The organism is Mycobacterium sp. 852002-53434_SCH5985345 (genome assembly GCF_001667155.1).
GTDB lineage: Bacteria > Actinomycetota > Actinomycetes > Mycobacteriales > Mycobacteriaceae > Mycobacterium.
In genome coordinates this window covers 1-115,343 of record NZ_LZIE01000054.1, presented here as the reverse complement: position 1 = coordinate 115,343, position 115,343 = coordinate 1, and the positions used below count along the sequence as shown (strand labels likewise).

General features: G+C 67.3%; 92 protein-coding genes and 1 pseudogene (1 of these 93 running past the window's edge). 42 read left to right on the top strand and 51 right to left on the bottom strand.

All coding sequences use genetic code 11. The features are described from left to right. The 4 genes in view from mbtD to A5756_RS13155 are tightly spaced (each overlapping or abutting the next) and all read right to left on the bottom strand, a layout consistent with a single transcriptional unit that may run on beyond the window. On the bottom strand, nucleotides 1-347 hold the 5' end (the start) of the coding sequence (gene mbtD / locus A5756_RS13170; RefSeq protein WP_156659480.1) for a mycobactin polyketide synthase MbtD. The gene continues 2,659 nt to the left of window position 1, outside the view; 347 of the gene's 3,006 nt are visible here — the first part of the coding sequence; it begins with the start codon at nucleotides 345-347; its stop codon lies off the left edge, out of view. Next, nucleotides 344-1,660: a polyketide synthase gene (locus A5756_RS13165; protein ID WP_197505368.1), complete on the bottom strand. Its 1,317-nt coding sequence runs from the start codon at nucleotides 1,658-1,660 to the stop codon at nucleotides 344-346. The genes mbtD and A5756_RS13165 overlap by 4 nt, the downstream gene beginning before the upstream one ends. Next, nucleotides 1,653-2,417 (bottom strand): thioesterase II family protein, encoded by a 765-nt coding sequence (locus A5756_RS13160; RefSeq protein WP_066952864.1) that lies wholly within the window; start codon nucleotides 2,415-2,417, stop codon nucleotides 1,653-1,655. The genes A5756_RS13165 and A5756_RS13160 overlap by 8 nt, the downstream gene beginning before the upstream one ends. After that, nucleotides 2,414-5,923: a non-ribosomal peptide synthetase gene (locus A5756_RS13155; protein WP_066952862.1), complete on the bottom strand. Its 3,510-nt coding sequence runs from the start codon at nucleotides 5,921-5,923 to the stop codon at nucleotides 2,414-2,416. The genes A5756_RS13160 and A5756_RS13155 overlap by 4 nt, the downstream gene beginning before the upstream one ends. A gap of 97 nt (nucleotides 5,924-6,020) precedes the next feature. Between A5756_RS13155 and A5756_RS13150 the strand changes: the two genes are divergently transcribed. Continuing rightward, nucleotides 6,021-7,670, top strand: coding sequence for a (2,3-dihydroxybenzoyl)adenylate synthase (locus tag A5756_RS13150; protein ID WP_066952860.1), 1,650 nt, complete (start codon nucleotides 6,021-6,023; stop codon nucleotides 7,668-7,670). 2 nt (nucleotides 7,671-7,672) lie between these two features. Here A5756_RS13150 and A5756_RS13145 read toward each other — a convergent pair whose 3' ends face one another. Continuing rightward, a complete protein-coding gene (locus A5756_RS13145; RefSeq protein WP_066952858.1) occupies nucleotides 7,673-8,290 on the bottom strand; it encodes a TetR/AcrR family transcriptional regulator in 618 nt (205 codons plus the stop codon). 86 nt (nucleotides 8,291-8,376) lie between these two features. Beyond that, on the bottom strand, nucleotides 8,377-9,123 hold the full coding sequence (locus A5756_RS13140) for a maleylpyruvate isomerase family mycothiol-dependent enzyme (protein ID WP_082948333.1): 747 nt from the start codon (nucleotides 9,121-9,123) through the stop codon (nucleotides 8,377-8,379). Between the two features lie 888 nt (nucleotides 9,124-10,011). Here A5756_RS13140 and A5756_RS13135 point away from each other — a divergent pair. The 8 genes from A5756_RS13135 (at nucleotide 10,012) to A5756_RS13100 (ending at nucleotide 19,414) form a co-directional block, all read left to right on the top strand. Further along, nucleotides 10,012-11,403, top strand: a complete 1,392-nt coding sequence (locus tag A5756_RS13135; protein ID WP_066952856.1) for a condensation domain-containing protein — start codon at nucleotides 10,012-10,014, stop codon at nucleotides 11,401-11,403. 71 nt (nucleotides 11,404-11,474) lie between these two features. After that, nucleotides 11,475-12,821, top strand: a complete 1,347-nt coding sequence (locus tag A5756_RS13130) for a hypothetical protein (protein ID WP_066952854.1) — start codon at nucleotides 11,475-11,477, stop codon at nucleotides 12,819-12,821. Further along, nucleotides 12,821-14,071: a hypothetical protein gene (locus A5756_RS13125; RefSeq protein ID WP_066952852.1), complete on the top strand. Its 1,251-nt coding sequence runs from the start codon at nucleotides 12,821-12,823 to the stop codon at nucleotides 14,069-14,071. The genes A5756_RS13130 and A5756_RS13125 overlap by 1 nt, the downstream gene beginning before the upstream one ends. A gap of 103 nt (nucleotides 14,072-14,174) precedes the next feature. After that, nucleotides 14,175-15,185, top strand: coding sequence for an alpha/beta hydrolase (locus A5756_RS13120; RefSeq protein WP_082960025.1), 1,011 nt, complete (start codon nucleotides 14,175-14,177; stop codon nucleotides 15,183-15,185). 3 nt (nucleotides 15,186-15,188) lie between these two features. Then, nucleotides 15,189-16,031: an SDR family NAD(P)-dependent oxidoreductase gene (locus tag A5756_RS13115; protein WP_066952850.1), complete on the top strand. Its 843-nt coding sequence runs from the start codon at nucleotides 15,189-15,191 to the stop codon at nucleotides 16,029-16,031. Between the two features lie 18 nt (nucleotides 16,032-16,049). Continuing rightward, nucleotides 16,050-16,970 (top strand): reductase, encoded by a 921-nt coding sequence (locus A5756_RS13110; protein ID WP_066952848.1) that lies wholly within the window; start codon nucleotides 16,050-16,052, stop codon nucleotides 16,968-16,970. Continuing rightward, nucleotides 16,967-18,469, top strand: coding sequence for an NAD(P)/FAD-dependent oxidoreductase (locus tag A5756_RS13105; protein ID WP_066952846.1), 1,503 nt, complete (start codon nucleotides 16,967-16,969; stop codon nucleotides 18,467-18,469). The genes A5756_RS13110 and A5756_RS13105 overlap by 4 nt, the downstream gene beginning before the upstream one ends. Before the next feature lie 3 nt (nucleotides 18,470-18,472). Further along, the gene (locus tag A5756_RS13100) at nucleotides 18,473-19,414 is read left to right on the top strand and encodes a MerR family transcriptional regulator (RefSeq protein ID WP_066952845.1); all 942 of its coding nucleotides are present in this window, start codon (nucleotides 18,473-18,475) and stop codon (nucleotides 19,412-19,414) included. Nucleotides 19,415-19,457: 43 nt separating this feature from the next. Here the strand turns inward: A5756_RS13100 and A5756_RS13095 are convergent, their stop codons facing one another. Next, nucleotides 19,458-20,474 carry an acyl-ACP desaturase gene (locus A5756_RS13095; protein WP_066952843.1) on the bottom strand — a complete coding sequence of 339 codons (1,017 nt, stop codon included), beginning with the start codon at nucleotides 20,472-20,474 and terminating at the stop codon, nucleotides 19,458-19,460. Between the two features lie 170 nt (nucleotides 20,475-20,644). Beyond that, entirely contained in the window at nucleotides 20,645-21,997 is a 1,353-nt protein-coding gene (locus tag A5756_RS13090; protein WP_066952841.1) for a salicylate synthase, read from the bottom strand. 439 nt (nucleotides 21,998-22,436) lie between these two features. Between A5756_RS13090 and A5756_RS13085 the strand changes: the two genes are divergently transcribed. From A5756_RS13085 to A5756_RS13075, 3 genes are all read left to right on the top strand, one after another. Next, nucleotides 22,437-22,649: a hypothetical protein gene (locus A5756_RS13085; RefSeq protein WP_066952839.1), complete on the top strand. Its 213-nt coding sequence runs from the start codon at nucleotides 22,437-22,439 to the stop codon at nucleotides 22,647-22,649. 289 nt (nucleotides 22,650-22,938) lie between these two features. After that, on the top strand, nucleotides 22,939-24,174 hold the full coding sequence (locus A5756_RS13080) for a sodium-dependent bicarbonate transport family permease (protein ID WP_066952837.1): 1,236 nt from the start codon (nucleotides 22,939-22,941) through the stop codon (nucleotides 24,172-24,174). Between the two features lie 209 nt (nucleotides 24,175-24,383). Then, nucleotides 24,384-25,601 carry a sodium-dependent bicarbonate transport family permease gene (locus A5756_RS13075; RefSeq protein ID WP_066952835.1) on the top strand — a complete coding sequence of 406 codons (1,218 nt, stop codon included), beginning with the start codon at nucleotides 24,384-24,386 and terminating at the stop codon, nucleotides 25,599-25,601. A gap of 3 nt (nucleotides 25,602-25,604) precedes the next feature. On the opposite strand, the gene hemW is transcribed toward A5756_RS13075, so the two are convergent. Then, a complete protein-coding gene (hemW, locus tag A5756_RS13070; RefSeq protein ID WP_066952833.1) occupies nucleotides 25,605-26,777 on the bottom strand; it encodes a radical SAM family heme chaperone HemW in 1,173 nt (390 codons plus the stop codon). On the opposite strand from hemW, the gene A5756_RS26705 reads away from it, so the two are divergent. The 3 genes from A5756_RS26705 (at nucleotide 26,704) to A5756_RS13060 (ending at nucleotide 29,570) form a co-directional block, all read left to right on the top strand. After that, nucleotides 26,704-27,054: an Ms4527A family Cys-rich leader peptide gene (locus tag A5756_RS26705; protein WP_369828636.1), complete on the top strand. Its 351-nt coding sequence runs from the start codon at nucleotides 26,704-26,706 to the stop codon at nucleotides 27,052-27,054. The two genes, hemW and A5756_RS26705, sit on opposite strands and share 74 nt — an antisense overlap. 108 nt (nucleotides 27,055-27,162) lie before the next feature. Beyond that, entirely contained in the window at nucleotides 27,163-28,830 is a 1,668-nt protein-coding gene (locus A5756_RS13065; RefSeq protein WP_066952831.1) for a nitrite/sulfite reductase, read from the top strand. Then, nucleotides 28,827-29,570: a phosphoadenylyl-sulfate reductase gene (locus A5756_RS13060; protein WP_066952829.1), complete on the top strand. Its 744-nt coding sequence runs from the start codon at nucleotides 28,827-28,829 to the stop codon at nucleotides 29,568-29,570. Before A5756_RS13065 ends, A5756_RS13060 begins: the two co-directional genes overlap by 4 nt. Nucleotides 29,571-29,583: 13 nt before the next feature. Here A5756_RS13060 and A5756_RS13055 read toward each other — a convergent pair whose 3' ends face one another. From A5756_RS13055 to A5756_RS13035, 5 genes are all read right to left on the bottom strand, one after another. After that, nucleotides 29,584-30,669, bottom strand: a complete 1,086-nt coding sequence (locus A5756_RS13055; protein WP_066952827.1) for a sulfate/molybdate ABC transporter ATP-binding protein — start codon at nucleotides 30,667-30,669, stop codon at nucleotides 29,584-29,586. Between the two features lie 20 nt (nucleotides 30,670-30,689). Next, a complete protein-coding gene (gene cysW / locus A5756_RS13050) occupies nucleotides 30,690-31,502 on the bottom strand; it encodes a sulfate ABC transporter permease subunit CysW (protein WP_066952825.1) in 813 nt (270 codons plus the stop codon). Continuing rightward, complete coding sequence (cysT, locus tag A5756_RS13045; protein ID WP_066952823.1) at nucleotides 31,499-32,383, bottom strand: sulfate ABC transporter permease subunit CysT; 885 nt, start codon at nucleotides 32,381-32,383, stop codon at nucleotides 31,499-31,501. The genes cysW and cysT overlap by 4 nt, the downstream gene beginning before the upstream one ends. Next, nucleotides 32,380-33,411, bottom strand: coding sequence for a sulfate ABC transporter substrate-binding protein (locus A5756_RS13040; protein ID WP_066952821.1), 1,032 nt, complete (start codon nucleotides 33,409-33,411; stop codon nucleotides 32,380-32,382). Before A5756_RS13040 ends, cysT begins: the two co-directional genes overlap by 4 nt. A gap of 332 nt (nucleotides 33,412-33,743) precedes the next feature. After that, nucleotides 33,744-33,938, bottom strand: a complete 195-nt coding sequence (locus A5756_RS13035) for a hypothetical protein (protein ID WP_066952819.1) — start codon at nucleotides 33,936-33,938, stop codon at nucleotides 33,744-33,746. A 54-nt stretch (nucleotides 33,939-33,992) separates the two neighbouring features. Between A5756_RS13035 and A5756_RS13030 the strand changes: the two genes are divergently transcribed. Next, on the top strand, nucleotides 33,993-35,225 hold the full coding sequence (locus A5756_RS13030) for an FAD-dependent oxidoreductase (RefSeq protein ID WP_066952813.1): 1,233 nt from the start codon (nucleotides 33,993-33,995) through the stop codon (nucleotides 35,223-35,225). A gap of 65 nt (nucleotides 35,226-35,290) precedes the next feature. Beyond that, a complete protein-coding gene (locus A5756_RS13025; RefSeq protein WP_066952811.1) occupies nucleotides 35,291-37,327 on the top strand; it encodes a glycoside hydrolase family 15 protein in 2,037 nt (678 codons plus the stop codon). A 105-nt stretch (nucleotides 37,328-37,432) separates the two neighbouring features. On the opposite strand, the gene A5756_RS13020 is transcribed toward A5756_RS13025, so the two are convergent. The 4 genes and pseudogenes from A5756_RS13020 to lepA form a co-directional block, all read right to left on the bottom strand. Further along, nucleotides 37,433-38,269 (bottom strand): sensor domain-containing protein, encoded by an 837-nt coding sequence (locus A5756_RS13020; protein ID WP_082948328.1) that lies wholly within the window; start codon nucleotides 38,267-38,269, stop codon nucleotides 37,433-37,435. Nucleotides 38,270-38,390: 121 nt separating this feature from the next. Next, nucleotides 38,391-39,170: a sensor domain-containing protein gene (locus A5756_RS13015; protein ID WP_066952809.1), complete on the bottom strand. Its 780-nt coding sequence runs from the start codon at nucleotides 39,168-39,170 to the stop codon at nucleotides 38,391-38,393. Continuing rightward, complete coding sequence (locus tag A5756_RS13010; protein ID WP_066952886.1) at nucleotides 39,170-39,889, bottom strand: sensor domain-containing protein; 720 nt, start codon at nucleotides 39,887-39,889, stop codon at nucleotides 39,170-39,172. The genes A5756_RS13015 and A5756_RS13010 overlap by 1 nt, the downstream gene beginning before the upstream one ends. Before the next feature lie 8 nt (nucleotides 39,890-39,897). Next, nucleotides 39,898-41,846: pseudogene (gene lepA, locus A5756_RS13005) on the bottom strand (translation elongation factor 4). Between the two features lie 28 nt (nucleotides 41,847-41,874). On the opposite strand from lepA, the gene A5756_RS13000 reads away from it, so the two are divergent. Beyond that, the gene (locus A5756_RS13000; protein ID WP_066952805.1) at nucleotides 41,875-42,474 is read left to right on the top strand and encodes a type II toxin-antitoxin system PemK/MazF family toxin; all 600 of its coding nucleotides are present in this window, start codon (nucleotides 41,875-41,877) and stop codon (nucleotides 42,472-42,474) included. 99 nt (nucleotides 42,475-42,573) lie between these two features. Here A5756_RS13000 and A5756_RS12995 read toward each other — a convergent pair whose 3' ends face one another. After that, the gene (locus A5756_RS12995; RefSeq protein WP_066952803.1) at nucleotides 42,574-43,002 is read right to left on the bottom strand and encodes a CBS domain-containing protein; all 429 of its coding nucleotides are present in this window, start codon (nucleotides 43,000-43,002) and stop codon (nucleotides 42,574-42,576) included. 192 nt (nucleotides 43,003-43,194) lie between these two features. Between A5756_RS12995 and A5756_RS12990 the strand changes: the two genes are divergently transcribed. Next, nucleotides 43,195-44,034, top strand: a complete 840-nt coding sequence (locus A5756_RS12990) for a ribonuclease Z (RefSeq protein WP_066952884.1) — start codon at nucleotides 43,195-43,197, stop codon at nucleotides 44,032-44,034. Nucleotides 44,035-44,037: 3 nt separating this feature from the next. Here the strand turns inward: A5756_RS12990 and A5756_RS12985 are convergent, their stop codons facing one another. The 4 genes from A5756_RS12985 to A5756_RS12970 are packed head-to-tail and all read right to left on the bottom strand — an operon-like array spanning nucleotide 44,038 to nucleotide 48,227. After that, nucleotides 44,038-44,712 carry a hypothetical protein gene (locus A5756_RS12985; protein WP_066952801.1) on the bottom strand — a complete coding sequence of 225 codons (675 nt, stop codon included), beginning with the start codon at nucleotides 44,710-44,712 and terminating at the stop codon, nucleotides 44,038-44,040. A 25-nt stretch (nucleotides 44,713-44,737) separates the two neighbouring features. Then, the gene (locus A5756_RS12980; RefSeq protein WP_066952799.1) at nucleotides 44,738-45,577 is read right to left on the bottom strand and encodes a transglutaminase family protein; all 840 of its coding nucleotides are present in this window, start codon (nucleotides 45,575-45,577) and stop codon (nucleotides 44,738-44,740) included. Continuing rightward, on the bottom strand, nucleotides 45,577-46,554 hold the full coding sequence (locus tag A5756_RS12975; RefSeq protein ID WP_066952797.1) for an alpha-E domain-containing protein: 978 nt from the start codon (nucleotides 46,552-46,554) through the stop codon (nucleotides 45,577-45,579). Before A5756_RS12975 ends, A5756_RS12980 begins: the two co-directional genes overlap by 1 nt. Beyond that, nucleotides 46,554-48,227, bottom strand: a complete 1,674-nt coding sequence (locus A5756_RS12970; RefSeq protein ID WP_066952795.1) for a circularly permuted type 2 ATP-grasp protein — start codon at nucleotides 48,225-48,227, stop codon at nucleotides 46,554-46,556. Before A5756_RS12970 ends, A5756_RS12975 begins: the two co-directional genes overlap by 1 nt. A 145-nt stretch (nucleotides 48,228-48,372) precedes the next feature. Between A5756_RS12970 and rpsT the strand changes: the two genes are divergently transcribed. Continuing rightward, nucleotides 48,373-48,633, top strand: coding sequence for a 30S ribosomal protein S20 (rpsT, locus tag A5756_RS12965; protein WP_066952793.1), 261 nt, complete (start codon nucleotides 48,373-48,375; stop codon nucleotides 48,631-48,633). 9 nt (nucleotides 48,634-48,642) lie between these two features. Here the strand turns inward: rpsT and holA are convergent, their stop codons facing one another. The 3 genes from holA to A5756_RS12950 are packed head-to-tail and all read right to left on the bottom strand — an operon-like array spanning nucleotide 48,643 to nucleotide 52,088. Further along, nucleotides 48,643-49,611 carry a DNA polymerase III subunit delta gene (holA, locus tag A5756_RS12960; protein ID WP_066952790.1) on the bottom strand — a complete coding sequence of 323 codons (969 nt, stop codon included), beginning with the start codon at nucleotides 49,609-49,611 and terminating at the stop codon, nucleotides 48,643-48,645. Nucleotides 49,612-49,637: 26 nt separating this feature from the next. Then, entirely contained in the window at nucleotides 49,638-51,230 is a 1,593-nt protein-coding gene (locus A5756_RS12955; protein WP_066952788.1) for a ComEC/Rec2 family competence protein, read from the bottom strand. 6 nt (nucleotides 51,231-51,236) lie between these two features. Continuing rightward, nucleotides 51,237-52,088: a ComEA family DNA-binding protein gene (locus tag A5756_RS12950; RefSeq protein ID WP_066952786.1), complete on the bottom strand. Its 852-nt coding sequence runs from the start codon at nucleotides 52,086-52,088 to the stop codon at nucleotides 51,237-51,239. Between the two features lie 195 nt (nucleotides 52,089-52,283). Between A5756_RS12950 and A5756_RS12945 the strand changes: the two genes are divergently transcribed. From A5756_RS12945 to A5756_RS12935, 3 genes are read left to right on the top strand one after another with little or no spacing between them, the layout of a single operon-like run. Continuing rightward, nucleotides 52,284-53,444 carry an acyl-CoA dehydrogenase family protein gene (locus A5756_RS12945; RefSeq protein ID WP_066952881.1) on the top strand — a complete coding sequence of 387 codons (1,161 nt, stop codon included), beginning with the start codon at nucleotides 52,284-52,286 and terminating at the stop codon, nucleotides 53,442-53,444. 7 nt (nucleotides 53,445-53,451) lie between these two features. Beyond that, nucleotides 53,452-54,558, top strand: a complete 1,107-nt coding sequence (locus tag A5756_RS12940; RefSeq protein ID WP_066952784.1) for an acyl-CoA dehydrogenase family protein — start codon at nucleotides 53,452-53,454, stop codon at nucleotides 54,556-54,558. Nucleotides 54,559-54,561: 3 nt separating this feature from the next. Beyond that, nucleotides 54,562-54,984, top strand: a complete 423-nt coding sequence (locus A5756_RS12935; RefSeq protein ID WP_066952782.1) for a PPOX class F420-dependent oxidoreductase — start codon at nucleotides 54,562-54,564, stop codon at nucleotides 54,982-54,984. Between the two features lie 28 nt (nucleotides 54,985-55,012). Here the strand turns inward: A5756_RS12935 and A5756_RS12930 are convergent, their stop codons facing one another. Beyond that, nucleotides 55,013-66,001 (bottom strand): type I polyketide synthase, encoded by a 10,989-nt coding sequence (locus A5756_RS12930; RefSeq protein ID WP_066952779.1) that lies wholly within the window; start codon nucleotides 65,999-66,001, stop codon nucleotides 55,013-55,015. Between the two features lie 332 nt (nucleotides 66,002-66,333). On the opposite strand from A5756_RS12930, the gene A5756_RS12925 reads away from it, so the two are divergent. From A5756_RS12925 to A5756_RS12900, 6 genes are all read left to right on the top strand, one after another. After that, the gene (locus tag A5756_RS12925; RefSeq protein WP_066952777.1) at nucleotides 66,334-67,755 is read left to right on the top strand and encodes a condensation domain-containing protein; all 1,422 of its coding nucleotides are present in this window, start codon (nucleotides 66,334-66,336) and stop codon (nucleotides 67,753-67,755) included. Between the two features lie 76 nt (nucleotides 67,756-67,831). Beyond that, complete coding sequence (locus tag A5756_RS12920; RefSeq protein ID WP_066952775.1) at nucleotides 67,832-70,831, top strand: RND family transporter; 3,000 nt, start codon at nucleotides 67,832-67,834, stop codon at nucleotides 70,829-70,831. A 72-nt stretch (nucleotides 70,832-70,903) separates the two neighbouring features. Then, entirely contained in the window at nucleotides 70,904-71,989 is a 1,086-nt protein-coding gene (gene pe / locus A5756_RS12915; RefSeq protein WP_066952879.1) for an acyltransferase PE, read from the top strand. Nucleotides 71,990-72,063: 74 nt separating this feature from the next. Continuing rightward, nucleotides 72,064-73,122, top strand: coding sequence for a dihydrodipicolinate reductase (locus A5756_RS12910; protein ID WP_066952773.1), 1,059 nt, complete (start codon nucleotides 72,064-72,066; stop codon nucleotides 73,120-73,122). Between the two features lie 172 nt (nucleotides 73,123-73,294). After that, complete coding sequence (locus A5756_RS12905) at nucleotides 73,295-73,762, top strand: MmpS family transport accessory protein (protein ID WP_197505366.1); 468 nt, start codon at nucleotides 73,295-73,297, stop codon at nucleotides 73,760-73,762. After that, nucleotides 73,759-76,668, top strand: coding sequence for an RND family transporter (locus A5756_RS12900; protein ID WP_066952769.1), 2,910 nt, complete (start codon nucleotides 73,759-73,761; stop codon nucleotides 76,666-76,668). The genes A5756_RS12905 and A5756_RS12900 overlap by 4 nt, the downstream gene beginning before the upstream one ends. On the opposite strand, the gene A5756_RS12895 is transcribed toward A5756_RS12900, so the two are convergent. From A5756_RS12895 to A5756_RS12850, 10 genes are all read right to left on the bottom strand, one after another. Further along, on the bottom strand, nucleotides 76,665-77,495 hold the full coding sequence (locus A5756_RS12895) for a DegV family protein (protein WP_066952767.1): 831 nt from the start codon (nucleotides 77,493-77,495) through the stop codon (nucleotides 76,665-76,667). The genes A5756_RS12900 and A5756_RS12895 overlap by 4 nt on opposite strands. 4 nt (nucleotides 77,496-77,499) lie before the next feature. Then, nucleotides 77,500-78,342: a diglucosylglycerate octanoyltransferase gene (gene octT, locus A5756_RS12890; RefSeq protein WP_066952765.1), complete on the bottom strand. Its 843-nt coding sequence runs from the start codon at nucleotides 78,340-78,342 to the stop codon at nucleotides 77,500-77,502. Beyond that, nucleotides 78,332-79,006 (bottom strand): glucosyl-3-phosphoglycerate phosphatase, encoded by a 675-nt coding sequence (gene gpgP / locus A5756_RS12885; protein WP_066952763.1) that lies wholly within the window; start codon nucleotides 79,004-79,006, stop codon nucleotides 78,332-78,334. The genes octT and gpgP overlap by 11 nt, the downstream gene beginning before the upstream one ends. Beyond that, nucleotides 79,003-79,392 (bottom strand): ribosome silencing factor, encoded by a 390-nt coding sequence (rsfS, locus tag A5756_RS12880; protein WP_066952762.1) that lies wholly within the window; start codon nucleotides 79,390-79,392, stop codon nucleotides 79,003-79,005. The genes gpgP and rsfS overlap by 4 nt, the downstream gene beginning before the upstream one ends. Beyond that, nucleotides 79,389-80,042, bottom strand: coding sequence for a nicotinate-nucleotide adenylyltransferase (gene nadD / locus A5756_RS12875; RefSeq protein WP_255360749.1), 654 nt, complete (start codon nucleotides 80,040-80,042; stop codon nucleotides 79,389-79,391). The genes rsfS and nadD overlap by 4 nt, the downstream gene beginning before the upstream one ends. 131 nt (nucleotides 80,043-80,173) lie before the next feature. Next, nucleotides 80,174-81,619, bottom strand: a complete 1,446-nt coding sequence (locus tag A5756_RS12870; protein ID WP_066952760.1) for a VWA domain-containing protein — start codon at nucleotides 81,617-81,619, stop codon at nucleotides 80,174-80,176. Between the two features lie 10 nt (nucleotides 81,620-81,629). Then, on the bottom strand, nucleotides 81,630-82,505 hold the full coding sequence (locus A5756_RS12865) for a MoxR family ATPase (protein WP_066952758.1): 876 nt from the start codon (nucleotides 82,503-82,505) through the stop codon (nucleotides 81,630-81,632). A gap of 34 nt (nucleotides 82,506-82,539) precedes the next feature. Continuing rightward, a complete protein-coding gene (locus tag A5756_RS12860) occupies nucleotides 82,540-83,823 on the bottom strand; it encodes a glutamate-5-semialdehyde dehydrogenase (RefSeq protein WP_066952756.1) in 1,284 nt (427 codons plus the stop codon). Nucleotides 83,824-83,928: 105 nt separating this feature from the next. Continuing rightward, nucleotides 83,929-85,374 (bottom strand): mechanosensitive ion channel domain-containing protein, encoded by a 1,446-nt coding sequence (locus A5756_RS12855; protein WP_066952754.1) that lies wholly within the window; start codon nucleotides 85,372-85,374, stop codon nucleotides 83,929-83,931. Further along, the gene (locus A5756_RS12850; protein ID WP_066952752.1) at nucleotides 85,371-87,530 is read right to left on the bottom strand and encodes an adenylate/guanylate cyclase domain-containing protein; all 2,160 of its coding nucleotides are present in this window, start codon (nucleotides 87,528-87,530) and stop codon (nucleotides 85,371-85,373) included. Before A5756_RS12850 ends, A5756_RS12855 begins: the two co-directional genes overlap by 4 nt. Nucleotides 87,531-87,760: 230 nt before the next feature. Here A5756_RS12850 and A5756_RS12845 point away from each other — a divergent pair, with 230 nt between their 5' ends. Next, nucleotides 87,761-88,438 (top strand): cation transporter, encoded by a 678-nt coding sequence (locus tag A5756_RS12845; protein ID WP_082960024.1) that lies wholly within the window; start codon nucleotides 87,761-87,763, stop codon nucleotides 88,436-88,438. Nucleotides 88,439-88,502: 64 nt separating this feature from the next. After that, a complete protein-coding gene (locus tag A5756_RS12840; RefSeq protein ID WP_066952748.1) occupies nucleotides 88,503-89,381 on the top strand; it encodes a ribokinase in 879 nt (292 codons plus the stop codon). Here A5756_RS12840 and A5756_RS12835 read toward each other — a convergent pair. Next, entirely contained in the window at nucleotides 89,378-90,196 is an 819-nt protein-coding gene (locus tag A5756_RS12835) for a GntR family transcriptional regulator (RefSeq protein ID WP_369828637.1), read from the bottom strand. The genes A5756_RS12840 and A5756_RS12835 overlap by 4 nt on opposite strands. A gap of 81 nt (nucleotides 90,197-90,277) precedes the next feature. Here A5756_RS12835 and A5756_RS12830 point away from each other — a divergent pair, with 81 nt between their 5' ends. The 6 genes from A5756_RS12830 (at nucleotide 90,278) to A5756_RS12805 (ending at nucleotide 95,471) form a co-directional block, all read left to right on the top strand. Further along, the gene (locus tag A5756_RS12830; protein WP_066952745.1) at nucleotides 90,278-91,699 is read left to right on the top strand and encodes an MmgE/PrpD family protein; all 1,422 of its coding nucleotides are present in this window, start codon (nucleotides 90,278-90,280) and stop codon (nucleotides 91,697-91,699) included. 10 nt (nucleotides 91,700-91,709) lie between these two features. Next, the gene (locus A5756_RS12825; protein WP_066952743.1) at nucleotides 91,710-92,594 is read left to right on the top strand and encodes an oxaloacetate decarboxylase; all 885 of its coding nucleotides are present in this window, start codon (nucleotides 91,710-91,712) and stop codon (nucleotides 92,592-92,594) included. Then, complete coding sequence (locus A5756_RS12820) at nucleotides 92,585-93,832, top strand: aconitase/3-isopropylmalate dehydratase large subunit family protein (RefSeq protein ID WP_066952742.1); 1,248 nt, start codon at nucleotides 92,585-92,587, stop codon at nucleotides 93,830-93,832. The genes A5756_RS12825 and A5756_RS12820 overlap by 10 nt, the downstream gene beginning before the upstream one ends. Further along, nucleotides 93,829-94,389, top strand: coding sequence for a 3-isopropylmalate dehydratase (locus A5756_RS12815; RefSeq protein ID WP_066952739.1), 561 nt, complete (start codon nucleotides 93,829-93,831; stop codon nucleotides 94,387-94,389). The genes A5756_RS12820 and A5756_RS12815 overlap by 4 nt, the downstream gene beginning before the upstream one ends. Further along, nucleotides 94,386-94,934, top strand: coding sequence for a YbhB/YbcL family Raf kinase inhibitor-like protein (locus tag A5756_RS12810; RefSeq protein WP_066952737.1), 549 nt, complete (start codon nucleotides 94,386-94,388; stop codon nucleotides 94,932-94,934). Before A5756_RS12815 ends, A5756_RS12810 begins: the two co-directional genes overlap by 4 nt. A 129-nt stretch (nucleotides 94,935-95,063) precedes the next feature. Next, complete coding sequence (locus tag A5756_RS12805) at nucleotides 95,064-95,471, top strand: hypothetical protein (protein ID WP_066952735.1); 408 nt, start codon at nucleotides 95,064-95,066, stop codon at nucleotides 95,469-95,471. Between the two features lie 48 nt (nucleotides 95,472-95,519). Here A5756_RS12805 and A5756_RS12800 read toward each other — a convergent pair whose 3' ends face one another. Continuing rightward, entirely contained in the window at nucleotides 95,520-97,562 is a 2,043-nt protein-coding gene (locus tag A5756_RS12800) for an NAD(+) synthase (protein WP_066952733.1), read from the bottom strand. A 59-nt stretch (nucleotides 97,563-97,621) separates the two neighbouring features. Here A5756_RS12800 and A5756_RS12795 point away from each other — a divergent pair, with 59 nt between their 5' ends. Both A5756_RS12795 and A5756_RS12790 read left to right on the top strand, forming a co-directional pair. Then, complete coding sequence (locus A5756_RS12795; protein ID WP_066952731.1) at nucleotides 97,622-98,161, top strand: cysteine hydrolase family protein; 540 nt, start codon at nucleotides 97,622-97,624, stop codon at nucleotides 98,159-98,161. 27 nt (nucleotides 98,162-98,188) lie between these two features. Next, nucleotides 98,189-99,037 carry an NAD-dependent deacetylase gene (locus A5756_RS12790; protein ID WP_066952729.1) on the top strand — a complete coding sequence of 283 codons (849 nt, stop codon included), beginning with the start codon at nucleotides 98,189-98,191 and terminating at the stop codon, nucleotides 99,035-99,037. On the opposite strand, the gene A5756_RS12785 is transcribed toward A5756_RS12790, so the two are convergent. Then, nucleotides 99,034-100,311 (bottom strand): cytochrome P450, encoded by a 1,278-nt coding sequence (locus tag A5756_RS12785; RefSeq protein ID WP_066952727.1) that lies wholly within the window; start codon nucleotides 100,309-100,311, stop codon nucleotides 99,034-99,036. The two genes, A5756_RS12790 and A5756_RS12785, sit on opposite strands and share 4 nt — an antisense overlap. Before the next feature lie 106 nt (nucleotides 100,312-100,417). Between A5756_RS12785 and A5756_RS12780 the strand changes: the two genes are divergently transcribed. The 3 genes from A5756_RS12780 to A5756_RS12770 all read left to right on the top strand — a co-directional run bounded on the left by A5756_RS12780 (nucleotide 100,418) and on the right by A5756_RS12770 (nucleotide 102,095). Continuing rightward, nucleotides 100,418-101,068, top strand: coding sequence for a TetR/AcrR family transcriptional regulator (locus A5756_RS12780; RefSeq protein ID WP_066952725.1), 651 nt, complete (start codon nucleotides 100,418-100,420; stop codon nucleotides 101,066-101,068). A gap of 77 nt (nucleotides 101,069-101,145) precedes the next feature. Beyond that, complete coding sequence (locus A5756_RS12775) at nucleotides 101,146-101,640, top strand: MarR family winged helix-turn-helix transcriptional regulator (RefSeq protein WP_066952723.1); 495 nt, start codon at nucleotides 101,146-101,148, stop codon at nucleotides 101,638-101,640. A 23-nt stretch (nucleotides 101,641-101,663) separates the two neighbouring features. Continuing rightward, on the top strand, nucleotides 101,664-102,095 hold the full coding sequence (locus tag A5756_RS12770) for a DUF5313 domain-containing protein (RefSeq protein ID WP_066952722.1): 432 nt from the start codon (nucleotides 101,664-101,666) through the stop codon (nucleotides 102,093-102,095). A gap of 5 nt (nucleotides 102,096-102,100) precedes the next feature. Here A5756_RS12770 and proB read toward each other — a convergent pair whose 3' ends face one another. The 11 genes from proB to A5756_RS12715 all read right to left on the bottom strand — a co-directional run. Further along, the gene (gene proB / locus A5756_RS12765) at nucleotides 102,101-103,204 is read right to left on the bottom strand and encodes a glutamate 5-kinase (RefSeq protein ID WP_066952720.1); all 1,104 of its coding nucleotides are present in this window, start codon (nucleotides 103,202-103,204) and stop codon (nucleotides 102,101-102,103) included. Continuing rightward, nucleotides 103,201-104,643 carry a GTPase ObgE gene (gene obgE / locus A5756_RS12760; protein WP_066952719.1) on the bottom strand — a complete coding sequence of 481 codons (1,443 nt, stop codon included), beginning with the start codon at nucleotides 104,641-104,643 and terminating at the stop codon, nucleotides 103,201-103,203. The genes proB and obgE overlap by 4 nt, the downstream gene beginning before the upstream one ends. A gap of 96 nt (nucleotides 104,644-104,739) precedes the next feature. Next, on the bottom strand, nucleotides 104,740-104,994 hold the full coding sequence (gene rpmA, locus A5756_RS12755) for a 50S ribosomal protein L27 (protein ID WP_046186480.1): 255 nt from the start codon (nucleotides 104,992-104,994) through the stop codon (nucleotides 104,740-104,742). Between the two features lie 15 nt (nucleotides 104,995-105,009). Beyond that, nucleotides 105,010-105,321 (bottom strand): 50S ribosomal protein L21, encoded by a 312-nt coding sequence (gene rplU / locus A5756_RS12750; RefSeq protein ID WP_007169506.1) that lies wholly within the window; start codon nucleotides 105,319-105,321, stop codon nucleotides 105,010-105,012. Between the two features lie 213 nt (nucleotides 105,322-105,534). Continuing rightward, entirely contained in the window at nucleotides 105,535-108,354 is a 2,820-nt protein-coding gene (locus A5756_RS12745) for an Rne/Rng family ribonuclease (RefSeq protein WP_066952717.1), read from the bottom strand. A 331-nt stretch (nucleotides 108,355-108,685) separates the two neighbouring features. Beyond that, on the bottom strand, nucleotides 108,686-109,096 hold the full coding sequence (gene ndk, locus A5756_RS12740; protein ID WP_066952715.1) for a nucleoside-diphosphate kinase: 411 nt from the start codon (nucleotides 109,094-109,096) through the stop codon (nucleotides 108,686-108,688). 72 nt (nucleotides 109,097-109,168) lie between these two features. Further along, nucleotides 109,169-109,519 (bottom strand): DUF4233 domain-containing protein, encoded by a 351-nt coding sequence (locus tag A5756_RS12735; RefSeq protein WP_066952713.1) that lies wholly within the window; start codon nucleotides 109,517-109,519, stop codon nucleotides 109,169-109,171. After that, entirely contained in the window at nucleotides 109,516-110,961 is a 1,446-nt protein-coding gene (locus A5756_RS12730; protein WP_066952711.1) for a folylpolyglutamate synthase/dihydrofolate synthase family protein, read from the bottom strand. The genes A5756_RS12735 and A5756_RS12730 overlap by 4 nt, the downstream gene beginning before the upstream one ends. After that, entirely contained in the window at nucleotides 110,958-113,615 is a 2,658-nt protein-coding gene (locus tag A5756_RS12725; protein ID WP_066952709.1) for a valine--tRNA ligase, read from the bottom strand. The genes A5756_RS12730 and A5756_RS12725 overlap by 4 nt, the downstream gene beginning before the upstream one ends. A 65-nt stretch (nucleotides 113,616-113,680) precedes the next feature. Then, nucleotides 113,681-114,937 carry a trans-acting enoyl reductase family protein gene (locus A5756_RS12720; protein WP_066952707.1) on the bottom strand — a complete coding sequence of 419 codons (1,257 nt, stop codon included), beginning with the start codon at nucleotides 114,935-114,937 and terminating at the stop codon, nucleotides 113,681-113,683. Between the two features lie 73 nt (nucleotides 114,938-115,010). Further along, nucleotides 115,011-115,343, bottom strand: a 333-nt coding sequence (locus A5756_RS12715; protein ID WP_231989142.1) for a transglycosylase family protein, incomplete at its 5' end; no start/stop codon positions are given.

Sequence of the window (115,343 nt, the reverse complement as noted above, 5' to 3'; positions counted from 1 at the left end):
TCGGCGCCCATCGATTGCCATTGGTTGCCCTGGCCGGGGAACACGAAGGCGATGCACGGCGCAACGTTGCTGGAGGATCGGGTGACCAGCGGGTGCTCTTCACCGTCAACTAGCGCGGTCAGGCCGGAGACCAGCTCGCCGCGGTCGGCCGCCCGAACCACCGCGCGGTGCCGCCGCACCCGCCGAAGCCGCAGCAGGGTGGACGCCACGGCCGCGGTATCCGTGTCCGCGCCGGTCGCGCCCAGGTAGTCCAGGATCGCCCGGGCGTCCACGCCGATCAGATCTTCGTCGTGCGACGAGAGCAGCACCGGCACCCGGCCGTCGGGCAGTGGGGAGGTCAGCATCACGCGACCTCGGGGAGGGCGACGATCACGTGCGCGTTGGTCCCGGCGATGCCGAACGCCGATGTCGCCGCGATCCGTTGCCCGCCGGCCGCGGGCCAGGGGGTCAGCGTCTTCGCCAAGCGCAAACCCTGGCTTTCCCAGTCTATTTCCGGACTCGCCTGCGCGGCGTGCAGGGTCGGTGGGATGACCCCGTGCTCGGCGGCGACGATGACCTTCGCTAGCCCAAGTGCACCGCTGGCGGCCAGCGCGTGGCCGACATTGGATTTCACCGAGCCGAGCAACGCGCCGGCACCGGCCGCCGTCTCGCCGTAGGTTTGTGCCAGCGAGCGCAATTCGGTGCGGTCCCCTAGCCGCGTGCCCGTGCCGTGCCCCTCGACCATCCCGACCTCGTCGGGCCGGATCCCGGCCTGCGTCATGGCGCGCCGGAACAGGCGGACCTGCGCGTCGCCGCTGGGGGCGCTCAGCCCGGCGCTGCGGCCATCCTGGTTGACGGCGGTGGCGCGGACTTCGGCGACGACCTGGCGGCCCGCGCGCAGCGCGGCCGATTTGCGTTGCAGCACAAACATCGCCGCCCCTTCCGCCCACACCGTCCCGCTGGCCTGCGCACTGTAGGGGCGGCAGTGACCGTCGTCGGAAAGGGCGTGCTGCTTGGAGAATTCGACGAAGAACCCGGGCGAGCCCAGCACGTTCACCCCGCCGGCCAGCGCCAGGTCGCAGTCACCGCTCTGGATCGAGCGTACGGCGAGGTGAAACGCCGCCAGCGCGGACGCGCACGACGAGTCCACCGTCAGCGCCGGGCCGGCCAATCCCAATGTGTAGGAGACCCGCCCGGAGATCACGCTGAGCGCGGTCCCGGCGAGCAGGTGACCGCTGTGCTGGGAGAAGTTGGCCATCTGCGGCCCGTATCCGGTGGCCGAGGCGCCGACGAAGCACCCCACGTCGTGCCCGGCCAGGTCGTCGGGGTTGATGCCGCTGTTTTCCAGCGCGCGCCAGGACACCCGGAGCACGACGCGCTGCTGGGGGTCCATGGCGACGGCCTCGCGCGGCGAGATGCCGAAGAATTCCGGGTCGAACGTGGTTGCGCCGGAGAGGAATCCACCACGATCGTGGATCTCCTTGAAACCGCTGCGCCGCGATCCCGCGAGCAGTTCGCGGACCTGCCAACCTCGATCGGTGGGGAACGGCCCCAGCGCCTCACGGCCGTGGGACAACAGTTCCCAGTACTTGTCGGCGGTGTCGATGCCGCCGGGCGCTTCGACGGCCATGCCGACGATCGCGACCGGATCGGAGGCGCCGGTGAACCCGTTGTCAGACATCGGCATTCACCCGCCGCGCCACGGCATCGATGTGCTCGTCGAGATAGAAGTGCCCGCCGTCGTACAAGAACAACTCGAAGGCGCCGGTGGTGTGGTTCTCCCAGAGCCGCAATGCGGACGGATCGACGCGGTGGTCGTCGCACGCCCCCAGGACGCGGATGTCGGCGCGGATGCGGACGCCGGGAGCACACTCGTAGCGGTTGACCGCTTCGTAGTCGGCGCGCACCGCGGTGGTCAGCAGTTCGGCGAACTCCTCATCGGCGAGCAGTTCGGGGTCGGTGCCGCCGAGATCGGCGATGTCGGCGAGCAATCCGTCGTCGGTGGTGGGGAGCGCCGGCATGGCGGCAACGGCCGACGGCGCCGGGCCGGCCGAGACCCACAGGCGCCGCACGGCAACATCGTGGGATTCGGCGATCCTGGCGAACTCGAAAGCCACGACCGCACCCATGCTGTGGCCGAACAGCCGCAGCGGCGCCGCCCGGCTCCACGGCCCGGCGTCGAACAAACCCCGGGCCAGGTCGTGCACCGTGTCGGGGGCCGGGTGACTCAGCCGGTCCGCGCGCTGCGGGTACTGCACGATGTAGGTGTCGCCGCCCGCGGCCAGCGCGGTAGCCAGCACGCGATAGCTTGCCGCGGCCGCCCCCGCGTGCGGAAACACGACGGTCGCGCCGGTGCGCCGGCTCTGGTTGCTGCTGGGCACCCGCTTGATCCAGGATGCGAACTCGGTTGGCACACTCAGCACCCGGTCGGACGTCATCGGGTCCTCCCGGTTTCGCCGGCTTGCCCAGAAGCCGACAGGGCGTCGGCGTCCATGTGAATGACTTCCAGGTAGAGTTCGGCCACCTGATTCAGGCGCTCGCCGTCCTGCTCGCGGTCGGTAAGTAAACCGGCAAGTGCGGCAACGGTTCTGGTGGCGAAGATGTCGGCAACCATGATGTGGGGGGTGTCCAGCCAGGTCCGGATACGACCCACGGCCTGGGTGGCCAGCACGGAATCGCCGCCCAGGGCGAAGAAGTCGTCGTCGCGGCCGACCCGGCCCGCGCCGAGTAGATCCCCGAGTAGGGCGGCCAGGGCGGATTCCAGCGGGGTCGAGGGGGCGCGGTAGCGGGGCTGCTCGGACAGCGAAACCTTGGCGCCCAAGTCGCGGGCGACGGCACGACGGTCGATCTTGCCGGCGTCGGTGAACGGGATGCGCCCGACCAGCGTGACGTGACGCGGAACCATATGCGCCGGCACGAGTTCGCCCATCAGCTCCCGAATCCGCTCGGCCGTCAACCCGGCACCGCCGGAACTTTCCGGACAGACCGCGGCGGCCAGCACCTCCGAGCCACCCGATGCGGGGAGCAGCGCCGCGACCGCTATCGCCACCCTTGGCAGCCGTCGCAGCGCGGCCTCGATCTCGCCGAGTTCGACGCGATATCCGCTGATCTTGATCCGGTGATCGGCGCGGCCGACGAACTCGATCGTTCCGTCGGGCCAGTACCTGGCCAGGTCGCCGGTCCGGTACCACCTGCGTCCCGCGTGCTCGACGAAGCGCTCCGCGGTGAGGTCCGGACGCCCCCGATAGCCCCGGGCGATGCCACGACCGGAGACCCACAGTTCGCCGGCGACCCAGTCGGGGCAGTCGTCGCCCGCGTCGTTGACGACGCGGCAGTCGTTGTTCGTCAGCGGCACCCCGTAGGGCAGGGCGGTCCAGTCCGACGGCAGGGCGTCGGGATCGTCGACCTCGAAAATCGTGTTGTGAACCGGGGTTTCGGTCGCTCCCCCCAGACCGGCGAACCGCAAGCTGGGCGCCTCGGCCTTCAGGCGGCGCGCCACCTCCGGCCGCACCCAGTCCCCGCCGGTGGGGACGACCCGCACCGAGGATAGCCGTCCGTGTCCGACTTCGATCAGCATCTCCAGCCAGCCCGGCATGAAGTGCAACACGGTGACTTGGTGGGTGTCGATGAGCCGGGCCCAGGCGTCGGGGTCACGGCGCTGCGCTTCGTCGACCACCACGATCGACCCGCCGGTGCGCAAGGTGACGAAGATGTCCATCACCGAGATGTCGCCTTCGAGCGTGGATAGCGCCAGGCATCGATCCTCGGGACCGATCTCGAAGTGGCTCGCGATGAACTCCACGGTGTTCATCGCGGCGTCGTGCGTCACCTCGACGCCCTTGGGCTCGCCCGTCGATCCGGAGGTGAACAACACATAGGCGAGGTCGCCGGGATCGACTCTTGCCGAGGGAGTTTCGGTGACAACGGGCGGCTCTCGCAGCACGTCGGCGAGGATCAGCCCGGGCACCGGCAGTGCCAGCCGCTGCCCGCCGCAAACCAGGACCAAGCACACCTCGCCGGTTCCCAGGATGCGTTCCGCGCGGTCGCGCGGCTGGTCGGCGCCGATCGGCAGGTAAGCCGCGCCGACGCTCAGGATGCCCAACAGCGCCGGCACCTGCTCGGCGGTTTTGGGGCCCATCACCGCGACCGTGTTGCCCGCGCCGACGCCGGCCGCGCGCAACGCGGCGGCCACCGCGAGTGCCTGGTCGCGCAGCTGCCCGTAGCTGAGGTCACCGGAGCTGGCGAAGATCGCGGGCGCGTCGGGTCGCCGCTCGGCTTGCCGAAAGAACCCGTCGTGCAACGCTTCTCCGCTGGGCTCGGCGGTGCGGCCATTGACCGCGTCGCGCACCGCGCGCTGCGCGTCCGGCAGCGGCGACGGTCCCGGTGTGTCCCAGCCGTCGTCGGAGGAAGCCAGCCTGAGCAGTTCGTCGATGTGGTAGGCGAACATGGCGTCGATGACACCCGGGGCGAAGATGCTTTCGCGCACATCCCAATTCACCAATACGCCGCCGTCGAACTCGGTGACCTGAGCGTCGAGCAGCACCTGGGGACCCTGGGAGATGATCCACGCGGGTGTCCCGAATTGATCGGTGACCTCGGGGCTGAACAGTGCGCCGAGTCCCAGCGCGCTGGTGAAGACCACCGGCGCGAGCACCTGGGTGCCGCGGTGACGGCTGAGGTCCCGCAGCACCGACAGCCCGGGATAGGCGGAGTGGGCGGCGGCGGTCCGCATTGCCTCCTGCACCGCCTGCGCCCGCGCAGCCGCGGTCCGGGCGCCCGTGAGGTCGACGTCGAGCAGCAGCGAGGAGGTGAAGTCGCCGACCAGGGAGTCGACGTCGGGGTGCAGCGGCTGGCGCCCGAACAGCGGCACGTTCAGCAGGAAGCGCGAGGTGGTCGACCAGCGAGCCAAGGCGTTGGCGAAGGAGGCCGCCAGGGTCATCGCCGGGGTGACCCCGCGGGCCTGGGCGCGGGAGAACAGGGCGTCGCGGGTGTGCGGGTCCAGCCAGTGCCAGAGCCGGGTGCTCGTCCGCGAACTGCGGTCGCCGGTGGTGGGCAGCGCGGGCGGGTCCGGCAGCTGCGGGATGCGCCGCGCCCACCAATCGCGGGCGGCGTCGCGGGCAGGCTGCGGTCGCGCCTCTTGCGCCTGGATCGCGTGGCGGTACTGCCGGTAGGTGTACGTCAGCGCGGGCAGGTCGTGCCCGAGGTACAGGGCGGCCAGGTCGGCCATCAGGGTCCGGTAGCTCATCGCGTCGGCGGCCTGCATATCGAGATCGACGTGGAGGCGCGAACGTTCGCCCGGCAGTCGCGTCAGAGCCAGCTCGAACACCGCTCCATCGAGCTGCTGGTGCGATTTGGCGTCGCGGATGGCCGCGAGTCGCCGATCGGCTTCATCGCCGTCCAGGCGGCGCAGATCCTCGACGGCGACCGGGAAGTCGTCACCGGTTGCCGCGATCCGCTGCGTGCCGTCGGGCAGGAACCGCACCCGCAGCATCGGATGGCGCCGGGCCAGCGCCGTGGCCGCTTCGCGCAGGCGTTCCGGATCGATGGCGCCGCCGTCGAACTCGACATATAGGTGACCGGCCACCCCGCCGAGCTGTTGATGGTCCTGGCGGCCCACCCACATCGCGTGCTGCATCGGGGCCATCGGGAACGGCTCACCCGCGTCACCCGGCGGTGGCACGGGGTTGTGCTGCTCCGCGGGATCGGCCGGCGAGTCGGCGCTGACCAGCTCGGTCCACGCCTCGACCGTCGGAGTTTCGGCCAACGTGGCGAAGTCCACGGCGATGCCCTCACGTCGCCAGCGGCCCGCCAGCGTCATGATCCGGATGGAGTCCAGGCCCTGGCCGATGAGGTTGGTGCTGGGGTGAACGTCGTCGACGCCGACGCCGAGTAGTTCGGCCACCTGCGCCCGGACCTCTTCCGAGCGCGCCGAGGCACGCACCACAAACCCTCCCTGGATTAGCACAGGCTGCCCTAAGTATTTTTGGTTACCCTATCCTTACTCACAAATCGCCGCTACTACGCCCCCGATTTAAGGACCCATGACCGCGCAGACACCACCGTCCCTCGCTGGGGCCCTCGACGGGTTCGTGCCGTTCCCCGCCGATCGGGCCGCCGCCTATCGGGCGGCCGGCTACTGGGCGGGGCGCACGCTGGACACCATCCTGAGCGACGCGGCGCGGCGCTGGCCCGACCGAACGGCCGTGCTCGACGCCGCGGGTACGGGCCTGAGTTATGCCCAGCTCGACGCGCGCGCCCGCCGCGCCGCCGCAGGACTGCACGCGCTGGGCATCGCGCCAGGCGACCGGGTGCTGCTGCAACTGCCGAACGGTTGCCAGTTCGCGGTGGCGCTGTTCGGGCTGTTGCGCGCGGGCGCGATCCCGGTGATGTGCCTGCCCGGCCACCGGGCCGCCGAATTGGGACACTTCGCCGCCGTCAGCCGAGCGACCGGATTGGTGATCGCCGATGCGGCAAACGGTTTCGACTACCGCGCCATGGCGCGCGAACTCACCCACGACCACCCGACGCTCGAGCACGTCATCGTCGACGGCGACCCCGGCCCGTTCACGTCGTGGGCACAACTCTGTGATCGGGCCGTCACCGCACTACCACCACCGACGCGCGATCCGGGATCGCCTGCACTGCTGCTGGTTTCGGGCGGCACCACCGGGACCCCCAAACTCATCCCCCGCACCCACGACGATTACCTGTTCAACGCGACCGCCAGCGCCCAGGTGTGCGGGCTCACGGCCGACGACGTCTATCTGGTGCTGCTCTCGGCCGGTCACAACTTCCCGCTGGCCTGTCCCGGGCTGCTCGGCGCGATGACCGTGGGCGCCACCACCGTCTTCGGCACCGACCCCAGCCCGGAGGCCGCATTCGCCGCCATCGAGCGCCACGGCGTCACGGTCACCGCCCTGGTGCCTGCCCTGGCCAAACTGTGGGCGCAGGCCTGCGAATGGGAGCCGGTGACGCCGAAGTCCCTGCGGCTCTTGCAAGTTGGTGGCGCCAAGCTCGAGGCCGACGACGCCCGACTGATCCGCGCCGCGTTGACCCCGGGACTGCAGCAGGTATTCGGGATGGCGGAGGGCCTGCTGAACTTCACCCGCCCGGGCGATCCGCCCGAACTCACCGACCGCACCCAGGGGCGGCCGCTCTGCGCGGCCGACGAATTGCGCGTGGTCGACGCCGAAGGCGAACCCGTGGCGCCAGGCGAGGAAGGCGAGCTGCTGGTGCGAGGCCCGTACACGCTCAACGGCTACTACCGCGCCGAGCGCGACAATCAACGCTGCTTCGACCGCGACGGTTTTTTCCGAAGCGGGGACCTGATCCGGCTCCGGCACGACGGCTATCTAATGGTTACCGGGCGGGTCAAGGACGTGATCTGTCGAGGCGGTGAAACCATCTCCGCCGCCGACCTCGAGGAGCAGATGCTCAGCCACCCGTCGATCTTCTCCGCGGCAGCGGTTCCATCGCCGGACCCGTACCTTGGCGAAAAGATTTGCGCGGCGGTAGTTTTCACCGGTCCAGCGGTGACATTAGCGGAACTGAACGCCTACCTCGACCGGCGTGGGGTGGCCGCCCACGCCCGGCCCGACGCGCTGGTGCCGATGACCACCCTGCCCACCACACCGATCGGCAAGATCGACAAAAAGGCGATCGCTGCCCAGATCTCGGCTCAGCCAGGATGACGTCAGCCGATGTGCTTGGCCCGTAATGCTTCAAGGAGCCTGTCCATCACCGCGCCGGCATCCGCCCTCGCCTGGCGATGATCGTCTGCCCGGGCTATGTAGAGCGTTGCCTCGCGCAACGCCCCCATGACGGTCAGGGCCGTGGCCTCGACGGGTTGGGGTGGGATGCTGCCGGACTCGATAGCGTCGGTCAGCAGCGCCGTCACGAATCCGATGTTATATCGGTGCCCGATGTCGCTCCAGCGTTCCCAGCCAAGCACCGCCAGCGCCTCCAGCAAAACGATGCGCTGGACCTCCGGCTCGGCACACGCGTCCAACCACAGGCCCGCGCACAGCCGCATGATCTCGACCGGATCGGATTCCCCCGCGGCCGCGACGGCCTCCCCCATCCGGGCCGCCATCTCGCCCTCCACTTGCTCGAACACCGCCGCGAATAGCTCTGTCTTGTCGGCGAAGTGGTGGTACAACGCGCCGCGCGTCACCCCGGCGTCGCGCACAATCGTCTCCAGGGATGCCTCGGCGAATCCCAACGATGCGAACAGGGGCCGGGCGGCGCTGATCAACGCGCCACGCGTATCCGCGGCGCGCTCCGCCTGTGTGCGGCGTCCGTCCTGCGCCATGCACCCTCACCTTTCACACCCAGGTATGCATGTCATGCATACCGCATGAAGGTCGTGGGGTGCGATACCGCGGGAGGCTGCGCCGTTCAGAACACTCTGAGCTGACGGACGATCTCTAAGGCAGACGGGTCCCCTTCGGCCTGAACGCCGAGGCTTTCCCAGGGACCGCGTTGGGTTATCCATCGCACGAAGGCTTCCGAATTGGACGTGATACGCGCGGCCACATCACCCTGGGCGCCGAGGCGCAGGGTCCGGGCGCACAGCCCGTCGAGACGGATCTCGGCACCCACGCGTAAACCGTTGAGCAGGTGGGTGTTCTGCTGCGGCAGTGCAGCCTCGATCCAGTCCAGCGTGGGGGCAAGCCGTAGCTCGTCGACGGGCGGCGGATCTGACCGCAGCGGTCCATCCGGGGCAAACAAGTCGTACCGAAGATGGATGAAGGACTCGAAGACAAAAGTCGTGGGCACGACGGAGGCCGGATAAGTTCCGACGTCACCGATCGGTATCTCGATATCTTGGCCCTCGACAGCGGCGAGCAGCTCCAGCCCTCGCGAACTGACCGACTCATAGTCGGCCACGACCTCCGCCGGGGTCATGGAACGACGGGACGCGACGTACAGGTCCGCTGCGCGTTCGGCGGGCAGGCCGCCCGGGTCCGGCAGCGTCGACGGATCGACAGCCAACCAGTAGCTACACGCCATGTGCGACACCAGATCCTGGACCGACCAGCCAGCACACCCGCTGTCCTCCGCCCACGTCGAGTCAGGCATTTGCGTGCAAACCTTCAGAACGGTTGCGCGTTCTTCCGCTATCGCGTCGAGCGTGGCAGACATGACCCTATCCCCTTTCATACATACCGTATGTATGAACATACACCCTGTACGTAAGACGTCAAGCGGTCCTCCGGTCTGCGTTCGGGCGGCAGCGCCAACGGCTGCCGCGCCGCCCGGAGCGGTGCAACGCCGGGTTGGCGACATGCGACTTCACGCCCGAGCGTCACCCCCGCGTGGCGCTCGGCGCTCGGGTTACGACGTTCTGAAAGGCGCCGCCCTGACGGCCAATCTCCCCGATCAGCAGGTCATTTCGCGCAACTCGGCCCCGTTCACGGCGAAAGCCGTTGGCGACAGCCAACACTGACGACCGTGCGGGCCCGTTCGCATTTCGCACGCCGGCTGATCGCGCGCAGAAAAATTCCTTGGCTGGTACTATTCCGCCGTAACCTCGCCTGAGATATGGTGATCGAGGCGTCGTTTCGTGGACCTGGGAGTTGCACGAATGGCATTGCCCAGATAGCGCTCGCTATCGGTGACACGTTGGGTCCGTGGCGTCCAGATAAAGGCTTGTTTGAGCAGTAGTCCGGAGTTAACCGCGCGCCGCATCAAACGAATCCGCGTGCCGGTTGGCTCTTGCACGGCAAGACGATGGCAATCGTGCGGGTCCTGTCAATCCCGTGCGGTTGTTTGGCCCGAGGGGGACCTTTATGCTTGCGCCGCGCGACGGTCAGCGAGTCAGCTATTCCCCCTGGTTGCCGGCATGCGCGGGGCCAATTCATGCCGGAGTGAGCCAAATCACTGATGCACATTCCACGCAGCTAGCGAGAAGGCACTTACCGGTCGCGCGAAATAAAACTCGCTCGGCAGGTCAAAGTCGTACAGCAACTCACGCGCGGGCGCGTTAAGGTCATCCGACTGGCGTCGCCAACTGACGAGGAAAGGTAGCGCATGTTCCTGGGCACGGTTGACGACTGGACAGCCGAGGGCACCGTCGTATCCTGGTATCCCACCGCGAACACTTACGCGCGCGCCGCAGAAGCGCAATACCATCCCGTCCCGGTGAGTTACCAGCAGTCGCAGCATCTGCGCTATTACCGACGCCAGGTCAGCCTCGGCCGCGATATTCCCCGATTGTGCATCGGAGCCTGGGAGATCAGCGGCGTGTGCGATATCGATGCGATGACGCAAGCGCTGAATAGCCACGTGCGGCGACACGATGCCTACCACGACCGGTTTGCCTTCACCGGCAATGACGAAATCCTCCGCTACGTCATTGCCGACCCGGAGAACATCACGCTTGCGCCAACGGATCTCGGAGAAATGGCTCCGCTTCAGATCCGCAAGCTCATCCTCGATACCCCCGATCCGCTGCAATGGGACTGCTTCAGCTTCGGAATTGTCCAGGGCGAGGACCGGTTCACCATCTACATCGCCGTCGATCACTTGCGCGCCGACGGTATGTCGGCCGGCGTGATCTTCCTGGACGTCCAGACGGCGTACTTCAGCGCGCTGCAGAACGGGCAGGCCGCGCTGGCGCCCGCAGCCAGTCATCGCGATTTCAGCGCGAAGCAGCGCGCCTACACCGCCAGCCTCGATGACGAGGCGCCCGAAATCCAGCGCTGGCGCGCCTTCCTCTCGGCGAACAACGGTGCACTGCCGAGGTTTCCACTGGAACTGGGTGAGCCGTCCGCGGATACGCCGGGAGCCATCGACGTGTTCGACCTGATCGATGACGACCAGGGCCGGCGTTTCGAGGCCGCGTGCCGTGCCGCGGGAGCGCGCTTCAGCGGTGGCGTGTTCGCGTGCGCCGCCCTGGCCGAGCATCGGTTAACCGGCGCGGCCACATATTTCGGACTAACCCCCTTTGACAACCGGCGAGATCCCGCCCACGCCACCGCGGTCGGCTGGTTGGCCAGCTTCGTCCCGTTGGCGATTCCGATCGCCGGTAAGTCATTCGACGAAGTGGTCAGCGCCGCCCAGGCGTCGTTCGACGCGAACACGGCCCTCGGCGCGGTGCCTTATTACCACCTGCTCGAGACACCGGCCGGCTCGGAGGGCCACTTCGAGGTTCCGGACCGACCGGTGCCGATGTTGTCCTACATCGACATTCGCAAGCTCCCGTTCGGTGACTACTTCGATGGTTTACGCGCCGGCATCTGGGGTGACAACCGGCTGTCGGAAACGGTGTGCATGTGGGTCAATCGCATGCACGACGGAACGCAACTGGTGGTCGCTTACCCGGGCACCGACATCGCTCGCGGATCGGTCCGGCGCTATGTCGAGACCATGCGCGCCGAGTTCACCCGGGTGTCCGACGCCGGGCTGCACAACAATGCCTGATGTATTTGCGTTCTCCTGCAACAGGTCTCGGTGTGAGCGGCCTGAAGACACATGCACCTCCTAACTCGCCGGTGACGAAGCTGGCGCTGCTGGACCAGGCCGCGTTCCTGCGGCTGCGGGCCACCGGTCAGGGCAGCACGGTGCAATGCACGTGGGTGTACGACCGCGACGTGAACATCGACGCGTTGCGCACCTTCAAAGACAATCTCGGTGCCGGTCTCCTCGGGCGGCGCATCGAGCGCTCACCGCTGCCTTTCGGGCGTCATCGCTGGGTACTCGACAACCATTCTCCAGAGATCGCGCTAGAGCCGCGACAACCGCGGTCGGCGATCGGCGCGTGGATCGAAAGACGTGCACAGGTACCCGTCGACCCCGAGTTCGGCCCGACTTTTCACATGGGCGTGCTGCCGCTGGATGACGGCGGTGCGGCCGTCACCCTGGTGTCATCACACTGCGTCGTCGATGGACTCGCGGCGATAACGGCGGTAACCGAGGCGGTGAATAAAGAGAGACGCAATCGCGGTTACCCGCAGCCGAATTCACGTAGCCGGCTGCGCGCCGTCTCCGAGGACCTGACCGATGCCATGCGTTCGCTGCCGGTGGTCATCCGCGCCGTGATCGCGACCCTGATGATTCTGCTCAAGGCCTCGTCCGGTCCCCGGCCTGCGCCCGGGGCGCGGCGGCCCGGCCCGCCCTCCCCGAATGCCGATGAGCAGACGGCACTCCCATCGGTGACGATCCAGACCGACGCCGCCGCATGGGAAGCCCGTGCGCGCAGTCTCAACGGAAGCAGCAACACACTCTTCGTCGCATTCGCGGCTCGGCTGGCGTGCCGGATCGGCAGGGTGCTTCCAGACGGGAACTCGGTGACGGTCGTGCTGCCGGTCAGCGACCGCACCGGCAACGACGACCGGGCCAACGCCCTGACCTCGATCACCCTTACCGTCGATGGAACAACGGTGGCCAACGACTTGAGTTGCGTCCGAGCCGATGTCAAGAGGGAGCTGACGTCGCTGCGCCAAGAGCCCAACGAAATGCTCGCGGGGTTACCGCTCGTCCCGTTCACACCACGCTGGCTCGTCCGCCACGCCGAAGGCATCGCGATGTCCGTCGGCCGGCTTCCGGTCGGCTGCTCGAACCTCGGAAGCCTCGATCCCGCCGTTGGCCGCATCGATGGTGCCGATGCAGCCGAGGTCTCCATCCGGCTGGCCGAGCAGGGCATCACCCGCCGCCGCATCGAGCAGACCCATGGCCAATTGTTCTGCAGCACTGGGACGATCAACGGCAGCCGGTTTCTCAACGTCATAGCGTGCCAGGACGGTGCCGGCAACACCGCAGCGAAAGCCCGCGAGCTCGCGTGCAGCGCGCTGGCTGACCTGCAGCTGGGGGCCACCACCGTCTACGAGGGCCAGATCTGATGGTGGGCCTGGACCTCAGAGCGACTCAAAGCCGGCGCCACCTCATGTACGCGGGTGTCGCCGCCGCGATTGCGGCCTGGGCGGCATCGGTGCTGTGGTTCGCGATCAAGATCGTTCCGCTCGACGTGTACTGGATGTCGTACTACGCGGCCGACTACACGCATGGCTTCGTGCGGCGCGGTCTTGCCGGCGAATTGGTGCGGCTCGCCCCGGGACACTACTTCTCCGCCACGCTGAGTCTGCGGTGGCTGTCGACGGCTGTCTATCTCGGCGGCCTGGCAACGGTCGCGGGTGTAGTGCTCTTCGGTCGCCCGCGGTCTGAGCGCCGATTGTTGGTGGCGATGCTGATTCCGTTGCTGCCCTTTGGAGTTCCGTTTGCGGCATACTCGGCCCGGCCGGATCTGTTCGGGGCAGCGGCGCTGGCGCTGTTCTCCTCAGCGTTGTTGCTGGCACGTTCCCGTGCCGTCGCGATGGCATGGTGCACGGCCTACGGTCTTGTGATTGCGGCGCTGACGCTCATGCACGAGGCGGTAGGGCTGCAGTTCGCTTTGGGGGCCGTGCTGGCGATCATCGTCCTGGGCGGTGCGCTGGGCGGCGCCCGGGGACTCGGCGTTCTCCTCGCGGTGGCGCCGGGAGCCTGCACGACGGCCGCGGTCGCGGCGTTCGGTCGTCACGACGTCGCCGCTCAATTGTGCGCGTCGGTCCCCCACCACGTGATGCCGAACCCGTTTGCGGCGGTGACGTCGCCAACCACGTTGCTGCGCTATGTCATTGACGGGCAATCGCGGCAAACCGACTACCACGACTGGGTGTGCCGAAACGTGATGCCGAACTACGACAACGGAATCACGGATGCCATCCGTACCGTCGGCCACATCGGCATGGTCGGCCTCACCATGTCCCTGGTGCTCGGAGCCGCCGCCGTGATGGTGACGATGTGGGGACTCAGCAGTGTTTCGGGCGTGCCGCTGGGTGCGTTCCTCGACGCGCTGCGGGGCCGGGTGGCCTGGGTCGTCGCCGGGTCGGTGTTGATCTCCCCGGTCTTCCTGACCGGCTACGACTGGACCCGCTGGCTGACGATCGTGGCGTTCGACGTCGGGATGGTGTTCGCCCTCTTCGCATCGCGCAGGCCGGAGATCGAGCAGGCGCCGACTCCGAAAACGTTGCGGCTGTTCATTTTTCTCGCGATCGCGCTCGTGCTGATCCCGGTGGGCACGGTCCCCGGCTTCGGCGGCCCGCGGATGTTCTGACCGGCTCCACGGCCGGCCGCAACCGCGCCACCCGAGAAATCGCCTCGAAACCGCCTCGAGACTGCCATTGACTAATGTCACCATTTGTTATTGACTGCGTGACATGGCGGACGGTGTTCCGGCCCGCGGGTCATTGCGGTCCCGTGGCGCGGCGGCGGTAAGTGCGTACACCCTGCGGCCGGTCACGGGCCTGATACCCTCCGAGCGGACCTGGGGGTTATGGCTATCGCGCCAGATCGTCGCCCGGATCATGGGAACGTTCGGCCCCTCGCTGACGGGCACCCGCGTCGAACACGTCGACACGAAGCTGCCCGACGGGCGGCGCGTCAAGGGTGAATGGGTATACGGACCGCGCACGCCGACGAGCGAGGCGCCGCGGTCGTCCACCACCGGGGGAGCGATCTACTACGTGCACGGCAGCGGCTACGCGGTGTGCTCGCCGAAAACCCACCGGCGATTGACGTCCTGGCTCTCATCCTTGACCGGCTTGCCGGTGTTCAGCATCGATTATCGACTCGCGCCACGCCACCGCTTTCCCACCGCGGCCGACGACGCACGGGCGGGCTGGGATTGGCTGGTGCAATCGTGCGGTGTGCCGCCGAAACAAATTGTGGTCGCCGGTGATTCGGCCGGCGGACACCTGGCCGTCGACATGTTGCTGCAACCCGAGGTCGCCGCCGATCACCCGGCCGCGCTGGCGCTGTTCTCCCCGCTGTACGACGTCACCTTCGCGCTGTGCCTCGCCCGTGAACGGATGCGTCGCGATCCCGCGATCCGGGCGGCCGACGCGGCTCGCCTGGTCGGCATGTATCACGCTGGAGTCGACCCCGCCCACCAGCGGCTGACACTCAATGTGGCCGGCGGCCCGCCACTTCCGCCGACCCTCATCCAGGCCGGTGGAGCCGAGATGCTGCAAGACGACGCCCGTCAGCTCGCGGCCGACATCCAAGCCGCGGGCGGGCGATGCGAACTGCAGATCTGGCCGCACCAGGTGCACGTCTTTCAGGCACTGCCACGCGTGACGCCCGAAGCCGCCAAGGCCGTGGCCTACGTCGCGAGGTTCATCGCCCACGCGTTGCAGGATGCGCGCGCTGTGACCCAGGAGGTGCTCTGAGGGATGTTGGACAGATTGCTGGGGAGGTCGAAACCGAGCCGCGGCGCGTCGGCGGTGGTGACCGGCGCCGGAAGTGGCATCGGCGCGGCGTTCGCGGTCGAACTCGCCCGCCGCGGCGGCGCGGTCGTCTGCAGCGACATCGACGAAGCCGCCGCCCAGAGGACGGCCGACACGATCACCGAACTGGGCGCCAGGGCCACCGCCATCCGTTGCGACGTTTCGGAATTCGAGGATGTCCGGGCGCTGGCGGACCAATCGCAGGCCTGGTTTTCCGGGCCGCCAACGCTGGTGATCAACAACGCCGGTGTCGGCGCCGGCGGCGCGGCCATCGGCGATGCGCCGCTGGACGATTGGATGTGGACGCTGGGCATCAACCTGTGGGGGCCCATTCACGGCTGCCATGTGTTCACCCCGATCCTGCGGGGTCCGTCGCACGCTGCCCGCGGCATCATCAACGTCGCCTCGGCGGCCGCCTTCGGCGCGGCCCCGGGCATGGCCGCCTACAACGTCAGCAAGGCCGGAGTGCTGTCACTTTCGGAGACTTTGGCCGCCGAATTGGCCGGCACCGGGGTGAAAGTCACGGTGCTGTGCCCGACCTTCGTCAAGACCAACATCGTCGAGTCTGGCCGCATCAGCGAGGAATCCAGCCAGCTGGCGAACGCATTGATGCGCTGGACCGGATTCTCCGCGGACAAGGTCGCGAGGATCTGCCTGGACGCACACGACCGCGGCGAGCTGTACTGCATGCCGCAACTCGACGCCAAGATCGGCTGGAGCATCAAACGCATGGCCCCGCAGGCCTATACGCGTGCGGCCGGACTGGTGTCCCGAATCAACCTGCCCTGATCAAGCAAAGGAGCCCCGGTGGCCATCGACATGAAAGCTATGCTCGCCAAGATCAAGGATCGCCAGTGGGCGCTCGCCGACATCGATTGGGACGCGCCCGGCGCCGAAATGATCAGTGATGAACAGCGGCCACAGCTCAAGGCGTTCATGGCCGACCTATGCTGGATCGAGAACATTGGCGCCAGGGGCTTCGCTGCGCTAGCGAAGAAGGCACCCACACCGACCATTGCCGAGATCTACCGTTACTTCCACGCCGAGGAGCAGCGTCACGCCAACGCCGAACTGGCGCTGATGAAGCGTTGGGGCATGCTCGAGGACGGTGAGATTCCCGAGCCGAACGTGAACATCCGACTGGCGATCGACTGGCTGGACCGCTGGGCCGACGACATGCCGCTGTCTCTGCTGGGCACGGTCATTCCGATGCTCGAAGTCGCACTGGACGGCGCCCTGTTAAAATTCCTCCTCGACGAGGTGCACGACCCCATCTGCCACCAGGTCTTCGAGAAGATCAACAATGACGAATCACGCCACCTGGTTGTCGATTTCGAAGTCCTCGACATGATCGGGCACGCGAAGCTACGACGGTTATTGATCGACTTCGTCGGTCACAATGCCACTCCGGGTCTCATCATCGGCGCGATCATGGGCGCACCGCTGATCAACAGGATCCGCAACGAGATCACGGCCATGGGTATGGAGCCGGAGCGGCTTTACAGAGCTGTGAAAAGATTCAAAGAGCTTGGCGATCGCGGCGAAAGTACCAGGCGGGTACCGACTTATCGTTTCCTGAGGCGTTACGCGGGAGTGGTCACAAATCCACGCCACCCGTACCACCTGCTGGCGAATTCGATGGTATGGCTTTCCGACCGATATCCGCGGCCCCTGCTTCCGTCGGTGCCGACTTGGGTTGGAGAACTCACCCACGAGCCGGCGGCGTGACCATGGCAGGCGACCACACCCACGCGGTGCTCATCATCGGAGCCGGCTTCACCGGGCTGGGAGCCGCGATCCGGTTGGCCGACGCCGGAGTAGACGACATCGTCATCCTGGAACGCGGCGACCGGGTTGGCGGAACCTGGCGCGACACAACCTATCCGGGTGCCAGCTGCGACGTCCCCTCGCTGCTGTATTCGTACTCGTTCGTCAAGAACCCGGCCTGGTCGCGTACGTACTCCCCCGCCCCGGAGATCTGCCGCCACCTCGAAGACATGGCGACCAGATTCGACATCCGCCGCCACATCCGATTCGGTCATGAGGTCAACGGCCTGAGCTTCGACGAAGCTAGCGGGGTTTGGACCGCAACCACCAAACGCCGCAAGCGGTTCCGCGCGCGCACCGTCGTGCTGGCATCCGGACCGCTGTCGGACGTCAGCTTCCCCGACATTCGCGGTCTGGACAGCTATCGCGGACACAAGATTCACAGCGCACGCTGGGACCACGACTACGATTTCACGGGCCAGCGGGTCGCCGTCATCGGCACCGGCGCCAGCGCGATCCAGATCGTCCCCGAACTGGTGAAGCGGGCCGGCTTCGTCAAGGTGTTCCAACGCACCCCTTGCTGGGTGCTGCCGCGCCTGGATGCCGCCACCCCGCCGGCGGTGCAGGCCCTGTTCACCAAAGTGCCCGCCGCCCAGCAGCTTGCGCGGCAGGCCTTGTTCTGGGGCCACGAGGCGAGCGCCACGGCCCTGGTGTGGGACACACCGCTGACCTCCCTGGCCGCGCGCCTGGGGCGGGCACACCTGCGCGCGCAGGTGAAGGACCCTTGGCTGCGACGCCAACTGACGCCGGACTTCCGGCCGGGGTGCAAGCGCATGCTGGTCTCCAGCGACTACTACCCCGCCCTGCAGCGCGACAACTGCAAGCTCATTGATTGGCCGATCGCCACGATGAGCCCGGCCGGCATCCGCACCAGCGACGGCATCGAGCACCACCTCGATGCCATCGTCTTCGCCACCGGCTACGACGTCCATCTGACCGGGCCGCCGTTTGCGGTCACCGGGCTCGGCGGCCGGTCGCTGGCCGACGAATGGGCCGATGGCGCACAGGCTTACAAGAGCATCAACGTGCACGGGTACCCGAATCTGTTCGTTATGACCGGACCCAACTCCGGGCCGGGCCACAACTCCCTGCTGGTCTACATCGAGGGTCAGCTGGAGTACGCGGTGCGCGGCATCACCGCCATCCTCGACAACGATCTGCGCTATCTCGATGTGCGTGAAAAGGTCCAGCGCCGCCACAACGACAGCCTCCAGCGCCGCCTCGCCAAAACGACGTGGATGTCCGGCTGCCGCAGCTGGTACCTCACCAAGGACGGATACAACGGGTCGATGTACCCGGGTTTCGCGACGCAGTATCTTCGGCAGATGAGGGATTTCCGCTACGACGATTACCGAGCGGTGGCGTACCGCACCCGCGCGCTCGCCGCCGCGCCGGGCTGACGCATGGCACCGGACCGCCCGCCCCGCCGTTCTTCAAGCCCCGAACCCGGCACTATCGCCAGCGTGCTGCACAACGTGCGGCGCGCGCCCAAGCGCGTTCGGCGCCAATCGCGGGAGTACCGGCAATTGATCGAAACGGCTGTCTCGCAGCTTTTTGACGCGGCGGTCCGCCACCCCCAGGGCGGCCCCGCGTCCGGTGAGTACCGCATCGATGACCTGGCCCGGCTGGCCGGCACCACCACCCGCAACATCCGCGTCTATCGCGACCGCGGATTGCTCCCCCCGCCGTTGCGGGTCGGCCGCATCGCATTGTTCAACGACACCCACCTGACCCGGCTGCGGCTCATCACCTCGATGCTCGATCGCGGATACAACATCGCCCACGTTCGCGAAATGCTCAGCGCCTGGGAGCAGGGCAAGAATTTGGGCGACGTGCTGGGCCTGGAGACCGCCATCGCGGGCCCCTGGACCACCGAGAAGCCGGAGACCATGGCACTGGCCGAGGCGCAGCGGCTCGTCGACGACCCGGACGCGTTCGAGCGCTTGGTAGCGCTGCACGTCATCCGGGTCGACGGAGCCCAAGCCACCGTCACCCGCCCTAAACTGATCGAGGCGTTCAACGAAATCCGTGGGTACGGCGTCAAATTGGAGAAGCTTGTCGACCTACACGAGCAGATCGTGCCCGAAATCGACAAGATCAGCGACATGCTGGTGCGCGCCGGAGCCGAGCACGTGCTGGACCGCATCAAGCCGGGCGAGCCGTTGCCGCCGGATGCCGAGATCGCCGAGCTGATCACGATGCTGGTGCGCTTCCGCACTCAAGCCGTGGCGACGGTCACCGCCACGCTTGCGTCGTCGATCGAGTCCAACATCGAGTCACTAGTGGGCCAGATACTCGCCGACTACCTCGAGTCCGGCTCGTCGGCGGAAACGGCGTCGGGCTAGGCCATGTTGGCGTGGCGAGACCCTCATCAGCGGAAAATCACCGTCAGTGCCCGCTCAGGGTCAGTGTCCCTTCGGTTTTCAGCACCTTGCTGGCGGTGATCCTCTCGATCTTGCGGGCCTCGCGCTCGAGGTAGCGCTGCTTGGATTCGTCGAACTTGTCGGAGGCCTGCTCGAGCTCCTTGACCAACACTGCGAGATCGTCGCGCATCCGCGCGGCCTCCCCGGTGAAGTCTTCGCGTTCGAAGATGCGCCACTTCCTGAGCACCGGCATTACCACCTCGTCAAGATGGATGCGCGGGTCGTAAACACCGCCGACGGCGATGATTACCGCCTTGCGCCGGAATTCGGGCACCGTGAATCCGGGCATCTTGAAGTTGCGCAGGATTCGGTGCACCGACTTCATCGCCTGGTTCGGGGCGATGTCCAGACCCGCCCCGCTGACGTCCCGGTAGAAGATCATGTGCAGGTTCTCGTCGTGCGAGACGCGGGCCATCAGCTGCTCCGCGATGGGGTCTTGGGATGCCTTGCCCGTGTTGCGGTGGGAGACCCGGGTGGCCAGCTCCTGAAAAGAGACGTACATGACCGAGTCGAACAAGCTCTCGGCAAACAGGTCACCCTGCTGATTCTGCCCCGGGCTGAAGCCGCGGGTCATTTGCTCGAGCCGCAGCTTCTCCAGTTCCACGGGGTCGACGGCGCGGGTGACCACCAGGTAGTCGCGCAACGCCGTGCTGTGCCGAGCCTCCTCGGCCGTCCACCTGTTGACCCACTGCCCCCAGGGGCCGTCCATGCTGAAGTTCATCGCAATCTCGCGGTGATACGACGGCAAATTGTCCTCTGTCAGCAGGTTCTGCACCATCGCCACCTGCGCGACATCGGGGAGCCGGCTGTGTCCAGGCTCCCAATCCTGACCGTCCAGCGCATAGAAGTTCTTGCCGTCCGACCACGGGACATAGTCGTGTGGATTCCACTCTTTGAACATCGACAGGTGGCGGTTCAGCAGGTCCTCGACCACCGGCTCGAGTTCATGTAATAGCTGCAGGTTGGTCAGGTCGTTGGACACGAAGCCCTCCAGTTATGTGTGCCGTCAAGTAACGCACAATGTATCTGTGTCATGCGGTTACATGAAGATGACACGCCGGAAACCCGGCGAACTAGGGCCAAAGGTCCCTATGGCGGGGATGGGCCATCCGCCGGAGGACTCCGACGGGGCACGAGTCAGTCGCGCGAGCGCTACCGGCGCGGAACCAGGTAGGGCGCGAGGGTGGACAGCTTTTCGCAGGTCTCTTCGAATTCCCGCTCCGGCGTGGACTCTTCGATGATGCCCGCCCCGGCCCGCAACCATGTCATGCCGTCGCGTTCGTAAGCCGTCCGCAATGTCAGCGCCGCGTCCAGGCCCCCGTCGGCCGAAAACATCACGACCGCACCGGAATACAGTCCGCGCGGTGCGTCGTCGAGGCGCAGGATCGCCTCCACGCCGGCCGCCTTCGGGATGCCAGACGCGGTGACCGCGGGGAAAAGCGCTTCCAGCGCGTCCATCCGGTCGTGCGACGGACTTAGCCGCCCGCTGACCGTGGAGCCGAGGTGCTGCACGCTCCCGCGTTCCCGGACCGTCATGAAGTCGGCGACAACCGCACTGCCGGGTTCGGCGATCTCGGCCATCTCCTGCAACGAGCTTCGCACCGAGATGGCGTGCTCGACAATCTCTTTGGAGTTCGATTCCAGGTCGTCGCGGGCCTGCCGGTCGCGGGCCACGCCGCGACCCAGCGCCCGCGTACCCGCCAGCGGCTCGGTCACCACGATGCCGTCGTCGTGCACGGCCGCGACCAGTTCGGGGCTGTAGCCGACGGCGCGGATTCCACCCAGCCGCAACAAGAACGACCGCACCGGGGTGTTGTGTCGACGACCCAGCCGGTAGGTGGACGGGAAGTCGAGCCGGAAAGGCACCGCTAGACAACGGGACAGGATCACCTTGTGGTAGCGGCCCGACGCAATCTCGCCGACGGCCGACGCCACCCGATCGCGGTACTTGGATGGGTCGGCCATGACGTCGACCGCGCGAGCCTGCCGCGCCTCGGGCACACCGTCACCCAGCAATCCGAGTACCGCGTCGCGATGCGCCGCGGTCGCGTCCCACAGCTGGACCGCATCCCGGTCCACCACGATGCGCGTGCGGGGCCAGAACACGCGAGCCAGCGGGGTTCGCGGCGCCAGCCGCTGCTGCAGCCCGTAGCGGTAGACGCCGAACTCGAAGGCGATCCAGCCGAAGAGCTGGTCGGTTTCCAGCAACAGCCTGTCGACGGCCTCGCCCAGCACGGGCCCGGGCCGCCCCGACCACTGCTGCCGCTGCACCACCCCGTCCCGGATGACCCGCACTTCGTCGCTGTCCAGCTCGACCATCGCGCGCACACCGCTGGCCAGCACCCATTGACCCCCGCGCTCGTAGAGCAGGTATTCCTCGCCGGTTTGTTCGGGTAGCAACGCGGCGAGCTCGGCGGCCAGGTCGGCCGGGTCTACGTGCACGGGAAGGGGAATCGGCGATGACGTGGAGCCGGCGGAACTCGTCTGAACGCTGACCTCGGTCACGGTTAGTAAATGTAGCCTAACCTATGTAGGAGCGCGCAACCGCTCCCTGCAAGCCCCGGCAAATCCGGGCCGGTCCGCTAAAACTCCCTTCGAGTCAATGCGCCGGCGGTCCCGGGGCGGCGCGGGGCTCAGGACCCCGGCGGCCGGACCCGCAACAGTTTCCGCAGGTAATCGAAGCGGCCAAGCCGGTGTCGTCGGCGCCCGCATCCCCTGTGTGCACCTCGACACCCCAAAGACACCCCGAACGTTTCCCCACTGTTTACGTCGCGACCGAACATCGACCGGCCACGGCGACGCGACTTCTCCTAAGATCGAGTCGATCCGTGCAAACCCGCCAACGGGGCTTCAGTTGGGCGCGGTGGCTCGGGTGAGCTCCATCGCAGTAGGTAAAGGAGTGGCGCGTGAACTCCTATCCGGACGACTATTCGAGAGCAACATCATGTTCGTGATCCGGCTTGCAAACGGCGAAGAGGTCCAGGGCGGCGACAGTGACGAACTCGAAATCAACCAGGAAACCGGAGTGCTTACGGTTTCGCGCGTTGACGGTTTCGAGAAAATCACCACCCATTACTCACCAATGGCATGGCTGTCGGTGACACACCGCCAGAAGGGCGTCGGGGTCCGGCCGTCGGTTATTTCGTCGGCGCGTTGATACTTCACTGACCCCACAGCAAATACACAGCACTTTCCCACCAAATCCACGCCTGCCAAGCCGCCGGCGCGCCCCCGAAAGATCGCCGGCCACAGGCCTTTGAACAGGGATTTTCCTGCGCGCCGGCCAGCCGGCAGCGCTTCGACACGCTCGTACTACACCCTTTGCATTCGAGTGGCGGTTTGACACCGGCGGGGATAGGTTTTGCTCGGTCGTCGGGATGTTCGTGGTGGCTCCGCTTGCGGACGGTGCTTTCCCTGATCACCGCACTCATCGAGGGAGGCATCGAATGCTGCAAGAGTTCTGGCAGAACTTCACCCATAACCTGTTCAAGCCGCTCCTGCTGTTCTTCTACTTCGGATTCCTCATCCCGATCCTGAAAGTGCGCTTCGAATTTCCCTATGTGATCTACCAGGGCCTGACCATGTACTTGCTGCTGGCCATCGGCTGGCACGGCGGTGAAGAACTCGCCAAGATCAGCGCCGGCAGCATCGGGGTGATCGTGGGCTTCATGGTGTTGGGGTTCGTGCTCAATTTCGTGATCGGCGGCCTCGCCTACCTGCTGCTGAACTGGTTGACGTCGCTACGAAGAATCGACCGAGCGACGGTCGCGGGGTATTACGGATCCGACTCGGCGGGCACGTTCGCCACCTGCGTTGCCGTCCTGACGGCCATCGGCATGGCGTTCAACGCCTACATGCCGGTCATGTTGGCCGTCATGGAGATTCCGGGCTGCCTGGTGGCCCTGTACTTCGTGGCGCGGCTTCGCCACCGCGGCATGGACACGGCGGGAAACATGATGGACGAACCGGGCTACATCGCGCCGGTCAGGGTCGGAGTCGGGCCCGGCACCGCGGCCCAGCCCCCGCACGGCCAGAGCCTCGAGGCCGAACACGAGCGCGGGATCGAGGAGGAGCTCGAATTCTCCCTGGAAAAGCTCGACCATCCAGACTGGGAGCCCGACCAGAGCCCGCCTCGCACGTCGGGCAATCGGGCGCCGATCTTCTCGCGGGAGCTCTTCCAAGAGGTCTTCCTCAACCCCGGCCTCGTCCTGCTGATGGGAGGCATCATCATCGGCCTGGTCAGCGGGCTACAGGGGCAGAAGGTCGTCGCCGACGACGACAAGTTCTTCGTCATGGCGTTCCAGGGTGTGCTCTGTTTGTTCCTGCTCGAGATGGGCATGACGGCCTCCCGGAAGTTGAAGGATCTGCGAACGGCGGGCCCCGGTTTCATCCTCTTCGGCCTGCTGGCGCCGAACCTCTTTGCGCCCCTTGGCATCCTGGTTGCCCACATCTACGCCTCGCTCACCCACGTCGATTTCAAGCCGGGAACCTATGTGCTCTTCGCCGTGCTCTGCGGCGCGGCGTCCTATATCGCCGTCCCGGCGGTCCAGCGGCTGGCGATACCCGAGGCCAGCCCCACCCTGCCGTTGGCCGCATCACTCGGTTTGACGTTCTCCTACAACGTGACGATCGGGATCCCGCTTTACATCGAGGTCAATCGGCTGATCGGCCACTGGTTCTAGTTGCGCCCACCGGCGAATCGAGATGGGCGACAATTCCTTTGACCGGCCGGGCCGGACCTGAGTCGACACCCGATCCAGCTGGTTGTTAATTGTTCGTAAAGACGGGTTGAGTCGGCTCGCCGAAGCCCGTGGGTCTCCACTAAGTTCGTGGGCGCCGCGAGTCGCTTGCTGCCGCCCGCTGCGCCGGACTGCGTCGCCGGGAGGCGCCCATGCTCTACGAGTTGTGGCAGAACTTCGTCCACAATCTCTTCAAGCCACTGTTGCTGTTCTTCTATTTCGGGTTCCTCATCCCGATTCTCAAGGTGCGGTTCGAGTTTCCCTACGTGATCTACCAGGGCCTGACCATGTACCTCCTGGTGGCGATCGGCTGGCAGGGTGGTGAGGAGCTCGCCAAGGTAAAACCGGCCGACATCGACAACATCGCCGGGTTCGTAGCGCTGGGCTTCGCGCTGAATTTCGCGATAGGTGTACTCACCTACGTCCTGCTGCGCTACCTGACCAGGCTGCGGCGGGTCGACAGGGCGACGGTTGCGGGCTACTACGGATCGGACTCGGCCGGCACGTTCGCCACCTGCGTGGCCGTACTGACCAGCGTCGGGATCGCCTTCGACGCCTACATGCCGGTCCTCCTGGCGTTCATGGAGATTCCCGGCTGCCTGGTGGCGCTATACCTGGTGGCCCGACTCCGGCACCGCGGAATGGACGACTCCGGCTACCTGCCGGACGAACACGGCTACACCGCTGCCGCCAAGGTGGGGCCGGGCGCGGCCGCCCAAGCAGAAGGAGTGGACGAGCGAACCGAGCGCGGGATCGAGGAGGAGCTGGAGTTCTCACTGGAAAAGCGAGAACATCCCGAGTGGGACGGGGACACCCTGCAGCGCAAGAAGGCACCGCTGTTCTCGCGCGCGATTTTGCAGGAGGTCTTCCTCAACCCCGGACTGATCCTGCTCGTCGGCGGCATCGCCATCGGTTTCATCGGTGCGCTGCAGGGCCAGAAGGTTGTGCACGACCAGAACGAGCTGTTCGTCGCGGCGTTTCAGGGTGTGCTCTGCCTGTTCCTGCTCGAAATGGGAATGACGGCGTCCCGCAAGCTACGGGACCTCAAGTTGGCCGGCAGCGGGTTCATCATCTTCGGCTTGTTGGCGCCCAATGTCTTTGCGACGCTGGGCATCCTGGGCGCCTACTGCTACGCCAACCTCACCGATACACACTTTCAGCCGGGAACCTACGTGCTGTTCGCCGTGCTGTGCGGCTCGGCGTCCTACATCACGCTGCCCGCGGTGCAGCGGCTGGGAATCCCGGAGGCGAGCCCGACCTTGCCGCTGGCCGCCGCGCTGGGTCTGACATTCTCCTACACCGTCACCATCGGGATCCCGCTGTACATCGAAATCAATCACGCAGTCGCGCACTGGTTCCCGAGCAGCTGAGCACTACCCCAGGACGGTCCGCACCACGGCGTCGGCCAGCAGCCGACCGCGCGGCGTGAGGACGAACCGATCGCCGTCGGATATCAGCAACCCGTCGGCGACCGCGCCTTCGGCGCGTTCGAGTTCGGCGGGGCTCAGCACGTCACGCGGAAGACCCTGCCGCAGCCGGGTTTTCAATAGGACCTCTTCGGTGTGCAGCGCGTCGGCGTCCAGCCGCTCGAATCCTCCCACGGGTAGCCCGGGAGCGGCCAGCCTCTCCGCATAGGCGTTGGGGTGCTTGACATTCCACCACCGCGTGGCGCCGGCGTAGCCATGGGCTCCGGGTCCCGCACCCCACCACTGGCCACCGTCCCAATAGCCGAGGTTGTGTCGGCATTCGCCGCCGGGCCGCGACCAGTTGGACACTTCGTACCAGGTCATTCCGGCCTCGGACAACCGGGCATCGACCAGCTCGTAGCGGTGCGCGAGCACGTCGTCGTCCGGGGCCGCCAGCTCGCCACGCCGAACGCGTCGGGCCAGGGCGGTGCCCTCCTCCACGACCAGCGCGTACGCCGACACGTGATCGACGCCGGTCTCGATCGCCGTGTCGACCGAGCGCAGCAGATCGTCGTCGGACTCTCCCGGCGTCCCATAGATCAGATCGAGGCTGACGTGCTCGAAGCCCGCATCCAGCGCTTCGCGCGCGGCGGCGGCCGATCGGTTGGGGGTGTGAATGCGGTCGAGGACTCCCAGCACCCTGGGTGACACCGACTGCATGCCGAGCGACACCCGCGTGTAGCCGGCCGCGCGGATGGCGTCGAAGAAGTCCGGCCAGGCCGACTCGGGGTTGGCCTCCGTGGTGATCTCGGCGTCGGGCGCCAGCGCGAAATGCTCACGCACCATGTCCGCCAGCGCCGCCACGCGCACGCCGCCCAGCAGTGACGGCGTACCTCCCCCGACGAACACCGTGTTCACGGTCGGCCCGGAAAGCCGCTCCGCAGCCAGCTCCAACTCGGTCCGCAGCGCCGCCAGCCAGGCGTCGGGGTTCACACCGCCCAACTCGGCGGGCGTGTAGGTGTTGAAATCGCAGTAGCCGCAACGCGTTATGCAGAACGGCACGTGAATGTACACCCCGAACGGCCGCCCGGGGACGGGCTGCAGTTCGGGCAGCTCGACCGTTTCCTCGCGAAGCGCCATGCCAAATGATCCCACGGTGCTCGCTGCCCGGCCGCGGCGTCGATCCCCGGTCCGCACTCGATGCCCGCGGCGTTTTCCTGGCTTTTCTCACCGGCGCGGCCAGCTTAATCCGAATTTCGCTCACCGTGAGCGGATATTTGACCTGGTTGTATGGCCCCCCGACGGGCATGGCACAATGGGCAACGTGACCGTCGCTCAGCCCAGCCTTCGCATTGCGCTCGTGGCGCGGCGTCACATTGATCTCAAGCGTGTTTGCAGCTGTTGCTGTCTTCCTTGATGTCGTAGACCCGCCCACCTGTACGTCCAGCTGGCATCGGATCTGCGCCGCCGATACCACCGGTGAGCTGCGCTTTCATGCCTGCGATGTCGAGAAGGAGACCTCCGAATGACCACAGCCCGTCCCGCGAAGGCCCGCAACGAGGGCCAGTGGGCGCTGGGAGACCGGGAACCCCTCAATCCCAACGAAGAGATGAAGCACGCCGGCGCCCCCCTCGAGGTGCGCGACCGCATCGAGAACGTCTACGCCCAGGCCGGGTTCGACAGCATCGACAAGAGTGACCTGCGCGGACGCTTCCGCTGGTGGGGGCTCTACACCCAGCGCGAACAGGGTTACGACGGCACCTTCACCGGCGACGAGAACGCCGACCTGCTCGAAGCCAAGTACTTCATGATGCGGGTGCGCTGCGACGGCGGTGCGCTCTCGGCCACCGCGCTGCGCACGGTCGGCCAGATCTCGACCGAGTTCGGCCGCGACACCGCCGACATCTCGGATCGGCAGAACGTGCAGATGCACTGGATCGAGGTCGAAAACGTCCCCGAAATCTGGCGGCGGCTCGCCGACGTCGGCCTGCAGACCGCCGAGGCGTGCGGCGACTGCCCGCGCGTCATCCTGGGTTCGCCGCTGGCCGGCGAGTCGCTCGATGAGGTGATCGACCCGACCTGGGCGATAGACGAGATCGTGCGTCGCTACATCGGCCAGCCGGACTTCGCCGACCTGCCGCGCAAGTACAAGACCGCGATCTCGGGGCTGCAGGACGTCGCGCACGAGATCAACGACATCGCCTTCATCGGCGTCAACCATCCCGAGCACGGGCCCGGCCTCGACCTGTGGGTCGGCGGCGGCCTGTCCACCAACCCGATGCTGGCCCAGCGGGTCGGCGCCTGGGTGCCGCTGGCCGAGGTGCCCGAGATATGGGAGGCCGTGACGTCGATCTTCCGCGACTACGGCTACCGGCGACTGCGGTCCAAGGCCCGGCTGAAGTTCTTGATCAAGGACTGGGGTATCGAGAAGTTTCGGGAGGTCCTCGAAACCGAGTACCTCAAGCGGCCGCTGATCGACGGCCCCGCCCCCGAACCGCTCAAGCATCCCATCGACCACATCGGGGTGCAGCGGCTCAAGAACGGCCTCAACGCCGTCGGGGCGGCTCCGATCGCCGGACGCGTCTCGGGCACCATTCTCTCGGCCGTGGCCGACCTGATGGACCGGGCCGGCTCGGACCGGGTCCGGTTCACTCCGTACCAGAAGCTGGTCATCCTCGACGTAGCCGACGACAAACTCGATGACGTGCTCGCGGGCCTCGAGGCGCTCGGGTTGCAAACCAAACCGTCCCAGTGGCGCCGAAACCTGATGGCCTGCACCGGAATCGAATACTGCAAGTTGTCGTTCGCCGAAACCCGGGGCAAGGCCCAGGTCTTGGTGCCCGAGCTGGAACGCCGGCTCGAGGACATCAACTCCGTGCTCGACGTACCGGTCACGGTCAACATCAACGGCTGTCCGAATTCGTGTGCGCGAATTCAGGTGGCCGACATCGGCTTCAAGGGCCAGATGGTCGACGACGGTCACGGGGGCTCCGTCGAGGGTTTTCAGGTGCACCTGGGCGGCAGCCTCGGGCTGGACAGCGGATTCGGGCGAAAGCTGCGCCAGCACAAGGTCACCAGTGACGAGTTGGGCGACTATATCGACCGGGTGGTACGCAACTTCATCAAAAACCGCAGTGCGGGAGAACGGTTCGCGCAGTGGGCGATTCGGGCGGATGAGGACGATTTGAGATGAGTGAACGGGCAACGAAACGGACCGAAGCCGAACTGCGGGAGCTGGCGGCGCGCGGCGCCGCGCAGCTCGAGGGCGCCAGCGCGACAGAGGTGTTGCGGTGGACCGATGAGCATTTCGGCGGCATCAACGGCCCCCGCGGCTGGGCCACCTGCAACTACGTGTTGACCTCCAGCATGCAGGAGGCCGTGTTGATCGATCTGGCATCCAAGGTCCGGCCGGGTGTACCGGTGGTGTTCCTGGACACCGGCTACCACTTCGCCGAAACCATCGGGACCCGGGACGCGGTCGAGTCGGTCTACGACATCCACGTCCTCAACATCACCCCCGAGCAGACGGTGGCCGAGCAGGACCAGCTGCTGGGGAAAAACCTCTTCGAGCGTGACCCGGGCGAGTGCTGCCGGTTGCGCAAGGTCGTGCCGCTGCGCAGGGCCCTGAGCGGATACTCCGCCTGGGTGACCGGGTTACGCCGGAGCGAAGCGAAGACCCGTGCCAACACCCCGGTGATCGGCTTCGACGAGGGCTTCAAGCTGGTGAAGATCAACCCCTTGGCGACGTGGACCGACGAGGACATGCAGAGCTACATCGACGAGCACGGTGTGCTGGTCAATCCGCTTGTCTACGACGGGTATCCGTCGATCGGCTGCGAACCGTGCACGGCCAAGCCGCTCGCGGGTGCCGACCCGCGCAGCGGGCGCTGGCAGGGGCTGTCGAAAACCGAGTGCGGGCTGCACGCCTCGTAACGGGGAGCGGGCGTTACGCCGACGTCAGCGTGGCTTGATCCTCGCCGGCGCCGGCGGGACGGTCGTCCGTCGTGTTAACGGCGAGGGACGGGATTCGGGTCGCGCGCACGTAGACGGTGTCCCCCTCGCGTAGGGCCAGGGCCTCGGCGTCACCGCGGGTGATCTGGGCGGTGAACGCCCCACCGGTGGCGGCGCTGGTCAACTCCACCCGAACCTCGAAGCCGAGCACGACCACGCGGTCGACGGTGGCGCGCACCACCCCGATGGACTCTGCGGTGCCATCGCCGCCCGCGATGGCCATTTCGGGGTTGCGGCCCACCCGGATATCGTGCGGGCGAACCAGATTGCCGTTCAGAGTGGATACCGCGCCGAGGAACGACATCACGAAGGCGCTCGCCGGTGCGTCGTAGACCTCCGTCGGCGATCCCACCTGTTCGATACGACCGTGGTTCAGCACGGCGATGCGGTCGGCGACGTCCAACGCCTCCGCCTGGTCGTGGGTGACCAGAACGGTGGTGACGTGCACCTCGTCATGAAGGCGACGCAACCACGCGCGCAGGTCCTCGCGCACCTTGGCGTCCAGCGCGCCGAACGGCTCGTCGAGCAACAGCACCTGCGGGTCGACCGCCAGCGCCCGCGCGAGCGCCATCCGCTGCCGTTGACCGCCGGAGAGCTGATTGGGATAACGGTTCTGAAATCCGCTCAGCCCCACCACTTCCAACAGGTTGTCGACCTTGGCCTTGACCTCCGCCTTGGGTCGCTTGCGGATCTTCAGGCCGTAGGCGACGTTGTCGCGGACGGTCAGGTGCTTGAACGCGGCGTAGTGCTGGAATACGAATCCGATGCCTCGCCGCTGCGGCGGCACCCGCGTGACGTCGTGACCGTTGATGGTGATCGTCCCGCTGTCGGGTTGATCGAGACCGGCGATCGCCCGCAACAGGGTCGACTTGCCGGAACCACTGGGCCCCAACAGTGCGGTCAGCGAGCCGGAGGGAACGACGAAGTCCACGTTGTCCAGGGCCACAAAGTCGCCGTAGCGCTTGTAGGCGTTGCGCACGACGATGGCTTGGTCGACGGATCGGCTGTGGTTGTCTGTCATATCCGAGTCTCCATGTCAGGCTACCTGGCCGCTCTCGCCCGGCGGATGTCCAGAATCACTTGGAAGATCAGGACCAACACCGCGACGCCCATCAACAGCGTCGACAGCGCGTAGGCGCCGTACTCGGCACCGCGGTTATACCGATCCGAGACCAGCAAGGTCAGGGTTTGGGACTTTCCCGGGAGGTTCGACGACACGATGATGACCGCACCGTATTCGCCGAGGGTGCGGGCGATGGTCAGCACGATGCCGTAGGTCAGACCCCACCGGATCGAGGGCAGGGTGATTCGCCAAAAAGTCTGCCACCAGCCCGATCCCAAGGTCGCGGCCGCCTCCTCCTGATCGGTCCCCAATTCGTGCAGGACCGGTTCCACCTCGCGCACAACGAAGGGCAGTGTGACGAAGATGCTGGCAAGGACGATGCCGGGCAACCCGAAGATGATCTTGAAGCCGAGGTCCTTCTCCACGAAGCCGAACGCGCCGGCCGATCCCCACAACAGGATCAGGGCAACGCCGACGATGACCGGCGACACCGCGAAAGGCAGGTCGATGACCGCCTGCAGCACGCCCTTGCCACGAAACCGGTTGCGGGCGAGCACCAGAGCGGTGGGAATGCCGAAAACCACGTTCAGCGGCACCACGATGGCGACCACCAGCAAGGTCAGGTTCAACGCCGAGATCGCCGCGGGAGTGCTCACCCAGTCGAAGAACTGGCCGAAGCCTGGCCGAAACGTCCGCCACAAGATCAGGGCAACCGGAACGACCAGCAATACGAAAAGGTATGCGAGCCCGACGAATCGGATCAGGTATCGAACCCTGGGCGATGAGGTCACGCCGCCAACTCCTCACGCTTGGCCGCGCGTCCGCCCACGATCCGCAGAATGAACAGCACCACAAACGAAATCGACAGCAAGACGATGGATATCGCGGCGGCACCGGTGCGGTCGTCGTTTTCGATCAGGGTGCGTATCCACTGCGATGACACTTCGGTCTTGCCCGGCACCGCGCCACCGATCAGGACCACCGACCCGAACTCGCCGATCGCTCGTGAGAAAGCCAGGCCCGCCCCGGACAGCAGGGACGGTGTCAACGACGGCAGCACGACAGAAGTGAAAACCTTTGCGCCGCTGGCACCCAGCGACGCGGCCGCCTCTTCGGTCTCCCGATCGATCTCGAGCAGCACCGGCTGCACGGCGCGTACCACGAACGGCAGCGTGACGAAGGCCAGCGCCACGGCCACGCCCCACGCCGTGTGCTGCAGATGCAGGCCTACCGGGCTGTTGTTGCCGTAGAGGGCCAGCATCACCAGGCTCGCGACGATGGTGGGTAGTGCGAAGGGCAGGTCGATGATCGCATCGACGAGCCGCTTGCCGACGAAGTCGTCCCGCACCAGCATCCAGGCGATGATCAGGCCGAACACCAGGTTCACCAGGGTGACCCCGGCGGAAATGGTCAGGGTGACCCGGAACGACTCCAACGCGGCGTTTGACGTCACCGCCAACCGGAAGGCGTGCCACCCACCGCCCGCGGCCTGCCATGCGATGGCGGCCAGCGGCAGCAGCACGATCACCGAAAGCCATAGCGTCGCCACTCCCACCCGCAGAGAAGTGGTTCCCGACCGGCGACGCCCCGGATTCGCTTGGCGGTGCCCGGCGTCACCGGCCGGGTGACCGAGCTCGGGCCTGAGCGGGTCGGGCGTGATCGCGGTCGTCATCCGGTGGCCTGCGTGTAGATCTTGGTGATGCTGCCGGTGGTCTTGTCGAACAACTGCGGGTCCACCGCGCTCCAGCCACCGAGGTCGGCAATCGTCCACAGTTTCGCCGGCACCGGAAAACGATCGCGGAATTCGGCGGCGATGGCCGGATCGACCGGCCGAAAGCCGGCCTGCCCCCACACCTTCTGCGCCGTGGCCGTGTACTGGAAGTTCTTGAAGGCGACCGCGGCGTCCAGGTGCGGGCTGGTGGTTACCACCGCAACCGGATTGTCGATTTTGAAAGTCTGCGGCGGGTTGATGTGCTCAACCGGTTTGCCGGCGCGCTCGGTGGCAATCGCCTCGTTCTCGTAACTGATCAACACATCCCCGCTGCCCTGAACGAAGACATCGGTTGCCTCCCTCCCCGAACCGGGCCGCAACTTGACGTGTTCGTGCACCAGCTTGCTGATGAAGTCGACACCGGCCTGGGTGTTGCCGCCGCCTTCGCTCTTGACTGCGTACGGTGCGAGCAAATTCCACTTGGCCGACCCCGAGCTCAACGGACTGGGCGTGATGACCTCCACCCCCGGCCGCAGCAGGTCATCCCAGTCCTTGATGTTTTTGGGGTTGCCCTTGCGCACCACCAGGGTTACCACCGACCCGAACGGAATTCCCTTGGTGGCGTCGGTATTCCAATCTTTGGATACCTTGCCGGCCTTCACCAATCGCGTGATGTCCGGTTCGACCGAGAAGTTCACGATGTCGGCCGGCTTGCCGTCGACGACTCCGCGCGACTGGTCGCCGGAGGCGCCGTAGGAGGTGATCACCTGAATGCCCTTGCCCTCTTCGGCGGCGTTGAAGGCGGGGATGACCTTGCTCCAGCCGGGTTCTGGGACCGAATAGGCCACCAGCGTGATACTGGTGCGCGCGTTGCTCGGGCCGCCCCCGCCCACGACGTCACTGGCACCGCCGCTACACCCCGAGATGACTGCGACGATGAGGGCGAGCGCACTCACCTTTCGCCAGCGCGAAGCGATGTCGTGGAGCATTCGGGCCTTCCAGTACGGGGACTTAGGTGATAGTGGTCCCGTTGCTGCGGAAAGGCGCCTAAACGACTGGGAGGCCTGACGAACCCCATACCAGACCGCACACGGGATTGGCGGTCAGCGACAACAGTGCACGAAGACATGGCGTTCCACGACACCGGATGTCACGTGCATGGCGGGAAGCCTAACAGGAATCGCCAGGCCCGCCACCGCTCGCGTCGCCGTGCGGGCACGCCGCGCGAAGTCGCGCCCTCAGTGGGTTAGCCACCACGCGACGATCACCAGCAACACGAGCGAGACCAGAATCAACGTCACGTGTGACCGAGGCATAGGCGTTACCCGGGCGCCTCACCGGCGTGGCGGGCACGACGCATCAGGGCGATGCTTTTGCCGAGCAGGCCATCGAGCAGTCCCGCCGTGACCGCGGCCACCACCAGCACGACCGGCATCACCACCATGGCCTGGAGTACGAAAGCGAGCCCGGAAAGCCACAGCTCGTTGCCGTCCCACCAATTCAGGAAAGCGGTCACGGGGCTCACCCTATTCGGCCCTGCCGCCGAAAACCAATGTGCCAAGATCGGCCCATGTCCGCCCCGTCCCCATCCGCGGCAACGGCCTGCCTGGTCGCCGGCGGCGGCCCGGCGGGCATGGTGCTGGGCCTGCTACTGGCCCGCGCCGGTATAGACGTCACGGTGATGGAAAAGCACGCCGACTTCCTGCGTGACTTTCGCGGAGACACCGTGCACGCGAGCACGTTGCGACTGCTCGACGAACTGGGTTTGGGCTCACGATTCGCGGAAATCCCACACCGCCTCATCGACACCGTCCACATGGAGATACAGAACGCACCGCTCGGCCTCGACCTGACCCGCCTGCCGGGGGCGCACAAGCACATCGCGCTGGTGCCGCAGTGGGACTTCCTGGAGCTGGTGGCCGCCGCCGCCGAGGCGGAACCGAACTTCCGGCTGTTGCGCAGCACCGAGGTGATCGGCGTCGTCCGGGACGCCGACCGCGTCGTCGGTGTCACCTACCGGGACCCGGCCGGCGAACTCAAGGAGATGCGCGCCGAACTGACCGTGGCCTGCGACGGTCGCGCTTCGACGGTGCGTTCGTCGGTCGGCCTCACACCGCACAGCTTCGGCGCGCCCATGGACGTGTGGTGGTTCCGGTTGCCGCGGCACCCCGGCGATCCGCGGGGTCTGGCCGGCGTGTTGCGGGCCGGACACGCCGTCATCGTGATCGATCGCGGCGATTACTTCCAGATCGCCTACATCATCCCGAAGGGAACCGACGCCCGGCTGCGGTCGGAGGGCATCGAAGCGCTGCACCGGGCGCTGGTCGGCATGGTGCCCTGGCTCGGTCACCGGGTGCAGACGCTCACGTCTTTCGATGACGTGAAACTGCTTGACGTACAACTGAATCGGCTTCGCCGCTGGTATGCCGACGGCGTCCTGTTCATCGGTGACTCCGCGCACGCGATGTCGCCGGTCGGCGGGATCGGCATCAACCTGGCGGTGGCCGACGCGGTGGCGGCCGCGCGCATCCTGGCCGACGCGCTGCGCGCGGGACGGGTCCCCACCCGGCGCCTCGCCCGCGTCCAGGCGCGCCGCTGGTTTCCCACCGCGCTGCTGCAGACCGCGCAACGGTTGATCCATGCCAATGTGATCGCCGCGGCGGTAGGCGGAAACGCGCAGCGTGCGCCGCTGGGAGTGCGGCTGGTGGGCCGCTCCCCTGCGTTGCGGCGAGTACTCGGCTATCTCGTCGCGATCGGCCCGCTTCCGGAGCACGCCCCGAGGTTTGCCCGGCGTCGCGGGTGACCCGAAGTGGCGCCACGTCGGCGAAAGAATGGACGCCGGGCCGCTCAACAGATGATGATGTCGGGATGGTCCTGCACGCCCAGCCCGACGACCAGCCCGCCGACGCCATGCCCGAGGAGGCATTTCAAACGGACACGGCGGCCTTACCATCGCCCATCGACTTCAGCGCGCCGGCGCCGCTGGCTTCGACCGGGGCACTGCGGAACCCGTTCCCACCGATCGCGGACTACGCCTTCTTGTCCGACTGGGAGACGACCTGCCTGATCTCGCCGGCCGGCTCGGTCGAATGGATGTGCGTGCCGCGCCCGGACTCCCCCAGCGTCTTCGGCGCCATCCTGGACCGCAGCGCCGGCCATTTCCGGCTCGGCCCCTACGGCGTTTCGGTGCCCTCGGCCCGCCGCTACCTGCCCGGCAGCCTGATCATGGAGACGACGTGGCAGACCCACACCGGGTGGCTGATCGTGCGCGACGCGCTGGTGATGGGGCCGTGGCACGACATCGAACGGCGGTCCAGGACCCACCGCCGCACGCCGATGGACTGGGACGCCGAGCACATCCTGCTGCGCACGGTGCGCTGCGTGAGCGGCACCGTCGAGCTGATGATGAGCTGCGAACCCGCGTTCGACTATCACCGCGTGGGCTCCACCTGGGAATACTCGGCCAACGCGTACGGCGAGGCGATCGCGCGGGCCACCAAGCAGCCCGACGCCCACCCGACCCTGCGGCTCACCACCAACCTGCGGATCGGGCTGGAGGGCCGCGAAGCCCGCGCCCGCACCCGGATGAAGGAGGGCGACGACGTGTTCGTCGCCCTGAGCTGGACCAAGCACCCGGCGCCGCAAACGTACGAAGAGGCCGCCGACAAGATGTGGCAGACCACCGAGTGCTGGCGGCAATGGATCAACATCGGCAACTTCCCCGACCACCCATGGCGCGCCTACCTGCAGCGCAGCGCGCTCACGCTGAAGGGGTTGACGTACTCGCCCACCGGCGCCCTGCTGGCGGCCGCGACCACCTCACTGCCGGAAACGCCGCAAGGCGAACGCAACTGGGACTACCGCTACGCCTGGGTGCGCGACTCCACCTTCGCGTTGTGGGGCCTCTACACGCTCGGGCTGGACCGGGAGGCCGACGACTTCTTCGCGTTCATCGCCGACGTCTCCGGCGCCAACAGCAACGAACGCCACCCGCTGCAGGTGATGTACGGCGTGGGCGGCGAACGCAGCCTGGTGGAAGAAGAGCTGCACCACTTGTCCGGTTACGACCACGCCCGGCCGGTGCGCATCGGCAACGGCGCCTTCGACCAGGTCCAGCACGACATCTGGGGCTCCATCCTCGATTCGTTCTACCTGCACTGCAAGTCCCGTGAGCAGATCCCGGAGAGCTTGTGGCCGGTGCTCAAGAAGCAGGTGGAAGAGGCCATCAAGCACTGGCGGGAGCCCGACCGGGGCATCTGGGAGGTCCGGGGCGAACCGCAGCATTTCACCTCGTCGAAGGTGATGTGCTGGGTGGCGCTCGACCGCGGGGCGAAGCTGGCCGAGCGGCAGGGCGAGAAGAGCTATGCGCAGCAGTGGCGGGCCATCGCCGAAGAGATCAAGGACGACATCCTGCAACACGGGGTGGACTCCCGCGGCGTGTTCACCCAGCGCTACGGCACCGACGCGCTCGACGCCTCGCTGCTGCTCGTGGTACTCACGCGCTTTTTGCCCCCGGACGACCCCAGGGTGCGCAACACCGTGCTGGCCATCGCCGACGAACTCACCCAGGAAGGCCTGGTGCTGCGCTATCGCGTGGAGGAGACCGACGACGGGCTGTCCGGCGAGGAAGGCACGTTCACGATCTGCTCGTTCTGGTTGGTGTCGGCGCTGGTGGAGATCGGCGAGGTGGCGCGCGCCAAGCGGTTGTGTGAGCGGCTGCTGTCCTACGCCAGCCCGTTGCACCTCTACGCCGAGGAGATCGAGCCCCGGACGGGCCGGCACCTGGGTAACTTCCCGCAAGCGTTCACCCACCTGGCGCTGATCAACGCGGTGGTGCACGTGATCCGCGCCGAGGAGGAGGCCGACGGCTCCGGGATGTTCCAGCCCGCCAACGCACCGATGTAGTCGCGATCGCAAGCGCGGCGAAGCCGGGCGAAGCGGGTCGCCACGATCAGGACAAGCCTCCCGCTTGCGGGGGACGGGTCGCACCACGGGATGTAGCCGGCCGCGTCAGCTCAGCGCGCTCACTTTGTCTCGCATGACTTGCGCAATGTCGAGGGCCCTGGCGTTCGTGTCACGCGGCGCTTCTTGCGACGCGCTCGATGAGTCGAAGAAGTCGACCTCGACTTCGATGAGGCAATTGTCCCGCACCCCAACGGCCCGCTCGGCGGGAAGGGATGGGGGCGAGAACGACGGCGGCGTGTTCCATTGCGTCGAAATGGTGGCCGCGACAACGGAAATGGCACTTTGCACCTGACTGATTTTCACTTCCAGCGGCAGGCTTCCGCCCGATAGGGGGACCGTCTTTCCATCGCAGTCTCGCCACTGCTTGGAGAACGTCGCGAACACGGCGTAGGCGTCGGCGGCCGTGGGCAGGCTGATGGCCGCCTCTTGCACCCTGGTCACCGCCGCGCCGGGCGCGACAGCGGGCCGCCACGTTGTGCGCGCGACGGCTCTCACGTTGGCGGACCGATAGGTGCCCGCCTGCATCATCACCGCGACCCCGAGGCAGCTTTCGGGCCCCAGTGACCGCTCACCGCCCAACATCTCGGGGCCCCCGACGAGCGGTGGGGCGCCGGGGTCGGGCTCCACGGGCTCCCTGACAACGCGGGATAGCGCGCTCTTGCCGAGAAGCACCCGCTCGAGGATTTGCCCGTCGAGGAATCGCGACGTGAGTTTCGCTGGTGGCCGCGCCGCGCCACCGACCGTGATGGAGCAACCGGTGGCCGAGATCAGGACGACCGAAAGCGCTGCGGCGCACCAACGTCGGCGCAGACCGCGGCGTCCACCGGACGGGGCGGCGACGAACGCAGAACGGAATACTTCACTGCCGCAAATGCTTTCCATGCGCTTCTCGGCTACCTCTCACTTCACCGAAGAGTTTAGGCTCGACGGCACGGCGAAACCGTCGCCGACGCGTGAGCACAGCTCAACCCCAGAGAAGTCCCAGGTTGGTGGCAGGTGCCGGTCAGCTCAGCCCGCTGACCTTGTCCATCATCGCGTGCGCGATGTCGATGGCGCTGCGGTGCACGTCGCCGGACCCCTCGTCCGACGAACGCGTCGAGTTGAAAAACGCCACTTCGACTTCGACGAGGCAGTTTCCCCGCACGCCGATGGCGCGCGCTTCGGGCCTGGGTCCGCTCGACGGCAAGCCCGGCAATTGGGTGTCGATCGAAATAGTCGCGGCCAGAACCGATTCGGAGAGCCGCACCTCGGAAATGGTGTCCGAGAAGACGATCGCGGGGCGGTCGGTGATGATGCTGGGGCGCCCGATGGTCACGGTAGTGCCCTCGCAGTCGCGCCACTGCTGTGCAAACTGTTGGAACAACGTGGCGGCCCCGGCGGCGCTGGACAGGGCGACGACACCCTCGGCGACGCTGATGACCTTCGCCGGTCCGCGCTGGTTCCACCACGTCTCCCGCGCCGCATTCTTGACGTCGCCGGATGGATAGGCGTCCTTCACCAGCATCGAGGTGACACCCACGCAGTTGGCGGGCGAGACCGCACCGAAGGCCGGCGGCAGCACCTCGGGACCGCCGAAGCGCGCCGGGAGTTCGTTTTTGCTTCCGAAGGACTGGCCCAGCAGCTTCGACAGCTCAGCGTCGTCGAGGAGCACCTGCTTGACGGGCTGCCCGGTGACCGGGTGGGGCTTCAGGTTCGGCGCGGGCCGCGCGGTGCCGTCGACGGTGCAGCCGGTGGCGAGCACCACAGCGGCCAGGCAGGACAGGACCATCCGGGCGGTTCTCATCAGCTGCTGCTCGAGACTTTTCGCAACATCACCTCGACGAGATCGATTGCCCGGCGGCCGGCCTGCACACGCGGGCCGTCGGCCACTTTGACGTCGGCGATGACCTCGCCCTTGACCCCCACGGCCCGTTCGTCCGGGCACGGCGGAGTGTGATGGTTGTCCCACGCGATGACGGTCGCCGACAGTACCGGCCCGTCGACGCGGGTGTCGGTGGCCTTCAAGTACAACTCGGTGTTGCTCGAGTCGTGGGTGTACATGGTCACCGTGGTGCCGTCGCAGCGTTGCCATTGCTCGACAAACGACGTGAAGAGCCGTTGCGCGTCGGCCGTGGATGCCAGCTTGATCGCCGCCGCCGTTGCGCCGGGCACCGCCACGCCGGAATCGTAATTCCAGTAGTCCTGCGTCGCGGCGGCACGCACGCGGCCAGGTTCGTAGACGATGCGCATCGCCGGCGCGACGACCCCGAGGCATTGGATCGGTGCGGCGCCATCGCTATCACGGATCCCGTTGGCCAGCAGGTCAATATCGCCCACCTGGGCCGGGCGATGCGGCGGCAGCTCGTTCCCGACGGCTGCGTTGACCTCCGGGCCGTCCGGCAGGACTTGCTCGAGCGGTAAGGTGGCGCCGCCGAGATGACCGGCGCGCGTGGGTGTGCCGTTGACGGTCGTGACGCATCCCGTGCTCAGCAGGCCGATACCCACCAGGACAACCGCTCGCATCGGCACTGCTACTTCTTGCCCTTGTCGCCGGCGGCGTCGGTGGACAGCGCCGCGACGAAGGCCTCCTGCGGCACGTCCACCCGCCCGATGGTCTTCATCCGCTTCTTGCCCTCCTTCTGCTTTTCCAGCAGTTTGCGTTTGCGGGTGATGTCTCCGCCGTAGCACTTCGATAGCACGTCCTTGCGGATCGCCCGGATATTCTCGCGTGCAATGATTTTCGACCCGATGGCCGCCTGCACCGGAACCTCGAACTGCTGACGCGGGATCAGCTCTTTCAGCTTGGTCGTCATCTTGTTCCCATAGGCGGACGCCGAATCCTTGTGGACGATCGCACTGAAAGCGTCGACGGCTTCGCCCTGCAACAGGATGTCGACCTTCACCAGTTGCCCCTCCTGCTCGCCGGCCTCCTCGTAGTCCAGGCTGGCGTAGCCCCGGGTGCGCGACTTCAGCAAGTCGAAGAAGTCGAAGATGATCTCGCCGAGCGGCATCGTGTAGCGCAACTCGACCCGCTCGGGCGACAGGTAATCCATGCCGCCCAACTCGCCGCGGCGCGACTGGCACAGCTCCATGATGGTGCCGATGAACTCGCTGGGCGCGATGATGGTCGTCTTGACGACCGGTTCGTAGACCGTGCGCACCTTGCCCTCGGGCCAGTCCGACGGGTTGGTCACCACGATCTCGGTGTCGTCCTCTTTGACGACCCGGTAGACGACGTTGGGTGACGTCGAGATCAGGTCCAGGTCGAACTCGCGCTCCAGGCGTTCGCGGGTGATCTCCATGTGCAGCAGGCCGAGGAACCCGCACCGGAACCCGAAGCCCAACGCCACCGACGTCTCCGGCTCGTAGGTCAGGGCCGCGTCGTTGAGCTGCAGCTTGTCCAGGGCGTCGCGCAGAACCGGGTAATCGGAGCCGTCCACGGGATACAGGCCCGAGTAGACCATCGGCTTGGGTTCGCGATATCCCGTCAGCGCCTCGGTGGCGCCGTGCCGGGCCGTCGTCACCGTGTCGCCGACCTTGGACTGGCGGACGTCCTTCACACCCGTGATCAGATAGCCGACCTCGCCCACCCCCAGACCCACGCTGGGCTTCGGTTCGGGCGACACGATGCCCACCTCGAGCAGCTCATGGGTGGCGCCGGTGGACATCATCAGGATGCGCTCGCGCGGGACGATCTTGCCGTCCATCACCCGGACGTAGGTCACCACGCCGCGGTAGATGTCGTAGACGGAGTCGAAGATCATCGCGCGGGTGGGCGCGTCGGCGTCGCCTTGCGGATGCGGCACCTCGCGCACGACGTGATCGAGCAGGTCGGCGACACCCTCACCCGTCTTGCCGGACACCCGCAGCACGTCGCCGGGCTCGCAGCCGATGATGTGGGAGATCTCCCCCGCGTAGCGGTCCGGATCGGCGGCCGGCAGGTCGATCTTGTTGAGCACCGGGATGATGTGCAGGTCGCGGTCCAGCGCCAGGTACAGGTTCGCCAGCGTCTGCGCCTCGATGCCCTGGGCCGCGTCGACCAGCAGCACCGCGCCCTCGCACGCCTCCAGCGCGCGCGACACCTCGTAGGTGAAGTCGACGTGCCCCGGGGTGTCGATCAGGTGCAAGACGTACTCTTCGTCACCGACCTTCCAGGGCAGCCGGACGTTCTGCGCCTTGATGGTGATTCCGCGCTCGCGCTCGATGTCCATGCGGTCCAGGTACTGCGCGCGCATCGATCGCTCGTCGACGACGCCGGTGAGCTGGAGCATCCGGTCCGCGAGCGTGGACTTGCCGTGATCGATGTGGGCGATGATGCAGAAGTTCCGAATCTGCGCCGGCGCGGTGAAGGTCTTGTCGGCGAAACTGCTGATGGGAATCTCCTGGTCTGGACACGCTTGGGGGCGCTTGAGCGCCGGCTCATTGGTATGTCCAGGGTATCTAGGCGGGGTGCCCGAGACCTACTTGGACACAATCGCACCCGCGCGACGCGCGTCTATGCTGCGAATATGGCGTCGGCCCGCAAATCCCAGTGGAAGACGTTCCAGCGGTTCGCGGAAAACCTGGTCTTCGATCGGGCCCCGCGGCTGGCCCGGCACGTGCAGAACTCGCAGACCGTGCTGCGCGAATTGCAGCACGCCGTGAAGATCACCGCGAACGTCATCGCCGCCGCCGCGCCGCAACCGCCCGCGGTCACCGCGGGCCGCCCGGTGACCAGCACGAGCTTCCCGACCGCGAAGCGCGCGCGCAAGCTGATCTACGCGCCCGACCTCGACGGCCGGGCCGATCCCGGCGAGATCGTCTGGACGTGGGTGGTTTACGAGGACGACCCGACCCGGGGTAAGGACCGGCCCGTGCTCGTGGTCGGTCGTGACCGCCGCGTCTTACTGGGGTTGATGGTGTCCAGCCAGGAACGCCACGCCGAGGACCGGGACTGGATCGGAATCGGTTCCGGCGCTTGGGATTACGAAGGCAGGCCGAGCTGGGTTCGGCTGGACCGGGTGCTCGATGTCCCGGAGGAGAGCATTCGTCGCGAGGGCGCGATCCTGGACCGCGAGATCTTCGAAGTGGTGGCCGAGCGGCTGCGCGCGGACTACTCCTGGAGCTAGTCGCCCAGCGTGTAACCACTGCGAAAAACCGGCCGCATTTTCGCGCTGAACGCACGCTCGGCGACGACGCACGCCGTGGGGTGGGGGCAGGAGCCGCAATCAGCCCTGCGTGATGTAGGACTGCAGCTGCTGCTGTTCGGCCTCGAGCTCTTCCATCCGGGTCTTCACCACGTCGCCGATGCTCACGATGCCGATCAGCTTCTTGCCGTCCAACACGGGCACATGGCGCACCCGATTCTTGGTCATCAGCACACTCAGGGAGTCGACGGTGTCGGCTTTCGTGCAGGTGGCGACGGTGGTGGTCATGATCTTCGAGATCGGGCGCGACAGCACGCTGGCGCCATGGGTGTGCAGCTCGCGCACCACGTCGCGCTCGGAGACAATGCCGACGACGCCCTCGTCGCCGACGACGACCATGGCGCCGATGTTCTGCTCGGCGAGGCCGGCGAGCAGCTCTTTCACCGTCGCCTCGGGGTTGATGGTCACCACCGCCGCGCCCTTGTTCCGCAAGACGTCTGCAATCCGCATCAAAGGCCTCCAGCCGGTTGTGATCCGCTTCACACCAGGCTACGGCTAACTCGTGCGGCGCAAAAGCCACGACGAGAACCGGTAGCCGATCCGTGTCCATACCCTGACGTCGCCGTTCGAAACCAGGACGCTCGATCGCTCGGATCGCCCGATTGGGCCACTGCGGAGGGCCGCGGCTTGCAAGATGGGGCCATGATCGAGATCACGCTGCTGGGAACCGGGAGCCCGATCCCCGACCCGAACCGGGCCGGCCCGTCGACTCTGGTGCGGGCCGGCGGGCAGGTATTTCTGGTGGACTGCGGGCGTGGGGTGTTGCAGCGTGCGGCGGCCGTGGGCGTGGGCGCCGCCGGATTGTCGGCGCTGCTGATCACGCATCTGCACAGCGACCACATCGGAGATCTCGGCGACCTCCTCATCACTCGCTGGATCAGCACCTTCGAACCGGACCCGGCGCCGCTGCCGATCATCGGACCGCCCGGGACCGCGGAGACGGTCGAGGCGACGCTGCACGCGTTCCGCCACGACATCGAGTACCGGCTCGCCCATCACGCCGACCTGAACGCCCCACCGTCGGTCGAGGTCCACGAGTGCACCGAGGGGGCGGTGTGGGACCGCGACGGCGTGTCGATCCGGGTGGCACCGACCGATCACCGACCGGTGGCGCCGACCATCGGGTTCCGCATCGACTACGGCACGGCGTCGGTGGTGCTCGCCGGGGACACGGTGCCCTGCGCCGGCCTCGACCAGCTGGCGGCCGGCGCCGGCGCTTTGGTGCACACCGTGATCCGCAAGGACATCGTCGGAAACATCCCGCAACAGCGGCTGCAGGACATCTGTGACTACCACTCGTCAGTCGAGGAGGCGGCGGCAACCGCGGCCCGCGCGGGGGTGGGCACCCTCGTCATGACGCACTACGTGCCCGCGCTGGTGCCGGGCCAGGAAGAGCAGTGGCGGGCGCTGGCGGCGTCGGAGTTCGACGGGCGGATCGAGCTCGGCGACGACCTGCATCGCGTCGAAATCAACGCACCGTAACGGTCACTCTCCAATGCCGTTGCGGCGCAACGGCAGCAGCGACCCCGCCAGCACCAGCCAGCACAGCGCCAACACCCTGGCAACCGGCAGGATCACGCCCAGGTCCGGCCAGACCAACACCGCCGTCGCCGCTTCGGCGAGGGCGGCGATTCCCAGGCCGGCCCAGGCCACCGGGCTCGGCAGCAAACCGCGGCTCAGGGCGGGACCCGCGATCCCGGCGACCAGCAGGCCCAGGGCCACGATGTGCCCCGGGCCACCGACCAGAAACACCAACAGGTACAGCGCGCGGACCAACGCCGCGTCCGCGGCGACTTCGGGCAGCGACAGCGGCCAGGCCAGCAAGCCGCACAGCCCCAGCGCGCCGGCGGCCACGACGCCTCCCGTGAACGCGATCGACGCTCCCGGCCCGGCAGCGCCGAGCCGGCGCAGCCGGACGTTGACCGTCGCCGCGTAGAGCGCCAACGGGACCGACGACGCAAACGTCGCCACGGCGATGACGCGCACGGCGACCGGCTCCGCACGGACGTAAGCCGCCACCGCGGCCGCCGGGCCGTACGGCAACGGCATCACACCGCCCAGGGCGACCCCGACCGCGATCCCACCGAAGAGCACCGCGACACACAGCACGGACAGCAGCAGCAACCAGGGGCCACCGCGGTGAGGCGCAGTGTCGTCCATGGCGTGAACGCTATGCCCGCGCCGGCTAGGCCAGCCGGGTGACCTCCACGACGACGTCGAGGTCGGTCGCACCCTCACCGGAGTAAATGCCTTTCAGGGGCGGGACGTCGGTGTAGTCGCGGCCGGCGCCCACGCCGACGTATTGCTCGGAGATCTCGGTTCCGTTGGTGGGGTCGTAACTCCACCAGGCGCCCGTCCACGCCTGAATCCACGCGTGGCTGCGCCCGTCCACGGTGTCCCCGACGACGGCGTCGCGCTTGGGATGCAGGTATCCCGACACGTAGTACGCGGGAATCCCCATGGCCCGCAACAACATCAGCGACAAGTGTACGAAGTCCTGGCAGACGCCCCTGCCCGCGTTCAACGCGTCCAGCCCCGACGAGTGCACGCTGGTGGTTCCCGGGAGATAGTCCAGCTCGCCGCGCACCCAGTCGCTGGCGGCGGCGACTGCCTCGGCGGGCTGGTGCGACTTGGCGATCTTCTTGGCCACGGACGCAACCTTCTTGCTCGCCGGGGTGTGCCCGGTGGGGCGAAGCAGTTCGTCGAACCGGTCGATCACCGCCTCGGACTTGAGGTCATCCCAGCCGACGTCGGTCACCGGCGGTTCCGGCTGCTCGGTTTCGACCACCGACGACGACGTCACCGTGAGGTCGGTGTGCGGCGCGTGCAGATCGAATGCCGTTACGGCGGTGCCCCAATAGTCGATGTAGCGATAGGACCGGGTCGCGGGGATCGTCTCGACGCGATTGAGGATGACGTTTTGCCTGGTGTTCGACCGCGGGGTCAACCGCGCTTCGTTGTAGGACGCGGTCACCGCCGACTGGTAGGCATACCCGGTGGTGTGCACCACCCGCAGCCGCCACATCAGCCGTCCCCTTTCCTGCTGACCAGCCGGCCGCGATCCCCGGCATCCGACCACGCCACCCACGGCGTGACGTGAAAGTACTGCACCGACAACGCTTCTCCGACATCGTGGCAGGTTCGCTGCAGGCCCGCCAGGCGCGTCTCCAGGGACTCCAGCAGTACACCGGGTTGCACGAATTCGAGTTCACTTCGGGCCTGCCCGAGCAGCCGCTGCGCCTCCCCGGTGGCCCCGATCCGGCTTTGTCGAGAGTGCAGCAGTTCGTCGAGGTTGTGTTCGGCGAGCCGCAGCGAATAGAACACCGAACGCGGGAACAACCGGTCCAGCAGCATGAATTCGACCACCCGCCCGGCGTCCAGCACGCCGCGGTAGGTGCGCAGGTAGGTGTCATGGGCGCCCGCCGAACGCAACAGCGTCACCCACGCCGGGGATGAAGCGCTGTCCCCCACCCGTGAAAGCAACAGCCGCACCGTCATGTCCACCCGCTCGATCGCGCGGCCCAGCACCATGAAGCGGTACCCGTCGTCGCGCGACAGCGTCGAGTCGGCCAGGCCGGCGAACATCGCCGCCCGGCCCTCGATGTAGGACAGGAATTCATGGGGCCCAAGGCGTTTGGCGGCACGCTCGCGTTCGGGCAGGGCATGGTAGGTGGTGTTGAGGCACTCCCAGATCTCGCTGGACGTCACCTCCCGCGCCGACTTGGCGTTCTCGCGCGCCGCCGTGATGGCGTCGACGATCGAACTACCGCCCGAAGCGTTGGTGCTGAAGGCCACCAGGTCGGTCAGCGACCAGACGTCTAGGTCGTGGTGCGGGGGGTCGATGCCGAGCACCCGCAGCAGCAGCCGGGACGCCTGGTCCGGGTCGACGCTGGACTCCTCGAGCAGTTGATGCAGCACCACGTCGAGGATGCGGGCGGTGTCGTCGGCCCGTTCGACATAGCGACCGATCCAGAACAGTGCCTCCGCGTTACGGGCCAGCATCAGCGCTTCGCCCGCCGCTCTTGCTGCTGAAGCTGCTGTTCCTGGGGCGATTCCGTGGGTTGCGTCTGGGTCTGCGCGAAACGCTGCGCGCCATCCAGCACCGGGTCGGACATCGACTCCGGCAGCGAGCGCACGACTTCCGCCGCGCCGAGCTCATGGTCACCGCCCGAGGTCCGCGACGCCAGCACCCAGGTGTCCTTCGACCCGCCGCCCTGGCTCGAGTTCACCACCCGCGAGCCCTCGACCAGGGCCACCCGGGTCAGCCCGCCGGGCAACACCCAGACGTCGTTGCCGTCGTTGACCGCGAACGGCCGCAGGTCGACATACCGGGGCGCCAGTGTGTTCCCGATCTGCGTCGGCACGGTCGACAGTTCCATCATCGGCTGGGCGATCCAGCTGCGCGGGTCGTCGCGAACCTTCTTGGCGACGGTGGCCAACTCCTTCTCGGAGGCTTCCGGCCCGAACACGATGCCGTAACCCCCGGACCCCTCGACCGGCTTGAGGACCAATTCGTCGATCCGGTCCAGCACCTCTTCGCGTTCGTCGTCGAGCCAGCACCGGTACGTCTCGACGTTGGCCAGCAGCGGCTTCTCCCCCAGGTAGTACTCGATCATCGTCGGCACATAGGTGTAAACGAGCTTGTCGTCGCCCACACCGTTGCCGATGGCGCTGGAGACGACGACGTTGCCGGCACGGGCCGCGTTTACCAGGCCGGCCACCCCGAGGACCGAGTCGGCGCGGAACTGGAGCGGGTCCAAGAAGGCGTCGTCGATGCGCCGGTAGATGACGTCGACCTGCACCTCCCCGTCCGTGGTGCGCATGTAGACCTGGTTGTCGCGGCAGAACAGGTCGCGACCCTCGACCAGCTCGACCCCCATCTGACGGGCCAGCAGCGAGTGCTCGAAGTAGGCCGAGTTGTACACCCCGGGAGTGAGCACCACCACGGTCGGGTCGGCCTCGTTGGTGGCCGCGGAATTGCGCAAGGCGCGCAGCAGGTGCGACGCGTAGTCGTCGACCGCACGCACCCGGTGGGTGGCGAACAGATTCGGGAAAACCCGCGCCATGGTCCGCCGGTTCTCCATGACATACGACACCCCGGAGGGCGAGCGCAGGTTGTCCTCGAGGACCCGGAAGTTGCCCTTCTCGTCGCGGATCAGGTCGATGCCCGCCACGTGGATGCGGACGCCGTTGGGCGGGACGATGCCCACCGCCTCGCGGTGGAAATGCTCGCAGGAAGTGATCAGGCGGCGCGGGATGATGTCGTCGTTCAGGATCTCCTGATCGCCGTAGATGTCGTCGAGATACATCTCGAGTGCCTTGACGCGCTGGATGATGCCGCGCTCCAACCGGCTCCACTCGGCGGCCGAGATGACCCGCGGAACCAGGTCGAGCGGAAAAGGCCGCTCCTGACCTGACAGCGAGAACGTGATGCCCTGGTCGATGAACGCCCGGCCCAGCGCTTCGGCGCGGGCCTTCAGGTCCGAGGCGTCCGACGGCGCGAGCTCGGCGTAGATGCCCTTATACGGGCCGCGAACGGTGCCGTGGGCATCGAACATCTCGTCAAATGCCATCGAATAGACGTCTGAGGACGTGTTGTAGCCGCCGAAAATGCGCTCGGCACGCGCGGCGCGTAACCCCCGCCCGGTTTCCTCGAGCTGGCTCGGAAGACTCACTTTTCAGATGCTGCCTCAAATTGGCGTTATGGCAGGCCACGGGTTCCCGTTTTGGGAGAAAACGTAACCGACTGATAACCTGGGCAGTCGCTGTGGTGATATCCGGCGCCCCCAACAAACGTCGAAGCGGAGAAGGAACTAAAGCGTGGCCAACATCAAGTCGCAGCAGAAGCGCAATCGCACCAACGAGCGCGCTCGACTGCGCAACAAGTCCGTGAAGTCTTCGCTTCGCACCGCGGTCCGCGCGTTCCGTGAGGCCGCCCACGCCGGCGACAAGGAGAAGGCCTCGGAGTTGCTGGCCGCGACCACCCGCAAGCTGGACAAAGCGGCCAGCAAGGGCGTGATCCACAAGAATCAGGCGGCCAACAAGAAGTCCGCCCTGGCGCGCGCTCTCAACAAGATCTGACCCGCCCGCTCATCGGTTCCGGTTCGCGGCCAGCTCGGCCACCTTCCTGACCGCCGATTCCAGCGCATAGTCGGCGTCCGCCACGGCTCCTTTGACATTGGCGTTGAGCGCCGCCACCACCTTCATCGCGGCCGCGACACTGTCGCGCGACCAATACCGCGCCTGCTTCTGGGCCTTCTGCACCCGCCACGGCGGCATTCCCAGCTGCGACGCCAGCCGGTAGGGATCGCCTGACAACGGCCCGACCCGACCGATCGTGTGGATCGCTTCGGCCAGCGCGTCGGCCAGCACCACCAGCGGCTCCCCGCGCATCATCGCCCACCGCAGCGCTTCGGCCGCTCCCGCGACGTCGCCGGCCACCGCCTTGTCCGCGATGTCGAACCCCTTCACCTCGGCTTTGCCGCTGTGATAGCGGCGGACCGCGGCGGCATTCACGACCCCGCCCGTGTCGGCAACCAGCTGCGAACAGGCGGCCGCCAGCTCCCGCACGTCGGAGCCGACCGCGTCCAGCATGGCGGTCACGGTCTCCTCGTCGACCTTGACGCGCAGGGCACGAAACTCCTTGCGGACGAAGTCGATTCGCTCGCTGGCCTTGGTGATCCGCGCGCACGGATGCACGACGGCGCCCAGTGACTGCAACTCGGTGGCCAGCGCCTTGGCCCGCCCGCCGCCCGAATGCACGACCACCAGCATCGTGCCCAGCGGGACGTCGGCCGCGGCCGAGGCGATCACCGCGGCCGCCTCCTTGCCCGCTTCGCCTGCGGACTCCAGCACGACGATGCGCTCGTCACCGAACAGTGACGGACTCAGCAGCTCGGCCAGCTCGTAGGTACTGACGTCACCTGCCCGCATTCGGCTGACCGGAACGCCGTCGATCCCGGTCCGCTGGCGCGCCGCCCGCAATACGTCGGCCACCGCCCGCTCGACCAGCAGCTCCTCGTCTCCCAGGACCAGGTGTAACGGCGAAACCTCTGTCACCCCACGATGGTGTCACGAGGGACCGACTACGCCGCCCCGGGATCCACCACCTTCGACAGCCACCAAGCCAGCGCGCAGAGGGCAGCCGTCAACCCGCCCAGGCCGAGCGCGGCGCCAAACCAGCGCCGGCCGCGCAGCCTCGTGACCGCCACGACGATCAGCGCGGTCACCCCAGCGACCAGCACCACTCCCGGCACCCCGGTCGGAACGGGCAGCGTCGCACCGGGCGCGCCCGCCGACCATTGCGCCACCCGCACCACCCACCACAGTTCGGGGCCGGTGAAACGGACCAACACGTGTGCGCCGGGCGGCCACACCACGCTCAGCACCGCCGCCGCGCTGCCGAGCACGGTGATCGGCGCGATGACCGGCGCCGCCGCGAGGTTGGCGCCCACTGCCACCAGGCTGACCCGCCCGGAGATGCCCGCCACCAGCGGAGCGGTCACGACATGTGCGGCCGCGGCGATCGCCAGGGCGTCGGCCAGCGGCTTGGGGCAGCCTCTTTCCGCCAGGCGCCGCGACCAGGACGGCGCGATCAACACCAACGCCGCCGTCGCGATCGCCGACAGCGCGAAGCCCACGTCGACGGCCAGCTGCGGGGCCAGCGCCAGCAAGACCAGCACCGCGGCGCAGAGCGCCGGGATGGCTTGCCGCCGCCGCGAGGAAAGCAACCCCGCCAGCCCGATGGCGCCCATCACGGCCGCCCGCAACACGCTCGCCGTCGGTTCCACGACGATGACGAACGCGACCAGCGTCACGGCGGCGAGGACGACGGCCGCCCGTGGACCGATCAGGCGCGCCGAGAACAGCACGGCCGCACACACGATGGTCACGTTGGCGCCCGACACCGCCATCAGGTGCGTCATCCCTGCCGCGCGAAAGTCCCGGTCGGTCTCGGCGGGAACCGCCGAGGTGTCGCCCAGCACCAGGGCAGGCAGCATCGCCGCCTGGTCGCCGGGCAGCGCGCCGCGAACCGCCGCGACGAATCGGCCCCGCACCGTGTGCGCCGCCCGGTGCACGGCGCCGGCGGTGCCCAGGGTCGGGCGGCCCGACGCGTTGAGCACAGCGACGGTGAGGTCGCGGCGGGTCGGGCGGCTGATCCTCGCGGTGAACCGCATTGGTCGGCCCACCATCAGCCCGTCGGCTTCCGGTTCGAAATCCGATGCGCGCGCGAAGACGACCACGCGCCCCGAGATCTGCGCGTCGGGCAGGCGCTGCAGCTTGGCGCGAAACATGAGCCGGCCGCGACCCAACGACACCGGGCTCTCCGTGGGAGTGACTGTCACCGGGACGGCCGTCCCGAACGCCGCCGTGATCGGGTGGCGATCGACAGCTTCGGCGCGCAGCGCGACCGCAAACCCGAAGCCCGCGCCGGTGACGCCGACCGCGACCAGGCCGGCGCTGACGGCCCGGTGCCTCCCGGATTCGCCCCGCCGGCGCGCCGCGCGCCACACCAGGGCGCCGGCGGCGGCAACCAATAACAGACAGACCCCCGCGATCGCCCGGCCGATCGGCCACCAGATCCCGGCGGCTGTCACCGCCCAGCAGGTGAGCGCGGCCGGCACCAGGCGCGCGTCAACGCGTGCCGCGCCCGATTCGGCGTGACCGCATTCCCGCACCGGTTTTCAGACACGGACCAGGGCGCGCAACTTCTCCAGCCGCGCGGGCCCGATGCCGTCGACGTCGGCGAGCTGGTCGACGCTGGTGAATTTGCCGTTGGCCTGCCGCCAGGCCACGATCGCGGCGGCTGTGACCGGCCCGACGCCGGGCAGGGCGTCCAAGTCCTCCACGGTCGCGCTGTTGAGGTCGAGCACTTCACCCGCCTTCGGCTTCCCCGGCCCCGCTCCGGTCCGCGGTGGCGGTGGCTTGGACGTCGATGTGGAACCGGAGGCGACCGAGCTTCCCATCGCCGCCGGCCGCCCGGGGACGGGCGGAAGGCCGACGACGATCTGCTCGCCGTCGCCGAGCGGACGCGCCATGTTCAGCCCGACGGTGTCCGCCCCGTTCACCGCCCCGCCCGCGGCCTGCAGCGCGTCGGCGACCCGCGCCCCGGGCGCCAGGGTGACCAGTCCCGGGCTGTGCACCAGGCCCACCACGCTCACCACCACTGGCCGGTCGGGGCCGGCGCCGGGGGCCGCCGACGACTTGGGGCCCGCCGTCGACGCCTTCTCGACCGGCGGCAGTTTGGCCGACATCACCGGCGCCGGCCGGTCGCGCAGCAGCGTGAACACCGTGACCAGAACGGCCAGCGCGGCCACGATCGCCAACCCGATGGCACCCGCACGCCCCGGGTCGGCGCGCAGCCTGGCCACCCAGCCCCGATCCGCGGACACATCCGGCAGCCACCGCGGCAGCAGCGAATTCTGGTCCTCGTCCACCGCCTGATCGGGCGACGTCGACGCGGCGCCGTCGGGCTCGGCGTCCGGTTGGGCACCGAGTCGCCGCTGCAGACGCTCGGCGGGAAGTTCTGTTCGCATGCGCCGACCGTAGGTGCGCCGACCGCCAGATCGGCCCCCACCCGGCGACGCCGCGACCCCGGCTGTGGATTAAACCGAGGCTGTGCACAACCGCTGTACGGGATGGGTCAAGATGGACCGGAGAACGCATCGCCAGGACCGGGCATCCATCCGACGCTGGTAACCATGTTCAGCCCCAGACGACAGGAGGTCGCCGTGCAACTGGCGCTCACACCGGAGGAAGCCGCGTTCCGCGACGAGCTCCGCACCATCTACACCACCAAGATTCCCGAAGAGCTGCGCGAGCGGGTGCGCCGGGGCGCGGCGGAGGTGAAGCACGACGACATCGTCACCAGCCACAAGATCCTGCACGAGCACGGTTTGGCGGTACCGAACTGGCCGGTCGAATGGGGCGGCAAGGACTGGACGGCCACCCAGCACCAGATCTGGGCCGACGAGATGCAGCTGGCGTGCGTCCCGGAGCCGCTGAACTTCAACACCAAGATGGTGGGCCCGGTGATCGCCGAATTCGGTTCGGAGGAGGTCAAACAACGCTTCCTGCCGCCGACGGCCAGCCTCGACATCTGGTGGTGTCAGGGATTCTCCGAGCCCGAGGCCGGTTCGGATCTGGCGTCGTTGCGCACCACCGCGGTGCGGGACGGCGACAGCTACGTCGTCAACGGGCAGAAGACCTGGACCACGCTCGGCCAGTACGCGGACTGGATCTTCTGCCTGGTGCGCACCGACCCGCAGGCGCCCAAGCGGCAGGCGGGCATCTCGTTTCTGCTGTTCGACATGAAGACCCCCGGCATCACGCTGCGGCCCATCAAGACGATCGACGGCGGTCACGAGGTCAACGAGATCTTTTTCGAAGACGTCCGGGTACCCGCCAACCAGCTTGTGGGAGAAGAGAATAAGGGCTGGACATACGCCAAGTTCCTGTTGGGCAACGAACGCACCGGCATCGCCGGTGTCGGCCGGACCAAGGTGCGCCTCGCCGAGGTGAAGAAACACGCGGCGGCCACCGGGGTGCTGCAGGATCCCCTGTTCGCGGCGCGCCTGGCCGAGGCCGAAAACGAATTGCTGGCATTGGAACTCACGCAGTCGCGGGTGGTCACGGACTCCGCGAACGGCCAGCCCAATCCGGCTTCGTCGGTGCTCAAATTGCGCGGCAGCCAATTGCAGCAGATCGCCACCGAGCTGCTGGTCGAGGTGGCCGGGCCCGATGCCCTGCCGGCCGACGGCGAAGGCATCGCGTCTCCGGACTGGGCGCAACACAGTGCGCCGCACTACCTCAATTACCGCAAGACGTCGATCTACGGCGGCAGCAACGAGGTGCAGCGCAACATCATCGCGTCCACCATTCTGGGATTGTGAGGCAGCCATGGACTTTCAGTTGACCGACGAGCAGACCCTGCTGCGCGACACGACCCGCGACCTGCTCTCACGCAGCTACGACCCGGAAAGCCGCAACAAGGTGATCGGCTCCGATCTGGGCTGGAGCCGCGAAGTATGGAGTCAGCTCGCCGACACCGGGATCCTCGGCCTCGGGTTCGACCCCGAGGAGGCGGGCCAGATCGAGATCATGGTCGTGCTCGTCGAGGCGGGGCGCCGGCTGGCTCCCGAACCGATCCTGCACGCCGCGCTGGCACCGGGTGCGCTGATCGCCGAGTTGGGCACCGACGCCCAGAAGGAAGGGCTGGACGACGTCGCGGCCGGCCAACGCTTGCTGGCCTTCGCCCACCTGGAACCCGGACATCGCAACCCGACCGCGGACGTGGGCACCAAGGCTGTGCGGCAAGGAGATTCGTGGACATTGAGCGGGCGCAAGAACCCGGTGCTCGCCGGTGACTGCGCCGACGCCCTGGTGGTCAGCGCCGCCTTGCCGGACGGCGGCACCGGCCTGTTTCTGGCCGACGCGAGCGCGGTCACGCGTCACCCGTACCGGACCTTCGACGGACAACGCGGCGCGCAGGTCGATTTCGAGGCCACACCGGCGGAACCCTTGGGCGAAGCGGCGGACGCGTCGCAGGCTATCCGCAACGCGGTGATCCGCATCCAGGCTGGGCTGTGCGCCGAAGCGGTCGGGGCGATGGAGGAGGCGCTGCGGCTGACCACCGATTACCTCAAGACCCGCAAGCAGTTCGGCGTCACGCTCAACAAATTCCAGGCGCTCACGCAGCGCGCGGCCGACATGTACGTGTCGCTGGAACTGGCGCGCAGCATGGGCCTGTACGCGTCGATGTCGATCGCTGACGGCAATTTCGACCCGGTGATCGCCTCGCGGGCCAAGCTGCAGATCGGCCGCTCGGGCCGGCACATCGCGCAGGAGGCGATCCAGCTGCACGGCGGAATCGGTGTGACCGCGGAATATCCGGTCGCCCACTACGCGGCCCGGCTCACCGCGATCGAAAACACGCTGGGCGCCTCCGGCGAGCACCTGCACAACCTGATCGACCACATCGGCGACTACGACCTGGCCCGTCTCTAGCGCATGACAGAGCTCTCCGGCAAAGTCGTCGAGTTCCTGTCAGCCGGCACCCGCACCGGGATGCTCGGTTATGTCGCCGGCGACGGCCGACCCCTGGTCGCGCCGGTGTGGTTCGTGGTCGACGGGGACCAGCTGGCGTTCAACACCGGCCGCGAGACATCGAAAGGCCGTGCCCTGCACCGCGATCCGCGTGTGGTGATCTGCGTCGACGATCCCCATCCGCCGTATTCGTTCGTTCAGGTCCAGGGCGTGGCCACGGTGAGTGAGGACCCGGCCGACGTGCTCGACGTCGCCACCCGAACCGGCGCCCGGTACATGGGCGCCGACCGCGCCGAGGAGTTCGGCCGCCGCAACTCCGCGCCCGGCGAGCTTGTGGTGCGGGTGCGCCCGACCAAGGTCATCGCCGGTTTCGATATCAGCGACTGACGCCGGCGCCGAAGCATCGCCGCCCGGATCATCCGCCGACGGGTTCAATCGACTCCGGGGCCAGGTCCGGCACCTGACTGGCCAGGTACTCGGCGAGCGAGCCGATCGTCGGATAGTCGAAAACCGCTGTGGCGCTAATGGTGAACGCGCCACCGAACTGGCCGTACAACCGATTACGGAGTTCGACCGCCATCAGTGAATCGGTACCGAGGTCGAGGAAGCGGCTGGTCGCGGCGGGAGGTTGCGCAAGCCGCAGGAATTGTTGTACTTCCCGCTGCAGGAATTCCGTCAGGAAACTGACTCGCTCCGCCTCCGGTACCTCGTGCAGCTTCTTGAGCAGCTCGCTGTCGCCGGGTGCCGTCGCGGCGTCGCTCGGCAGCAAGTGGTCGAGAATCGGTGGGCGTGAACCGCGCAGCATCTTCGCGGCACGCTGCCAGTTGGCTTTGATCACGCTCGCCTGCCCCGTTCCGTGGGCGACGATTTCGCCGAGCGCATTGAGGGCAGCCGTGGGTTCCATCGAAACCAGGCCTTGCGCACCGAGATTGGCGCGCGCCGCCTCCGAAGCGGCCATGCCGCCATGCGCCCAGGGACCGAAGTTGACACTGGTCGCGGGCAGGCCTTGCGCTCTGCGTTCGGCGACGAGCCCGTCGAGCAGCGCGTTGGCGGTTGCATAGTTGGCCTGGCCGGGCGAACCGAGCACGCTGGAGATCGACGAGTAGAGGACGAAGAAGTCCAGATCGTCCTTCCTGGTCAATCGGTGCAAGTTCCACGCCCCCAATGCTTTCGGCAGCAGGGCTGTCCGGAAGCGTTCGACACTCTGCTGCGGCAGCAGCGCGTCGTCGAGTACGCCCGCCAGGTGCACCACCCCCGCCAGCGGCGGCAGCTCCGCCCGGATCCGCTCCAGCAACTCCTCGACCTGGGACTCGTCGCCGATGTCGGCCGCAAGGGTGTGGATCCGGCAGCGGTAGCGCTCAGTGATGTTGGCGATCACCTGTTGTGCGTCCGCGTCGGGTGCGCGGCGGCCGGTCAGCACGATGTCACCGGCACCGAGTTGGGCCAGGTAGGACGCCGTGTGTAGGCCGAGGGCACCAAGGCCCCCGGTGATCAGATAGCTCCGATCGCCCTGCGGCTGCAGCGGGTTGGGCATCTGCAGCACGATCTTGCCGATATGCCGCGCCTGCTGCATGCGCCGGAACGCGGTTTTGGCTTCGCTCAGGGGGTAGATCTCGGCGGACAGCGGTGCCCACTCGCCGCTGCCCAACCCGTCCGACACTTCGGCCAGCAACCGCCGGATGCGCTCGGGGTCTTGCAGAATGGTCCCGTCCAGCGCCACCACTTCGTAGTCGATGTCGGGGCGGGCCTCCGCCATTCGCTCCGGAGTCCAGATGTCTCGCTTGGCGATCTCGGCGAAGCGGCCGCTGTGGGCGGTGGCCCGTACGGTCGCTTCGACAAAGCCCTCGTTGGTCAGGCTGTTGAGCACCACGTCGACGCCGGCACCGCCGGTGTCGGCGAGGATTTGGTCGGCGAAATCCGTTGTGCGCGAGTCGTACACATACTCGACGCCCAACTTGCGCAGGGTCGCGCGCTTGTAGGCGCTGGCGGTCGCGAAGACGGTCGCCCCGTGCTGCTGCGCCATTTGGATGGCGGCCAGTCCGACACCACCGCTCGCGGCGTGAATCAGGACGCGGTCACCGGGCCTCAGCTGCGCCCAGTCGAAGGCGAGCCGGGCCGTGAGTGCGGCAGCCGGAATGGTCGCCGCGGCCACCGCGCTGAGCCCGTGCGGTACCGGCGCCAGCAATTGAGCGGGAACATTGATCCGACTGGCAAATGCTCCCTGCATGAAGCCGAAGACGCGCTGGCCGACCTCGAATCCGGTTACGCCGGCACCCAACTCGGTGACGATGCCGGAGAAGTCGCCGCCGATCAGCCCCGGATCGCCCGGGTAGAGGCCCAGCACATTGAGCACATCCCGGAAGTTCAGACCGGCGGCCTCCACCCGAACTTGCACCTGGCCCGCAACCGGCGACAGCACTTCCGTCTCGGCGAGTCGCAAGTTGTCGATGGCGCCGCGTTCGGTCGGCGCGAGGACATAGTCGCCCGCGCGCGGCACCGCGAGGTGACCGCTGCGCGCCCATGGCACCAGCCTCGATGCCAGGAACTTTCCTTGCCGCAGTGCCAGTTCCGGCTCTTGAACGGATCCGTCCGGTGTGCGGAGCAGGCGCGCTAGCGAGTGCGCGGCCGCATCCGATCCGTCGTGGTCGATCAGCCTGCAGCGCAGTGTGGGCTGCTCGGCGATGGCGGTGCGTCCCAGCCCCCACAGCGCCGCCTGCACGGGATCGACCTGCTCGCCGGCTTCGGTCGCCACCGCTCGTTCGGTAACGATCCACAGCCCGCCGGGCAGTTGCACTCCCTCTTCGGCCAGCAGGGCGCGCATGGCGCCGAGGAGGTTGTCGACGTCGGCCTCCAGCCGAGCGCCGAATTCGTCACTTGACTCCTCCGCGTTCGGCCGGCCCCTGCCGCGCCAGACGATGCCGGTGACCGGCGTACCGCTCTCATGCGCGTGCGCGATGAGCTGCTGCCAGCCCTGCCGGCCCATCGCCCCTTCGGACCGGATACAACCCGGCAACTCGGCCGCCAGCTCGTCGAACCCTGCGACCAGCCATGGGCCGGGGGCCTTCTCGCCGTGCCCGGGATCGCTGATCGCCTCCGGCACCGGCACCTCGTGCCAGCCAAGCGTGTACAGCAGCCGGGAAACGTCGCCGCCAAGCCCGCGCAACAAGGCTTCCCGGGGCGCGCGTTTGACGGTGAACTCGCGTATTCCGGCGAGGTGACGGCCATTCCGATCCACGAAATCGAGATCGAAGACCTGCGTTTCGCTTTCGACGCCGCCGGTACGCCACTTCGCTCGGCAATAGAACCGCTGCGGCATCCGATCCGACAGCACCACCCGCCCGTACCGCAGCGGGAGAAACAGATCCGGAACCGCTCCGCGTTCGGTCGCCGCTAGCAGCGCCGGGAAGGCCGGGAAGGCGACGCCCGTGCACAGGTCCAGCAGCACCGGATGGACCGGCTCACTTCCCAGGTGTTCGGCGAGTTCATCGCCGACGACGACATCGCCGATCGCCTCACCTTCGCCCACCCACAGCGATTTCAGGGACGTCGACCAGGTCGGACCCCATGCCAGCTCCATGTCGGCGAAGGTGTCGAACAGCTGCTGGGGACGGGTGCGGTTCAACCGCTCGATCGCCGCTTCGACGGGGTCCGCCGGATCAACTGCCGACTCTTCGTCGACACCGGTGAAGACGGCGCCATCGGCGTTCAGCGCCCACTCGGCATCGCGGACGCCATATGGGCGGCTGTGCACTTGGAAGGTCCAGCCGCCGCGATCCTCGGAGGGATGCAATGTCAGCTGCACCTCGCGAGATTGCTTGTCGGCCAAGATGATCGGCTCATAGAAGAAGACGTCTCGCACGTGAGCCGGCGTTCCGACCGCCGCGAGGGCCATCGCCGCGTAGGTCGCGCCCGGAACGACGACGGTGCCATAGATGACGTGATGGGACAGCCACGGCTGGGACTTGACGGACAACCGGCTGGTATAGACGACGTCACCCGAGGCGAGGTCCTTTTCAGCGCCCAAGATGGCGGATACCGTGCCGCCCTGAGCATCGGTGCCTGCGATCCCGGACGCCTTGGGCCAAAAGTGCCGGCGCTGGAACGGATAGGTGGGCAGGTCGAGCCTGCGGCGTGGGAGTTGTTGCAGCGCAGCGAACTCGAGCCGATGTCCGGCAACGTACGCCGCGGAAAGCGCTTCGGCCATCTGGCGCCGGGCGCCCGCTCCCTTGCGCAGGGAAACGATCGCCCGTGGCGCCGGCGAGTGTTCCGGCCAGACCTGCACCGCAGCCGCGGTCAGAATCGGTTGCGGCCCGATCTCCATCAACACCGAGCATCCCAGCGCCGCCAGCGTGCGGACGCTCTCGGTGAACTGCACCGGCTGGCGGGAATGCCGCCGCCAATATTGCGCGTCGAGCGCGGTTTCCGCCGTGAGCACGGCGCCGGTGCGGTTGCAGACCAGCGGCCGTGTCGGGGTGGCGAACTGCAGCCGCGCCGCATAGGACTCGAATTCGTCGAGCGCCGGCTCTAGCAGCTCCGAGTGGAAGGCGTGGCTGGTATCCAGCCAGGTGCAGCGGATCCCGTCATCGCTGAAGATCGCGACAATCTTTTCCAGCTCGGCACCCGGACCCGACAGCACCGTATTGCGGCCGTTGTAGGCGGCGACCGAAACGGCGGAGAACTGCTTGGCTGCGTCCTCCACCTGCTCGGCGTCGGCGAACACCGCCACCATTCGGCCGCCCTCGGCCAGATTGCCGAAGAGCCGGCCGCGTTCGGCCATCAACCGTGCCCCGTCCTCGAGGCTGAAGACTTCGGCCACGCATGCCGCCGCATACTGGCCGACGCTGTGCCCAAGCACAACGTCGGGTTCGATGCCCCACGACTGCCACAACCGGGCCAGGCCCATCTCGATCGCGAAGAGCGCCGGCTGAGCAAAAGAGGTGTGCCGCAACGCGTCTCCCCCGGAGTCGCGGTCGGTGTCGAACACCACCTCCAGCAACGGACGCGGCAGCAGATCTTCGACCGCTTCCGCGCACCTCGTCACCGTTTCGGCGAATACCGGCTCCGTGTCGAACAATTCGCGAGCCATCCCCGGGTACTGGCTGCCCTGGCCGGTGAACAGCCACGCCGTCTTCGGCGGGTCGGCACACTCGCCGCGGACCACACCCGGTCGCACCCGGCTCTCGGCCAATTCGGCCAATGCGTCGCGGGCACCTTTGACGGAATCGACGACCAGGGCGGCGCGGTGTTCGAAATGCGAACGCCCGACGCCGGCCGTGAAGCACACGTCGGCGATGTCAACCTCGGGGTGTGCGTCCAGCCAGGTGCCGTAGCGCTGCGCCAAGGCCGCCAACGCCTGCGGCGAGCGCGCCGACAACGCAAACACGCCGAGCCAATCACCCGAGACGCCCGACTCCGGCGCCGTCGCGTCACCGTTTGCGGGGTCGCCGGCCACCGTTTGCGGCGGCGCCTCCTCGAGCAGCACATGGGCGTTCGTGCCGGTGAACCCGAACGAGCTCACTCCGGCCCGGCGGGGCCTGCCGTCGGTCTGCCAGGGCATCGCCCTGTCCACCACCCGCACCGGCAACGAGTCCCACGGAATATGCGGCGAGGGATTCTGGAAATGCAGGTTCTGCGGCAGAAGTTCGTGCTGCAGAGACAACACGACCTTGATCAAACCGGCGACCCCCGCGGCCGACTCGAGGTGGCCGAGGTTGGTCTTCGCCGATCCAATGAGCAAGGGCCGGTTCGGGTCACGGCCGGCGCCGTAGACGGCCGCCGCGGCCTGCACCTCGATCGGGTCACCCAGGGAGGTACCCGTGCCGTGCGCTTCGAGGTAATCGATGTCTGGACCGGCGACGCCGGCCCGGGCCAGCGCCGCGGAGATAAGCCGCTGCTGCGCACCCCCGTTGGGCACGGTCAAACCGCTGGAGGCGCCGTCCTGATTGACCGCGCTGCCCCGAATGACGGCACAGACGCGGTCGCCACTGCGCTGCGCATCGCTCAGCCTCTTGAGCACCAGAACGCCGCAGCCTTCACTGCGCACGTAGCCGTCGGCGGCGGCGTCGAAGGTCTTGCACCTTCCGTCCGGCGACAACATCCGGGCGCGGGAGGCGGCGACGATCGAGGCCGGACTCAGCAAGACGTTCACCCCGCCGGCCAGCGCCAGATCGCAGTCACCGGAGTGCAACGCCTGGCAAGCCTGATGGACGGCCACCAGCGAGGAGCTGCACGCGGTGTCCACCGCCACGGCCGGTCCTTCCAGCCCGAGCGCGAACGCGACTCGGCCCGCGATGGCATTGAGCGCATTGCCGGTGATGAAGTGTGCTTCGATGCTCTCGACCGAGTCCCGCGACAGCAGGTGTGAGTATTCGTTGGCGGCCACGCCGACGAAGATGCCGCTTCGGCTACCGCGCAGGGCCGCAGGGGAATAGCCGGCGCGTTCCAGCCCCTCCCAAGCGATCTCCAGCATCAACCGCTGCTGCGGGTCCATCCATAAGGCCTCGCGCGGGGAGATACCGAAGAACTCCGGATCGAATTCGTCGATCCCGTCGAGGAATCCGCCGCTGCGGCTGTAGATCTTGCCCGGCGTTTCGGGGTCCGGGTCGTAGTACTCGTCGATTTCGAAGCGGTCATCCGGGATCTCCCGGATCGCGTCGACAGCGCCGGACAGGACTTCCCAATACGCTTCGGGATCGGGCGAGGCCGGAAAACGGCACGCCACCGCGACGATCGCGATCGGCTCGTCCGCGGACCCGGTCGACAGCGACGGCGGCGGCTGGGTAGCCGCCTTGGAGCCCGCCTGCGCGGTGAGGCCGAGGACGTCGGTGAGCAGGTACTCCGCCACGTCGGTGACACGCGGGTAGTCCATCGCCAGGGTCGCCGGCAGTTCCTTGCCCACCGCATGTTCCACGCGGCGCCGCAATTCGACCGCCATCAGCGAATCCATGCCCAGGTCGAAGAATCCGGCCTCCTCCCGAATCTCCGCCGCGTCGATCCGTGTCACCTCGGCGACAACATCGCGCAGGTAATCGACGAGGAGTTTCTTGCGCTGCTGCGCCGGGGCGAGGGTGAGCTGTTCCACGAACCGCGTGGGCCCAGCGGAAGGTTCGGGGGCCGTCACCGACTCGGGCACCTCGCGGCCGACCTCCTCGAGGAAGGACCGCTTGCCCGCCTGCTGATAGAGCGGCAGGAAACGGGACCAGTCGATCCGAGCCACCACCCCTTGCGTCGCAGAAGCCACGATGAGCTCGGCCATTCCGGCCAGCGCATCAGCGGGCGGCAGCGTGCGGACTCCGCGTTGCTCCAGTCGCGCACGTGCGTCTTCGTCGGCCATGCCGGCCGTCCACGGACCGAAGTTGACGCTCACCGCAGTGACACCCTGCTCGCGGAGCCGCCAGGACAATCCGTCCAGGAAGGCGTTGGCCGCGCCGTATGCGGTCTGGCCAAAGCTGCCCCATACCGAGGCGATCGAGGATGTGCTGAGGAAGAAGTCCAGCGCCAGGTCCACGGCAGCCTCGCTCAAATGCCAAGCGCCCCAGACCTTTCCCGCGAACACCCGATCCACTTCAGCATCGTCCAGGTGGCGCAGCGGCGTGTTACCGATCTCTCCGGCGGCATGGACGATCCCGGCGAGCGGCGGTAGTTTGGCCTGCACGGTGGCCAGCAGGCGAGCAACGTCGTGCGGATTGGCGACATCGGCTGTGATGACCCGCGTTTGGCAGCCCCACTGTTCGCGCATGGCATCGATCCGCCGTTGCGCCGCATCGCTGGGCGGGCGCCGGCCCGTCAACACCAGGTGCCCGGCACCGTGCGCGGCCAGGTATCCGGCGATTTCCAGCCCGACCGCGCCCAATCCACCGGTCACCAAATAGGTGGCCTCGGCACGCAAGGCGAGCGGTGTTCCGATCGGCCGCCCTTCGCGCCGGGTCAGCCGGGCGACATAGACACCTTCGTCTCGCAGCGCGACTTGGTCTTCGCCACGCGGCCCTGCCACCACCTGACTGATCAACCGGGTCCACTCGCCGGCAGTGCCTTCGGACAGATCAGCCAGCCCGCCCCACAACTGCGGATGCTCGAGGGAAGCGGCGCGCCCGAACCCCCACAGACAGGACTGTGCGGGCCGTACGCTGTCGGCCGCGGTGACACGTTGCGCGCCACGGGTTATCAGCCAGATGGGTGCGCGGATTTCGGCGGCGGCAGCGGCGCGGAAGAGTCGACGCGTTCCGCCCAGGACATGGTGTTGCATCCGCAACAAGGAACGCATCGATGGCGCATTGCCCCGATCGAGCCCCGCGCAATGCAGGATGCGTAGCGTCGGTTGCTCTGCCGCCGCCGCGCGCAGCGCCGATTCGAGCCGCTCCTCTTCGGCGTCGGACACCGGCAGCCCGACGATCCGGAACGGATGACCCTGAGCGGTCAGCGCGTCGGCTAACGGTGCGACCGCTTCGGCGTCATCGCCGATCAACAGCCAGGAAACGGTGTCCGTGCGGGTGGCCGCGGCAACGGATTTCTCCCAACGGATCTCGTACCGAGCATCCGCAATGGACTCGGTTTCCCGCTGTCGGTTGTGTTGTGCCGCAAGCCTGGTCAGCACGTCGGTGGTCTGCCGGCTGGCGTTCGCACCGTCGATCAGCGCGGCAAGTTCCTCGATCCGGCCGTCCTCGAGAAGTTGGACGGCTTCGGTGCGCGTGGCATCGGCTTTCGCGGGCACCTGGGTGGATGGAACGTCGTTGTCCCGGAACCAGTACCGGCGATGCTGGAACGGATAAGTGGGCAAGTCGAGCTTGCGCGTCGGCCCCTGCTGCAGAGCCCCGAAGTCCGGCAGGTGACCGCCGGTGTAGGCGGTGGCAAGGGCTTCGATGATCTGGCGGTGGTCGCCGCCGGTTCGGCGCAACGACGGGATCGCCCGCGGCGCCGCCGCCCGGTCAGGCCATGCCCGCAAAGCCGCGGCGGTGAGCACCGGTTGCGGACCCACCTCCAGCAGCATGGCGCAATTGAGATCGGCCAGGGTGGCCACACTCTTGGCGAATTCGATCGGCTGGCGCGCGTGGCGGCGCCAGTACGGTCCATCGAGTTTCGCATTCCGGCCGAGGGCGGCGCCGGTGCGGTTGCATACCAGAGTCCGTTGTGGCGAGCAGAAATCGAATCGGCTTGCGTACGACTCGAATTCATCGAGGGCCGGGTCCAGCAGCGCTGAATGGAACGCGTGGCTGGTGTCCAGCGACTCGCATCGAACACCGTCGGCGGTCAAGCTGGCCACCGCCCGGTCCAGATCCTCTGCTGGTCCCGACAGCACGGTATTGGCACCGTTGTAAGCGGCCACCGAGAGCCGCGGGAATTCGTCGGTGAAGCCCTCGACCCGCTCCGCGGCGGCGAAGACCGCCACCATCCGACCGCCCGCGGGCAAACCGCCGAAGAGGCGACCGCGTTCGGCGAGCAACGACGCTCCGTCCTCGAGGCTGAACACACCGGCGACGCATGCGGCGGCATACTGGCCGACGCTGTGACCCAGCACCACGTCGGGTTCGAGGCCCCACGACTGCCAGAGCCTCGCCAAGCCCATCTCCACGGCGAACAACGCCGGCTGGGCGTTGTTCGTCCGCCGCAGATCTTCGGAACTCGCGGGGTCGAAAATGACGTCCAACATTGGCTTTTCGAGCGCGCCATCGACCACCGCCGCGCAACGGGTCATCGTTTCGGCAAACACCGGTTCGGTTTCGAACAACTCCCGGGCCATGCCGGCGAACTGGCTGCCTTGACCCGGAAACAACCACGCCGTCTTCGGCCTGTCGTCGCACGTTCCCCGCACCAAACCCGGCGCGGGACGGTCGTCGGCGAGCGCCCCGAGCAACTCCGCGGCGGACTCCGTCGAATTGACCACCAACGCGGCGCGGTGCTCGAAGTGAGCTCGGCCGACGCCGGCGGTGAAGCACAGCTCTGACAGGCTGGTATCCGGATGCGCGCTCAACCAGCTGCGGTATCGACCGGCCAGCTGCGCCAAGGCTTCTGGGGTGCGCGCCGACAGCGGCAGCACGCTGAATCCTCCGTCCGCGGTCTTCGCGACGGGTACCGCGGGCGCAGCGAGCTGGGGCGCTTCCTCGAGGATGACGTGCGCGTTGGTCCCGGAGAAGCCGAACGAACTGACCCCCGCAACCCGGGGTCGACCGTTGCGCTCCCAGCTGGTGGCCTCGTCCACCACCCGCACCGCAAGCCGATCCCACGGGATGTAGGGCGATGGGTTCTCGAAGTTCAGGTGCTTCGGCAAAACCTGGTGCTCGAGCGACAGGACAACCTTGATGATTCCGGCGATCCCCGCGGCGGCTTCCAGATGCCCGATATTGGTCTTCACCGACCCGATCAACAGCGGCCGGCCCGCATCACGACCCTCGCCGAGTACCGCGGCCGCGGCCTGGACTTCGATCGGGTCGCCCAGCGATGTCCCGGTCCCATGCGCCTCCAGGTATCCCACGTCGCGGGCGGAGACGCCGGCGCGCTTCAGCGCCTCGGCGATGACGCGCTGCTGGGCGACACCGTTCGGCACGGTCAGTCCGCCCGACGCGCCGTCCTGATTCACCGCGCTGCCGCGGACCACCGCCCGAATCCGGTCACCGTCGCGGATCGCGTCGTCCAGCCGTTTGAGGACGACGACACCGCATCCCTCACCGCGCACGTAGCCGTCCGCCGCCGCGTCGAACGTCTTGCAGCGGCCATCGGGCGCGAGCATGTGCGCCCGCGAAAAGGTCATCATCGTGGCCGGGCTGAGCAGGACATTCGCACCGCCGGCCAGCGCGAGGTCACATTCCCCCAGCCGCAGCGCTTGGCAAGCCTGATGGACCGCCACCAACGACGAGCTGCACGCGGTGTCGACCGTGACGGCCGGGCCCTGCAGCCCCAACCGGTAACTGATCCGCCCGGCTGCCGCGGCGGCCGCCGTCCCGATCGCCATGTACGCGTCGATCGCGTCGTACTTCAGCTCATCCGAGACCATCGCCAGGTAGTCATGGGTGGACAGACCAATGAAAACCCCGGTGTTGGTATTCGCCAAAGCCGTTGGGGCCGTGCCTGAATGCTCCACCGCCTGCCATGCCGTCTCCAGCAACAGCCGATGCTGTGGGTCCATCAGCATGACCTCACGCGCCGATACCCCGAAGAACGGCGCATCGAACCCCACTGCGTCGTCGACGAAGCCCGCCCGTCGGCTCACAATCTTCCCGGGCGCGTCGGCATCGGGGTCGAAGAATTCCTCGACACGCCACCGGTCCGGGGGCACCTCTGACACCGCATCCCGCCCGTGCCGCAGCACGTCCCAGAACTCCGACGCGTCGGCAGCACCCGGAACACGGGCTGCGTAGCCGACTATCGCGAAACCCGATGCCTTCTCTGTTGAAGCTTCGGCGGTTCCCATGCATCTGTCCTCTCGCATCGACCCGCGAAGGTAGATCCCCGGGGCCGGCCTCCGGCGACGGGTCCGTAACTCCGGACCAAACCGTGTGACCCGATCACTGCACCACATGCCGACCCGGTACGCAGGAGAATCGTTCCCCCTACGGCGAGTAGTGTCGCCGGATGCCAGACTGCGTCCCACGCCGGGCCGCCCATCACCCTAATCGGTAGCCCCGCCTGTCGCTGCGAGCACGTGCGGCCCGGCATGTCGGGGACGGTGGGTGCCGAAGAAGCTATCTTGATCTCGCCAGCGGCCGGCCGGAACCGCAGCGCTGGCGGAACGAGGAGAAGATATTGCGTATCGGGAAAATCACCATCGGCTCAATCCGTGATTGGACGCCGAGCCCAGGAGTTCTCATCTCCTGGCACCCGACACCCACGGCCCGGGAAAGGGCCCGGCAAGCGCCGGTCAGCCCGGTGCCCGTCAGCTATATGCAGAGTCAGCATCTTCGGGGTTATCACCGGCAAACGACCTCGGGGCTCGACTATTCACGGCAAATCATCGCGACCTGCGAAGTCCCCGGCCAGTGCGACATCTCCGCCATGAATGACGCGCTCAATGCATATTTGCGCCGGCACGACACGTATCGCAGCTGGTTTGAGCACACCGACGCGGGCGACATCATTCGGCATACCATCGACGATCCCGCCGATATCGAATTCGCGCCCACCGACCACGGCGAAATGGCCGTTGACGACTTGCACAACCATGTGGTGGCCACACCCGATCCGCTGCACTGGGAGTGCTTCAGCTTCGGGATTGTCCAAAACGAGAATCACTTCACCTTCTACGCGAGCATCGACCACGTCCACGGGGACGCGGCGCTGATCGGCATCACGATGGTGGAGTCCCACGCGCTGTACATGGCGTTGACGGGTGGCGCGGGGCCCCTTGCGCTGCCCGCCGCCGGCAGCTTTGACGATTTCTGCGCCGAAGAGCGCCGCTACACGTCAGACTTGACCCTGGATTCGCCGCAGGTGCGCGCGTGGATCGACTTCGCCGAGAACAACGATGGAAGCCTGCCGGAGTTCCCTTTGCCACTGGGAAATCCGTTGGAGCCCAGCAAGAGTGAGATGATCACGGACACCCTGATGGACGCGCAACAAACCGCGAGATTCGAAGCGGCCTGCTCGGCGGCGGGTGCGCGCTTCGTCGGCGGCTTGTTCGCCTGCCTCGCCCAGGTGGAACACGAATTCACAGGTGCCGCCACCTATTACGGACTCACCCCCAGAGATACCCGAAAAACTTCGGACAACTTCATGACCCAGGGTTGGTTTACCGGCTTGGTTCCGATCACCGTGCCGATTGCCGCCGTGTCCTTTAGCGATGCCGCCTGGGCGGCTCAGAGTTCTTTTGACTCGAGTCTGAACATGGCGAAGGTCCCCTATTACCGCGTGCTGGAATTGGCGCCGTGGCTGAGCAGGCCCCGCCCTAACTTTCCGGTGACAAATTTTTTGCATGCGGATGCCGCTCCGATGAACGCCGTGCTCGCGGCAGCTGAGATGGGCTACACCAACAACATTGGGATCTACTCCGACGGAAGATATTCGTACCAGCTAACGATCTATACCTTCCGGTACGAGGAAGGCACCGCGATGGCGATAATGTTTCCAGACAACGCGGTTGCCCGAAAATCAGTCGCCCGGTATGTCGCGGCAATGAAGTCCGTCTGTATGCGGGTCGCTGATAGCGGGCATTGGGGGCGCGTTGCCTAGCGGGGAACAGTGCGATGGCTACTGATTTTCTCCGGACTCGGCCTTTTCACGCGGCCGGGAGCGTAGCGAGGTCGATGTGCGACGGCTAGCTGATTTTGTGGTGCGTTGGCCCGGGGTCGTCATAGGTTTCTGGGTCCTGATCGCGGTCGCACTGCCGCTGACGTTCCCGCCCCTGAACGAGATGGCGCAGAAGCACCCACTCGCGATGCTGCCGAGCGGCGCGCCGTCGAGCGTGGCCGCCCGGAAGATGACCGAAGCGTTTCACGAATCGGGCGCCGAAAACCTCATGCTGGTGGTGCTCAGCGATGAGAAAGGGCTTGGGCCCGCCGACGAAGCCACCTACCGCAAGCTGGTGAGCGCCCTGCACGACGACCGGCGCGACGTGCTGATGTTGCAAGATTTCGTCAGCACGCCGCCCTTGCGTCCGGTTTTGACCAGTAAGGACCGCAAATCCTGGGTGCTGCCGGTCGGCCTCGCCGGCGAATTGGGCACACCAAAGTCCTACGCCGCCTACCTCCGCGTTGCCGACATCGTCAAACACAACGTCGCCGGATCCCCGTTGACAGCGAACCTGACCGGACCCGCTGCCACCGTCAGCGATCTCACCGTCGCGGGCGAGCGGGATCGCCTTCCGATTGAACTGGCGATCGCCGCCCTGGTGCTCGTCGTCCTGCTGGTGGTCTACCGCAACCCACTCACCATGCTGCTGCCGCTGCTCGCGATCGGAGCGTCGATGGTGATCGCGCAGGCCGTCGTCGCCGGAATCTCGCAAATCGGCGGCCTAGGCGTTTCGAACCAGTCCATCGTCTTCTTGAGCGCCATCATCGCCGGCGCGGGAACCGACTACGCGGTCTTCCTGATCAGCCGCTACCACGACTATCTGCGACGCGGCGCGGACTTCGACGAAGCCGTGCGGCGGGCGCTCACCTCGATCGGAAAAGTGATCGCCGCATCCGCGGCCACGGTCGGAATCACTTTCCTCGGAATAAGTTTCGCCCGAATGGGTGTGTTCTCCACGGTGGGTGTCTCGTCGGCCATCGGGATCGGCGTCGCCTTCCTCGCTGCGATGACCTTGCTGCCCGCCATCCTGGTAGTGGCCGGGCCGCGCGGCTGGGTCAAGCCCCCACGCGAACTGACCGCCCGGTTCTGGCGACGTTCGGGGATTCGCATCGTGCGCCGGCCCGGCGTGCATCTGGTTGCCAGCGTGCTGGTGCTGATCATCCTCGCCAGCTGTGCGGGCTTGGTGCGCTACAACTACGACGACCGCAAGGCCCTGCCGTCCTCGGCACCGAGTTCGATCGGGTATGCCGCGCTGGATCGCCACTTCCCGGTCAATCAGTCCATTCCCGAATACATCCTCGTCCAGTCACCGCACGACCTGCGTACGCCGCGGGCGCTTGCGGATCTGGAGCAGATGGCCGACCGAGTCAGCCAACTGCCGAACATCGCTGCGGTCAGCGGCGTGACCCGGCCCGCGGGCGCGGTGCCGGAACAGTTCAGGGCCACCTACCAGGCGGGCGCCATCGGCGCTCGCCTGGGCGCCGGTTCGGCCCTGATCAGCGACCACGCCGATGATCTCAACCGACTGCTCGCCGGGGCCAACACCCTGGCCGACAACCTCGGCGATGTGCGGGGCCAGGTCAACCAGATGGTCGCAGGGATGCAAGGCCTGACCGAGGCTTTCACTTCGATGAGGACCCAGTACGGCGGCGACAAGTTGGTCAAGGAAGTCGTCACCGCCGCCAAGCTCGTCAGCAGCATCAATTCCCTCGGCCATACCATCGGCGTCAACTTTGCGGCCGTCAAGGACATGTTCGCCTGGGTGGCCCCGGTGCTGGCGGCGCTCGAGGGCAACCAGGTTTGCGATGCCGATCCGTCCTGCAGCGCCACCCGCGCCCAATTCGAGCGTGTGGTCAATGCCCGCGGTGACGGAAGCCTCGACCAGATCAACGATCTGGCGGGACAGCTCCAGGCGTTCCAAGACCGGCAGACCCTCAACGCCTCGGTGGATCACCTGCGTGGTGCACTCGCCAACTTCGTCAAGGCGCTGCATGCCATGGGGCTGGACCAGCCCGGCGGCCTGCAGGCCGACCTGAACCATCTGCAACAAGGCGCTGACCGGTTCGCCAGCGGAAGCCGGCAAGTGGCCGATGGGGTGGACCAACTCGTCGACCAGATCAAACAGATGGGTACGGGGCTCGGCGAGGCGTCGGCGTTCCTCCTCACGCTGAAACGCGACGCGGCGGAACCGTCGATGGCGGGGTTCAACGTTCCGGCGCAGCTGCTGCACATGGAGGAGTTCAAAAAGGCCGCCAAGGCGTTCATTTCGCCCGACGGGCACTCGGTGCGGTATTTGGTGCAGACCAAACTCAACCCGTTCAGCGCCGAGGCGATGGATCAGGTCAGCGCGATCAGCGATACCGCCAGAGGAGCCCAACCGAATACGTCATTGGCGGATGCGTCGATATCGATGGCCGGATATCCCGTTACGCTCCGGGACACGCGAGACTTTTACGAGCACGACATCAAATTCATCATTGTCGTCACCATCATCGTCGTGCTGATGACGCTGATCGCGCTGCTGCGTGCGGTCGTCGCGCCGCTGTATCTGGTCGCTTCCGTCGTTATCTCGTACTTGTCGGCGGTGGGTATCGGCGTCCTGACATTTCAATTCCTACTGGGCCAGCAATTACATTGGAGCGTCCCGCCGTTGGCCTTTGTGGTATTGGTCGCCGTCGGGGCCGATTACAATATGCTTTTCGTCTCGCGAATGCGTGAAGAATCCCCGAACAGCATGCGTTATGGCGTCATCCGCGCGTTGAGTTCGACCGGCGGTGTGATCACCGCGGCGGGTTTGATCTTCGCCGCCTCGATGTGGGGCCTGGTGTTTTCCAGCATCGGCACCGTCGTCCAGGGTGGCTTCGTGATCGGGATCGGAATCTTGCTCGACACCTTTCTGGTCCGCACCATAACGGTGCCCGCCTTGGCTACGCTGGTCGGGCGGGCCAGCTGGTGGCCGTCACGGCCGGGAGCGCAGCGGTCGCGAGCCCAGTCACCGGCCGGGACCGCGGACTAGTACCAGTCAGCTGCGAGGCCGACGAGCGATATGCGACACTACGAGACCAAGTCGGGCAGGCGGGAAGTGGCGATGCGGCAAGTACTCGCAGGAGTTACCGCTGTGGTAACCCTCGGCGTCACAGGATATTTCGGCCTCGGGATCGCGACGGCCGATGACGAGCCCGGCGACGGGACGGCGTACGCGTTGGGCGGCGCGCACGTTCCCGGCATTCCGTACGACGAGTACGGCAGGCGCCTGGGTGCCGGCTGGTTTCCCGGGCTGAGCCGAGAGATCGTCGACTACCCGGCGGGGCAGGTGCAGGGCCACGTGCTCGAACGGCTCTTTCCGGGGATTGGTCGGCTCGATGAATCCTTCCCGGGTTTGGGCGTGGATGGCCCCAGCGTCGGCGAGTCGGTCGCCGTGGGGACCGAGAACCTGGATGCGGCGATCCGCAGGGGTGGGCCCGGTGCCGCGATCGGGTTGTCCGAGGGTTCGCTTGTGGTTGACGCCGAGCAGGCCCGGCTCGCGAACGATCCGACCGCTCCCCCACCAAACCAATTGGTCTTCAGCACATTTGGCAATCCGGTCGGGCATCACGCCTTCGGCGAGAGTTTCCTGACCTCATTCTTTCCGGTCGGCGCCGTCGTTCCTGCAATGGACTACCGCATACCGCCCCCCGTGGAAAGCCAATACGACACCAAGGCCTTCGTCGCCGCCTACGACATGATCGCCGACTTTCCGGACCGGCCGGACAACCTGTTAGCGCTGGCCAACACGCTCGTGGGCGAAGCGACCGGTCATACCGCGGTCGCGTTCACCGACCCCAGCATGGTGCCGCCGCAGAACATCAGGACGACCGTCAACTCCAGGGGCGCGAAGACGACGACGTATCTGATTCCCGAAAGGCACCTCCCGCTGGTACTGCCCTTGGGCTACCTGGGCGTGCCGGAAGACGTGCTGAATCAGCTCGACGCGGAGCTGACCCCGATGGTGAATGCGGGCTACTCGCGCAACGACGACCCGCTTACCGCTCCGCTTCAAGTGGATCCAGTGCGGGGCTTCGACCCCGCGGCCGTGATCGCACCGGCCAGTCAGGCCACCTTCGGCGGGGGCGGCGATCCCTTTTCGCAGCTGATGTCCAGTGCCATGGCTGCGCTGAATCAGGGCAACCGCTGACCTTGAGGGTGTAGACACGCCCGGGCGTATGGCGGCGATAATGACCCAAATTCGCCCACGTCAAAGGAGACGCGATGAGCAAACCCCCGACGGACCGCCCGCTGCGCGTCATCCAGTGGACGACCGGCAACATCGGGCGACGTTCGCTGCACGCCATCATCGGCAGGCCGGACATGGAGTTGGTCGGGGTGTACGCGCACGGAGCGGACAAGGTCGGCGTGGATGCCGCCGAACTGGCCGGCTGGCCGAAACCGACCGGCGTGCGCGCGACGAACGACATTGACGCGCTGATCGCCCTAGGTGCCGACGCGTGCTGCTACAACCCGTTGTGGCCCAACATCGATGAGCTGGTGCGCTTGCTGGAGGCGGGCGTCAACGTGTGCTCCAGCGCGGCCTGGATCACCGGCGGCAAGCAGACGCCCGAGGACCGCGAACGCATCGTGGATGCTTGCAAACGAGGCGGTTCGACGATCTTCGGCAGTGGGGCGCACCCGGGCATGACCAACATGGTGGGCATGGTGCTCAGCGGCGCGTGCGAACGCGTCGACGAAATCCGGATCACCGAGTCCGTGGATTGCTCGACCTACGAGTCGGCGGAAACGCAGACGGCGATGGGCTTCTCGCAGGATCCCGACACGCCGGGGCTGGCGGAAAGCGTGCGGCGCGAAAGCGAGGTCTTCGCCGAATCGGCCGCCATGATGGCAGACGCGATCGGCGCGAAGCTGGACCGGATGACCTTCGACGTGACCTTCACCGCGGCCACCGGGGATTCGGATCTGGGCTTCATGAAAATCCCCGCGGGAACGGTCGGCAGCGTCTATGGATACCACCGCGGCTGGCAGGGCGACCGCAACGTGGTCAGCGTCGGGTTCAACTGGACCATGGGCAATCATGTGGTGCCGCCCAAGCCGCTGGAGCACGGCCACGTCATCCAGGTGTACGGACTGCCCAACATGCGGACGGTCCTGCATTGCCTGCCACCGAAGGATTGGACGGAGCCCGGGTTCATGGGGTTGGGAATGATCTACACGGCGATGCCGGTGACCAATGCGGTCCCGGCGGTGGTGGCGGCCGAGCCCGGGATCGTGACGCTTGCCGATCTGCCGCCGGTCACCGGCAGGGTGGCCCGGTAACGGCCCGGAACCATATGCGGTTCACCACATCGGAGGCACCCGGAGGAACGCTTGCGTGCACTAAGGTTTAGAGTGCTTAGCTGAGCAAATTGTCGAGGGACATCGGTGTCGTCGGCGACGTAGGTGAGCTTTGCGGCAGCGCCGGGGTGGCGGTAATGCGGAAGGCGGTCAGGTGGTGGCTAGTCCAGACTCAGGTCCACGTACCGGCACCGTGACCCGCGTCCTCAAAAGGGCGTGGATACCGCTGCTTCTGGTGGTGGTCTTGGCCCTTTCGGCGTTGATCGTGTCGCGGCTCCACAAGATTTTCGGCTCGCAGGATCTCAACGCGAACTCCGGCAAGGGGATCGAAATCGTACAGTTCAACCCGAAGGTCGTCGTGTACGACATCACGGGGCCACCCGGGGCCACCGCCAACATCAACTACTGGGACGAGAACGCCAACACCCATCAGGTCAATGCGGCGCCACTGCCGTGGTCGACCACCATCTCGACCACCTTGCCCTCGGTGAGCGCCAACATCATGGCGCAGAGCGACAGCGGTGAGATCAGCTGCAAGATCACCGTCGACGGCGTCGTCCGCGAACAGCGGAACTCCGACGGCCACAACGCGCAGACCTTCTGCCTGGTGAAGTCCGCATGAGCGACGGCACGGGCAAGGGCCACCTGGGCACCGCGGACACCGAGGACACCGGACCGGTCACGACGCCGGCCCAAGCAAAGGCCGAGCGCGGCCACCGGCCATACCTGCCCCACTCGATCCGAATCTTCGCGGTGCCGATCATCGTGGGCTGGGTGTTCGTCACGGTCCTGGTGAACGTCATCGTCCCGACGCTGGAAAAGGTCGGCGAGGCCCATTCGGCGCCGATGACACCGCTGGACGCGCCGTCGATGAAGGCGATGATGCGGCTGGGCCACAACTTCCGCGAGTTCGATTCCAACAGCACGGTCATGATCGTGCTGGAGGGCCAGCAGCCCCTCGGCCCGGACGCGCACCAGTACTACGACAAGCTGATTCGGGACCTCCGCAAGGATCCCCAGCACATCCAGCACATCCAGGACTTCTGGGGCGATCGGCTCACCGCCGCGGGCGCGCAAAGCGCCGACGCCAAGGGCGCGTACGTGATGATCAACCTGGCCGGAAACCAGGGCACCACGCTGGCCAACGAGTCGGTGGACGCCGTGCGCAAGGTGATCGACGAGAACAAGGCACCACCGGGTGTGAAGGCCTACGTCACCGGTCCCGCCGCGTTGTCCGACGACATGCACATCATCGGTAACGCCAGCCTGGCCAAGATCACGCTGTTCACCTTGGGTGCCATCGCGATCATGTTGCTGCTGGTCTATCGGTCCATCGTCACCACGCTGGTCCAGCTGTTCATGACCTTTGTCGCGCTGGCCTGTTCGCGGGGTGTCGTCGCCGTTCTCGCGTACCACAACGCATTTGGGCTCACCACTTTCGCCGCCAACATCCTCACCATGCTGGCGATCGCGGCCGGCACCGACTACGGCATCTTCCTCGTCGGCCGTTATCAAGAAGCGTTGCGCGCCGGCGAGGATCGAGAAACCGCGTACTACACCACCTTCAAAGGGGTGGCCCCGGTTGTGCTGGGGTCGGGGCTGACCATCGCCGGGGCGACGTACTGCCTGAGTTTCACGCGGTTGCCCTGGTTCAACACCATGGGCGCCCCTGTAGCGATCGGCATGCTGGTGGTGGTGCTGGCCGGACTGACGCTGGGTCCGGCGGTTGTCTTCGTGGGCAGTCGCTTTCACCTCTTCGAGTCCAAGCGGGCGGCCAAGCGCGGGCGGCTCTGGCGGCGGGTGGGCACCGCGGTGGTGCGCTGGCCCGCACCGGTTTTGGCCGTGAGCGCCGCGGTCGTGTTGGTGGGCATGGTCGCGTTGCCGAGCTACAAGACGAGCTACAACGACCGCTACTACCTACCGACCTCCGCCCCATCCAATCTCGGGCAGGCGGCCGCCGACCGCCATTTCTCGCAGGCCCGGATGAACCCCGACATGCTGATGGTGGAGTCCGACCATGACATGCGAAACCCGGCCGACATGCTGGTGTTGGACCGGGTCGCCAAGAACGAGATGCGCACGCTCGGCATCGCCATGGTTCAGGACATCACCAGGCCGCTGGGCATTCCGATTCAGCACAGCTCGATACCGTTCCAGAACAGCATCCAAAGCCAGACGACGATGCAGAACATGGGCTTCCTGAAGGAGCGCATCGCCGACATCCTCAGAATGGCCGACGACCTGCAGACCCAGATCGAAACCACACAGCGCCAATACGAGGTGTCACTAGACCTGTCGAACGCCGCGGACGACAGCGCAAAGACCACGGCCGTGACGTCGCAAATCACCGATACCCTGCGTGACCACATCGCGGATTTCGACGACACCTTCCGGCCGATTCGCAGCGTCTTCTACTGGGAGAGGCACTGCTACGACATCCCCGTGTGCATCGGGTTACGGTCCCTCTTCGACACGTTCGACGGGTTCGACCAGCTCGCCGAGCAGTTCCACTACCTCACCGCCGACATCGCGCACACCGCCAAAGCCACCCACGACCTGAATGCGCTGTTTCCCACGCTGATCACCACGCTGAAGACCACCAGGGGCATCACGCTCACCCTGTACCAGACGTTCAAGGCGATGATCGACCAGATGGAGGCGATGAGCAATACGGCGATCGTGATGGGGCAGAGCTTCGACGCGTCGAAGAACGACGACTTCTTCTACCTGCCGCCGGAGGCTTTCGACAACCCCGATTTCCAGACGGGCCTTCGCATGTTCTTGTCGCCCGACGGTAAGTCGGCGCGATTCTTCATCACCCACCAGAGCGATCCGATGACGCCGGAAGGTATTTCGCGGGTCGACGCCGAGCGCACCGCCGCGCAGGAGGGACTCAAGCAGTCGTCTCTGCAGGACGCCAAGGTCTATCTCGGCGGCACGGCCCCGACGTTCAGGGACATGGCCGACGGCGAGAAGTACGACCTGATGATCGCCGTGGTGTCGGCCCTGACGCTGATCTTCATGATCATGCTCCTGCTGACTCGAAGCGTGGTTGCCGCGCTGGTGATCGTCGGCACTGCGGCCAGCTCGATCGCCGCGTCATTCGGCCTGTCCGTGCTCATTTGGCAGGACCTGTTCGGCATCAGAATCCACTGGATCGTGATGGCGCTGTCCGTCATCATCCTGCTGGCCGTCGGATCCGACTACAACCTGCTGCTGGTCTCGCGATTCAAAGAAGAGATCCATGCCGGGCTCAAGACCGGAATCATCCGGTCGATGGCGGGTACCGGTGGGGTGGTGACGGCCGCGGGCCTGGTGTTCGCCTTCACGATGGCCTCGATGCTCGGCAGCGACTTGCGGGTGCTGGGCCAGTTCGGCTCGACGGTGTGCATCGGTCTGCTGCTCGACACCCTGATCGTGCGCACGCTGCTGATGCCGTCGATCGCGACGCTGCTGGGACGATGGTTCTGGTGGCCGCAGGTGGTACACCCCCGCGGCGACAACGCCCGGCGCGCGGTGCCGGCTTAAGTCGGCAGCTGCACGACCACCGCGACGGCTCCGGCACCGACATGCAGCGCCAGCACCGGCCCCAGCGGGGTGATGATCGCCGGCTCGCAGACCGGTAGTCTGCGCGCCAGCTCCGCCGCCACTTCCTTGGCGCCGTCCGGGTTGGCGACGTGATGAACCGCCAGCGCGGCCGGACTGTCGCCGGCGACCCCGCAGACCCGGTCGATCATCGCCTCCGTCGCGTGGGTGACGGTGCGTACCCGTTGCGCCAGAACGAGTTTGCCGTCGTCGATGCGCAGCAGCGGCTTGAGCGCCAGCGCCGTGCCCAGCCATGCCTTGGCGCCGCCGATTCGCCCGCTGCGGCGCAGGTTGTCCAGCCGGTGCACCACCATGAAGGCGTGGCTTTGCCGTGCGGCCGCGGTCGCCGCGCCGGCGACAGCGTCGAGGTCACCGCCGGCGGCGGCGGCCCGCGCGGCGGCCAATGCGATGAAGCCCGTGCCCATGGCGGTCGACTTCGAGTCGACGACCCGTACGTGGGCGTCCAGGTCGGCGGCGGTCCGTTCCGCCGCGCCGCAGGTGCCCGACAGTGCGGACGAAATGTGCACCGCCACCACGCCGTCCCCGCCGCTGTCGGCCAGCGCCTGCTGGTAGGCGTCGGCCAGTTCGGCCGGTGTGGCCGCCGCGGTGGTGGCGTGACGCTTGTAGATGTCGTCGGGGATCTGGTCCACGCCGTCACGCAAATCGACACCGTCGAGCAGGATGTGCAGCGGCACAACCCGTATCGCCCACTGCTCCAGCAAGTCGGCCGGCAAGCGCGCCGACGCGTCGGTCACCACTACGACGGACATCGAGCTACCCGCGTGGCTTGTCGGTGTGAACGCCGGTCTGATTGCGCGGCTCTCCCCCGCAAGCGGGAGGTGCCCCCACCTCATCGCGCTGCGCGTCCCCCGCAAGCGGGCGGTGCCCCCCCTGCATCGTCGCCACGCCGGCTTCGGCCAGGGCCTTCAGCATCAGCTCGGCGACCGCCTGGTGCGCTTCGAAATTCCAGTGAATGCCGTCGGGATTTCCGCGCCCACTCATGATGTGCTCGGCGACAGCCGCTTTGAGGTCCACCAGGGGAACGTCGTGGGTTTGCGCCCACTCCGTGATCGCCGCGGCGGTCGCCGGGCGGCCATGGTGGGCCCTGCCGTAGGTGTCGGCGATATGCACCGACGGCAGCGAGGCCACGATCGGGATACCCGGGCGGTTGAAATCGATTGCGTTGCGGGTCTGTTCGAGGTACTCGGCGCTCAGGTGCGCGGGCAGCGCGGACCGGGCCACCGGCGAGAGCCTGGGCTGCAGCCAGCCGTAGCCGTCGCGGACCCAGCGCCGCACTCGCGGCGGGCGCACGTAGCGGATCAGTTCGCGCAGCGCGGTCGGCAGCACCGACGGCAGCGAATCCATGCCGCCGGTCGCGAAAATGACCGCCCCGGCCCTGGGCAGCGCCGCCCAGGCGCGCGGGTCCTGGGTCGCCGCCCACCAGATATCGCGGCAGGTCCAGCCGATGCGACCGATGAGTTCCACATCCCAACCCAATTGCGCTGCAACGATATTGGGCCAGATGCGCGGATCGTCGGCGGGCAGGCCGCCGGTGGGCCCGTAGTAGGCCAGCGAGTCGGCGAAGATCAGCAGGGTGGGCCGTGCATCAGAGGACATCGTTGGGCACCTGCGCCGAAGCGTTCCACACATCGAGGCGCCAGCGGATGCTGTCGAAACCCGCCCCGGAGTCGTCGGCATGGCCGGAAAGCTGCACCCAGCTGGCGTTGCCCATGCCGCCCAAGGTCGGCCAGTTCGCGACCGGAAGCTTGAGCAGCGCGGCCGACAGCGCGGCGATCAGCCCGCCGTGGGCCACCAGCACCACCGGCCGATCGGCGTGCTGGGGGCCACCCCATTCCGGCTCGCCGGAGACCAGTTCGGTAACCAACGGAACGCTGCGGGCGGCGACGTCGACCCGGCTTTCGCCACCATGGGGCGCCCAGGTGGCGTCTTCCCGCCAGGCCAGCCGGGCACCGGGGGCCTGCGTGTCGACCTCGGTGTGCGTCAGCCCCTGCCAGTCGCCGAGATGGGTTTCCCTCAACCGCGGATCCACCCGGATCGGCAGGCCGGTCCGCTCCCCGAGCCGGATCGCCGTGTCGTAGGCGCGATGCAGATCCGACGACACGATGAGCAATGGCTGTAGCTTGCCGAGCACCTCGGCGGCGGCGATCGCTTGCGCCCGCCCGAGCTCGCTGAGTTGGGAATCCAGCTGCCCCTGCATGCGGCTGCCCGCGTTGAACTCGGTTTGCCCGTGCCGCAACATGATCAGCCGACGAATCGTCATTGCGCGCCCGCCGAGTCGTCGGGAACCGCGGCCAGGTCCACCGGCACGACCGGGCAGTCGCCCCACAACCGGTCCAGGGCATAGAAGTCGCGGTCGTCCTGGTGCTGGATGTGCACGACGATGTCGCGGTAGTCCAGCAGCGTCCAGCGGCCCTCCCGGGTGCCCTCCCGGCGCGCCGGCTTGTAGCCCGCCCTGCGCATCTTCTCCTCGACCTCGTCGACTATGGCATTGACCTGCCGCTCGTTGGACGCCGAAGCGATGACGAAGCAGTCGGTGATGACAAGTTGACCGGACACGTCGATCACGACGACATCGTCGGCCAGTTTCGAGGCGGCCGCGCCGGCGGCCACGGTCGCCATGTCGATCGCCTCCTGCGTGGCGGTCATGTGTTCTTCCCGGCGGGCAGGGTTGATCGGCTCACGGTGTCCTTCGATTGTTCGCCGCGATACAGCCGGCGCTTGGAGACGTACTGCACCACGCCGTCGGGCATCAGGTACCACAGGGGCCGGTGCTGCTCGGCGCGCAGACGGCAGTCGGTCGACGAGATCGCCAGCGCCGGGATCTCGACGAGCGTCAGCACGTCCTCCGCCAGCTCGCCCAGCACGCCGGTGATGTGTTCGCGCCGCAGCTCGTAGCCGGGCCGGCTGACGCCGACGAACCGCGCCAGCTCGAACAACTCCTCCCAGCCCTGCCAGGACAGGATGGAAGCGAGCGCGTCGGCCCCGGTGATGAAGTACAGCTGCGAATCGGGGTTGAGGGCGTGCAGTTCCCGCAGGGTGTCCTTGGTGTAGGTGGGCCCGGCGCGGTCGATGTCGACCCGACTCACCGAGAAGCGCGGGTTGGACGCGGTGGCGATCACCGTCATCAGGTATCGGTCCTCGGCGGCGGAAACGTGGCGGTCCTTCTGCCAGGGCTGACCGCTGGGGACGAACACCACTTCGTCGAGGTCGAACAGGTCGGCGACCTCACTCGCGGCAACCAGGTGCCCGTAATGGATGGGATCGAACGTCCCACCCATCACTCCCAGCCTGCGCAGCTGCTTTTGCACGATTTGCCAGCTTACTTGAGGCGGCGATCCGGCCCGATTCCTCAGCCCGCGGGCCGGTCGGCACCCCGGGGGCCTCCCGCGAGCGTCACGCCAGCGTGACGCAGGGAGGAAGAACGCCCTCAGACCGGTAGCAGCTGGTCGATCACGGCGGCGAGCTGCTTGGCCGACCGGCATTCGTGCATCGTGATGACCTCTTGGTAACGCGGCACCGCCGAGTCGCCGCTGCCCCACAGGTGTTTGGGCTCGGGATTCAGCCAGTGCGCGTGCCGGCTGGCGGTCACCATGTGGGCCAGCAGCTCGGTCTCCGGATTGCGGTAGTTGGTGCGGCCGTCACCGAGCACCAGCAGCGAGCTGCGCGGGGAAAGGACGTTGGGGAACGCCTGCACGAACGACGCGAAGGCGTTGCCGTAGTCGGAATGCCCGTCGCGGCTGTACACGCCGGCCTCCCGGGTGATCCGCTGGATCGCCACGGCCAGGTCGGCTTCGGGCCCGAACATGTGGGTGACCTCGTCGGTGGTGTCGATGAACGCGAACACCCTCACCCGCGAGAACTGTTGGCGCAGCGCGTGTACCAGCAGCAGGGTGAAGTGGCTGAACCCGGCGACGGAGCCGGACACGTCACACAGCACCACCAGCTCCGGGCGCGCGGGGCGGGGTTTGGCCAGCACCACGTCGATCGGCACGCCCCCGGTGGACATCGACTTGCGCAGCGTCTTGCGCAGGTCGATCACGCCCGCGCGGCTGCGGCGCCGCCGGGCCGCCAGCCGGGTGGCCAGAGTCCGGGCCAGCGGAGCCACCGCCCGTTGCATCTGGCGCAGCTGTTCGCCGGAGGCCCGCAGAAACTCGACGTTCTCGGAAAGCTGTGGGATGCCGTACATCTGGACGTGGTCGCGGCCCAGCTGCTCGGCGGTCCGCCGCTTGGTCTCGGCGTCGACCATCTTGCGCAATTGCGTGATCCGCTGCGCCGCCATGGCTTTGGCGATCTGTTCCTGGGTGGGCGTGGGTTCGTCGCCGTACGGGGCGAGCAGCCCGGCCAGCAGTTTGCCCTCCAACTCGTCCAGGGCCATCGCCTTGAGCGCCTGGTACGACGAGAACGACGGGCCGCGGCTGGAACTGTATTTGCCGTAGGCCTCCACGATGCGCGCGATCATCGCGACCAGCCGCTGGTCCATGTCGGCGAGCTCGGGGTTCTCGGTGAGCAGATCCAGCAGCATCTGGCGCATCGCCTCGACGTCGTCGGGCGGCAACGAGGTATCGCCTTGCGCGTCGGCCTCCTCGTCGGTCACCACCGCGCGGGTGCCCAGCGCCGCGGGAAACCACAGGTCGAACATGGCGTCGTAAGTCTCGCGGTGTTCGGGACGGCGCAACACGGCGCAGGCGATGCCCTCGCGCAACACCTCACGATCGCCCAAACCGAGGGTGGCCATCACCCGCCCGGCGTCCACCGTCTCGGACGGTCCCACCGAAATCCCCACCGCGCGAAGGGCTTCCACGAAGCCAACCAGGTGGCCGGGCAGCCCGTGCGGGGCGAGGGGCCGGGTCGGTCGGATGCGGCGGGGGGCCATCGGTGCGTCCCTAGTTCAACCGGAGCTCGCCGGTTGCGCGCTGCTGGTCGGACTGATGCTTGAGAACCACGCCCAGGGTGGCGGCAACGACGGAGTCGTCGATGGTGTCCAGGCCCAGCGCGAGCAGCGTCCGGCCCCAGTCGATGGTCTCGGCGATGGACGGCACCTTCTTGAGTTGCATGCCGCGCAGCACGCCGATGATTCGCACCAGCTCCTCGGCGAGGTGCTGGGGCAGCTCGGGCACCCGCGACAACAGGATGCGGCGTTCCAATTCGGGACTGGGAAAGTCGATGTGCAAGAACAGGCAGCGACGCTTGAGGGCCTCCGACAGTTCGCGGGTGGCGTTGGAGGTCAGCAGCACGAACGGCGTCCGCTCGGCGGCGATCGTGCCCAGCTCGGGCACGGTCACCGCGAAGTCGGACAGCACCTCGAGCAGCAGGCCCTCGATTTCGATGTCGGCCTTATCGGTTTCGTCGATCAGCAAGACCGTGGGCTCGGTGCGCCGGATGGCGGTCAGCAGCGGACGCTGCAGCAGGAACTCCTCGCTGAACACGTCGTCCTTGGTCTGGTCCCAGTCCCCGGAGCCGGCCTGGATGCGCAGGATCTGCTTGGCGTGGTTCCACTCGTAGAGGGCGCGAGCCTCGTCCACCCCCTCGTAGCACTGCAGGCGGACCAGTCCGGAACCGGTCGCCTGGGCGACGGCGCGGGCCAGCTCGGTCTTGCCCACGCCGGCGGGGCCCTCCACCAGCAGGGGCTTGCCCAGCCGGTCGGCCAGGAACACCGCGGTCGCGGTGGCGGTGTCGGGCAGGTAACCGGTCTCGGCCAACCGTCGCGAGACGTCGTCGATGTCGGCGAACAGCGGCTTGGGCCGGGCGGGCACGCTCACTATCTCGGTTCTCCTAAAGCACTTTTCGTCGCGGTCAGGCGGGGCGGATTTGCCCGTCGCCCCACGCGATCCACTTGGTCGAGGTCAATTCCGGCAGCCCCATGGGGCCGCGCGCGTGCAATTTCTGGGTGGAGATGCCGATCTCGGCGCCGAAACCGAACTGCTCACCGTCGGTGAACGCCGTCGACGCGTTGATCATCACCGCGGCGGCGTCGACGCCGTCGCTAAACCGTTGCGCCGCAGCCATATTGCTGGTGACGATGGCCTCGGTGTGCCCGGTGCCGTACTCGTTGATGTGGGCGATCGCGGCGTCGATGCCGTCGACCACCGCGACAGCGATGTCCATCGACAGGTACTCGCGGCGCAGGTCGTCCTCCCCCGCGTCCGCCGAGAACCCGCCGTGCACGGTCACGCCGGCATCCTCCAGGGCGGCCACCAACCGGGGCAGCGCCTTCTTGGCGATGGCGGCATCGACCAACAGCGTCTCGGCGGCGTTGCAGACGCTGGGCCGACGGGTCTTGGAGTTCAGCAGGATCCGTTCCGCCACGTCCAGGTCGGCGCCCTCGTGGACGTATACGTGACAGTTGCCCACGCCGGTCTCGATGGTGGGCACCTGCGCGTCGCGGACCACCGCGTTGATCAGGCTGGCTCCCCCGCGCGGAATCACCACGTCGACCAGGCCGCGGGCCTGGATCAGGTGCGTGACCGTCGAGCGGTCGGCGGCCGAAAGCAGTTGCACCGCATCGGCGGGCAGGTCCTCGCTGACCAGCGAAGCGCGCAGCACCTGCACCAGCGCCTGATTGGACCGGGTGGCCGAAGAACTTCCGCGCAGCAACACGGCGTTGCCCGACTTGAGCGCCAGACCGAAGGCGTCGACCGTCACGTTGGGCCGGCCTTCGTAGATCATGCCGACGACGCCGAGCGGCACGCGCTGCTGCCGCAGATGCAAACCGTTGGGCAGGGTGTAGCCACGCAGCACCTCGCCGACCGGGTCAGGCAACCCGGCGACCTGACGCAGGCCGGCGGCAATTCCCTCGACACGTCTGGGGTCCAGCGCCAACCGGTCGAGCATCGCGGTCGGGGTGCCGGAGGCCTCGGCGGCGCTGAGGTCTTCGGCATTGGCCGACAGGATCAAATCGGTGTGGGCCGCTATCGCGTCGGCCGCCGACCGCAGTGCCTGGTCCTTGGCGACCGTCGGCAGCAATGCCAGGACGCGGGACGCGACCCGGGCGCGGCGGGCGGCGTTGTGGACCTCCCGGCGCAAGTCAGACTCCCGCTGTTGAGCCCCACCGCTGAGGAATGGTGCTTGCAGACTCATTGAACCAGGGTATCGGGCCTTAACCGGCCAGGTGAGGCGGCCCGGGTATTACGGCATCCGCCCCGCGCGTAACGCGCCGACTATCAAGTCGCGGTCTCCGGTGGGTCAGCGAAGTGTTTTTGCCGCCGTCGGTACCCCGATGCGGGCCGGGCTGGTCCGTTCACGGTGCGTCACCTGTCGCACCTTGGCTTGTCGCTCCTCGATGAGTCGTCCTAAGTCTTGGAGCAGCAACGGCTTACGCATCACCAGATGCTCGAGGTGCTCGCGATCGATCTGCAGTGCCGTCACCTCGTCCAGCGCATACGCGCCGGCGAGGTTGGGCTGGCGGGTCAGCGCGGTCAGGCCTAGGAACGATCCCTCGTCCAGGGTGGTGACTGGCACCACCGAGCCGTCGTCGGTCGTCGCCGTCAAGCGCACCCGGCCGGCCACCAGGAAGGTCATGCCGGGCGAGACCTGGCCGGCGGATTCGAGGATTTCGTCGGCACCGTAGCGGACGAGCTTCGCGTACGGGACGAGCGATTGCTGATCGGTATGGCTCAGCCGCAACGCCGGCGCGACGACCGTGCGCAAGGCTTTTTCCACGCGTTGTTTGGTGGAGTAGTTGTCGTCGGCACCGTCAAGATGCAGGCGCGCCCGCCGCGCCGCATACCAAACCCAGCGCAGGAAGGTCGCTTCGGTGGCTTCGGCGTCGGCGGGGGACGCCAACCGGATGGTCGTGCGGTACTGGGCGCCGCCCAAGGAGACTGCGGTGGGCAAGATTCCGGGCCTGCGGGCCGGCAACGCCGTAGCGACCCGCGTGAGCATCGCGCACACCTTGTCCGGGGAATCGCCGGGCGCGAACTTGGTTGTGATCGCGCAGTCGTACGCGCGCGACGGGCGACTGAGGTTGGTGAACGAGGTGCTGGCGAGCATCGAGTTGGGCATGATGCGGATGCCGCTGCCGGTGTCGATGTGCACGGACCGCCAGTTCACTTCGACGACACGCCCCCGCGCGGTCCCGGTGTCCAGCCACTCATCGATCCGGAACGGCTGCTCGAACAGCATGAACAACCCGGACACCACCTGGCCGACGGAGTTCTGCAGCATCAGACCGATGACCACCGAGGTGACGCCCAGCGCGGTGAACAGGCCACCGATCCGGACGCCCCAGATCATTGACAGCATCACCGCCAGGCCGACGCCGATGACTCCGAAGCGGGCGACATCGACGAAGATGGTGGGCAGCCGTTTGCGCCAGCTCTTGTCGGGCGCGCCCTCGAACACGGTGGCGTTCAGCGCGGACAACACCAGCACGAGCACCAGCAGGCCGAACAGCGTGGTCAGGATCCGCACCGAGCCGTCTTTGGCGGGCACCTGCGAAGCCTCGACGAGCAGCAGCAACAACGCACCCAGCGGCAGCAGGTAGTTACGCAGCAGGCTTACCTGCCGGGCCAACTGGCTGTGTCGGCGGACCAGCGTGCGGTGCAGCTCGGTAAGCAGGATCAAGGCCACCGGGAATCCGACCGCTACGCCGATGGCCCAGTAGAACCACGATGAGTCGAACAGGTTCATGATCGCTCCGACAACCGGTAGATCGCCTGGTCGGTTCCGCTGACCGAAATGGTGCCGGCCGGCGTGAACTGCCGCACGTCCCGCATCGCCTCGTAGACCTGGGAGGTGACGTAGATACCCGATTGGTTTGCGCCACTTTGCATCCGGTAAGCGAGGCTGACCGCGGCGCCCCACATGTCGTAGACGAGCCCCGAGCGGCCCACCAGTCCGCTGATGACGTCACCGGTGCTGATGCCCACCCGAAGGCGCAGCTGGTGGCCGGTCTGGCCGTTGAATCTATCGATGATTTGGCGCATTTCGATAGCAAAGTCGACGCTGCGGTGGATGCTGTCCAGCCGCCGCGTGACCACACCGCAGCTGGCGAGATAGCCGTTATGGAACGTGCGAATCCGCTCGACGCCCAGAGATTCGGCCGCCGAATCGAACTGCCGGAACAGTTCGTCGACGATCCCGACGAGCTCGTCGCCGGATACATCCACGGAAACCTCGTCGAGCCCGACGATTTCGGCGAAGATGACGGCCACGCCCTGGTGTTCCAGCGCGATGGTCTCCTGACCCTCGCGATATCGCTGAACGACGGACTCGGGCATCAGCGCCAGCAACAGGCGGTCGTTCTCCCGGCGCTGTTCGTTGAGAAGTTCCTCCTTGATTGCCAGGCTGCGACTCATTTCGTTGAAAGCAGCGGTCAGGTCGCCGATCTCGTCGCGGGTGGTGACCGGGATGTCGACCTCGTAGTTGCCGGAGCTGATCTTCTGCGTGCCGGCCTGCAGCCGACGGATCGGCCGCAACATCAGTTGGGCCAGCACCATCGACGCCACGCAGATGGCGAAGATCATGATCGCCACCGCCAGCACTACCGTCCTGCTGAACCTGCCCAGGCGCGCGAAAGCGTCGGAGTTGTCCCGTGTCGCCAGGATCGACCAGTGCAGATCGGAGTTCGGCACGCTCAGCGGCGCGTAGGCTTCCAGCTCCCTGTTGCCCATATAGTCGGTGGCGCTGATGACTCCGGTCTGTCCACGTTGGGCGGCGCGAAGGCCCGCGGTGGGGACCGGCTGGACCAGGGTCGTGCCACCCAGCCGGATCGCTTCGTCGACCACGTCGGGCGGCGTGCCCGATGCCACCGCCTCGCGCCGGTATTCGGCCGGATCCTCCAGGAAAAGCCTCGAGTCGGAACGCATCAGGTTGTCGGCTCCGGCGAGGTAAGTCTCGGTCGACGGGCCCATTCCCGCGGCATCCCAGTGTTTGTCGGCGGTCATGATCCTGTTGATCTTCGAGATCGGCAGTGGCAGGGCCATGACGCCGTTGAATTTCCCGTTCATTCCCACCAGCGACACCGCCCACGCCGTGGGGGTGTCGAGTTCCGGCTGGTACGGCTGGAAGTCGGTGATCCAGACGAAGCTGAGATCGTTGGAGCGCAAGGCCTTTTGGTACGCATCGCGCAACTTGGATTCCCGGTAAGGCCCGGTCAGAATGTTGGTGCCCAAGTCCGGGCCCTTATTCACCGAATAGACGACGTTGCCCTGCATGTCCAGCAACAGCGCATCGGGGTATTCGAAGCGGCTGACGATCTCGCGCATGTAGAAGCCGTAGCGAGCGTTGGCCGCCGACCACGCACTGCCATCGCCGGCGTCGTCGACCTTCCTCGCCTCGGAGATCGAACGGTAGGGCGCGGTGTAGTAGGCCTGAAGGTACTTCTGCGCGTTGGAACTCGGGAGGATGGCGTTGCGATCGAGATCTTCACCCGTGATCCGTTTGATCGGCTTGATCATGTTGTCGTCGTAGTAGTTGACGATCGCCTGCTGCTGGGCCGGGTTGATCGTCGCATTGGACAACTGGGCGAATCCATCGGTGAACGCCGTCATCGCCTCGACGATGCTGAAGCCGCCGCTGTAGACGATCAGGGAGTTGGTCACCTCTCTGAAGAGCGACTGCACCTGGCGCGCCTGGGACTCGCGCAGTTCGGTGAGTCGCTCGGATTCGACTTGGCGCAGGGCGTTGCGGCCCGACGACGCCCCGATGAACCCGATCACCCCGATCGACAGGATGCTGGAGAGCAGCAACATCAGCAGCAGCTTGGATTGCAGGCCGATTCGGAAACGCCGACGGCGACGGAACTTATGGCGCTTGCGGGCCGGGCCTTGCTCTGTCACAGGCATTTCGGCCGGAGCCTGCCCCGCGGCATGTTCCGGTGTGGTGTTGGAAGCCGGCTCAGCGTCTCTTAGCTCGCTCGATGTCACTCGACTTCGCCCTTCCTCGGACACGCAGCATCGCTCACGCAGCACACTAGCGCGCGTGTCTGCAGATATGGGCGATTGCGCCAAAGCATTCGACGCCGACGCCGCCCAACCCTTCATTCAGCTAACGGAGCCCACTTATTCTTGGCGTTATGAGCGATGGGTGCGCGGAGGGTTGCGGTTGCGGGACGACCGAAGTGACGACCATCCGTCGCCCGGAGCGTGACGCCGAATGGGTTCGGGCTGCGCGCGTGGCGCGATGGCTCGCGTGGGCGAGCCTGGCGTGGATGTGCGCGGAGGGCGGGCTCGGCCTGTGGCAAGGGTTCACCGCCGGATCCGTCTCCCTGATCGGCTGGGCGCTGGGTAGCGCGGTCGAGGGCTTGGCGAGCGTGATCGTCGTGTGGCGGTTCACGGGTGCACGCACGCTGTCGGAGACCTCGGAGCGCCGGGCGCAACGTGGGGTGGCCGTCTCGTTCTGGCTCGTCGCGCCCTACGTCGCCTTCGAATCGGTCCGTAGCCTGCTCGCCGGGGCCCGCCCCGAAACGACATGGATCGGGATGGCGTTGACCGCCGCGGCGCTAATCCTGATGCCGCTTCTCGGCCGGGCCAAGCAGAGGCTCGGCAGGCGTCTGGACTCGCGGGCCACGGCCGGGGAGGGCACACAGAACTATCTTTGCGCTGCGCAATCAGCGGCGGTCCTTCTCACGCTGGCCGTCATCGCCGTGTGGCCGGGCGGCTGGTGGCTGGACCCGGCGGTCGGACTCGCCATCGCCGGCTTTGCGGTCCGGGAGGGCTTCGCGGCGTGGCGTGGCGAGGAATGCGCATGCTGACCCAGGCGCCAAAACCACGTCACGGCACACTGTTTGGCTCTTGGAATCGGCTAACGTCAACGTAATGGCACGGGTCTGTGTGGTCGGCAGCGTGAACATGGACCTGTCGCTGCGCGTCGATGCCCTCCCCTCTCCCGGCGAGACGGTGCTGGCGTCGTCGCTGACCTACGCGCCCGGCGGCAAGGGCGGTAACCAGGCGGTGGCGGCGGCGCGCGCCGGCGCACGGGTTCAATTCGTCGGCGCGATCGGTGATGACCCGGCCGCCGGCCAATTGCGCGCCCACCTGCTGGACAACGGCGTGCGCCTGGACGCCACCGCCGAAACGCCCGGGCCGAGCGGCACGGCGATCGTCGTCGTCGACGCCCACGCCGAGAACACCATCGTGGTCGCGCCGGGCGCCAACGGCCGGCTGGCGCTGGATGCCGCGGCCGTGCGAAGCGTCATCGCCGGCTGCGACGTGTTATTGACGCAGTTGGAAATTCCGGTGCAGGCGGCGGTGGCCGCTGCGCAACAGGCCCGTTCGGCCGGGGCGGTCGTCATCGTCAATGCCTCGCCGGCCGGCCGGGACCAGGACCCGCTGGCCGACCTGGCGGCCGCGGCCGACGTGGTGATCGCCAACGAAGCCGAGGCCGACGAATGGCCTTGGCGCCCAACACACTTGGTGACCACGCTGGGCGCGCGCGGCGCCCGGTACGTCGGTGTCGACGGCGAATTCCTGGTGCCCGCTCCCCCGGTGGCCGCGGTGGACACCACTGGGGCCGGCGACGTGTTCGCCGGAGTGCTGGCCGGCAGCTGGCCGCCGCATCCCGGTTCGTCTGCCCAGCGGCTGAGCGCATTGCGGCGCGCCTGCGCCGCCGGCGCACTGGCGACGCTGGTGCCGGGCGCCGGCAACTGCGCACCGGATGCCGAAGCGATCGACGCGGCGCTGCACGACGCCCGTTAGCCGGTGTCCCCGCCGACGTCGTGGGCGATTCTCAGGCCGTCGCCGGTCTCCATCTCCTCCGCCGTCTGGCTGAGCAGGACACGGCTGCGGCTCGGCGACAACACGGTCGACACGTAGTGATGCGGCGCCTCGGCCACGAACGATAGGCGGTTGACGCGCAGCAGCGCGGCGCCGATGGCCGTGCCGAGCAGGTGCGCGTGGCGCGGTCCGGCGATCTCGGCCGTGATCTCGTGCAGCACGCGGTCCACGACGACGCCCCCGTCCGATACCAGCTCGTAAAGCGGTCTGCGCCGCAGTTCCCGCTCGGTCAGCACGTCGGACCATTCCGGCGGCAGCCAGGCTTCGGTCACCATCAACGGCTCATCGGTTCGGCGTTGGCGCCGCACCCGCACTATCTGCAGCAACTCGCCGGGAGCTTCCAGCGCCTCACCGATGGCCCTCGGGGGACGGCGCTTCCCCAGCTCGACGACATCGACCTTGGTTTCGAATTGCGTCTGTCGCAGCCCCTGCATGAAGGAACGCCCCGCCGCCAAAACGCCCGAGACATCCGCTGGGCCGTGCGGCCGCACGAACGACCCGACGCCGTGCCTGCGCTCGATGTATCCCTGCTCGGCCAGGTCCCCCAGCGCCCGGCGCACGGTGATGCGCGATACGCCGAACTGGTCGCACAGGGTCTGCTCGGTGGGCAACGCGTCGCCAGGGGCGATGACGCCACGGTCGATCTCGTCGTGCAGCACCAAGAACAGCTGCCGGTGCAGCGGTACCCCGGCCGCCGCCGATACCGGCCCACCTTTGCCCTGCTGCACGGTCGTCAATGCTTCCACACGGCCTCCCTTGCGTACTCCGATCAGTTGTTATATGTATATAACAACTGATCCAGAACGCAGGGAGGCCCGATGAACGCCCCGGCCGCCACCGACCCGGACGGGCCGACCGGGCGACTTGCCACCTGGGTCGCCGGTCTCACGCTCGACACCGTCCCGCGTCCCGTCCTCGACCGTGCGAAACACCTGCTCCTGGACGGGATCGGCTGCGCGCTCGTCGGGGCGCAACTGCCGTGGTCACGCATCGCGACCGACGCCGTCCTCGCGCTCGAAAGTCCCGGCGACACCGTCGCCATCGGCACCGGACGCACCACCGGGGCGCCCGCGGCGGCGATCCTCAACGGCACCTTCATCCAGGGCTTCGAGCTCGACGACTTTCACCCCCTTGCCCCGCTGCACAGCTGCTCGCTGCTGATTCCCGCGCTGCTCTCGACGGCGTCCACGCGGCCGCACCGTTCGACCGGTGCCGACCTCCTGCTGGCCGCGATCGCCGGCTTCGAGGTGGGTCCGCGCGTCGGCTACACGCTGCACGGCACTCAGATGCTCGACCGCGGCTGGCACTCGGGCTCGGTTTTCGGCACCCACGCCGCGGCAATGGCGTCGGGAAAGTTACGCGGGCTGCCGCCGGCGCAATTGGAGGACGCCCTCGGGCTGGCCGGCACGCAGTCGGCGGGTCTGATGGCCGCGCAGTACGAGGCCATGAGCAAGCGCATGCACCACGGCTTCGCGGCGCGCAACGGCTTCTACGCGGCGGGACTGGCGGCGGCCGGTTACACCGGCATCAAGCGGGTGTTCGAGCGCGAATACGGCGGGTTTCTCAGCGTTTTCGGCGAGGGGCACGATCCCGACGCCGCGCCGCTGACCGGCGAACTCGGCCAACGCTGGGAGACCACCATCATCATGGTCAAGTCCTACGCCGCGATGGGTGGGGTGCACGCAGCGATCGACGCCGCCAGGCTGGTGCGTGAATCCGTTGCGCCCGAGGATATTTCGAAAATCGACATCACCGTGGGCGAGACCATCTACAAGCACGGCTGGTGGCAGCCGGACAGACCGCTGACCCCGATCGGCGCCCAGATGAACATCGGCTATGTGACCGCCGCGGCGCTGCTCGACGGCAACGTGCTGCCCGAGCAGTTCACCCCCGCCCGCCTCGATTCGGACGACATCTGGTCGCTCATCGCGGCGACGACGGTGCACCTGGACGAATCGCTCACCCACGCCGATTTCACCAAGAAATTCCGCACCGATGTCGCGGTCACCACCCGTGACGGTGCGGTCCACCGCGCCCGTGTGGCCTTGCCGCATGGCGCGCCCACCGACCCCGTCGCCAACGACGAACTCGTCGACAAGTTCCACTCGCTCGCCGACCGGGTCACCAGCCGGTCGCGCGCCGAAGCGATCGAGCGGGCGGTGGTCAATCTCGACGACCTCGACGACATCGACCAACTGACGGATCTGCTCGCGGCCCCGGTCGCGGGCGCGCTGGACTGAAAGGAAACTCATGGCCACTACCCCGGCCCGACAACGGCTGAAGGACATGCTCAGCACCCGGGAACTCATCGTCGCGCCAGGCGTTTTCGACGGCATCTCCGCACACCTGACGAAACGCACCGGCCACACCGCGGCGTACATGACCGGCGCCGGCGTGGCAGCCTCCGGCTTCGGCCTACCCGACATCGGGCTGGTCACCGCAACCGAGATGGCCGGCCGGGTCGCGATGATCACCGACGCGCTGGGTGACGTCCCCCTGATCGCCGACGCCGACACCGGCTACGGCGCGCCCATGAACGTGGTGCGCACCGTTCGCTCCTACGACGCGGCGGGGGTGGCCGCGATTCAGTTGGAGGACCAGGTCTTTCCGAAGCGTTGCGGCCACCTGCCCGACAAACAGGTGGTCGACACTGCGGTGTTCCAGCAGACTCTGGCCGCGGCGCTGGACACCCGCTCCGATGACAACCTGTTGGTGGTGGCCCGCACCGACGCGCGGGCGCCCCTCGGCCTGGACGCCGCCATCGAGCGCGCCAACCGGTACGCGCAGGCGGGTGCCGACATCATCTTCGTCGAGGCGCCGCAGGACGCCGGCGAGGTGGAGCGCATCGCGCGCGAAGTGGACGCACCCCTGCTGATCAACCTGGTGCTCGGTGGCCTGACACCGCTGCAGTCGGCCTCGCGGCTGCAGGAGTTGGGCTACGCCATCGCGATCCATCCGAGCAACCTCTTGATGCAGGCGACTTTCGGTATGTTGCAGAGCCTTTGCGAATTGAACGGCACCGACATCGCCGGCCACCTTCCCAGCACACCCGCCGATTTCTTCAACATGGTCGGAATGGCCGACTGGCTGGAACGCGACGCCCGCTACGCGCGTAAGGACCCCTCATGGGCATGACGATCATCGAGAAGATCTTCGCCCGCAAAGCCGGTCTGGATGCGGTGTCCGCGGGTGACACCGTCGTGGTCGACGTCGATATGACCGTGCTAATCGATTTGCAGTTCGCCACGATGTGGATTACGCCCAACCGGATCCACGACCCCGACAAGCTGGCGGTCGTCATGGACCACGCCGTTCCCGCACCGACAATAAAAGACGCCGCGGGCGGTCCGCGGGCCCGCGAATTCGTCGCCGATTTCGGCGTCGAACGGTTCTATGACGTCGGCCGGCACGGCATCTGCCACCAGGTGATCGCCGAGAACGGACTGGCGCGGCCCGGAGAAATCTTGGCCTGCACCGACTCTCACACCTGCGCGGCGGGCGCCTACAACACCGCCGCGCGGGGCCTCGGGCCCGCGGAGATCTATTCGATCATGTGCACCGGCACGACATGGTTTCAGGTCGCGCCCACAATCCGCTACGAGCTCGAGGGCGCCAAGCCCGAGACCGTCAGCGGAAAAGACATCTTCTTGCATATCGCCAACGAGTACGGCGATGCCCCGAACCGCAACCTGGAATTCGGCGGCACCGGCCTGGCCGGCATCCCGATGCATGACCGGCGGACCGTCGCGACCCAGTGCGCCGAGGTTTCCGCCGACTTCGCGACGTTCGAGCCCGACGACGTATTGACGTCGTTTCTCGACGACCGTGGTGTCACCGAATACGGTGCCGTCACACCGGATTCCGATGCCGCATACCAAGAGATCCGCCGTGTCGATCTGACGACACTGGAGCCCTACGTGGCGCGACCGGGAACGGTCAGCCGCAACGGGCTGCCCGTCTCCCAGCTGGACCGCCGCAAGGTCGACCAGGCCTTCATCGGCTCGTGCGCGAACGGACAGCTCGAAGACCTCGCTATCGCCGCACGGGTGATGCGCGGCAAGTCCGTCGCACCCGGTGTGCGCCTGTTGGTCACGCCCGCCTCCCAGGCGGTGTACCGGGAGGCCATGCGGCTGGGGTACTTGCAGGACCTGGCGGACGCGGGTGCGGTCATCACGAACTCCACCTGCGGCGCCTGTTTCGGCTACCACATGGGTGTGGTCGGTCCCGGAGAGGTATGCATCACCTCGAGCACCCGCAACTTCACCGGGCGCATGGGCAGCACCGAGGCCGAGATCTTCATGGCATCACCGGCCACCGTCGCCGCGTCGGCGATCACCGGCTACATCACCGACCCGAGGAGTGTGACGGCATGACCGTGGAGTTTCGGGGCAAGCTCTGGCTGTTCGGAGACAACCTCAACACCGACGCCATGTATCCGGCCTTCGCGATGAAGATGGATCCGTCCGAAGCCGCCAGGCACATTTTCTACGAGGTTCGTCCGGGTTGGACCGACCAGGTGTCCCCGGGTGACATCGTGGTGGCGGGCAGGAACTTCGGGCTCGGATCCTCACGGCCGGTGGCGGCCCTCTTCGTCGAACTCGGCGTCGCGGGACTGGTCGCCGAGGAATTCAACTCCTTGTTCTTTCGCAATGCCGTCAACGCCGGCCTCCCGGCCATGACCGTGCCCGACGCCACCAGCGTTTTCCACGAAGGCGACACGGCCACCTTCGACCTGACCGGCGGCACCTGGCGCAACGACACCACGGGTGCATCCGGACGCGTCCCCAGACTCCCCGGGCTCATCCTCGACATCATCGAAAGCGGCGGCGTACTGCCCCGGTTGGTGGAGCAGGGTTATCTTCCCAGCGAACTGGGTGATCTCCTGCGGTCGCCCACTGTTGCGATCCGCAGCGCGGGCAGCGGCGCATGACGGCGCTGCCGGGCCGGCTGCTGCGCGGCGTCCGCGCCGGCGCGCACCGAAGTCCCCTTGCCGGGCCGGCGTTCGATGCGCCCGCCTCCATCAGCCTCAGCAGCGCCGCGTTCACCGATGGCGGCGGCATGCCGGCCTCCAGCGCCGGCAAGGGCGTCGGGGACAATGTGTCGCCGCCGTTGCGGTGGAGCGCGCCGCCGCCGGGGACCCGGCAGCTGGTGCTCATCATCGACGACGTCGACGTGCCGCTGCCCCGCCCGCTGCTGCACACCGCCGCGGTGATCGAGCCGACGCTGGAGGGCCTCGATGCCGGCGGGTTGCAGCCCGACGCGGCAGGCCTGCGGTGCCTGCGAGCCGATCTGGGCCATCGCGGGTACGCCGGGCCGCGCCCGATCCCCGGCCACGGGCCGCACCACTACCGATTCCATGTGTTCGCGATCGACCAGCGGGTGCCGGACGGCATCGCCACGGCCAAGGCGCTGCTGGCCGCGATCCGTGGGCACGTGCTGGCCCGCGGCGTGCTGACCGCAACCTACGAACGCTGAGCGCGCGGGTCGACGCGACCCGCCTGACCTGCGGTTGGCAGTGGTTGGCAGCGTCTGGTGTCGATCTGGCAGTGGTTTGCGGGCAGCGTCAGTGGCGATCGTTGTCAGCCATCGACGAAAGGAACATCAATGTCCGCCACCACCATTGACCGCACGGGCACCCGGGACGGCCTGCTTCGCCTCGCCATGCGCGCCGACGCCGCCATCAGCGGCCTGGTCGGCCTGGCCGGTATCCCGCTGGTCGGCCGGCTCGCCGAGCTTTCGGGCACCACGAAGGCGTTCGAATACACCATGGCCGCGTTCTTGATCGGCTACGGCGTGCTCGTGTTCGGGCTCGCCAGCATGCGATCGGTGCTGCGCGCCGGTATGGGCGTCATCATCGCCAATGTGGCCTACACGGTGGCCGCCGTAGTTCTGGTGCTCGCGGATGTCTTCCCGCTGACCTCGGCCGGCATCGCGTTGAATCTGGCGGCGGGCGCCTACACGCTGGTGTTCGCGGAGTTGCAGTACCAGGGCTGGCGCCGCGCGCGGGCGTGAGCGGACGCTCGGGGCCGGTCCGATGATCCCGGGCGGGCCCCGAGCGGTCTACTCCTCGGGTATTTGCCGTTCGATCTCGTCGAGCCAGATGCGCGCGGACATGTCCGACGGGGCACGCCAATCACCGCGCGGTGACAGCGCACCACCGTGCGACACCTTGGGGCCGTTGGGCAATGCCGAGCGCTTGAACTGGCTGAACGAGTAGAACCGCTGCACGAAGATTCCGAGCCAATGCCGAATTTCCTTGAGCGAGTAGACCGGTCGCTTGTCGGCGGGGAATCCCGGCGGCCAGTTCCCCCGCTCGGGGTCGCTCCACGCGTGCCATGCCAGGAACGCGATCTTCGACGGCCGGAACCCGTAGCGCAGCACGTGGAATAGCGAGAAATCCTGCAGGGCATACGGTCCGACCTTGTCCTCGCTGCTCTGCAGCTCTTCCTCTTCGCCTTTCGGTACGAGCTCCGGGGAGATCTCGGTGTCCAGCACCGACTCCAGCACGTCGGTGACGTCGGACTCGAACTGGCCGGACGAGATGACCCACCGGATCAGGTGCTGGATGAGCGTCTTGGGGACACCGCCATTGACGTTGTAGTGCGACATCTGGTCGCCCACCCCGTAGGTCGACCAGCCCAGCCCGATTTCGGAGAGGTCGCCGGTGCCGAGCACGATGCCGCCGCGCTGGTTGGCCAGCCGGAACAGGTAGTCGGTGCGCAGGCCCGCCTGCACGTTCTCGAAGGTGACGTCGTAAACCTTCTCCCCGCGCCCGAACGGATGGTCGATCTCCTTGAACATCACCATTGCGGTCTCGGTGATGTCGATTTCGGAGAAGGTGACCCCGAGTGCCCGGCACAGCTCGATCGCGTTGCGCTTGGTGCGATCGCCCGTCGCGAACCCGGGCAGCGTGAACGCCAAAATGTCGCTGCGCGGCCGTTCCTCGCGGTCCATCGCCCGTGCGGCGACGATCAACGCGTGCGTCGAGTCCAGGCCACCGGAAATCCCGATGACGATCTTCGGATAGTTCAGCGCGCGCAGCCGCTGCTCCAGCCCGGACACCTGGATGTTGTAGGCCTCGTAGCAATCCTGTTCCAGGCGTTGCGGATCGGCGGGAACGAAGGGGAAACGCTCGATGTCGCGGTGCAATCCGATATCGCCGTCGGGCGGGTCCAGCCGGAAGTCGATGCGCCGGAACGAGTCGGCCGACCCGCGGTGGTGGCGCCGGTTGTCGTCGAATGTCCCCATGCGCAGCCGTTCCGAACGCAGCAGGTCGATGTCGACGTCGGCGACGCTGCGTCGCTCCCCTTTCGGGAAGCGCTCCGATGAGGCCAGCAGCTCACCGTTCTCCCACACCATGGTCTGACCGTCCCAGGCCAGATCGGTGGTCGACTCGCCCTCGCCCGCGGCGGCGTACACATAGGCGGCCAAGCACCGCGCCGACGCCGAACGGGCCAACAGGCAGCGGTCCTCTGCGCGGCCGATTGTGATCGGGCTGCCGGACAGGTTCGCCAGCACCGTCGCGCCCGCCAGCGCCGCTTCCGCGCTGGGCGGAATCGGCACGAACATGTCCTCGCAGATTTCCACGTGCAGCACGAAATCGGACACATCGGACGAGGCGAACAGCAGGTCCGGGCCGAAGGGAACGTCGGCGTCACAGATCCGGATGGTGCCGCGCTCGTCATCTCCAGCCGCGAGCTGGCGGCGCTCGTAGAACTCCCGGTAGGTGGGCAGGTACGACTTCGGCACCACCCCGAGCACCGTGCCCCGATGGATGACCACCGCGGTGTTGTAGATGCGCTGGCGGTACCGCAGTGGGGCACCGACAACAAGAACCGGCAGCAGATCGGTCGAGGACCCGACGATGCTCTCGATGGCGGCCGCGACGTCGTCGAGCAACAGGTCCTGCATCACGATGTCCTCGATGGAGTACCCGGACAACGTCAGCTCCGGGAACACCGCCAGCGCGACGCCGTCGTCGTGACAAGCCTGCGCCAACCGCAACACCGACTCCGCGTTGGCCGCCGGATCGCCGAGCGTGGTGTGATGCGTGCACGCGGCGACCCGGACAAAGCCCTGGCTGTAAGCGTTGTAAAAGTCCATCGCCCTTCCATTGTCGCCTGACCTGTGTCAACCCGCGGCCGCCGGGTATCCCCTCCATCATGAGCGATACTGCCGTCGTCGTGGTCGACATGATGAACACCTATCAGCATCCCGATGCTGAAGAACTAATACCCAATGTCGCCAGCATCATCGACCCCCTGGCCGATTTGGTCCGGCGCGCACGCGAATCCGACGACGTGGACCTGGTCTACGTCAACGACAACTACGGCGATTTCGCGGCCCAGTTCTCCGACATCGTCAGCTCCGCGCTCGACGGCGCGCGCCCCGATCTGGTGAAGCCGATCGTGCCGGCCGGGGACTGTCGCGTGATGACCAAGGTCCGGCACAGCGCCTTCTATGCGACCGCGCTGGCCTACCTGCTGAACCGCCTGGAGACCAAGCGGTTGGTCATCGCCGGACAGGTCACCGAGCAGTGCATCCTCTACACCGCGCTCGACGCCTACGTGCGCCACTTTACCGTCGTGATTCCGACCGACGCGGTCGCCGGCATCGACGCCGAGCTGGCCGCGGCGGCGCTGAAGATGATGGAGAAGAACATGTCCGCGGAGCTCACCACCGCCGCGGAGTGCCTCGGTTAACCACCCCGTGGCCGTACGCTGGACGGGGTGACCACCCCCCGCGCAGAATCGCCGGAGTTGGTCGCGTTGCTGGCCGGCCGCCGGATGGCGGTGCTGACGGGGGCGGGCCTGTCCACCGACTCCGGCATTCCCGACTACCGGGGGCCTGATTCCCCGCCCAGCAATCCCATGACGATCCGCCAGTTCACCTCGGATCCGGTGTTCCGGCAGCGGTACTGGGCGCGCAACCACGTCGGCTGGCGGCACATGGATGACACCATGCCCAACGCCGGTCACCGGGCGTTGGCCGCGCTCGAGCGCGCTTCGGTGGTGACCGGGGTGATCACCCAGAACGTCGACCTGCTGCACACCAAGGCCGGCAGCGAGAACGTCGTCAATCTCCACGGCACTTACGCGCGGGTGGTCTGCCTGGACTGCGGATACACCATGAGCCGCGCCGCGCTGGCCGAACAACTGGAAGCGCTCAACCCGGGATTCGTCGAGCGCGCCGAAGCGGTCGGCGGCCTCGCGGTGGCCCCCGACGCCGACGCCGTCGTCGCCGATACCACGTCATTCCGCTATCTGGACTGCCCGCGCTGTGGCGGAATGCTCAAGCCGGACATCGTCTACTTCGGCGAAAGTGTCGCCAAAGAGGTTGTCGACCAAGCATATTCACTGGTAGACGAGGCCGATGCACTGCTGGTCGCCGGCTCGTCGCTGACGGTGTTCTCTGGCTACCGCTTCGTGCGTCACGCCGCCGCGCTGGGCAGGCCCATCGCCATCATCAACCGGGGCCGCACCCGCGGGGATGACCTGGCCAACGTCAAGGTCGACGGCGGCTGCTCGGAGCTGCTGACGCTGCTGGCTGACGAGTTATCGCCGATAGCAGCGGGTTAGAACGTGCACGGCATGCTGCGCACGGCGTGAATGAAGTTGCCCGCAACGTAGGTGGGCTCACCCGCCTCAATGTCGGGCAGCTGCCGCAACAATTCGCCGAAGATGGCCCGCAGCTGCGCCCGGGCCACATGCGCGCCGAGACAGAAGTGCACCCCGCCGCCGCCGAAGCCGACGTGCGGGTTGGGGTTGCGGCTCAGGTCGAAACGCTCCGGATGGTCGAAAGCCTCGGTGTCCCAGTTCCCGGACGGATAGAACATCACCACCTTCTCCCCCGCCCGGATGGTCTGGCCGCCCAGCTCGACATCCGTTGCCGCCGTGCGCCGGAAGGTCATCACCGGTGAGGCCCACCGGATGAACTCCTCGACCGCCATGGGAATCCGGTTGTCGAAATCCTCGAGGAGCCAGGCGCGCTGATCGGGAAACTCCGTGAGCGCCTTCATCGCATGGCTGGTGGTCTGGCGGGTGGTGTCGTTGGCGGCCACGGCGAGCAGCACGAAGAACGCCGCCACGTCGGCGTCGGAAAGCCTGTCGCCGTCCACCTCCGCGTTCACCAGGCCGCTGAACAGGTCGTCGCCCGGCCGTTCGCGGCGGTCGGCGGCCAGCGCGCCGGCGACCTGGTGCAGATACATCTGATTCTCGACCAGGACCTCCAGCGGATTGCGCCCGTCGAGGTAAACGGGGTCGGCCCACGACACCAGCGCATCGGCGGCCCGCGCCACGCGCTCGCGCTCGGATTCTTCGATCCCCACCATGTCCGAGAGTGTGCGGATGGGCAGCTGCTTGGAACACTGCTCGACGAAATCGACGCCGCTGCCGGCGGCCCGGAGTTCTTCGACGATGGTCTTGGCGTTCGCCTTGATCGAGTCCTCGATGCGGCGGACCTGCCGCGGGGTGAACGCCGCGCTGACCAGCTTGCGCAGCTTGGTGTGCCGCGGTGGGTCCATCGCCAGGAAGGATTGCGACGCCTCGAGCAGTTCCACGGGAACGTTCTCGAAGATCACGCCTTTGCCGGACAGGAACGCCTCGTTGTTGCGGCTGACCGAGACGATGTCCGCACGCCGGGTTAGCGCCCAGTAGCCGGGATCGTCGGGATCGGACATCAGGGCGTCTTCGACCGGGGGGTGCCAGCTCACCGGGCGTTCGGCCCGCAGCACCGCGAATGAACGCTCGCGATCGGCCGCGGTGGTCGACCAAAACGCCCGCGAGGACAGGTCGATGGGGTCGTAGGCACGCCCGGGTTTCCCGGTCCCCGACATCCCGGTCATCACGGTCATTGGTGATCCCTCCGTTGCGTATGACGCCGGTCACAGACTCGCTTGCGACACTATTCCTAGACAGAGTGTCTAGTCAATACGTCAAACCACGTTCTATGCTGGGAAGATGCCATCGGTCACCCGGAAGCCGCAGGCCAACCGCGAACAGGAACGTCAGCAGCGGCGGGAGCACATCGAGCGCCGGCTGCTGGACGCCACCGAGCGGCTGATGCGCGACGGCGCCAGTTTCACCGAGCTCAGCGTGGACCGGCTGTCTGGCGCGGCCGGCATTTCCCGCGCGAGCTTCTACATCTACTTCGAGGACAAAGGGCACCTGCTGCGCCGACTCGCCAACCAGGTGTTCTCCGACCTCGCCGAAAGCGCGGATCGCTGGTGGAGCGTGGCCGGGCGGCACGATCCGGGCGACGTCCGCGCCGCGATGGACGGCATCATCGCCAGCTATCGGCGGCACCAACCGGTGCTGGTCGCGCTCAACGAGATGGCCGGCTATGACCCGCTGGTCGCGGCGACCTACCGCAACCTGTTGACCGCGGTCACCGGGCGGATGACCCGGGTCATCGAGGAGGGGCAGGCCGATGGCTCGATCCGGCCGCAATTGCCGGCGGCCACCACTGCCAACGCGCTGACCTGGATGGTCGAGCGGGCCTGTCAGCAGAACCTCCCGCTGAACCCGCACGACTACGACGCGGAACTGGCCGCCACGTTGACCGAGATCGTTTGGGGTGCACTGTATCTCACGGCCACCTCGGTGCGCTGATGCGCAGGCGACGTCGGTGGCCGTCTGTGACGGAGCCGACATAGTTAGCACACTAACTATTGCCGTACCATGTAAATATGGCGCCGCTGACCGCACCGGAGATCGACCCGCTCTCCCTCGAACAGCAGGTTTGCTTTGCGCTGAGCGTGACCAACCGCGCCGTTTTGGCGGTCTACCGGCCGCTGCTGGAGCCGTTGGGGCTGACCCACCCGCAGTACCTGGTGATGCTGACGCTCTGGGATCACCAGCGGGTAGCAAGGGAACAGCGAAACGCGCTGTCGGTCAAGGAGATCGCGGCCACGCTGCAGATGGATCCGGCCACGCTGTCGCCGATGCTCAAGCGCCTGGAGGCGCTCGGCCTCGTCACCCGTACGCGAAGCACCGTCGACGAGCGCTCAACTGATGTCAAACTCACCGACAGCGGCACAGCCTTGCGGCGCCGTGCGCTGAAGATTCCACCCGCCGTGATCGCGCGTCTGGGCGTCGACATCGCCGAACTTCAGCACCTGCACCAGGTGCTGACCCGCATCAACGCGGCCGCCTTGGCAGCGGGCGCCTTGCAGCAGTCCTGAACCCGCCGCCCAAAGGAGTCACTGTGACCGATCCCAAGACCCGCACCAAACCCAGCTTCTGGCAGCACATCGCCTACTCGTACGGTCGGTGCCTGCCCAGCTCGATGCGCGACTGGGTCGCCAACGATCTGGCGGGCAAGGGAGCCGTGCGCCGGCACATGATCCGCTGGGCCATCCCACCGCTGTTGGTTCTCGCGCCCTTCTGGCTGCTGCCCGCTTCGCTGTACGTGCACACCGAGATGACGGTGCCGCTCTACACCTGGGCCCTGCTGATCTCGCTTGCGTTGAACAAGGTCTGGCGTCGGCACCGGCTGGCGCAGCACGGGCTGAACCCGAACCTGGTCGACGTGCTCAAGAACAAGAAGCAAGCGAGGATGCATGAGGACTACGCCCTGCGTTACGGGCCGCGTCCCGAATCAGCGGCGTGGCAGGACAACAGCAACCCCTTCAGCTAGCCGCCTTAAACCGCCACCAGGTCGTCGGCATGCACCGCGGGCCTGCGCAACTCCCCCGGCAACTCGGAGGTCGACCGGCCGATCATGCTCGCGAGCTCGGTCGCGTCGTAGGCCACCACGCCACGGGCCACCATGGCCGCATCCGGGCCGCGCAGTTCGACGACGTCTCCGGCGTAGAACCGGCCCGACACCGCGGTGATGCCGGCGGCCAGCAACGAGCGACGCTGGGACACCACCGCACGCACCGCGCCCTCGTCCAGGGTCAGCGCGCCCGCCGCCTCGGCTGCATACCGCACCCAGAACCGGCGGGCCGACATCCGAACGGGCCGGGCGGCAAACACCGTGCCGACCGAGGCATCGGTCAGGGCGGTCGCGGCGTCGGCTGCGGCGGCCAGCAGGACCGGTACTCCCGCGTCGGCGGCCAGCGATGCCGACGACATCTTGGACACCATCCCCCCGGTACCGAGGTCGCTGCCCGGCCCGGCAACCACACCGGTCAGGTCCGCCGCGCCAGAGACTTCCGCAATGAAGCGGGCGCCCTGGGTTTTTCGGGGATCGGAGTCGTACAGACCGTCGATGTCGGAGAGCAGCACCAGGGCCTCGGCTCCGACCAGGTGAGCCACCAGCGCCGAAAGCCGATCGTTGTCGCCGAACCGAATCTCGTTGGTGGCCACCGTGTCGTTCTCGTTGACGATCGCCACCGCGTGCAGGGCCCGCAGCCGGTCCAGGGTGCGCTGGGCGTTCGTGTGCTGGGCCCGCATGGAGATATCGTGCGCGGTCAGCAGCACCTGCCCCACCGTGCGGTCATACCGCGCGAAGGCCGCACTCCACGCGTTCACCAGCGCGACCTGCCCGACGCTGGCCGCGGCCTGCTTGGTCGCCAAATCCTTGGGGCGACGGTTTAACCCGAGCGGTTCGATGCCGGCGGCGATCGCGCCCGAAGAGACGATGACGACGTCGGTGCCCGCCTTCATGCGCGTTTCGATGGCGTCGGCCAGCCCGGCCAGCCGACCCGCGTCGAACACCCCCGACGGTGTGGTCAGCGCGTTGGTCCCGACCTTGACCACCAGGCTGCGCGCGGTCCGGATGGCTTCACGGTGCGTGCTCACGACTCGTCACCGCGTTCGCGCCGCTGACGGCGGGCGGCCTTGCGCTCCGCGGCCCCGGTGCGTTCGCTGCGTTCCAGCCGCACATCGGTGCCTCTCCCAGACATCGCAACCTGTTGTCCCGCAGGCGTTTGCGGCTCCCAGTCGAATGTCATGTCCCCGATGGTCACGGCGCACCCGGGTTGCGCGCCCAGCCGCAGCAGTTCATCCTCGACACCCAACCGGGCCAGGCGGTCGGCGAGGTAGCCCACGGCTTCGTCATTGTCGAAGTTGGTCTGCCGGACCCAACGCTGGGGCCGCGCGCCCGTGACCACGAAGCCGCCCTCGCCGTCCGGCTCGACGGTGAAGCCGCTATCGTCGACGGGAACCGGCCGGATGACCGGCCGACGCGGCACCACCTGCGGGCGGGCGGCGTTGTATTCCGAGATCATCCGCCACAGCCCGAAGACCAACGGCTGCAGGCCTTCCCGCGATACCGTCGACACGAGGAACACCGGCCAGCCGCGTTCGGCGATGTCGTCGCGGACGAATTCGGCGAGTTCCCGCGCCTCGGGCACGTCGATCTTGTTGAGCACCACCGCCCGTGGCCGCTCGGCGAGATCGCCCAGGACCGAATCACCTTGCAGGGTGGGCGTATACGCGGCGAGTTCGGCTTCCAGCGCGTCGATGTCGGACATCGGGTCGCGGCCCGGCTCGGCGGTGGCGCAGTCGACGACGTGCACCAGCACCGCGCAGCGCTCGATGTGCCGAAGGAAATCCAGGCCCAGGCCACGGCCCTGCGCTGCGCCGGGAATCAGGCCCGGCACATCGGCGACGGTGAAGGTGTGCTCGCCCGCCGACACCACACCGAGGTTGGGCACCAGCGTCGTGAACGGGTAGTCCGCGATCTTCGGTTTGGCCGCCGAGATCGCCGACACCAGTGACGATTTCCCGGCCGAGGGAAAACCGATGAGGCCGGCATCGGCGACGGTCTTGAGCTCGAGCGTCAGGTCCCGGGCTTCGCCCTGCTCACCGAGCAGCGCGAAACCGGGGGCCTTGCGGGCCCGCGACGCGAGTGCGGCGTTGCCCAGGCCGCCACGGCCACCGGCCGCGGCTTCGAAGCGGGTGCCCGCACCCACCAGATCTGCCAGCAGCCGGCCGTTTTCGTCCAAGACCACGGTGCCGTCGGGAACCTTGACTTCCAAGTCCGCGCCGGCCGCACCGTCGCGGTTGTTGCCCATCCCCTGTTTGCCCGACGGCGCGGTGACGTGCGGATGGAAGTGGAAGTCCAGCAAGGTGTGGACCTGCGGGTCGACGACGAACACGATGCTGCCGCCGCGGCCGCCATTGCCGCCGTCGGGGCCGCCCAGCGGCTTGAATTTCTCGCGATGGACCGACGCGCAGCCGTTACCGCCGGAACCCGCGCGCGCATGGATGACGACCCGATCGACAAATCGAGGCATCGAATACCAGCCCTTCGAATGTCACGCCAGGGCGAATACCTCGCGAAGCCGCCGAAACGTTCCCCGCACGGGGGCGGTGCCCCCGGCTCGTGAGGCCTAGACCTGGGGCGTGATGCTGACGGTTTTGCGGCCGCGCTTGATGCCGAACTCGACGGCTCCGGCGGCCTTGGCGAACAACGTGTCGTCACCGCCACGCCCGACGTTCAGGCCGGGGTGGAACTTGGTGCCACGCTGGCGAACGATGATCTCGCCCGCCTTGACGATCTGGCCGCCGAACCGCTTCACGCCGAGCCGCTGAGCGGCGGAATCCCGGCCGTTGCGCGAGCTGGAAGCGCCCTTCTTGTGTGCCATGTCTGTCGCCTCCCGCTACTTGATTCCGGTGACCTTCAGGACCGTCAGCTGCTGACGGTGCCCCTGACGCTTGTGGTAGCCGGTCTTGTTCCTGAACTTGTGGATACGGATCTTCGGGCCCTTGGTGTGCTCGAGCACCTCGCCGGTCACCGCCACCTTCGCCAGCGCGGCGGCGTCGGTGGTCACCTTCGCGCCGTCCACGACCAGGGTGACGGGGAGCGACACGTTCGCGCCCGGGTCGGAGTCGAGCTTCTCGACCTTGACCACGTCCCCGACGGCGACCTTGTACTGCTTGCCGCCCGTCTTGACGATTGCGTAGGTCGCCATCGTTGCTCCTGCCTTCTTTCCTGTGCTCAGCCGCTCTTCGGCTCTTCGCGTGCGAGCCACCGGCGGTGCGCTCGGACAAAGCTAAGTGGGTCTGGGTTGCGGGTCTGCGCCGGCTGCCCGGGAGTCCCGCTGTCGCCGGCCAAAGTCCACCCGGCCTGACGACAACTGTCCTAGGGTACTTGACCAGCGGCTACAGGGTCAAACTGGTCCAGATCAGTCCGCGTGGATGGGCGGGCCCGCCGGTCTGCCTGCCGCGCGGCGCCGCCGCGGACGTTCGAAGCCCGGTCCGCCGTTGACGGACCCGTCGGAATCCTCGTCGGAATCGGAGTCATCGGAGTCGGAGTCGTCCTCGACGTCCAGGTCGTCGTCCATCTCGAGGTCCTCGTCGTCCTCGCCGAGGTCGTCCTCGTCGTCGAGATCCTCGTCGTCGTCGTCGTCGAGATCGTCCTCAGAGTCGTCGGTGTCTTCGTCGGTGTCTTCGTCGGTGTCTTCGAAGTCCTCTTGGTCGGTGTCCTCCACGTCGGCCACGCCCCGCTGCTTGCGCTCGTCGAGCTCGTCGGTCGCTTCCTCGGCGGACTCGTCTGACTCGTCGTCGTCACGGTCGGCCTGCGCGGACCCGCCGGCGGCCATCGCCTTGAACATCGGGTGCTCGCCGGGAGCATGAGCCGGCACCTTGGCCACCACCGGCTCCTCGGTCCCTTTCTTCTTGGAGCGCCTGCCGCGGCGACCACCGGACTCCGACTTGCGTCCGTTCGAGGGGGCCGAATCCACCGGGTCGGCGTGCAGCACGATCCCCCGGCCGCCGCAGTGGGTGCACGACGTCGAGAAGGCCTCGATCAGCCCGGTACCCAACCGCTTGCGGGTCAGCTGGACCAGACCCAGCGACGTCACCTCGGACACCTGATGGCGGGTGCGGTCGCGCGCCAGCGCCTCGGTGAGCCGCCGCAACACCAAGTCGCGGTTGGACTCGAGGACCATGTCGATGAAGTCGATGACCACGATGCCGCCGATGTCACGCAGCCGGAGTTGGCGGACGATCTCCTCGGCCGCCTCCAGGTTGTTCTTGGTGACCGTCTGCTCGAGGTTGCCGCCGGACCCGGTGAACTTGCCGGTGTTGACATCGACCACCGTCATGGCCTCGGTCCGGTCGATCACCAGCGTGCCGCCCGAGGGCAGCCAGACCTTGCGCTCCATCGCCTTGGCGAGTTGCTCGTCGATGCGATGCACCGCGAAGACGTCGGGCCCCGGCTGACCGTCGGCGCCGCTGGGCGGTTCGTACTTGTTCAGCTTCGAAACCAGGTCGGGCGCAACGGAATTCACATAGTCGGTGATCGTCGTCCACGCCTCGTCGCCGGAGACGATGAGGCCGGCGAAGTCCTCGTTGAACAGGTCACGGATGACCTTGACCAGCACGTCGGGCTCTTCATAGAGCACGACGGCCGCGCCGGCGGCCTTCTCGGTGATCTCGCCCGCCTTGGCCTCGATTTGCTTCCAGCGCTCCTGCAGCCGGGTGACGTCGTTGCGGATGTCGTCTTCTTTGACACCCTCGGATGCGGTGCGGATGATCACCCCGGCATCGGACGGCACCACTTCGCGCAGGATTTCTTTCAGCCGCTGCCGTTCGGTATCCGGCAGCTTGCGGCTGATCCCGGTCGACGACGCGCCCGGCACGTAGACCAGGTAGCGGCCGGCCAGCGATACCTGGGTGGTCAGCCGGGCGCCCTTGTGCCCGACTGGGTCCTTGCTCACCTGGACCACGACGTAATCGCCCGGTTTGAGCGCCTGTTCGATCTTGCGGTCGGACCCGCCCAGGCCGGCGGCTTCCCAGTTGACCTCGCCGGCGTAGAGCACGCCGTTGCGGCCGCGGCCGATGTCGACGAACGCCGCCTCCATCGACGGCAGGACGTTTTGCACGATCCCGAGGTAGATGTTGCCCACCAGCGAGGCGGACGCGGCCGAGGTCACGAAGTGCTCGACCACGATGCCGTCCTCCAGCACGGCGATCTGGGTGTAGCGCGCCCCCTGATGCGGCGGCTCGGTGCGGACCCTGTCGCGCACGACCATGATTCGTTCGACGGCCTCGCGACGCGCCAGGAACTCCGCTTCGCTCAGTACCGGCGGACGACGCCGCCCGGCGTCGCGGCCGTCACGGCGCCGTTGGCGCTTGGCCTCCAGCCGGGTGGAGCCGTCGATGCCCTTGATCTCGGCGTTTGACGAGCCATTTCCGCCATTGCCGCCGTTCTTCCCGCTGCGGGGCGGCCGCTCGTGCACCACCGTGTTGGGCGGGTCGTCGGAAGATGCGTTTTCATCACCGTCGTCGCCCGAGCCCGACTTGCGTCGCCGGCGCCTGCGGCGGCGGCGGTTGCCGCCCTCCGCCGAACCGTCATCGCCGGTGTCGGAGTCATCGGAGTCGTCGTCTTCGCCGTCGTCGTCCTCGGCGTCGGAGGAGTCGCCCTCTCCCGCCTTCTGGCCCCGTTGTTGCGGCTCGTCGTCGTCGCCCGAGTCGTTCTGGTTGTCGGGTCCGCCCTGCTCACCCCGGCCGCGGCCGCGCCCGCGTCGGCCCCGTCGGCGCCGCCGGTTGGCCGGTCGATCGGCCTGCTCGTCGTCTTCGTCGTCGGCGTCGGAATCATCGGAGTCGGTGTCGTCGTCGGCGTTGCCGTCGTCTTCCTCCGCCTGTACCGGCTGCGGCGCGACGAACAGCGGCATGTAGTGCGGCCGCTCGACCGCCGTCTCGAGCATCAGCCGGGATTCGGGTTCCCCGGCCGCGGCGGCGTTCTCGCCGCCGGCTCCGGCGTCCGCGGCGCCCTCATCGGGCTGGGCAGCCAGCAGATCGCGTACCCGTACCGCGTCATCACGGTCCACGGTGGAGTGCGCGCTGCGTATCCGTCCGTCGAGGGCGCTGAGCGCATCCAGCACTCGCTTACTGGTCGTCCCCAGCGTTCGGGCGAGCGAATGGACTCTCAGGCGGTCCGGCAGTTCGTCGTGCCGAGTCGGCTCTTCGGATGACTCTGCGGATGGTGCACCGTCTACCACGTATTCTCCTCAAGCCCCCGGGCGCGTCCTTGCGACGCGGCCACGCGAGGGCTTCGCTATGGGCCCGGCTAACTTCCCCCGGGCTTGTGATGGTCTCGCCCCGAGCGGTTCGCGGGGAATGCACTCGGCGCCGTGCTGAATGATGGCCTGACATGCCGCGCACCAACGCCGGGGTGGCGATGATCGCGCTTGTCTAAGTCTTCATTCGGGTGTCCGAAGCCGGTCCGGCGACGTTCACCCTCCGTCAGTATCCCACATCACTCGGCGAGCCCCACCAACCCGTGAGCCAACGGGCCGTCAGCGGCGCGGCGCGGCCCCGTTAACCGGGGCGCTACGCGTCGGGAAACCAGAGCGCGATCTCGCGCTTTGCGGAGTCGGTCGAATCGGACCCATGCACGAGGTTGAACTGCGTCTCCAGCCCGAAATCGCCCCGGATCGTGCCGGGTGTGGCCTTCTCCACCGGGTCGGTTCCGCCCGCGAGCTGCCGAAACGCAGCGATCGCCCGCGGTCCCTCGACGATTGCCGCCACCACCGGACCCGAGGTGATGAACTCCAGCAGCGAGCCGAAAAACGGCTTGCCCTCGTGCTCGGCGTAATGCTCGGCGGCCAGGTCTTCGCTGACGCGCCGAAGCTCCAGCGCAGCGATGCTCAGGCCCTTCCGCTCGATGCGGCCGATGATTTCCCCGACCAGCTGCCGCTGGACGCCGTCTGGCTTGATCAGTACCAGGGTCCGTTCGGTCACGGCGCACAGCGTACAGAACCGGGCGGCGATCGGTCGGGCGGCGAGTGCGGCGGGGTCCTCTGGGGGCCGCCCCTACCGCTGGCGGCGTTGCACCTCGGCCCGGAAGTACGCGATCAGAGCCCACAATCCCGTGAACAGCACCCCGATGATCCCCACGCCGGGATACACCGCAAAGCCGGCAAGCAGGAGGACTTGGACGCCCAGGTTCACCCAAATGGCCCAGGGTTTGCGCTGCACCCCGCCCAGCAGGATGAGCAGCGCGGCCACCCCGATCAGATAACCCAGCGACACCGGCGTCAGTCCACCGCCGACGGCGCTGACCACCGGAATCGCCAGCAGCACCACGATCGCTTCCAGGAGCAGCGTCGCGGCCATCACCGCGCCGAAGCTCTTCCAGGGGTCCGCCCGGTTCTGGTCGGTCATTCCGGATCCCGACCGAACAGGGTCCGCGCCGCCCCGGCGGTGACGACCGAGCCCGTGATGACGATTCCCGCGCCGGAGAAGGCTTCGGGTTCTCCGTCCACCGTCGCGTCGTCGACCAGGGCGGTCGCGGCGTCGATGGCGTCGCGCAGGTTCTCGGCGGAAAACACCCGATCGGGCCCGAACCGCTCCCCCGCCGCCAGCGCCAGCGACTCGACGTCCAGTGCCCGCGGCGACCCGTTGTGGGTCACGACGACGGCATCGAGGACCGGCTCGAGCGCCCCGAGGATGCCGTTCACGTCCTTGTCGGCCAGCACGCTGAGCACGCCGACCAGGTAGCGGAAGTCGAATTCGTCGCTCAGGGTCTGCGCCAGCGCGGCCGCACCGGCCGGGTTGTGGGCGGCGTCGATGAAAACGGTCGGCGCGCTGCGCATGCGTTCCAGCCGGCCGGGGCTGGTGACCGCGGCGAACCCGGCCCGCACCGCCTCGACGTCGAGTTGCCGCTGCGCCCCGGCGCCGAAGAACGCTTCCACCGCCGCGAGTGCGACCGCGGCGTTGTGCGCCTGGTGTTCGCCGTGTAGCGGAAGGTAGATGTCGGAATACACCCCGCCGAGGCCCTGCAGCCGCAGCACCTGCCCGCCGATCGCGACCCGACGCTCCAAAACCGCGAACTCCGAATCTTCGCGGGCCACCGCGGCGTCGGCCCGCACGGTCTGGGCCAGCAGCACTTCCATCGCTTCGGGCGCCTGGCGCGCGATGACGGCGACGGTGTCGGGTGCGCCGTCGGAAGCCTTCGTGATGATGCCGGCCTTCTCGGCGGCGATGCCGGCGAGGTCGTCACCGAGGTATTCGACGTGGTCGATGCCGACCGGGGTGATGACCGCCACCGGGGCGTTGATGACGTTGGTGGCGTCCCACCGCCCGCCCATGCCGACCTCGATGACCGCGACGTCGACGGGCGCGTCGGCGAACGCGGCGAACGCCATGGCGGTCAGCACCTCGAACTTGCTCATCGCCGGGCCGCCGGCGGCGTTCGATTGCGCGTCGATCATCTGCACGAAGGGCTCGATCTCTCGATACGTCGCGACGTACTGCGCCGGGGTGATCGGACGACCGTCGATCGCGATCCGCTCAACCGCCGACTGCAGGTGCGGGCTGGTGGTTCGCCCGGTACGACCGTGCAGCGCGGTGACCAGCGCGTCGACCATGCGCGCCACCGAGGTCTTGCCGTTGGTGCCCGCGATGTGGATCGAGGGATAGGCCAGTTGCGGTGAGCCCAGCAAGTCCATCAGCGCGCTGATCCGGGTCAGGCTCGGCTCGATCTTCGTCTCCGGCCAGCGTTGGTCCAGCAGGTGTTCGACCTGCAGGAGGGAGGCGATCTCGTCCGGCGTGGGAGCCAGGCTGGTGGCCTCGCCGGGCTCGGACCAGTCGGAGGGCTCGCTCACTGCAACCCGGCCAGCCGCGCGTTAATCCGGTCGGTCTCCTCCTGCGCCACGCGCTGGCGGTCGCGGATCTTGTCGACGACCTTCTGCGGGGCCTTGGCCAGAAAGTCTTCGTTGGCCAATTTGGCTGTGGTCGAGGCCAATTCCTTCTGCGCCGCGGCGAGGTCTTTCTCCAGGCGGCGGCGCTCGGCGGCGACATCGATGGTGCCCGAGGTGTCGAGCTCGACGACGACCGTGCTGTTCATGCCGGGACCGAGCCGCACCTCCAGCGACACCGACGGCTCGAACGCATCGCCCGGCGCGGTGAGCCAGGCCAGCGATGTCACCGCGGCCACCTGGGTGCTCAAATCGGCGCTGTCCATGCCGCCCAGCCGGGCCGGCACTTTCTGCCGATCGGCCAGGCCTTGATCGCTGCGGAACCGGCGGACCTCGGTGACCAGCCTTTGCATGTCGCTGATCCGTTGCAGGGCAACCGGATCCAGGTCGATACCCGACGACCCCGGCCAGTCGGCGATCACCAGCGACTCCTGGTTGGTCAGGGCTTGCCACAACGCCTCGGTGAGGAACGGGATGACCGGGTGCAGCAACCGCAGCAGCGTGTCCAGCACAGCGGCCAGCACCGCGGTGGTCTGTGCGTTCCCCTCGGCCAGCTGGGTTTTGGCCAATTCGACGTACCAGTCGCAGAATTCGTCCCACGCGAAGTGGTAGAGCGCCTCGCAGGCGCGACTGAACTCATAACCGTCCAGGGCCGAATCGACCTCGGCGCGAACCTCTTCCAGCCGTCCCAGGATCCAGCGGTCGGCATCGGTCAGCTCGTCCTGCGCGGGCAACGGTGCGACGTGCGCACCATTTAGCAACGCGTAGCGGGTCGCGTTGAAGAGCTTGGTACAGAAATTCCGCGACGCCCGGACGGCGTCCTCGCCGACGGCCAGGTCGCCGCCGGGGCTGGCGCCGCGGGCCAGCGTGAACCTCAGCGCGTCCGCCCCGAACGTGTCCAGCCAGTCGAGTGGGTCGATGACGTTGCCCTTGGACTTGCTCATCTTGCGGCCGAATTCGTCACGGATCAGCCCATGCAGGAACACATCGGTGAACGGCACCTGTGGGCCGCGGCGACCGTCGAGCGTGATGGTGTCGTCGCCGCCGACGAAGGTGCCGAACATCATCATGCGGGCCACCCAGAAGAACAGGATGTCGTATCCGGTGACCAAGACGCTTGTCGGATAGAACTTTTCCAGCTCGGGGGTCTGCTCCGGCCAGCCCAGCGTGGAGAACGGCCACAGGGCCGAGGAGAACCAGGTGTCCAGCACGTCGGGGTCTTGCTCCCAGCCCTCCGGCGGTGTCTCGTCAGCGCCGACGCACACCTGCTCCCCGTTGGGCCCGTACCAGATCGGGATGCGATGGCCCCACCACAGCTGCCGCGAGATGCACCAGTCATGCATGTCGTCGACCCAGGCGAACCAGCGTGGCTCCAGGCTGGCGGGATGAATCACGGTGTCCCCGTTGCGAACCGCATCGCCGGCGGCTTTGGCCAGCGATTCCACGCGCACCCACCATTGCAGTGACAGCCGCGGCTCGATCGGCTCACCGCTGCGTTCAGAATGCCCGACGCTGTGCAGGTATGGACGCTTCTCCGCGACGACACGGCCTTCGGCGGCCAGCGCTTTGCGCACCGCGACCCGGGCCTCGAATCGGTCCATGCCGTCGAATTGCGTTCCGGTATCGGCGATCCGGCCCTTGGTGTCCATGATCGAGAGCATCGGCAGTTGGTGCCGCAGGCCGATTTCGAAGTCGTTCGGATCGTGGGCGGGCGTGACTTTGACCGCGCCAGTGCCGAATTCGGGGTCCACGTGTTCGTCGGCGACGATGAGGAGCTGCCGGTCGACGAAGGGGTGGGGCAGGGTTGTGCCGACCAGATGCCGGTACCGCTCGTCCTCGGGATGGACCGCGATGGCGGTGTCGCCGAGCATCGTCTCGACCCGCGTGGTCGCGACCACAATGTGGGGTTGCGAGTCGTCGAGGGAGCCGTAGCGGAACGACACCAGCTCACCCTCGACCTCTTCGTAGTTGACTTCGATATCGGAGAGCGCGGTTTCGAGCACGGGCGACCAATTGACCAGCCGCTTGGCGCGGTAGATCAAGCCGGCGTCGTAGAGCCGCTTGAAGATGGTGCGCACCGCCCGCGACAGGCCCTCGTCCATGGTGAACCGGTCGCGGCTCCAGGCCACCCCGTCGCCGAGCCGGCGCATCTGGCCGCTGATCGCACCCCCGGACTCGCGCTTCCAATCCCAGACCTTTTCGACGAACAGCTCGCGGCCGAAGTCCTCTTTGGTCTTGCCGTCGACCGCAAGCTGCTTTTCCACCACGCTCTGCGTCGCGATGCCGGCGTGGTCCATGCCCGGCTGCCACAGCACCTCATAGCCCTGCATCCGTTTGCGACGGGTCAGGGCGTCCATCATGGTGTGTTCCAGCGCGTGGCCCATGTGCAGGCTGCCGGTCACGTTCGGCGGCGGCAGCACGATCGAGTAGCCGGGTTTGGCACTCGTCGGGTCGGCCTCGAAGTAGCCCGCGTCGAGCCACTTCTGGTAGATCGCGCTTTCGGCGGCAGCGGGATCCCACGACTTGGGCAGGTCGGTGGCGGGGCTGCGGCTGGCGGTCACCCGTCAATTCTAGGGAGCGCCGTTCACCAGGATGTAAGTGCCCAAATCGCCGGTGAGTCAGCTCACTATGGCAGTCGGTCCACGTGCAGCGTCACACCCGCGGTTGGGAACCTGGCCAGCAGCGCGTCGCCCATGGTGGCCGCGGGAGTGAGGACACCGCGCAGATCGGTGAGCTTGTCACGGTCGAATGCCAGCGCGAGGCCGCACTCGCCCAACAGCACAGAGGTCGCCTTGTAGCCGGGGTCTCCGCGCTGCTCCATGCGCGCCACGTATCGCGCGCCGCTGGTTGTGGTGGTGTAGGTCTCGACGCGGTAGTGACCGCGCTCGCGGACCGCCGCGCTGGGTCCGGTGCCGGGCTTCGGGATGACGCGTTCCACCAGGCGGCGAGGCAACAACTTGAAGTAGCGGCTGCCCAGCTCCATGCTCGCGTTGCCCACGCCGCTCAAGACGGCGGATCCCACCGGCGCCAGGGGCGATGACCCCAGGCTCATGCTCTCGGTGTAACGGAACCGCCGGCCGTAGGCCCAGTCCAGTAACGCGTTGCTGCGCCGGACGATTCGGGTGTTGGCCGGCGCCATCATGAATCCGCCGGTCCACAGACCAGCCAGTTCGGGTGCGATGTCGCGACCACGACGCCACGGTAAATCGGGCTGGCGGCCTAACTCCGGTTCGGCGGCGCGATCGTTGCTCAGGGTGTAGGGGTCGGCCAGTTGGCGACGGATATCGGGATCCCCGGAGGCGGCGTCGAGGACTTCCAGCAGCGAGGCGATGGTGCCGCCGGACAGTCCACCGGAGAGGGAGCGCACGACGAAATCGGTCTGGGCCAGCTCACCCACGCCGTCGTCGCGCGCCGCAAGGTACAGCGCATACACCGTGAGATCCGAGGGGACCGAATCGAATCCGCACGCGTGCACGATGCGGGCGCCGGTGTCGGCGGCCTGCTTGTGGTACTGGTCGATGCTGTTGCGGATGAAGGGCGGTTCGCCGGTCAGGTCGGCGTAGTCGGTGCCCGCCGCGGCGCAGGCGGCCACCAGCGGCAGCCCGTAGCGGGTGTAGGGCCCGACCGTGGTGATCACGACCTGGGTGCGGGCCGCCATCGCGTTCAGCGTCGACGGCGACGATGCGTCGGCGGCGACCAGCGGCCAGGATTGCGCCGTTTCGCCCAGCGTGTCGCGGACGGCCCGCAGCCGCTCGGTTGACCTGCCGGCCAGCGCCACCCGTGTGCCCGGACCCGTTCGTGCCAGGTATTCGGCGGTCAACTTCCCGACGAAGCCGGTCGCCCCGTACAACACGATGTCGAATTCGCGCGGCGTTGCGGTCACCGGCCCGACGCTACCGGACCCGCCAATAAGTAATGCCGGGCCCAAAGCCCGGCATTACTTATTGGTGCGTTGGTCAGCCGCGACGCCCGCAGACCGGCCACGCGCCGATGCCCTGCGAGTGCAGCACGTTCTCGGCCACCCGGATCTGCTCCTCACGGCTGGCACCGGAGGGGGAACCCGACCCGCCGTTGGCGTGCCAGGTGCTCGGGGTGAACTGCAGGCCGCCGGCGAAGCCGTTACCGGTGCTGATCGACCAGTTGCCGCCCGACTCGCACTGCGCGATGGCGTCCCAGTTCACGCTGTACGCGTGGACCGGAGGAGGCGGCGGGGCCTCCGGGCCCGGAGGCGGCGGCAGGTTCGGGTCGAAACCCGCGGGTGCCGGCGGCGGGGCGTCGGGTGCCGGGGG

Coding starts and splice junctions, on each gene's coding strand:
- A5756_RS13165 (WP_197505368.1), bottom strand. CDS start 1,660: ATGTCTGACAACGGGTTCACCGGCGCCTCCGATCCGGTCGCGATCGTC.
- A5756_RS13160 (WP_066952864.1), bottom strand. CDS start 2,417: ATGACGTCCGACCGGGTGCTGAGTGTGCCAACCGAGTTCGCATCCTGG.
- A5756_RS13150 (WP_066952860.1), top strand. CDS start 6,021: ATGACCGCGCAGACACCACCGTCCCTCGCTGGGGCCCTCGACGGGTTC.
- A5756_RS13145 (WP_066952858.1), bottom strand. CDS start 8,290: ATGGCGCAGGACGGACGCCGCACACAGGCGGAGCGCGCCGCGGATACG.
- A5756_RS13140 (WP_082948333.1), bottom strand. CDS start 9,123: ATGTCTGCCACGCTCGACGCGATAGCGGAAGAACGCGCAACCGTTCTG.
- A5756_RS13135 (WP_066952856.1), top strand. CDS start 10,012: ATGTTCCTGGGCACGGTTGACGACTGGACAGCCGAGGGCACCGTCGTA.
- A5756_RS13125 (WP_066952852.1), top strand. CDS start 12,821: ATGGTGGGCCTGGACCTCAGAGCGACTCAAAGCCGGCGCCACCTCATG.
- A5756_RS13120 (WP_082960025.1), top strand. CDS start 14,175: ATGGCGGACGGTGTTCCGGCCCGCGGGTCATTGCGGTCCCGTGGCGCG.
- A5756_RS13115 (WP_066952850.1), top strand. CDS start 15,189: ATGTTGGACAGATTGCTGGGGAGGTCGAAACCGAGCCGCGGCGCGTCG.
- A5756_RS13100 (WP_066952845.1), top strand. CDS start 18,473: ATGGCACCGGACCGCCCGCCCCGCCGTTCTTCAAGCCCCGAACCCGGC.
- A5756_RS13085 (WP_066952839.1), top strand. CDS start 22,437: ATGTTCGTGATCCGGCTTGCAAACGGCGAAGAGGTCCAGGGCGGCGAC.
- A5756_RS13080 (WP_066952837.1), top strand. CDS start 22,939: ATGCTGCAAGAGTTCTGGCAGAACTTCACCCATAACCTGTTCAAGCCG.
- A5756_RS13075 (WP_066952835.1), top strand. CDS start 24,384: ATGCTCTACGAGTTGTGGCAGAACTTCGTCCACAATCTCTTCAAGCCA.
- A5756_RS26705 (WP_369828636.1), top strand. CDS start 26,704: ATGTACACCCCGAACGGCCGCCCGGGGACGGGCTGCAGTTCGGGCAGC.
- hemW (WP_066952833.1), bottom strand. CDS start 26,777: ATGGCGCTTCGCGAGGAAACGGTCGAGCTGCCCGAACTGCAGCCCGTC.
- A5756_RS13065 (WP_066952831.1), top strand. CDS start 27,163: ATGACCACAGCCCGTCCCGCGAAGGCCCGCAACGAGGGCCAGTGGGCG.
- A5756_RS13060 (WP_066952829.1), top strand. CDS start 28,827: ATGAGTGAACGGGCAACGAAACGGACCGAAGCCGAACTGCGGGAGCTG.
- A5756_RS13055 (WP_066952827.1), bottom strand. CDS start 30,669: ATGACAGACAACCACAGCCGATCCGTCGACCAAGCCATCGTCGTGCGC.
- cysT (WP_066952823.1), bottom strand. CDS start 32,383: ATGACGACCGCGATCACGCCCGACCCGCTCAGGCCCGAGCTCGGTCAC.
- A5756_RS13040 (WP_066952821.1), bottom strand. CDS start 33,411: ATGCTCCACGACATCGCTTCGCGCTGGCGAAAGGTGAGTGCGCTCGCC.
- A5756_RS13030 (WP_066952813.1), top strand. CDS start 33,993: ATGTCCGCCCCGTCCCCATCCGCGGCAACGGCCTGCCTGGTCGCCGGC.
- A5756_RS13025 (WP_066952811.1), top strand. CDS start 35,291: ATGGTCCTGCACGCCCAGCCCGACGACCAGCCCGCCGACGCCATGCCC.
- A5756_RS13020 (WP_082948328.1), bottom strand. CDS start 38,269: ATGGAAAGCATTTGCGGCAGTGAAGTATTCCGTTCTGCGTTCGTCGCC.
- A5756_RS13015 (WP_066952809.1), bottom strand. CDS start 39,170: ATGAGAACCGCCCGGATGGTCCTGTCCTGCCTGGCCGCTGTGGTGCTC.
- A5756_RS13010 (WP_066952886.1), bottom strand. CDS start 39,889: ATGCGAGCGGTTGTCCTGGTGGGTATCGGCCTGCTGAGCACGGGATGC.
- A5756_RS13000 (WP_066952805.1), top strand. CDS start 41,875: ATGGCGTCGGCCCGCAAATCCCAGTGGAAGACGTTCCAGCGGTTCGCG.
- A5756_RS12995 (WP_066952803.1), bottom strand. CDS start 43,002: ATGCGGATTGCAGACGTCTTGCGGAACAAGGGCGCGGCGGTGGTGACC.
- A5756_RS12990 (WP_066952884.1), top strand. CDS start 43,195: ATGATCGAGATCACGCTGCTGGGAACCGGGAGCCCGATCCCCGACCCG.
- A5756_RS12985 (WP_066952801.1), bottom strand. CDS start 44,712: ATGGACGACACTGCGCCTCACCGCGGTGGCCCCTGGTTGCTGCTGCTG.
- A5756_RS12980 (WP_066952799.1), bottom strand. CDS start 45,577: ATGTGGCGGCTGCGGGTGGTGCACACCACCGGGTATGCCTACCAGTCG.
- A5756_RS12975 (WP_066952797.1), bottom strand. CDS start 46,554: ATGCTGGCCCGTAACGCGGAGGCACTGTTCTGGATCGGTCGCTATGTC.
- A5756_RS12950 (WP_066952786.1), bottom strand. CDS start 52,088: ATGCGAACAGAACTTCCCGCCGAGCGTCTGCAGCGGCGACTCGGTGCC.
- A5756_RS12940 (WP_066952784.1), top strand. CDS start 53,452: ATGGACTTTCAGTTGACCGACGAGCAGACCCTGCTGCGCGACACGACC.
- A5756_RS12935 (WP_066952782.1), top strand. CDS start 54,562: ATGACAGAGCTCTCCGGCAAAGTCGTCGAGTTCCTGTCAGCCGGCACC.
- A5756_RS12930 (WP_066952779.1), bottom strand. CDS start 66,001: ATGGGAACCGCCGAAGCTTCAACAGAGAAGGCATCGGGTTTCGCGATA.
- pe (WP_066952879.1), top strand. CDS start 70,904: ATGCGGCAAGTACTCGCAGGAGTTACCGCTGTGGTAACCCTCGGCGTC.
- A5756_RS12910 (WP_066952773.1), top strand. CDS start 72,064: ATGAGCAAACCCCCGACGGACCGCCCGCTGCGCGTCATCCAGTGGACG.
- A5756_RS12900 (WP_066952769.1), top strand. CDS start 73,759: ATGAGCGACGGCACGGGCAAGGGCCACCTGGGCACCGCGGACACCGAG.
- A5756_RS12895 (WP_066952767.1), bottom strand. CDS start 77,495: ATGTCCGTCGTAGTGGTGACCGACGCGTCGGCGCGCTTGCCGGCCGAC.
- octT (WP_066952765.1), bottom strand. CDS start 78,342: ATGTCCTCTGATGCACGGCCCACCCTGCTGATCTTCGCCGACTCGCTG.
- gpgP (WP_066952763.1), bottom strand. CDS start 79,006: ATGACGATTCGTCGGCTGATCATGTTGCGGCACGGGCAAACCGAGTTC.
- rsfS (WP_066952762.1), bottom strand. CDS start 79,392: ATGACCGCCACGCAGGAGGCGATCGACATGGCGACCGTGGCCGCCGGC.
- A5756_RS12870 (WP_066952760.1), bottom strand. CDS start 81,619: ATGGCCCCCCGCCGCATCCGACCGACCCGGCCCCTCGCCCCGCACGGG.
- A5756_RS12860 (WP_066952756.1), bottom strand. CDS start 83,823: ATGAGTCTGCAAGCACCATTCCTCAGCGGTGGGGCTCAACAGCGGGAG.
- A5756_RS12855 (WP_066952754.1), bottom strand. CDS start 85,374: ATGAACCTGTTCGACTCATCGTGGTTCTACTGGGCCATCGGCGTAGCG.
- A5756_RS12850 (WP_066952752.1), bottom strand. CDS start 87,530: ATGCCTGTGACAGAGCAAGGCCCGGCCCGCAAGCGCCATAAGTTCCGT.
- A5756_RS12845 (WP_082960024.1), top strand. CDS start 87,761: ATGAGCGATGGGTGCGCGGAGGGTTGCGGTTGCGGGACGACCGAAGTG.
- A5756_RS12840 (WP_066952748.1), top strand. CDS start 88,503: ATGGCACGGGTCTGTGTGGTCGGCAGCGTGAACATGGACCTGTCGCTG.
- A5756_RS12830 (WP_066952745.1), top strand. CDS start 90,278: ATGAACGCCCCGGCCGCCACCGACCCGGACGGGCCGACCGGGCGACTT.
- A5756_RS12825 (WP_066952743.1), top strand. CDS start 91,710: ATGGCCACTACCCCGGCCCGACAACGGCTGAAGGACATGCTCAGCACC.
- A5756_RS12820 (WP_066952742.1), top strand. CDS start 92,585: ATGGGCATGACGATCATCGAGAAGATCTTCGCCCGCAAAGCCGGTCTG.
- A5756_RS12815 (WP_066952739.1), top strand. CDS start 93,829: ATGACCGTGGAGTTTCGGGGCAAGCTCTGGCTGTTCGGAGACAACCTC.
- A5756_RS12810 (WP_066952737.1), top strand. CDS start 94,386: ATGACGGCGCTGCCGGGCCGGCTGCTGCGCGGCGTCCGCGCCGGCGCG.
- A5756_RS12805 (WP_066952735.1), top strand. CDS start 95,064: ATGTCCGCCACCACCATTGACCGCACGGGCACCCGGGACGGCCTGCTT.
- A5756_RS12800 (WP_066952733.1), bottom strand. CDS start 97,562: ATGGACTTTTACAACGCTTACAGCCAGGGCTTTGTCCGGGTCGCCGCG.
- A5756_RS12795 (WP_066952731.1), top strand. CDS start 97,622: ATGAGCGATACTGCCGTCGTCGTGGTCGACATGATGAACACCTATCAG.
- A5756_RS12785 (WP_066952727.1), bottom strand. CDS start 100,311: ATGACCGTGATGACCGGGATGTCGGGGACCGGGAAACCCGGGCGTGCC.
- A5756_RS12780 (WP_066952725.1), top strand. CDS start 100,418: ATGCCATCGGTCACCCGGAAGCCGCAGGCCAACCGCGAACAGGAACGT.
- A5756_RS12775 (WP_066952723.1), top strand. CDS start 101,146: ATGGCGCCGCTGACCGCACCGGAGATCGACCCGCTCTCCCTCGAACAG.
- obgE (WP_066952719.1), bottom strand. CDS start 104,643: ATGCCTCGATTTGTCGATCGGGTCGTCATCCATGCGCGCGCGGGTTCC.
- rpmA (WP_046186480.1), bottom strand. CDS start 104,994: ATGGCACACAAGAAGGGCGCTTCCAGCTCGCGCAACGGCCGGGATTCC.
- rplU (WP_007169506.1), bottom strand. CDS start 105,321: ATGGCGACCTACGCAATCGTCAAGACGGGCGGCAAGCAGTACAAGGTC.
- A5756_RS12735 (WP_066952713.1), bottom strand. CDS start 109,519: ATGACCGACCAGAACCGGGCGGACCCCTGGAAGAGCTTCGGCGCGGTG.